Here is a 115,343-nt window from a genome sequence, read left to right on the forward strand (position 1 = left end):
CTTATGTTTCCAGGTAAAAAAATGATCCAAAGAGCTATTAAAACAATGCCCTCTTTAAAAAATCATCAATTATTTAAAAACTCTAATCACGTTTTTAACAACGCAAACAACCACACTGTTTGTGCTCTTATTATAAACAACAAAACATTAAACTAAGACCATGAAAATAATATTACAAAAGAACAATCCCATTTATTTTATTCTATTACTAACAACTCTTTCGCTTTTATCATGTACTAGTAATGATGATATTCCTGAACCTATAGATGATACGGTTGTTTCTATACCTGACATTCATTTTGAAAAAAAACTAATTGAATTAGGTATAGATACCGACCAAAAAATCAATCAAAGAATCTCAAAAATCGATGCGCAAAGTGTAACATCTCTAAATTTAAACAAGTATTCTAATTTTGGAAAAATAGAAGATTTATCGGGTATTGAAGGTTTTACAAATATTACTTTTTTAGCTGCAGCCAATCAAAAGCTAACTGATATTGATTTAAGTTCGAATACTAAAATAGACTCTTTATACTTATTCGGAAATTCAATTAAAGAAATAAACTTGAGTAAAAACACTTCTCTAAAGTTTGTGAATTTAGAAGCTAACGAATTACACACCGTACAAGGACTACCTTATGCCACTCAACTTAGAACCCTAAATTTATCTTGGAATAATTTCGTAGACTTTAACCTAATTAATAATTCTGTAGAGGTGCTATACATAACTCACAACACACTAGAGAATTTTGACATTACACAAGCTCCCAATCTTAAAAACATATTAGCCATTAGTAGCAATATACCTTATGTAGACCTAAGTAAAAACACCAAACTAGAGACCTTAGTAATATCTGGCAATCCACTAGAAGAAATGGACTTACAACACAACATCAATCTAACCCATGTTTACATGTCTAGCACTCAATTATCTCAACTAGATATTAGTCACAACAAAAAATTAATTGATTTAAGAATTGATAGAAACCCAAGTTTAACTTGTATTCAAAAAGGAGAAAATCAAGAAATTCCAACACTATCATTATCAGACTACCAAAGTCTAAGTGAAAACTGTGATTAATTGTGTTGTTTTATTTTTTCGAAAACACGCTTTTTAATTCGACTATAAGATTCCGGAGTTACCCCTATATAACTAGCAATAATTACTTGTGGAACTCTATGTATTAGGTTAGGTTGTTTGTTTATTAAAGCTACAAAACGTTCTTCGGGTGTAGATGTAATAAAATCAGACAACCTATCTTGCATTTTACCCGCTTCCTTTTCTACCTCTATTCTAATTAGTTTCTCTAATCTTGGAACACGCTCAATCATATCTTCAATTAAAGATTCAGTCCCAACAGTTACAATGCAATCTTCTAAACACTGAATGTACGATTTAGATGGAGTTCCAGAGGTTTCGCTTGTAAAGGCAGTTACCGGATCTCCCTCTGTAAAAAAAGAAACCGTTTTTTCTACCCCATCTTTAATAACAAACTCTCGTATACAACCCTTAACAACAGCATAGCACTGTTTTGCTACCTCTCCTTCTCTTAAAAGATAGTCTCCTTTTTGGGTTTCTCTTAACACTGTGTTATCTACAATAATAGTTACCTCATCGGGTGTTAAAAAGCCAAAACTCTCTATAAACTGTTTTAAAATTTCTTGCATAAAAAAAACCGTGTTAAACACGGTTTTAAAGTTAGACTATTTTCTTTAGAATATCTATGTAAAACGCTACTCCATCGTAGACCTCTTGTACATAAATAAACTCATCTGCCGAGTGAGATCTTAGAGAGTCTCCTGGTCCCATTTTTATAGATTGACAATTCAATCTGCATTGATCTGACAACGTAGGAGATCCATATGTTTTCTTCCCCATAGACACCCCCGCTTTTACAATCTCGTGATTTGGATCTATAAAAGAGGAATTTAGTCTTAACGATCGAGGCAATACTTCACTCTCTGTGTGCTTGGCAATGATCTCTGCTATTTCTTGGTTTGTATATTTATCTGTAACCCTACAATCTACCACAAAGCTCAATTCAGAAGGCACAACATTGTGTTGTTTCCCCGCATTAATTTGCGAAACGGTCATCTTAACTTCTCCCAAAGCCTCAGATATTTCTGGAAACTTATAGCTGTTAAACCACTCCAAATCTTTTATTACTTTAAAGATAGGGTTGAATTCATTCTTGATATGTGCTGCATGTCCTGGTGTACCCGTAACTTTACCATCAAAAACAACCAGTCCTTTTTCAGCAATAGCTAAATCTAACAAAGTAGGTTCCCCAACAATGGCAAAATCTATTTTAGGCAAAATTGGCTGCATGTAAGCAATTCCATTTTCTCCAGAAATTTCCTCCTCTGCAGTTGCAGCTAACACAAAATTGTATTTTAAATCTTTTTGTTCGTAGAAATATAAAAAAGCAGCAATTAACCCTACCAAACAACCTCCGGCATCGTTAGAACCTAAACCATAGAGCTTATCTCCCTCTATTTTTGCCTCAAAAGGATTACGTGTATATGCCTGGTTGGGCTTTACAGTATCGTGATGAGAGTTTAATAAAATGGTTGGTTTGCTTTCATCAAAGTGTTTGTTTACAGCCCAAATGTTATGCAAATCTCGTTTTACAGCAACACCTCTCTCTGTTAACCAGTCTAGCAATAACACCGCTGTAGGATCTTCTTCTTTAGAAAAAGATTGTGTCTGTATTAATGTTTGTAAAAGCGCTAACGCTTCTTTTTGTAAATTTTCTATCACTTCTCGATATTATTTTTCGTTCCTCAAAATCACTCGAAGTGACATTTAAAGTGTTAGCGTTGTAAACAACTGTTCTTTATCTCTAATTACTGTCGGATTTCCAATAATTACCTCTGACACTCCTTGCCCTAAAGCATTAAAACAGTTTTCCATTTTTGGCAACATTCCATCTGCAATAATACCATCTGCTTTTAGCTGAGCATACTTTCCTGAGTTGATATTCGTAATTACCGAATTATCATCATCTATAGAAGTTAACACTCCATTTTTCTCAAAGGTGTATACCAAAGAAACATCATATAATTTAGACATTCCAACAGCAATAGTACTTGCAATGGTATCTGCATTGGTATTCAACAACTGCCCTTTTCCATTGTGTGTAATGGCACAAAAAACAGGAGTCATACCTCCTTCTATAAACGTACTTATATTTTTTTCGTTGATTCCATCAACATCACCAGCAAAACCATAATCTACATCGGTAACTACACGTTTGTGTGCTTGGATTGAATTTCCATCTGCACCGGACAATCCCAATGCATTACAATTGAAACTCTGTAAGGTTGCAGCAATATTTTTGTTTAACAAACCTGCATACACCATCGTTACAATTTCTAAAGTAGCCTCATCTGTTACTCTACGACCATTGATCATAGTTGCTTTAATTCCTAAATCACCTGCCAGTTGTGTAGCACGTTTTCCCCCTCCGTGAACTAAAATTTTATTCCCTTCTAACGCTGCAAAATCTTGTAAAAAGCTTTGCAATGCTTCTGGATTGTTAATTACGTTCCCTCCTACTTTTACGATGGTTAGTTTTTGTTTCATTTTATGGCTTTAGGCCGTACGCTATAAGCTATAAGCATAATGCCTACCTTAAAGCATATAGCATTCTATAAATTCTCCAATATTTTCTTTAATACAATCTGAGCTGAATAGGTTCTATTATTTGCTTGTGCAATTACAATAGAATTTTCAGAATCAATTACTTCGTCTGCAACTACTACATTTCTACGTACAGGTAAACAGTGCATAAACTTAGCATTATCTGTAACTGCCATTTTATCTGCTGTAATCATCCACGATTCGTCTTTACAAGCAACCTGCCCATACTCTTTATAAGAAGACCAGTTTTTAGTATAAATAAAATCTGCACCTTCAAATGCTTTCTTCTGATCGTACTCAATAGTCGCTCCTTTGGTTTTTTCTGGACTCAACTCGTATCCTTCTGGATGCGTAATTACAAACTCAAAATCATCTTCATTGGCAATGGCCATTTCTGCAAAAGAGTTCCCTACTGCATGTGGTAAAGCTCTTGGATGCGGTGCCCAAGATAGTACTACCTTTAACTTTTCTTTAGCGGGCTTATGTTCTTCAATAGTAATTGCATCTGCTAAAGCTTGTAACGGATGACCTACAGAAGATTCCATATTCACCACAGGAACAGAAGCATATTTAATAAACGCAGACAATACTTCTTCAGCCTCATCTTTCTCTTTATCTTCCAATCCAGCAAAAGCACGAATTGCAACAACGTCACAATACTGAGAAATAACTTGAGCTGCTTCTTTTACATGCTCAGACTTTCCTTGATCCATTACAGTACCATCCTCGTACTCCAATTGCCAACCTTCAGCACCAAAATTCATAACTATGGGCTCCATCCCTAAATTTAAAGCCGCTTTCTGAGTACTTAAACGTGTACGCAAGCTATTGTTAAAGAACAATAATCCAACCACTTTATTCTTTCCTAATTCTTGGAATTGTAATGGATTCTTTTTTAAGGCTATGGCTTCTTTTACCGTGTCTTTAATCGATGGTAAATCATGTATGGACGTATAGTGTTTCATATATTATACTGAATTTGCTGACAAAAATAAGGAATTTGACATGGATTCCGTTCATTAACTTTAGTGAGTAAAGTATTCTTATTTTTACAAAAAACTACATTCAGTTATAACATGAAAAAAACACTCCTATTTATATTCGCAGCAACGCTATTTGCTTGTCAAAAAGAATACAGTACCAAGATTAAAAAGGAACAATTAGTAAAAACTACCAAAAGCTGGAATGGAGAAAAATTACCTGCATATAAAAAAGGCCAGCCAGAAGTTCAGATTTTAAAGTTTACCATCCCCCCTAAAACCAAATTGCATTGGCACAAACATTTAGTAATTAATGCTGGAGTACTCATTAAAGGAACTTTAGACGTACATGATGAGTACAAAAATGTACTACACCTAAAAGCTGGTGACGCTATAGTAGAATTGGTAAACACCTATCATTACGGAGAAAACACAGGAGATATACCCGCAGAAATTATTGTGGTCTATGCAGGAACAGAAGGTGTACCTATTACTGTTTTAAAAGAGTAGGTTTTTAAATTTACACCATAAAGAAATCATGAATGAATATATCTCTTTTTATTACACTTTCAAAAATTTCATTAATGTCTGTACCCTATAGACAACGCAAAATATCTAGTTTTCATTTCAGATATAGTATCCCCATAATAATCAATCGGTTGTTTAATAATGTTACGCAAACCTACAACGTACTTAAAATCAATGAAAGCACCACCTTTAAAATCAACTCCCAACCCATAAACTTGAGAAAAATTGAACTTAGAAATACCTTCTATCAATTCATGACCTAGAAACTCCTCTGATTCAAACTCTGCTCTAGTTAAATAGTCATATTGAATTCCATATTGAATATTTAAAATTTTCAAAAATTTCATTTTTGCTAAAACAGGAATTGATATATAATCTAAATCCCAACTGCTAGAAGAACTAAGACCATACTTTTTCATAGTGCCTTCTTCATAATTATATTTTGTCCTAATTTTAGTTCTTAGAGTTTCTATTTGAAGATATAAAGGTTTATATATTGGAATCTGAAATATAGCTCCATATAATAAATCTCCACCACTATCTTTAAAATTATCTGTACCAAATCCAGAGATTCCTGTAGAAAAATTACCTCCAAACTTTACCCCTAGCTTAAAACCCTCATAATCTGTTTTTTTAGCATCTTGAGCAAACAAAAAACTTAAACTCACTAAACAACAAATGAAGCACAGCCACTTTTTCATATTTCTTTTTTGGGCAAACATACCATTAAAAACCAAAAAACCACTCTACATGGAGTGGTTTTAACTTTTTGGTAAAGCTTGTAACTTATAGCAACTCTTTTAAAGCACTTACAAACACATCTATTTCTGCTTTAGTAATATTCAATGGAGGTAAAATTCTTAATAAATTCTTATTCATTGCACCACCTGTAAATATCTTTTTATCGTAGATTAATTTCTTACGCAAGTCCCCTACTTCAAAGTCGAACTCCAAACCAAGCATTAATCCTTCTCCTTTAATTTGCTTTACTCCTGGCAAATCTTTTACCTGCTCTTTAAAATATGTGTTGATTTCAGCAACATTCTCCATTAAGCCCTCTTCTTTCATTACATCTAACACAGCAATACCTGCCGCACAAGCCAAATGAGAACCTCCAAAAGTAGTTCCTAACATCCCAAACCAAGGCTCTATCGACTTATGAATCAATACTCCTCCAATAGGAAAACCATTCCCCATTCCTTTGGCCATTGGAATTACATCTGGCTTTACATTGTGGTGTTGGTGTGCAAAGAACTTCCCAGATCTTCCATAACCTGATTGTACCTCATCTAAAATCAAACACACATTGTTTTCTTGCGTAATTTTTCTTACTTCTTGTAAGAACTCAGTAGTTGGCATATCCAACCCTCCTACTCCCTGAATTGGCTCTACAATTACAGAAGAAACATCTCCTTTTGCTATTTCTGCTTTAACCGCTTCAATATCGTTTAACGGTAAAATAGTTACTGGGTTGTGCGTATTAATAGGAGCAATAATCTTTTGGTTATCTGTAATAGAAACCGCTCCAGAAGTACGTCCATGGAAACCGTTTTTAAACGCAATTACTCTAGACTTCTGATTTGCAAAAGAAGCTACTTTAATTGCATTTTCGTTTGCTTCTGCTCCTGTTGAACACAAGAACAAGGCATACTCATCTCCATAACCAGACAACGCTCCTAACTTATCAGAAAGCTCTTGTTGTAATGGATTTTGAATTGCATTTGAGTAAAATCCTATATTGCTCAACTGATTTTCAATTGCAGCTTTGTATGTTGGATGTGTATGACCGATAGAAATTACTCCATGACCACCATACAAATCCAAATATTCTTCTCCTTTATTGTCCCAAACTTTTGCTCCTTCTGCTTTTACAGGAGTCACATCGTATAAGGGATATACTTTAAATAATTCCATTTTTTATTTGCTTTATGCCATAAGCTTTAAGCTATAGGCTTTTTTATTACAGCTTAGAGCATATAGCCTAAAGCCTATTGCAAAAACACTTCGTGTTTTAGAATCCTGTTCCTTTCAAATTCAATCCTTCAACCTCATCATACCCAAACATTAAGTTCATGTTTTGAACCGCTTGTCCAGAAGCACCTTTTAACAAGTTATCAATTGCAGAATAAATTAAAATATTATCTCCATGTTTGATGATTGAGATAGCACACTTGTTTGTGTTTACCACTTGTTTCATGTTTACAGGTACATCTGTTATATGTACAAATGGAGCCTCTGCATAATAATTGGTAAAAATCTCTTTCGCCTCTTCTACAGTTCCATCAAACTTTGTGTAAACAGATGCAAAAATCCCTCTACTAAAGTTTCCTCTGTTAGGAATAAATAACAATTCTCCTGTTTTTGATCCTTGTAAACCTTCTAAAGTCTCTCCTATTTCACCTAAATGCTGGTGTGTAAAAGGCTTGTATACTGAAAAGTTATTATCTCTCCAAGGAAAGTGAGAAGTTGCACTTGGCGAAACTCCAGCACCTGTAGCTCCTGTAGTTGCGTTGATATGAATATCGTTTCCTAATTTTTTAGCAGCTGCTAAAGGCAATAAGGCAAACTGAATACACGTAGCGAAACAACCAGGGTTGGCAATATAATTTGCAGTTTTAATCTCTTCTCTACGTACTTCTGGCAATCCGTAAATAAATTCCTTTCCTTCAAAATTCATATCTGCATTCAAACGGAAATCATTACTTAAATCAATGATTTTTGTACTTGCCGAAAACGCATTATTCTGTAAAAATGCTGTTGAATTTCCATGTCCTAAACACAAAAACAACACATCTACCTCAGCATTAATAGTATCTGTAAAATCTTGCTCTGTTTCTCCTAATAAATCTGCATGTACAGCGTATAGTTTATTCCCTGCGTTAGAAGTACTGTACACAAAATCCAACTCAACTTGTGAGTGATTTACCAATATTCTAATCAATTCTCCTGCTGTATAACCAGCTCCTCCTACAATTCCTGCTTTTATCATTTTTTATTTGCTTTAGGCTTTAGGCAATAAGCAATAGGCTTACCACTAAAGCGTATAATATTTTGCCTACAGCATATAGCCTAAGGCCTACAGCTAGAAGCTACGCTTCCAATAAATCCTTATTTACATGGTAAAAAATCTTGTTCTGCATACCGTAGATTTTAATAAATCCTTTAGCATCCTCACTAGACCATGCATTGTTCTCTTCTCCGTAATCTGCAAAACCAGATGCCATTAAATCGTACTTAGAATCGATTCCAGTTACAATAAAGTGGTAAGGTCTTAAAGTTACATATACATCTCCCGATACTGTTTTTTGAGAATCTTCTAAAAACTTCTCAATGTTACGCATCAATGGCTCTAAATACTGACCATCGTGGAAAAATGTTCCATAGGTATTTGCCAATCCTTCTTTGTGGATTTGTTGAGCTTTAGACAAGGTGTGCTTTTCTAATAAATGGTGTGCCTTAATCGTTACAATAGCTGCAGCAGCTTCAAAACCAACACGTCCTTTAATTCCAACAATCGTATCACCTACATGTATGTCTCTACCAATAGCAAACTGCGTAGCAATTTCCTCTAACTTTAAAATGTTATTAACTGGTGTATCCTTTACTCCGTTAAAAGCAACCAATTGTCCTTCTTCAAAAGTCAATGTTACTTCCTCCTCATCTTCTCTTTTTAGTTGACTAGGATATGCTTCGCTAGGTAAAGCTTTCTGAGATTTTAAGGTCTCAACTCCACCTACAGAAGTTCCCCAAATCCCTTTATTGATAGAGTATTTAGATTTCTCCCAGTTCATATCTACTCCATGCTTCTGTAAATATTCAATTTCCTCCTGACGAGTTAATTTTAAATCACGGATTGGAGTGATGATTTGAATTTCTGGTGCAATGGTTTGGAAAATCATATCAAAACGAACCTGATCGTTTCCTGCTCCTGTAGAACCATGTGCAATGTATTTTGCTCCAACAGATTTTGCATACTTAACCACCTCTATAGATTGAAAAACACGCTCTGCAGATACAGACAAAGGATAGGTATTGTTCTTTAAAACATTACCATATACCATATACTTAATAGCTTTATCGTAGTAGTGCTCAATAATATCTTTATTTGCGTGAGAAGTAACTCCCATCTCATAAGCCTTCTTTTCTACTACCTCTAATTCTTCTTTAGTAAAACCTCCAGTGTTTACCAAAACTGAATGTACTTCTAGCTTTAATTCGTTGATTAAATATTTTACACAATAAGAAGTGTCTAAACCACCACTATAAGCCAATACTACTTTATCCATTATATTTTTCTATTTAAAATAAGGTGATCGATTGCTATTGAGAACAAAGTATCTCGACAATTCTCGATGACCATTTTTTACACAATTGATACACAGTCCGCAAAAGTACGGAATGTGAATGAAACATTAAAAATTAAGGTTTGAAAACAAGTAAGTCTAAGTACAGACTTATTTTTTCTTTGCAAACTTACTCTTAAGCCGTTCAAACTTCTTTCTAAACAAGCTACCTTCTTCTCCTGTTTGAGTTGTTTTTGCATTTGGATCGTACAACATTCCTGTACACAAACACATTTTACGTTCGTTCCGCATTAAAATGTCATAATTCTTACAAGATTTACAACCATTCCAAAAAGCATCATCCTGCGTAATTTCAGAAAAAGTAACGGGTTTATACCCTAAATCAGAATTGATTTTCATGACAGCCAAACCGGTAGTAATTCCAAAAACTTTTGCGTTTGGATACTTCTCTTTAGAGTGATTAAAAACCTTTGTTTTGATCTTCTTTGCCAATCCTTGATTTCTATAATCTGGATGCACTATTAAACCCGAGTGAACCACATAAGATTTGTTCTCCCATGTTTCTATGTAACAAAACCCAGCAAACTTTCCATCGTCTAAAGCAATTACAGCATTACCACTCTCCAGTTTATTCTTAATGTATTCTGGAGTTCTTTTAGCAATACCTGTACCTCTTACCTGAGCAGAACTCTCTATAGTATCGCAAATATCTTGAGCGTACTTTAGATGTTTTGTATTTGCTGATAAAATTTTCATGGTAAATACTACTGTAAAGTTTTAGGGATTACTCTTATTTAATAAAGATTGTAAAACAATTTATTTTAAATGTCCTATTTCAGATTCAAAACGAGGATTTACATAGTACTTATACTTTAACTCGTCTCTTAACTTCCCAATCTCCTCTAATGTTTCTACCAAAACGTCAGACATTTGAGACAAGGTAACAAACTTCATTCCCAACAACTCGTTATTGTTATGTACAATAGGCTCGCTTGCAATAGAAATAACAAATTCGTTTTTGTACAACTCTGTCAATCGTTTCATTAACAAAAGTCCCAAATTATAGTTTCTATACTCTCTCTTTACCCACAAAGATGCACGCTCGTAAATAGCATGATCTTTAATCATATGTTTGTGCGCAAAAATATGCCCCACTACTTCACCCTCTTTTTTTAACAGATAACATCCATTCTCTAAACGCTGTTGCAACATTTCAACACTTGTAAAGTAAAGCGATGGCAAAGCTTTGGATCTATCCGAAATGGTTTGTAATAATTCTAAGGGAGCTTCATAAGTAAGCTCTAGTTGCAAGCCTTCAGAGTCCATATACTCTTCTGCTCCTGCAATGATATTTTTATAACTTGTTTCCAAATGATTGTCGATTACGAACATATCTTAAAAGAAATACTCTTTTGTTTATTATTAATGCATACAAACTACTTTATCGTTCTCTAGATAAAATAACCAAATGCTTGTAAAATATTAATTGAGAAAGTGAAGCAACTTATTACTATGCTGCTAGCGATGCTAAAGAAAACGACCGCTTGATAGTATGTATCAAACCAGAAGAGATAATTGATATGTGATTCACTGTTTTCACTGAGGTTTCCATATATAATTATTAACTCTAAATCGTCGGCCTAAGCCCCTTTCGTTAATATTTGGACGGCAAAAGTACAACTATAAAATCAATTAGCGCACAAAAACTTTAAAAATCAGCTACATAGCATCCAAAAAAAAATCGCTGTCAAGTAACCAGCTCGACAGCGAAGAAATAATCAACATGAATATAATTAAATCAATTAATTATGAAACAATGACTTTTTAACAAAACAAAATCTATCTTTATTCCAATTACTTCAAAGATAAATATATTTTTTTATTAATACCACAAAAAATTAACTAAAAAACAATTTTTTCGTCATTTTAACAAAACACAAATTATCATGGTAATAATCACTTAAATCCTACTCCATAAACACTTTTACATTGTCTACAATTCCTTTCATACGCTCCGGATCGGTATTGTATTTCATGTCATAAGAATTCTTGTCTGGAAATTGTTCTACCATCACTGTTTGTGAAGGGAACGCAAAATCTACTCCAAGTTCACTTGCCAATTTTAATATTGAAATATGTAAAGTATGTCTAGAAGACTGCTCATCTGCCCACGACAAGGATGAAAAATAAGTATTGATCATAATATCTAAAGAAGACGAACCAAAACCAATAAATTCTACATTGTACGAATCTGTTAACGTTGCTGGATGTAACTCAATAAGGTTACGAATCCCCTTAACAAAAGCTTCAATCAACTCAGGTGGTGTATCGTATCGCACACCCAAAGATGTTTTATACCTTCTATATTTTCTAAGCCCCATATTGTTGATTACAATCTCTGACAACTTACTATTAGGAATGGTAAAAATTGAAGTATCCGCAGCACGTATTCTACTAGATCTAAAACCTACTTCTTCTACTGTACCTTCAACACCACCTCCAACAATCCAATCCCCTATTTGGAATGGTTTGTCTAAAAAAATCATAAAAGTACCTATTAGGTTCTTTACCGTATCTTGCGATGCTAAAGCAACCGCCAAACCTCCAATAGATGCCCCCGCAACAACAGTAGTAGTATCTACTCCAAAAACGGTTAACATCTTAAGTACCCCTACAAAAATAACCAAAGCTCTTAACAGCCTACTTAAAATAGGTGCCAACTGATCGTCTAACTTACTTTCTGTTTTTTCTGTGTAAGAAACATATACCTGAATCAACACACCAACAAATTGTAACACCACATAAATCCACAAAATTGTTTGGGCAACTTCCAGTCCTTTAATTAAAAAAGAGTTGATATTAATATCCAACTGTAACATTGGAATGTATTTCTCTAACAAGTAGAAAACAATTAACAAAGCTGTTGGTCTAGATAGCTTGTTTAAAATTTCACTTAAAGATTGATGCGAAAACTTAACAAACACACTTTCCAATCGTTTTAAAAACCAAAAAACCAGCTTATTTAGCAACAAGAATAAAAAGAAAGAAGTTGCAATAAACAAGATAAAACCTACATATTGCCACAGCTCAATCCCCATTACTTTTTTGTGCCCAACGCTAGGAATAATTCTTTTAATAAACTCTGTACCGGCCGGATATACATTGTTATATAAACTAAAAATTTTATCGTTTGTTTCCTTACTATAATACCAAGATTTACCCACTTTCTCTAAAGTAATTTCGGGCATCTGATTGGGAAACAAAACGTATCGGTGTTTTACCAATCCGCTAGAAATTGTATCTGTATAATTTACATTGGTAGGCAAAGCATTCATATCTACTTTTAACCCCCTACCGTCTAAAACCTGTTTTATTTTTATAGAAATTTCCTGAGATTTCTCCAAAGTCTCCCCATAAATAGTTGCAGCAGCTTTTTTACTGTCGTAACTATCCGGTTGTAAAAAATATAAATGGGTGTAAATTGTGTTATAAGGACTGGATAAATCTACTTTTATCTCGTTTTTTTGCGCACTGGTTATTGCAGAAAATAGCAAAAACAGAAAATAAATTTTTTTCATCGTTAAAAAAAGCTATATTTGATTGCCAAATTTAACCTTTTTAGGTAAGACCGTAAGAGAATATCTAAAAAAAACAAAGACTCTTAACACAATGTTAAGAGCCTTAAACTAACCAAATTTTAATCATTAACATAAACATAAGTTGTGATTAAAAAAACTACAATAGTTAACCAAAAAACTGTAATCATAATCTTAGACCCTAGCAGGTTCAAAAGGTTTAATTGATTTTATAAAAAAATGCCTCAAAATTATTTGAGGCATTTTTTTATCGTCTTTTTCGCTTAGACTTACTATTCCTATTGGATTTATTTTTTTGATTTCTGTCCTTATCAAGTACACTTACAAAGCCATCTTTATCTTTCTGATTTCTTTTTGGCTTAGCCTTTCCTTTTCTAATCCCTTTTGGAACATCTACAGCATCGTCAAATGTATTTTTAGGTTTAAAATCTTTTTTATACCCTGTATTTCCTCCTTTTGGCAATAATTTATTTAATAAATCTTGTCGTCCTATTTTGGTTAAAGATTTTCGGATCCAAGCCTGATTCTCTTTTTTATACCAGAAAAAGAATCGGTGTTGCTCCTCTTTTTCTTTGGCTGTTTTTGGAGTATCCATTTTCTCCAAAGTATACGGATGATATCCACTGTAATAAATTACCGTAGCAACTGTCATAGGAGTTGGTGTAAATCCTTGCACTTGTTCCAATTGGAATCCCATATCTTTAGTTTCAGCAGCCATATTGGCCATATCCTCTAAATCGGACTGTGGATGACTTGAGATAAAATAAGGAATTAACTGTAGGTTTAGTTTTTTCCTAAGGTTGATTTTATCGAACAACTTTTTAAAATCGTGAAAATTAGAAAACGAAGGCTTACGCATTAACTTTAATACCTTATCCGAAGTATGTTCTGGAGCTACCTTTAATCTACCAGAAACGTGATGTGTAATTACCTCTTCTGTATATTCTTCTAATTCTTTTGGATCTGCATTTTTATTAAAATCTGGAACTAGCATATCGTATCGAATTCCAGAACCAATAAAAGATTTTTTAATCTTTGGGTGCTTGTCTACAGATTTATAAATATCTGTTAACGGAGCATGAGAAGTATCTAAATTGGAACAAATTACCGGGTTGATACAAGAAGGAGCAACACATTTATCGCAAATTTCCTGTACTTTACCTTTCATTTGATACATATTCGCTGATGGCCCACCCACATCGGATAAATATCCTTTAAAATCCTTCATATTTGCCACCTGATCTACTTCTTTTAAAATAGACTCCTTACTACGGCTGGCAATAAATTTTCCTTGATGCGCAGAAATGGTACAGAAACTACACCCTCCAAAACAACCTCTATGTGTGTTTATAGAGAATTTAATCATTTCAAAAGCAGGAATAGGTCCACGCTTGTTATACTTTGGATGCGGTAAACGCGTATACGGTAAATCAAAAGAAGCATCTATCTCCTTCTCTAACATGGTTGGATAAGGCGGATTGATCACCAATAACTCTTCCCCTACCTCTTGTAAAATTCTACCTCCATACGTCTTATTAGATTCCTGCTCAATCGTTTTAAAATTAGCAGCAAACGTTTTCTTATCTTTTAAACAAGCTTCGTGAGAACTAAGAACTTTATCTTCCCAGTTTTTATTTTTCTGAACAGCTTCGTGCTTTGATTGCAAATACGCAGTTTGTTTTATAGTTCTTAAAGAACTAAACGGAACTCCTTTTTGCATTAAGGTTACAATCTCTTTTAAAGGTTGCTCCCCCATTCCATAGACCAGAATATCGGCACCAGATTCTTTTAAAATAGTAGGTTTTAATTTATCCGACCAGTAATCGTAATGAGTTACTCTTCGTAACGAAGCCTCTATTCCTCCAATTAAAACAGGCGTATCGGGAAATTTCTCTTTTAAGATTTTTGTATATACAGTTGTAGCATAATCGGGTCTAAAACCTATGTCTCCATTTGGAGTATACGCATCTTTATCACGCTTACGCTTGCTTGCAGTATAATTACTCACCATAGAATCCATTACTCCAGAAGTAACTCCAAAAAATAATTTTGGTTGTCCTAGTTTGGTAAAATCTTGCAAATTATCTGTAACACTTGGTTGTGGAACAATAGCTACTCTAAGTCCATAGCTCTCCAACAAACGACCAATTACCGCAGGCCCAAATGATGGATGATCTACATAAGCATCTCCACTAAAAAGAATTACATCTAACTCGTCCCAACCACGAATCTTACATTCCTTTTTAGTAGTTGGCAACCAACTTGATAGTCTTAGTTCTTGTTCCATTTTGCAAAGATAAGGGGAATGGATGGAACTTTGGTAATCTTTACAGGAACATAGCTAAACAGAATAGCTACAAATAACCTTCTATTCTATTTTTAACTCCTGCCCTACATTGATAATATTGGACGTAAGCTTATTTAGTTCTTTAATTTTACGAACCGTTGTTTTATATTTTTTAGAAAGAGAAAATAAGGTTTCATCTTTTGCTACTATATGATATCCTTCTCTTTTTACATGTTTTTTAATTTTTAAAACAGTTCCAACATGTATTGTATTATTGGTTAAACCGTTATACGATTTTATATAAGCCACATTTAAATTATACCTTCTAGCAATGCTATACAAAGTTTCGTTTTTTGCAACAGTATGCTCTGTAACTCTATTCTTTTTTAGCTCAAACAATTCCTTTGCCTTTCTTTTTTCTTCTTTAGCTAAAGCAACTTTCTCTGCTTTTAGTTTCGCTACTTCTAGTTGTGCAATAGAATCTTTAGTTTTCTTAACAGTCAATAAATTGTCTCTTTTAAGTTCAGATGCTACATAAAAATCGGAATCTTTATACCTACCCACAACTCCACTTAAAGCTATTTCATCAAACTTATGTAGGTTATAATCCTCTATACAAGTAATTAGTTTTTTATCGTAATTTGGATTGCTAGAATATCCCGCTTTTTTTAATCCTTTTGCCCAAGCTTTATAATCACCTTTGTTTAGTGTAAACAGACTAGAATAGCTAGGTCTTCTAGTTAAATAAATAGAATGATCCTTAAAAGACGCTATTGCATATTTATATTTTCTATAACACTCCCCATTCATTTCTTTATTTTTATAAAAACGTGCTCCGCTCCATCCACGACCACAAAAAATCTCGAAATGATTATTGGTTTCTTTTGCTAACTTATTTTTTCCTTTACCAGACTGATCTAAACCTTGAGCTAAAATTATACTTGCAGGTATACCTGTTCTATTCATCTCGCTAATAGCAATTGGAGCATAATTTCTTACATATTCAAAAGTAGCATCACCTGCCGCTCCCTCTATACCTTGCTCCGTTAAGTCTACAATTTGATGAACCTGTTTCTGTAAAGAATCAAAAGATACTTTACTTACCACTTCTTTAGAAGCCTCTTCTTTAATACTATTCTTGTTGGCTCCACAAGAACATAGTAGAACGAACACAAAACCAAGTGCAATAACTTTTTTCATCTATTTTATTTTAAAAGCTTCTTTCGTGTAAACTTACTTAATCCTTAACTCCTGCCCAATAGAAATGTCATTAGAATTTAAATTATTTAATGCTTTTAATTCTGCAACCGTCACCTTATTTTTTTTAGCTATAGAATACAGCGTATCTTTCTTTTTTACAACATAATAACCTTTCCTTTTAACCTCAGTTCTTAGCTTTAACACATCTCCTTCATGAATCACATTGTCTGTTAAACCATTCAATTTCTTTAACTCATCAACCGCCAAACCGTATTTTCTAGAGATTGAATACAAAGTATCCTCTCCACTTACTCTATGTGTTCCTTTTCTAGGAATCTCTTTTTTAGCAACAATTACTTTAGGTGTAGATTTAGAAGTATTTGCTTTGGTTTCTTTTTTTTCAACAACTGGCTGCCTTTTAGACTTTATCCCTTCAAACTTCCCTTTCAACACAATCTCATCGTACTTGTCTAAATTGTACTTTTCTATAAAGGTGATTAACTTTTTAGGATACTTAGGATCTGTTGCATAACCTGCTCTTTTTAATCCTTTTGCCCAACCTTTATAGTCGTCTATCTTTAATCGGAATAAGCTTAAATACCTAGAACGGCCTGCCAAGAAAGTAGAATGATCTCTGTAAGAAGTAGCTACATATTTATAAACCCTAAAACACTCTCCTTTTTTATCATCGTCATGATATGTTCTTCTTCCTGTCCAACCTCTATGACATTTTATTCCAAAGTGATTGTTAGACCTGCTAGAAAGCTTACTCTTTCCACTGCCCGACTCTAAAATACCTTGAGCCAACGTAATACTTGCAGGTATTTTATATTCCCGCATTTCTTCCATAGCCAACGGAGCATATTTTTCTATATACGCCAAGGTGTTTTTGTTTAAATAGGTATTTGTTTTCTTCTTGGTTTCTGTAATTACCTTTGCAACTTCTCGCGTAGTTTCTTTATTAGGAATTACCTTAATCTCCCCATCTTTTTCCTTTATTACTGTAGGTTTACTATTGGTTACTTTTTTACTAGAACCACAAGAGGCTACAAGTAATACAACTATAATTGCTATAAGTTTTCTCATAGAATTAGGGCTTTGTTTTTTTGTTTTAGTACATTATTTACACCAGCAATTCCTTGTAAACCTCCGGTATGAATAGCAAGTATTTTACTTCCTTTCTTAAATTCTCCTTTTTCAACTTCTTGCAACAAGCCAAAAATCATCTTACCTGTATAAATAGGGTCCAGAGGAATATGGGTTTGTTTTTTAAAATCGTTTATAAAAGTAACCAATTCTGAGGTCACTTTTCCATAACCTCCCAAATGATACTGAGAAACAACTTCCCAATTGTCTTTATTTGGTTTCAAAGATGCAATCTCATCTTTAATCCAACTTCCTTTTAAAGCAGGAAATACTAGTATTTTTTGAGACTTTTTTGAGCTATTAATAATTCCTGTTACCGTCCCTCCTGTTCCCATAGCACAGGCTATATGCGTAAATTTGGTGTCTGTTTCTGATAAAATTTCTTCACAACCCTTAATCGCCAAATCATTGGTTCCTCCTTCTGGAATGATATAGCTATTTGGGAATTGTGCATTTAACGCATCTAAAAAGTTCTTTTCTTTTTTTTGTTGATAAGCTGAACGAGAAACAAATAAAAATTCCATTCCGAAATCATGCGCTTGTTTCAACGTAGGATTCTGAGCGAGTGTTTTCTCTAAGTCAACTCCCAACTCTTCTCCACGAATAACACCAACCGTTTTAAATCCGTATTCTTTTCCTGCAGCGGCAGTGGCCAAAATATGATTGGAATAAGCTCCCCCAAAAGTAAGCAAACGCAGTTTGTCTTTATTTTTAGCATGGGCTACGTTATATTTTAGTTTGCGGTATTTATTACCCGAAATAAAAGGATGCAACAAGTCTTCTCTTTTTACATACAGTTCTACTCCTTTTTTTGTAAGAATAGGTAATTGAATTTGTATGTTTTTAGATTGCATTTTTTACTGACTATATTATTTTGATTGCAAAGGTCATCGAGCGGAGTCGAGATGCAATAGTTCTCGACTCCGCTAGAACACCTCTTTGATATACTGACTACCCTTGCTTTTCAGCAATCTCCTCATCCAACTCAAACAACAACTCCATAGCCTCGTCTAAATCATTCTTCTTTCCTTGGTAGACTTCAAAAAAAGAACCATCCGAAGCATGTTTTTCATAATCTTCTGCCAATTGAGCATCCATCTTCTGAATCTCTTTTTCTAAATCCGCTATCTGACGTTCTACTTTACTGTATTTGTTCTTAATTTTCTTTAGTTCTTTTTCTTGTTCCCTACTTAACTTTCCAGCACTTTTCTGAGACGATTTATCCGAAGCAACCACCGTTTTCATCTCTGCTTCTCGCATGTTTTCTAACTTGTGTGCCTCTAAGAAATAATCTAAATCTCCCAAATACTCTTTTATTTTCTTGTCTTTAAAGTACAATACCTTTTCTGTTAAACCTTGCAAGAAATCACGATCGTGAGAAACCAAAATTAACGTCCCACCAAAATTTTCTAAAGCTTGTTTTAGTACATTTTTAGAATTAATATCTAAGTGGTTGGTTGGCTCATCCATTACCAACACATTAAAAGGCTCTAACAACATTTTACACAAAGCCAATCGGTTTCTTTCTCCTCCAGACAACACCTTCACTTTCTTCTCTACATCGTCTCCCTTAAACAAAAAGGAACCTAGCATATCTCTTACTTTTGCTCTATTTCCATCGTTGGCAGCATTTTCCATGGTTTCTAACAAGGTAATTTCTCCATCTAAATGCTCTGCCTGATTCTGAGCAAAATAACCTATTTCTACATTATGCCCTAGCTTTAAATCACCAGTATAATCTATCTCCCCAACCATCATTTTTGCCAAAGTAGATTTTCCTTGTCCGTTCTGACCAACAAAAGCAATTTTAGTACCTCTTTCTATCTGTATTGCTACATTAGAAAGCACATGCTTGTTGCCATAACTTTTAGAAACACTCTCTGCTTCTACCACCACTTTCCCAGGTTCTTTAGACACTGGAAAACGAACATTCATTACTGCATTATCTTCTCCGTCTACCTCTATGCGTTCTACTTTTTCCAATTGCTTAATTAACGATTGTGCTAAAGATGCTTTGGTTGCTTTGTAGCGAAAACGTTCTATTAACTCTTCTTTTGCCTTTATTTCTTTTTCCTGATTTTTCTGAGCCTGCATTTGCTTTTCACGAATTTCATCGCGTAACAGTAAGAATTGAGAATACGGCTTTTTGTAATCGTAAATTTGCCCCAAAGATATCTCTATGGTTCTATTGGTTACATTGTCTAAAAACATTTTATCGTGAGACACCAATACCACTGCTCCTGCATAGTTCCTTAAAAAGTTTTCCAACCAAATAATAGACTCTATATCTAAGTGGTTTGTAGGCTCATCCAACAATAGAATATCATTATTCTGCAATAATAATTTGGCTAATTCTATACGCATTCTCCATCCTCCAGAAAAAGTATCTGTTAACTTGTCAAAATCGGCACGTTGAAAACCTAAACCTTGTAATACTTTTTCGGTTTCTCCCTGATAATTATACCCACCTAACAATTCGTAACGCGTGGTTTTCTCCTCTAAATCGTGAATTAAATTGTTATAATATTCGCTTTCGTAATCGGTTCTCTCTGCTAACTCTGCATTGATCTTCTCAATTTCAGCTTCTATTTTTTTAATTTCTTCAAAAGCTTGATACGCTTCTTCCAAAATGGTTCTACCAGGAATAAAATCAATATCCTGACGTAAAAACCCCATCTGTATATCTTTATCAAAAGCTAAAGTTCCACCATCATTTGGCATGTCTTTAGATAACACTTTTAACAGTGTAGATTTTCCTGCTCCATTTTTTCCTACCAATCCTACTCTATCTCCTTTTTCTAGTTTAAAAGTTATTCCAGAAAAAAGATCAGTTCCGTTAAATGTAACCGTTAAATTATGTACGTTAACCATATGTAACAAATGTTGCTTAGCAATAATAATAAATGGAAGTATATTTGTTATGAGAATGTAACAAACCAACTTCTTTTGTCTTTAGACTTGGCAAAAGTACCAAAATAAATACAGCATGTTTAGCAAAGGAAACAAACTCTATAGCATCTTTACCTCTAAATGTCCGCAATGTCACGAAGGAGAGTTCTTTAAACATAAATTCTCTTTTAATATTTTAAAAACTACAGAGGCAAAAGAGCACTGTTCTAGTTGCAATTTAAAATATATGAGAGAACCTTCTTTTTTTTACGGAGCCATGTATGTAGGCTATGGAATTAGTGTAGCTTTAGCTGTTGCCTTTTATATTATTAGTGCCGTATTCTTTGGTTTAAATATGAAACAAAGCATCGTTGTTATTGCACTTGGTTTATTTGCTTTAGCTCCTTGGAGTTTGCGTTTGGCAAGAGTGGTATGGATTCATCTTTTTATAAAATACCAAAAAGACGAAAAACTACGAAAAAAATAATCTGGCTTACAAAGCCTATAAAAACAAAAAAGAACCCAAAATTGGGTTCTTTTTTGTTTTTATAGTAAGAATAGCGCATGCATTAATTCACCAATTCTCCATTTTTCATTTTAACGATAAAAGTATCTTTTACATTCTGATCTTTTAAAAGTTTTTTAAAACTTTTAGCTTCGGAAATAGTCGGAAAATTACCTAGAACGTAAAAATTTAACTGCCCCTTGGTTACTCTGTAAACACAAGAAGAAAAATCTACTTTAAACTTTTTGTAAGCACCTATCTGTACTCCATAAGTAACTACATCTTCTACTGGTTTCTCTATGGTCTTTTCTACTACTTTTTTCTCTATAAAGATGGTATCTCTTATAACGGTTGGCTCTTGAGCAACTACAGTGGTATTAACCGTTCCTCCAAATCCAAAAACAAGTGCTCCCACCAAACATAAAAACAGAATAATACAAACCGCTACAGCAGTTCTAAGCTTATTTGCTTTCTCTTGATTTTCTTCTTTTAACTTTTTATTAGTTCCTTCTAATGCCAAAGAGTTAGCACTTAGAGAATCTATTTTTTTTTGTAAGTCGTCAACTTCTTCTTCGCTTAAAAAAGGCATAATTAGGTGAATTTTAGATCAAATCTGTTGATGTTTATTTCTGCTGGCAAAGGTACATCATTTTCTAAATGCTGGTACAATTGTTTGGCAATTGTTGGAGCAATCATAACACCTCTTGTTCCCAATCCATTAAAGACAATTAAACGATTGTATTTAGGGTGTTTTCCCACTAACGGCCTCCTATCTTTTACCGTAGGACGAATCCCTCCAAATTGATCCACAATTTCGTAAGGAACCTCAATCATAGTATCTAATTTTTCTAGAATCTCTTTTCTTCCGCCCTCTGTTGGCAATGTTGTTTTATCTTCTCTATTAAATGTAGCTCCTACCCAGTAAACATCGTCTTCTAAAGGCAATACAAATAAAGTAGATTTAATCTGCTCGGTTAGTTTTAAATCGGGTGCTTTTATAAACAGCATTTCTCCTTTGGTTCCATTCAATGGCAGGTAATTAAAAAACGGATTCCCTTTTAAACCAAACCCTTCCGAAAAAATAATTTTTTTAGCAACAATATCTCTGTATTCTACTTTGTTGTCGTCTATTTTCAGCTCCTCATGAACCATAGGAATATCTCTAAAAGCCGCTTTCTTTTTAAGATAAGATATATAGCTATCTAAAGCTCTATTAATATATACTCTCCCAGTGCCATTTACGCCACCAAGCCCCTCGTAATAAGTAATTCCTTTCTTTTTTTCTTTAATTATTTTTGGTTGCAAATATTTTTCTAGCAAAGGATTATCACAGGCTTTAAACCAATTATTCTGATCTTCTATAGACTTAAAAACTTTTAAGGTATCAAAATAAGTAAGAAAACTCTCTCCAAACTTATGCTCCAAATCTTTATAAAATGGAAACAAATTTTCTAATTGCTTATCTGCATTCCATACCGGTGTGAATCTTTTTAAAATAACAGGATTAAAAACTCCAGCAGCAACTCTAGACGACACCTGAGAATTATTATCTAACACAACAAAAGAATGTCCTTTGTCTTCTAACTCCTTAGTTATAGCCATTCCAGCCAAACCAAAACCTACAATTATATATTCTACTTCCATAAAACAAATCTACAATTTTAAGAAATCACCAAAGATGAAATTAACTTATTAATTATGAGTATATTTGGCATTGGAACAATAAGAATTCATTATTTTTGCAGCCCAATTTTATCTATGAAGAAAAAACTAACCATTAAAGATATCGCAAAAGAGTTGAACGTTTCAATCTCTACGGTTTCTAAGGCCCTGAATGATAGCCACGAAATTGCAGACGTGACAAAAAAACGTATTCAGGCTTATGCAAAAGAGTTTAATTACAAACCAAACTTTAATGCCCTTAGTTTAAAAAACAAAAAGACTAAAACCATCGCTGTTATTATTCCTAATATGCTTAAGTATATCTATGCTCAGGTTTTTAACGGAATTGAACAAGTTGCCAACGAACAAGGTTATAAGATTATTACCTGTGTATCTAACGAAAAGACTAGCAAGGAAAAAGAAATTTTAGAAATGCTTTCTAATGGTAGTATTGATGGCTTTATAATTTCTCCTTGTTTAGAAAGCTGTATCAACAAAGAGTTTTTACATTTTGAAGATGTTATAGAAGAAGGTTTTCCTATTGTAATGTTCGATCGTGCTCCCAAGGAGTTAGATTGTGACAAAGTGATGATTAAAGATCATAAAGCGACTTTTAATGCTGTTGAGCATTTAAAAAACACAGGCTGCAAAAACATTGGTTTTTTATCTACTAACAAAAAATTGATTAGCACCAAAAGACGTAAAAAAGGATACTTAAAAGGTTTAGAAGAGTTTGGACTAGAGAGCAATGAAAACATTATGGTGGATTTGACTCAATACCACTACAACGAATACGAAAAGATTATTACTCCTATTTTTGAGGACAACGACATAGACAGTGTAATCACAACGAATGAGGCAACTGCTATTGCGGCTCAAAAAGTAGCCCAAAAATTGGGTTATTCTATTCCAAGCAACTTTTCTGTAATTGCTTTCTCTAACGGAATTTTAGCAAGGCATGCAAGCCCTCAAATGACCACTATAAGTCAACATGGTGAAAAAATGGGAGCAAAAGCTGCTAAGTTATTAATTCACCGAATAGAAAACGAAGAAGAAAATCCAGAATACGAAACAAAGATTATAAAGACTGATTTAGTAATGCGTAACTCTACCAAATCTTTCTTAAAACTAAATTATGATAAGTAAAAAGTAAATTGCTCATGAGATTTCATACAAGAAAGTGGATTAAACCAGAAGATTTAAATGCAAACGGAACATTATTTGGAGGGAAATTACTAGCTTGGATTGACGAAGAAGCTGCCCTTTATTCCATTATTCAATTAGAAAATGATAGAGTTGTAACCAAATACATGTCCGAAATTAATTTTGTTAGCTCTGCCAAAAAAGGAGATATTATAGAAATAGGGATTGATGTAGAAAAATTTGGAAAATCTTCTTTAACGTTAAATTGTGAAGTAAGAAATAAGATGACTCGTGAAACCATTATAAAAGTCGACAATATTGTAATGGTAAATCTTGATGAGGATGGAAAACCGAAACCACATGATAAAACAAAAATTGAATTTGTAAAAGATCGACTAGAAAATTTAGCATAAACTCACAAAAAAAACCGACCTAAAATGGTCGGTTTTTTTGTAGATATATTTTTTTGTAAATCTAACCTAGCAATTGCTTTACCATTGCAGAAATGGCTTTACCATCTGCTTTACCCGCTAATTTTTGCGAAGCAGCTCCCATTACCTTCCCCATCTCTTTCATAGAAGAAGCTCCTGTTTCTGCAATAATTTCTGTAATGATTGCTTTTAACTCTTCTTCTCCTAATTGCTCTGGTAAAAACTGAGAAATGATTTCAGCTTGTGCCAATTCTGGTTCAGCCAAATCTTCACGTCCTTGCTCTGTATATAAAGTAGCTGAGTCTTTACGTTGTTTTACCAACTTCTGTAATAACTTAATTTCAGCCTCTTCAGAAATTTCTTCCTTAGATCCTGTTTCAGTTTGCGCTAATAAAATAGCAGATTTTATAGCTCTTAATGATTCCAAAGCAACTGAATCTTTAGCTTTCATGGCTTCTTTCATTTTAGCCATTACATCTTTTGATAAACCCATTATATTCTAATTAAATAATTCCAAACAAAAATATTAAAAACTACTTTCCAAACTACTTATTATACATATAAATAGCATCCTCTAAATAGTCGTACTTCTTTTTAGACTTAAAGTAGTTTATTATACAAGTCGTAAAACCAATCAAACCAATTGTTAGATTTACAGGTTTTAGCTTGTACTCATCTTGGGTTTCATACCTTCCTGTACTAGGATTAAAATTTTCATTTTGTTCCCCTGTTTTTTCACCCGCTGTTAAAATACCTGCTACTGTTGCAATACCAGCAATCACATAAATAATAACCTCTCTATTGCTAACTTTATTATACCTCTGTAACAACAACATACTTTCTTGATTATCTACCAAGTCATTCGCTAAATTAGCGTAATTAGCCTTTTTTAAAGGCCCAAAACCTTTGTTGTAATACCTACTTTTTTTGGAATAGCTACCTCCTCCAGAAAACTGACCATTTGCATTCATCATTGGAGCACTATAACCCGTAGTTATAGCTTCAAAATAATTTACTTTTCCTCTTAAAATTCTCTCGGCAAATACATTTGCTCCATTTGCTTGGTAGGTATTTCCGTAAAAACTCCCAGAATTATTATAAAATTGAACACTTGCTAAATCGTATTTCTGATCATTAACTTCAAAATAGGATTTTTTAAAGAAGGGTGATTTTGTACGTATTAAACCATCTACATATTTAATACCTCCTCCATAAAACATTAAAAAGTTTTTACTTTCATCTACTTTAGGAATAGAATCTTGCGCAAACATTGTTGTACCAAGTAAAAGTCCAACCAAGCAGACTAACATTTTCTTTTTCATTTTTTTTATTGATTAACCGATTATTCCTTTCACAAAACTATCAATAGTATCAACTCCACTAGTCCCCACATGTTTTACAAATGCAGATCCTATAATAGCACCATTTACATGCTCACAAACAGTATCAAAAGTCTCCTTACTAGAGATTCCAAAACCAGCAATTAAAGTACTTTTTAAACCGTAAGATTTAATCCTATTAAAATAATCTATCTGAGCCTGAGAAATAGTTCCTTTAGCCCCTGTAATAGATGAAGATGCTACTACATAAATAAAAGCATCTGTCATTTCATCAATCTTCTTAATACGCTCCTCCGATGTTTGCGGTGTAATTAAGAACACATTAGACAAACCATATTTGGCAAATAATGCTTTGTAAGTATTTTCATACTCTAACATAGGCATGTCTGGCAACACCAACGTCTCTATACCTACAGACTGACATTTTTGACAAAATTTTTCTGCTCCATAACGGACCACCTGATTAAAGTACCCCATAGCAATTAATGGAATAGTTATCTCGTCTTTTATTTCATCCAGTTGATTAAAAATTAAATCTAAGTTGATTCCGTTTTTTAATGCCACTGAACTTGTTTCCTGAATGGTAGGTCCATCTGCCATAGGGTCAGAATACGGTAATCCTACCTCTAAAAAGTCAACTCCAGCAGCTTCTAAGTTCTTAACAATAGCTCCTGTATCGTTTAAAGTAGGATAACCAGAAGTAAAATATACCGAACACAAACGGTTTGGCTTTTCTTGAAATAGTTGATTTAATTTACTCATTTCTTTTATATTGAAGGTTTGTAAAGTTAAAGGTTTGAAAGTAGACATAAACACAAAATCAACTATAAACCTTGCTAACTTGACAAACTACTAAACTGTTTACAGGTGTTCGATCGGAGTCGAGATGTAATAGTTCTCGACTCTGCTCGAACACCTTTGTACTCAATACTCTGTACTAAATACTATTTATCTATTCTCTCTTTTATTTAATTCTGTAATATACGTCTCTAGATCTTTGTCTCCTCTACCCGATAGGTTGATAACTACTACTTGGTCTTTTTTCAAATCCATTTTACCCAACACAGCCAATGCATGAGATGTTTCTAAAGCCGGAATAATCCCTTCTAATTGAGTCAATTCAAAAGCAGCATCTAACGCTTCTTGGTCGGTTGCATTTAAGAAAGTTCCTCTTTTGCTATCGTATAAATGTGCATGTAAAGGTCCAACTCCCGGATAGTCTAATCCTGCAGAAATAGAATAAGGCTCTACAATTTGTCCATATTCATCTTGCATTAAAATGGTTTTAGATCCGTGTATAACTCCAACCTCTCCTAATTGAGAAGTTGCAGCACTTTCTCCAGAATTTACTCCTAAACCAGCAGCTTCTACTGCTACTAACTCTACTTGTTTTTCGTCCATGTAGTGATAAAAAGCTCCTGCTGCATTAGATCCTCCACCAACACATGCAATAATAGTATCAGGGTTTTCTTTCCCTGTCTGTTCTTTTAATTGCCATTTTATCTCTTCAGAAATAATAGCTTGCAAACGAGCTACCATATCTGGATATGGGTGTGGTCCAACTACAGAACCAATTAAATAGTAAGTCTCTTCAGGATTCTGAATCCAATCACGAATGGCTTCGTTGGTAGCATCTTTTAAGGTCTTACTACCACTTGTTGCAGCCACTACTTTAGCTCCCAACATTTTCATACGAGCTACGTTTGGAGCCTGACGTTTGATATCTACTTCTCCCATAAACACAATGCACTCTAAGTTCATTAAAGCACAAACTGTTGCCGTAGCCACACCATGTTGACCAGCTCCTGTTTCTGCAATAATTCGCTTTTTCCCTAACTGCTTTGCAATTAGAATCTGTCCAATTGTATTGTTTACTTTATGAGCTCCTGTATGATTTAAATCTTCTCTTTTTAAATAGATATGAGCACCGTATTTATCAGACAAGTTAGGTGCATAGTACAATGGTGTTGGCCTACCCACGTATTGTTTTAACAAATACAAATACTCTTTCTGAAAAGCTTCTGAGTTGATAATTTTTAAATAATTATCCTCTAACTCCTGTACATTCGGAAACAACAATTCTGGAATGTATGCTCCTCCAAATTGTCCATAATATCCGTTTTCGTCTACTTGAAATTCTGACATAATTTTATAGTACTGAGTACCGAGTATTAAGTATTGAGTACTGTAGCTGGGCTAACTTTGTACTGTCTACTGTCTACTCTGTACTAATTATTTTTACACTTTATTTTCTTGGTCATCGAGCGGAGTCGAGATGCAATAGTTCTCGACTCCGCTCGAACACTTTATTATATGTTCATTTACTGATTTGTTAAGACGTTAAGTCAAATACACGACTACACAAAAAACAAATCAACACTTACTTTATTTCTTTAAAAAACCGCTCTAATAGTTCAACATCTTTCAACCCTGGCTCTAGCTCAAACTTACTGTTGATGTCCAATGCATAAATTGGCAAATCTGTATTTAATATTTCCTTTACTTTTTCTACCTCATCAACTCCAATTCCTCCACTTAAAATAAAGGGCTTCTTTGATGGGTATGCTTTTAACACAGACCAATCAAAAGTATATCCATTCCCCCCTTTTTCTTTCCCCTTGGTATCAAAAAGAAAGTAATTTACAAAAGGTTCGTAGTTGGCCAATACAGTAAATTCGAATTCATCTTTAATTGAAAAGACTTTAAATAGCTCGATATCTAAATCGTGACTCACCAATTCTTGACAATAGGCCACAGATTCCGATCCATGCAACTGTACAGCTTTAAATCCGTATTGTTTTACTTTAGCTACTATAAAATCAATAGGTGCATTTACAAAAACGCCTGTTTTCTTAATAGTTGAATCAATTGCTGGAATTTCACCTTCAAAACTTCTTGGTGATTTCGGATAGAATATAAACCCTAGGTAGTCTGGCTGTAAGGCCGCTACCGCTTGGATATTCTCCGTGTATTTCATTCCACAAACTTTGATTTTCATTCCTTCAACGCTTTAAGCTATAGGCTTTAGGCAATAAGCATACAGCCTACTGCATAGAGCTTACAGCAAGTTACAACTGCCCAATAAACTCTTTACAAGCATTTCCAGGATTGTCTGTTTTCATAAAATTCTCTCCAATTAAGAACCCTTGGAAACCGTATTGCTTTAATCCCATAATAATTTTAGGATCGCTAATTCCACTCTCCGAAACTTTTACACAACTATCTGGAATTTTAGCAGCCAACTCTATAGAGTGCTCTAAATCCACCTTAAATGTTTTTAAGTTTCTATTGTTAATCCCAATTACTTTTCCATCAGGATTGTCAATTTTATCTAGTTCTTCCTGCGTATGAATTTCATACAACACATCCATTCCCAAATCAGTAGCCAATTGTCCGTAATTTTTTAACTCCTCTTTTGTTAAACAAGCGGCAATTAATAAAATTACATCTGCTCCAATAGCCTTTGCTTCTACAATTTGAAAACCATCAACAATAAAATCCTTACGCAAAATAGGTTTTACCTCATTTACACTTCGGGCCTTCATTAAATCTACCATGGTACCTCCAAAAAATGGAGTATCCGTTAAAATAGATTGTGCAGCAACATTGGCATCTAAATAACCATTAGTTACCTCAATAATATCAGCCTTATCATTAATAATTCCTTTAGAAGGCGATTGCCTTTTAAACTCTGCTATAATACCAGTGGATCCTACCTCTAACAAAGATTTCTTTAAAGACAATGGTGTTCTTTTAAAGTTTGGACTTGTAATTAGTTTCTTTACAGGAACCTCACTCTTAATCTTTGCTACTTCCTTCTTCTTTGCTTCTATTATTTTATCTAAAATCGTCATATCTCAATTACGAATTTACAATTACGAATTACGAATTTACAATCACGAAAAACCATTTTGTTTTATCGTTTTTTGTATACTCCCTATAATTCGTAATAATTCATCAATATCTTTTATTAAACCTTCTTTTTCTTCTCTCTTTAAATATCCCGCATCAGACAAAAGTCTTAACCAATATTTCGTTTCTCTTGCTTCCTTATAAGCTATCGTTAATTTAGCATAGAAATCTTTTCTACTTTGCCCTCCAATTGCTTCTTCAATATTAGCACCAACTGACGTGGCAGCTCTCAGCAACTGCTTACTTAGAACAAATTCCTTTTCTCTTTCACAAATTACCTTTTACAGCTTAACTACGCGAAGTGCAAAATCATAACTCTTTACTTGTACTATATTATCTGATTTCACAACTCGTAATTTGAAATTAACAATTCGTAATTAAAGTGCTTAAAGCACTCTTCGCTTTCCCAGTCATTAAACTATCTTTTGCTATATTAAATGCTTCTTTAAAAGACAATTTAGGATTGAATGTTTTTAAGGCAAACGCAGCGTTGGTTAACACCACATTATTTTGCTGAACCGTTCCTTTTCCATCTAAAATAGATGTAAATATCTCAGCAGCTTCTGGAACACTCTCTCCTCCGTAAATATCAGATTGTTGAATTTGATCTAAACCTAAGTTTTTAGGACTTAATATTTGTTCGTTCTCTTTTGTATACAATTTAAAACCTCCTGTTAATGAGATTTCATCATAACCGTCTAAAGCATGAACTACTGCAAAATTATCTGATGTTTTACTTAAAATCTCTCTATACAGTCTACCTACTTGTAAATTAAAAACTCCTACCAACTGATTTTGAGGCATACTTGGATTTACCAATGGCCCTAGCATGTTAAAGAACGTTTTCATTTGTAATTCTTTTCTAACAGGACCTACAGCAGCCATTGCTGGATGAAATAAAGGTGCGTGTAAAAAACAGATATTAGCCTTATCTAATTGCTTTTTTAAAACATCCTCATCGTTGGTAAATTGGTATCCTAAATACTCTAACATATTAGAAGAACCAGAAGCAGAAGACACTCCATAATTACCATGCTTGGCAACTTTATGTCCTGTTCCAGCTACTACAAAAGAAGTTAATGTAGAAATATTAAACGTGTTTTTTCCGTCTCCTCCTGTACCACATAAATCAATGGTGTTAAAGTCGGACAAATCAACTTTTAAAGCCAATTCTAACAAAGCCTCTCTAAAACCCGTTAATTCATCAACAGTAATAGGCCTCATTAAAAACACCGTTAAAAACGAAGCTATTTGAGAATTGTTAAACTCCTTGTTTGCAATTCTAATTAACGTTTCTTTTGCTTCTTCTCTACTTAACTTTTCGTGCTCGAATAGTCTAGATAATAATTGTTTCATCTTTTATAGTATTGAGTATTGAACATTAAGTATTGAGTACAGTAGCTATGCTTACACCGTACTTTATACGAACTGCTCTTTATACTATTTAACTTATCATTTTTATTTAGTACAAAGTATTAAGTACCGTAGCTACGTTTCTCTATACTTTGTACTAACTACTCTGTACTAAACTTTTGCGTTCTCTATAAACTGTCTAACCATTGCTTCTCCATCTGGAGTTAAAATAGACTCTGGATGAAATTGCACTGCACTAATATTAAACTTTGTATGCTCTATTGCCATCACGCCACCATCATCATCTATACAAGTAACTTTTAAATCTTTAGGCATTTTTTTAGTGTTTGCAATCCACGAATGATACCTAGCTGCAGGAAACTTTTCTGGACCATTCTTAAAAATTACAGCATCTTTATCTGTTACTTTCATCTCTGTAGCTACACCATGGAAGACATTGTCCATATTGATAATCTCACCACCAAACACCTCTGTAATTGCTTGTAATCCCAAACAAACACCAAATATTGGTTTTTTACCAGCATACTCGGCAATTACCTCTTTTAAGATACCTGCCTCATCTGGAATTCCAGGACCTGGAGAAAGCATTACCAAATCGTAATTTTCTATTTCCTCTAACGGAATTTCATCGTTTCTAAAAACATCTGGTTTATTCCCTGTAATATCTTCTACCATATGAACTAGGTTATAGGTAAAAGAATCGTAGTTGTCTAATATTAATATTTTCATATCTCTTTAGTACTGAGTACTGAGTATTGAGCATTGAGTACGGAGCTACGCTCACTTGGTACTGTATACTGCCTACTTTGTACTAATTTATATTTCTTCTGCTAACACCAAAGCTTTCTTTAATGCTGCTAATTTGTTATTCACTTCTTGTAACTCACCTTCTTCTGTAGAATCCATTACAATTCCTGCACCTGCTTGGTAGTATAACGTATTGTTTTTACTTACAAACGAACGAATTCCAATGGCTAAGTTTACTTCTCCTGTTAATCCAATAACACCAACTGCTCCTCCATAGAAACCTCTTGTCTGAGACTCGTATTGATCGATTAACTGCATGGCTTTGTATTTAGGAGCACCACTCAACGTTCCCGCAGGGAAAGTATCTCCAACAATTTTTAATGGATTTCCTTTAATAATTCCTTCTACTGTAGACACCAAATGAATTACGTGGCTAAAATACTGCACTTCTTTAAAAACTTCAACCGTTACATTGTCTGCATGCTTACTTAAATCGTTACGAGCCAAGTCTACCAACATTACATGTTCTGCAGTTTCTTTTTTATCGTTAGATAATTTTTCTCCTAGTAAATGATCCTCTCTTGCATTTCCTGTTCTTCTAAACGTTCCTGCAATTGGATTGATAGTAGCCACCTTATCTTCTACTTTAATTTGTGCCTCTGGAGAAGATCCCATTAAACGGAAGTTTCCATAATCAAAATAGAACAAATAAGGAGAAGGGTTAATAGAACGTAAAGCCCTGTATAAGGTAAAGTCGTCTCCTTTATATTTTTGTTGAAATTGACGTGATAGTACTATTTGAAAAACATCTCCTCGTTTACAGTGTGCCTTACCTTTACGAACGTATTCTTTAAATTCTTCGTCCGTACAACTGGATGTTTCGCTATCTGCATCGTAAGAGAATCTCTGAGTCTGACAAGTTGGATTGTTTACAATTGCAACAACTTCATCAATATTAGATTCTTCTCCTACAGGTAAGTTTTCAATCACTTTCATTTCATCGTTAAAATGATTGATTACAATTACATACCTATAAAAACTATAGTGCAATAAAGGGATTGCTGAATCTGCTTTTTTAGCATTTAATTTGATATTCTCAAAATACTGAACAGCATCGTAAGTTGTATATCCGTACAAACCATTGAATGACTTAAAATCTTCTGGAGAATCTGTCTGAATTAACTCACAATAATATTGAAAAATATCGTGGTAATTTCTTTGCAAAGGAGCACTACTTAACATAGCATCTCGGTAATACAAATTCAACGCATGATCTTCTGCTTTAATATGCACCAAAGGATCTACCCCAATAAAAGTATAACTATCTTCTTTGGAATGATAATCTGACCCTTCTAGCAAAACTGTATTTGCAAAACGATCTCTAAGTCTTAAATAGATTGATACAGGAGTAACTGTATCGGCCATTTGCTCTCTAACAACTGTCTTAAACTGTAATTTCTTCATAGGTTTGGCACTATAAAAAAAGGCTTATCGCGAGATAAGCCTTTCTATATTTATTTTATTAAAATACAATAGTAATTCTCACGCTTATTAATTAAGAGTGTACCACCACCAAGTATTTTTTGTATCTATATTCATTGAGACAAATTTAAGATAGATTTTTGAATTTGCAAATAATTTCTATTGTTATTAAAAAAGTAATCCATACTAGGCTTTTATTTATCTTTGACATCAGAAAAAACAAACATGAACTGGTACTTTAAAGCTTTAAAGCAATACACAAATTTTCACGGTAGAGCTAGACGTAAAGAATATTTCTATTTTTTAGTAATCAACAAATTAATTTTTACAGGATTGCACGAAATTGGAAAACGACTACACCTAGACCTATTTTCTATTGAATTATTTAATATAACCTTTAACGCAAACTGGATTGGAACACTCTACATATTAGCTGTTCTTATTCCTGCAATAGCTGTTGGAGCTCGTAGAGTTCAAGACACAGGAAAACCAGGACTGTATGGTTTTCTATTCCCCTATTGTTTGTATTTATTAGTAAAACCAGGAGACAAAGGCAGCAACAAATACGGGCAAGACCCTAAGGCATAAAAAATACTTTTAGTACTAAAGCACTACGAATATTTAAATTCATTTTATTACTTTTCTACCCATATTATAAAAAATTAAATTTATGAATTGGTATTTAAAAGTTTTAAAACAATACGCAGACTTTAAAGGTCGTGCAAGAAGAAAAGAATATTGGATGTTTGTGTTATTTAACGCAATTATTGGATGGGCACTTCAAGGTATATTCCTTGCTACTGATATTAAAATTTTCGAATTTGCCAGTATGGCTTATTCACTTGCACTATTCATCCCTGGACTTGCCGTTCTCGTTAGAAGACTTCACGATATTGGTAAATCTGGATGGATGTTTTTTATAATTTTAATCCCTGCTGTAGGTATTATTTGGTTATTAGTCCTATTATGCACTAATGGAGAAGAAGGCAGTAACGACTATGGTCAGGATCCTAAAAACCCGAACGACGAACTAGAAGAAATTGGAATAGCAGAAGCATAAAAAAAGAGGCAATTGCCTCTTTTTTCTTTTTTACATATTCTGTGTTATATGATTGTAATCTTTAATTACTGTTGCTATAAAGGTCTCTACACTATACTCTTCATGAAGTTCTACACCAATAACCATTACAATTTTTTCTTTTAGCTTTAACAACAAACCGTGGTCGTTTTTCTTTTTTGCTTTGATAAAATTCTCTTTAATAATTCGAACATCATTATCCGATAATTTTACTACAGACGGATACATTGGCTGATAATCTACCGCTATATTTTCTTCTAAAATAGTATTCTTAATATTAATTTTATTTCTTAAACTAACCACAGCAGTTCCAGAAGCAATCCCACCTAAACGCTGTCCCTTTTTAGAGCTACTAATAGAAACAATTGCTATAACTCCAGAGAGCATATTAACATCTACAATACGCATTACCCATCTAATAAAGAAATCAACAAAACCAGTTTGATACCCATCTACTTTAAGAACCTTGAGCTGTACTATTTTTTTCCCAACTGTTTGACCCCCTAACAAGGTTTCTAAAACAATTGTGTAAAATATCACAGGAATACAAATAATAAAATACAGGGACATTAACGACCATGGATCCCATGAATCTATAAATCTTTGGAAATTAAAAAAGTTAAATAAAACATACCCCGCCAACCCTAAGTATGCCGATTTAATAAGGACATCTATAAACCACGCTAACAGTCTATAATTTAGTTCGGCAGACTTAAAATCTAAAGTCACATTTTGCGTAGTTGTAATTTGTATTTCTGCCATTTTATGATGTAATTTGTTACTCTATGAGAGAGATTGCGTTTATAAAACAAAATAAAGAAAAATGGTTGCGTTTTGAAAATGCTATCAAAGAAAAAAACATTCGTCAACCAGAAGAGCTATCAAAACTATACTTGCACTTAATCAACGATTTGGCTTATGCTCAAACCTACTATAAAAAGAGCAAATTAGTTGTTTATTTAAACCACCTTACCATACTCGCTTTTCAAAAAATTTACAAATCTAAAAAAGAAGATAAAAATAGAATTTTAGATTTCTTTCTAGTTGAAGCCCCCCTACTTGTTTTCTCCTATAAAAAGTACATTTTATACTCTTTTATTATTTTCGGATTCTCTGTATGCATAGGTCTCATTTCTGCTATTTACGACGACTCTTTTATTCGCTTAATTCTTTCTGATGGCTATGTTAACGAAACTTTAGAGAATATTAAAAACGGAAATCCTACAGCAATCTATGGGTCGGCAACCAATTGGGGAAGTTTTATAGGGATTACATTAAACAACCTCTATGTAGGCTTAAAAGCTTTTGTTTTTGGAGTTGCTGGAGGAATTGGAACCGCTTATGCTTTGTTATACAACGGTATTATGTTAGGTTCTTTTCAGTATTTATTTGTTAAAAACGGAGTGTTTTTTGAAAGCCTAAAAGGAATATGGATTCATGGAGCAATGGAAATTTTCACCATTGTAATTGAAGGTGGAATTGGATTTATGCTTGGAGCAAGCATTTTGTTTCCTAAAACACACAAAAGACTAGATTCTTTTAAAAGAGGAATGAGAGATGGTATTAAAATGATGATAGCTACTTTTCCTTTTACCATTGCGGCTGGTTTTCTAGAAGGATTTGTATCTAGATACGGAAACGACATGCCTAATTACTTGGCTTTTGGAATTATTATAAGCACCCTTGCACTTATTTCTTATTACTTTTTAGTTTATCCTTTTAAAGTAGCCAAAAGAGCAACAACAAACACGCTAGTATGAAAGTAAAAAAAACACAGTCCATTCTTGTTGTTTTGTTGTTCTTTATAACTTCAGTAAACGCGTATAAAAACACCGAAAAAAAAGCTAGACAATTCCCAGAGAATTACAAAAACAACTACCAAAGCAAAGATTATATATACGAAAAACAAGAACCTAGCTGGCTACTTGAGTTTAAGATGTGGCTAGCTCAAAAGATTCAATCTTTTTTTAGTTATATACATTATGATAAAGGATTTTACCATTTAAAATTACTTTTCTATGTTCTTATTGCAAGCTTAGCAATTTACATAGTTGCTAGAATTGTTTTCTATAAAGAGGGGAATTGGATTTTTAAAAAAGGCAACTCTAAAGAAACTCTAACATACCAAGACGATGTAGAGACTATTGAGGTAAGTAATTTTGAGGCAATGATACAAAAGGCTTTAAAAAAAGAAAACTACAGACTCGCTGTAAAATTTTTCTACCTATGGACACTTCAAAAATTAGCTAAAAAAGAAGTAATTGAATTAAGCAACCTAAAAACCAATATAGACTACCAACAAGAGCTAGAAGGTAACAAGCTCTTTAATAATTTTAGAAAAGTATCTTATTACTATACGTATGTCTGGTATGGAGAATTTGCTATAGACAAACCAGCCTTTGATAAAATTGCTAATACATATCAACAATTTCTAAAAGAAATAGCAGCATGAAAAAGAAAGGCTTTATTATCTTAGGAATCCTGATTATTGGTCTTATTGTTGTTTTAGACAGTACTGCACCACCAGAAGTTAACTGGCACAAAACGTATCACGAAAACAAAAAACAACCTTTTGACTTAAAGGTTTTTCACGATCAATTAGATACTGTTTTTTACGATTATAAAATTAAAACGTTAAAAGAAACTTTTTACGAATATCAAAATCGTCCTTTAAAAATGATGTCTTTAGAAAAGGACTGTTTGTATATTAACATTGACGAAAATTACGAACCAGACAAGGCTTCCGAAGAACAATTGCTGGGTTATATTGGTAGAGGAAACATTGCTTTCATTAGCGCTTCTTACTTCTCTAATTCTTTATTAGATAGCTTAAAAATTAAAAAACTTAAGAAAGGAAAAAGAATAACACAGCTAATCAAGAATCCCCTATCGTTATTTCTAAAAAACAATAGCGCAAGTTTAACATATACTCCTAAATTAAAATATTTTCAAAGCTACTTTAAAGACAGCACCAACTTAAACGTTCTAGGGACTGTTCAATTTACTTCAAATGACAGTATTGTACTAAAGAAACCTAATTTTATTGAAGTCCCTTATAAAAACGGGCTATTTTATCTACACACCCAACCCGAAGTTTTTACAAACTACCACTTGCTAAAATTTCAGAATTCGGAATACATCAACCAAGTGCTTTCTTTACTGCCTACAAAAATTACAGACAATCAACCTGTAGATTATTTAGACGAAGATGCAGGCATAGCTCCTACAAGCAAGAATCATTTGTATTTTGAAAGCAATCACAAAGCCAGTTCAGAACTTATAAACAGTCCTCTAAGATTTATAAGAGCTCACAAAGGACTTCACTGGGCTTGGAAACTAATTCTTTCAGGTTTTGCGTTATTTTTCCTTATCAATGCAAAGAGAAAACAACGTATTATCCCTATAAAACCTCTTGTTAAAAACACCAGTTTAGAATTTGTAGCAACCATTGCCTCGCTATACGAGGATGCAGACAATTTCCAGCCTATTATTGAACAGAAAATACATATTTTTTATAAAAACATCCGAAACAGATACAATCTTGTTACAGACAACACCAATAACAAACTTGTAAAACAACTAAGTACCAAATCTGGATACGATCTAGCAAAAACAAAAGAGTTAATTCGTTTTATAAACACACTTAAAAATAGAGAAACATCCTCTATCAACTTATTGACTAAACTTAATACAGAAATAGAAAACTTTTACAAAAATACCACCGCATGGAAGAATTAGAATTTTCAAACCGAATAAACTTAGCCGAATTACACAAAGGAATTCAAGATATTAAAGAAGAAATAAGCAAGGTAATTGTAGGTCAGAAAAACATGGTAAATCTATTGTTAACTGCTCTTTTATGCGAAGGACATGTGCTAATAGAAGGTGTGCCTGGTGTTGCCAAAACAGTAACCGCTAAATTACTGGCTAAAACATTGCAAATAGGCTATCAAAGAATTCAGTTTACCCCCGATTTAATGCCTTCTGACGTATTAGGTACTTCTATTTTTGATTTAAAAAAATCTGAATTTGAATTTAAAAAAGGTCCTATTTTCTCTAACCTTATTTTGATTGATGAAATTAACAGAGCTCCAGCTAAAACACAAGCAGCTTTGTTCGAGGTTATGGAAGAAAGACAAGTAACAATTGATGGAAATAAATACCTATTAGAAGCTCCCTATTTTGTAGTAGCTACTCAAAACCCAGTTGAGCAAGAAGGTACTTACAGATTGCCCGAAGCACAACTAGACCGTTTCCTGTTTAAAATAACAATAGACTATCCAAGTTTAACCGATGAAATTGAAATTATAACAAGAGAACACGAAGCAATACAACCTAAACTAGATTTAATTAGCCAACGTATAACCAAAGAACAAATTTTAGCATATCAAGAATTGTCCAAACAAATTATTGTTGAGCCTAATTTAATAAAATACATTGCAGACATTGTAGTGAACACTCGTAACAATTCCTTTTTATATCTAGGAGCTTCTCCTAGGGCTTCTATTGCCTTACTTAAAGCTTCTAAGGCATTTGCAGCCATTGATGGTCGGGATTTTGTAACTCCAGAAGACATTAAACAAGTAGCAGTTCCTGTTTTACAACATAGAGTTATTGTTACTCCTGAAAGAGAAATGGAAGGGATTACTGCAGCACAAATTATAAACGAGAGTCTTCAATCTACAGAAATCCCTAGTTAATTTATGTCTAAAAAAGTTACTTTTTGGGAACAATGTAAAAAGGCCTATGCCTCCTTTTATTTAAACAATTTGTTTTTCTACATTTTGTTTGGTCTCGTAGTCCTTTTTATTCTTAGTTTTTTCATTCAAGAATTATTCAACCTAAGTCAATTACTTCTTGCAGTACTTGTAGGAGTTACGCTACTCGATGTTTTTGTTTTATTTAGTAACAAAGAAGGAATAAAAGCTAATAGAACACTTCCAGAAAAACTTTCTAATGGCGATAAAAACACGGTTACTTTAGAAATAAAAAACACCAGCACTTTAGACGTTACAGTAGACCTTATAGATGAACTTCCTGAGCAATTTCAAATACGTGATTTCAACATTCATAAAAAACTAAAAGGAGGTACTACTTATAAATTTCCATATGCACTACAACCTACCGAAAGAGGAGAATATCATTTTGGAAACACCAATATTTTTGTAAAATCTATGATTGGGCTTGTAACCAAACGATATGTTTTAAATAAGGAACAAATGGTTAAAACCTATCCTTCTTTTTTAAAATTAAAAAACTACGACCTTAAGACCATCAACAGTTTATCCACAGCATACGGTATAAAAAAAGTAAGACGAATTGGAAACTCATATGAGTTTGAACAAATAAAAGAATACGTTCAAGGAGACAATATAAAGGATATTAATTGGAAAGCTACAGCTAAGAAAAACGAATTAATGGTCAATCAATTTGTAGACGAAAAAGCACAACAAGTCTACATGCTTATTGATAGGGGAAGAACTATGAAAATGCCTTTTGACGGATTAAGTTTATTAGATTATGCCATTAATGCCTCTTTAATTACTAGTAATGTAGTACTACAAAAACACGATAAAGTTGGACTCTTTTCTTTCTCTAAAAAAATAAACGACTATGTTGCTTGCGAAAGAAGAAACCATCAAATGGGTTTAATTTTAGAATCTTTATACAACGTTAAAACCAATTTTGAAGAATCTGATTTTGGTGTTTTATACGCTGCCGTAAAGCAACATATTAGACAAAGAAGCTTGTTACTTTTGTATACAAATTTTGATAGCATGGATGCATTGGAGCGACAAATGAACTATTTAAGAGCCATTAACAAAAGCCACCTTTTAATTGTTGTTTTCTTTAAAAACAAAGAAATTTTAGATTTGGCAAAAGAGGCAACCAATTCTCGTTCGGAAGTAGTTAAAAAAGTAGTGGCAGAAAAATTTATTTACGACAAAGAACAAATGGTCCTGGAGCTAAGAAAATACGGTGTAAACTCTATTTTAACAACCCCAGAAAATTTAACCATCGACACTATTAACAAGTATATAGAAATAAAATCTAAAGGTTTAATTTAAATCTATTACTTTATCTGATACCTCAAACCCACCGACAAATTAATTCTTTGAAGGCCTTCTCCTCCATCGCCAAAATCTACCTTCACGGTTTCACCTCCAATCTCTTTTTTTTCCACACTTGTAACAGTCCCAGAAATAAAAGAAACTTGAGCCCCTATAAAAAAGTTCTCAAATAACATATAATCTACCTCTACATCGTAAGCTAAACCTAAAGTACTTCCTGTTAATTCAAAAAAACTGAGCCCTATCGTCTTTCCCAAAATAATCATTAATGATACTATGAAAATCTCCTCCTAAATTCTTTCGCTCTTTAGCTTTAAAAAATCATTAACTCTAACTTTTTCTTTTATTTTTGATAAACAAAATTTGCACAGACAAAACATGAATCCATTATTACAAGAATTCAACACCGCTCCATTTGAGCAAATAAAAAACGAACACTACCAACCTGCTTTTAACCAAGCTATTAAAGAAGCAAGAGCTGAGATTGATGAAATAACAAACAATACCGACAGCCCTACTTTTAAAAACACCATTGAGGCATTGGAGTTTTCTGGACACAAACTAAGCAGAATTTCCTCTATTTTTTTCAATTTAAATTCGGCTGAGACCAATGACGAAATGCAAAAAATAGCGCAGGAAGTATCTCCAATATTAACTGAATTTTCTAACGATGTTAGTTTAAACGAAACTTTATTTAAACGCGTTAAAGCTGTTTACGAACAAAAAGACAGTCTTAATTTAAATGGTGAACAAGCCATGTTGTTAGAAAAAAAATACAAAGGTTTTTCTCGTAATGGTGCCAATTTAAACGACCAAGACAAAGAAGCTTTAAGGAAAATTGACACAGAACTTTCTAAATTATCTTTAACCTTTGGTGAAAACGTATTGGCAGAAACCAATGCCTACGAATTGCATATTACAAACGACAAGGATCTTGCAGGACTACCTGATGGAACTATAGAAGCTGCAAAGCAAACTGCCAAGGCAAAAGAAAAAGACGGTTGGATTTTCACATTAGACTATCCTAGTTATGTCCCTTTTATGACGTATGCAAACAATAGAGAGTTACGTAAAGAACTAGCTATTGCTTTTGGTAAGAAAGGGTTCCAAGACAACAAGTATAACAACGAAGAAATTGTTTTAAGAATTGTAGAATTACGTCAACAAAGAGCACAATTACTAGGTTACGATTCTCATGCACATTTTGTTTTAGAAGAGCGCATGGCAGAATCTCCAGAAAAAGTAAATAGTTTCTTAGAAGATTTCTTAGAAAAAGCCAAACCCAAAGCGTTAGAGCAATTCAATCAGCTAGAAGAATTTGCAAAAAAAGATGGAATTGACACTTTACAAAAATGGGATGGTGGTTACTATAGTGAAAAATTAAAACAAGAACTTTTTGATTTTGATGAGGAAATTTTAAAACCTTATTTCCAACTAGAAAATGTAATAGAAGGATCTTTTAATATTGCCGAAAAATTATACGGGCTAAAATTTGAAGAAGTTTCTGATATTGAAAAATACCATCCAGAGGTAAAAACTTACAATGTAATTGATACAAACGGAAAATTTATTGCGGTTTATTACGCAGATTTCCATCCAAGACCAGGAAAAAGAAACGGGGCTTGGAAAACAGGCTACAAGAGTCAATGGAAAGTAAACGGAGAAGATTCTAGACCTCATATTTCTATTGTTTGTAATTTTACAAAACCAACAGAAACAAAACCTAGCTTACTAACTTTTAACGAGGTAACAACATTGTTCCACGAATTTGGTCATGCACTGCACGGAATGTTAGCAGATACTACTTACCCTAGCCTGTCAGGAACCTCGGTTTCTTGGGATTTTGTAGAATTGCCTAGTCAGGTAATGGAGAACTGGTGTTTTGAAAAAGAGGCTTTGGAACTATTTGCAAAGCACTATGAAACAGGTGAAATCATTCCAATAGAATTGATAGAAAAAATTAAAAAAGCCGCTAATTTCTTAGAAGGTTTACAAACCCTAAGACAACTAAGCTTCGGAATCTTAGACATGTCCTGGCACGGGCTAAGCCAGATTAGTTATGACAGCAACGATGTGAGTAGCAATGCAAACTATATTACAAACGTAAAAGAATTTGAAACGGAAGCCTTTAAAAACACTCAACTATACCCTGATGTATCAGAGAACTGTATGAGTACTTCTTTCTCTCATATTTTCCAAGGAGGTTATTCAGCTGGTTACTATTCTTACAAATGGGCAGAAGTATTAGATGCAGATGCTTTTGAGTACTTTAAAGAAACCGGAATCTTTAACAAAGAAACAGCTACTAAATTCAAAGACTTTGTACTAAGCCAAGGAGGAACACAAAAACCTATGGAGCTCTACAAACAGTTTAGAGGCAAAGAACCACAACCAGATGCTTTGTTAAAAAGAGCTGGATTGCTGTAATTTTCAGAGCTGTATATCTTGATGATATACAGCTCTTTTTGTATCTTTAAGAGAAACTTGCAACTATGATTAAAACGCTCTTAAAATACGTTTTCGCAACACTAATAATCAGCACTTCTTTTTATTGTTCTTCTGTAAAAAAAGAACAAACTACAAACACTCCCATTGCAAGTAGTACAGACACTATTAAAATTGTAAACGAAAAAGAGAAATACGAAATTATTATTATAGACCCTGGTTTTAACACTTGGCTGATTGCAAATGCAGAGCAAAGAGGCTATTTTAGTCAACAGTTTTTAGAAATAAGAAATCAGAACTTTGTAAATAGTTGGAACCTTAGAGTAAATCTCCCCCAACAATTCAACCCCGATTTATACTGTTTAAAAATTGACTTTAATCCATTAATAGATTACGGATACGAAGTAAACTATTTGCTCTACAATTATTTCTTATACTTTCAAAAGAGATATAATCAGAAATTAGTTTAAGATTAAGGAATCATTTTTTTAAGCTTTAAACCACATTTACGACTGACTTTAAAAAACAAATGATCGCTAAAAAACACCTAGGAGAACTCATTGTCTTTTTTATTTTTTATCCCATTTTTTTGGCGATATCAGAAATACCAGTACAATACAAACTTATTGTCACCATTATACCTACAACATTTATACTTCAAAAAAGTATTAAATACAGAAAAGCTTTATTTAAAAAACGAAAACAAGTAAAACCTTTAAAATTCTGGCTAAAAGTAAGCTATCGGTCTCTTATAATTTTTACGGCAACTTTTGCCTATATAAAATATACAAATCCAAATTTGTTATTCAAATCCATTTTAACACAACCCGACCTATGGATAAAAATGATGTTAGTATACACATTCTTATCTGTTATTCCTCAAGAATTTATTTACCGAGTTTTCTTTTTCTACAGATATAGAAAACTAGCTAGAAAACCCGAACTTTTCTACTTGTGGAATGCTTTACTATTCTCCATTGCTCATTTAATGTTTCATAGCTGGCTTGTGTTAGTTGTAACCTTTATAGGTGGATACATATTTGCCTATACCTACTCTAAAACAAAATCTTGGTTTTGGGTATGTGTAGAACACACCCTATATGGGGGATGGTTATTTACCGTAGGATTGGGAAAGATGTTAGGATTTCCTATTTAACTTAAAATTAACATCTAATCCACTAACATCAAGAAAATCACATTTAAATTTGCTTCAAAAATTGATTTAAGAAATGAAATTACGCAGCTTAATTATTGGTTTGCTTTTGAGTAGTAAAATATGCTCAGCACAAGAATTTACTTCCGGTAATTTAAATTTCACCATCACTAGTGAATTCACTGTTGAAGTTATTGGTAAATCTGGCTCAAGCACAGAAATTACGATACCTAAATCTGTAAGCTACAACTATAAAAATTACAATGTAACAAGTATCAAAGCTAAAGCTTTCCAACTTCAATTTGATAAACTAACCAGTATTAATATACCTAGCAGCATTACTAATATAGGTAATTACGCTTTCAACTTTACAGGAATCACCACTTTAGTAATCCCAAATGGCGTAAAGCATATTGGAGCCTATGCTTTTGCAAGTACATCATTAAATCATCTAACCTTATCTGAAAGTATTGAAACTATTGGTTCCGGAGCTTTTGACCTTAGTTTTTTAACTACTGTCATCTCTCTTAAACAAGACCCTGCTTTTCTACCAAACGATGCCTTCAGCGAGTTTGAAAAAGAGAACAACATAAGTCTAATTATACCCTTAAACAGTAGTGATAATTACACGAATAAAAACTGGACTGGCTTCATGTCGATAACAGAAAACAGTTCTCTGAGTACTAAAAAAGAACTGAAAGAAGATAACTTTAAAAACTCAATTCTGATAGAGAAAAACATTCTCAAAATAAAAAATAAAACTACGATTATTAGAAACACTATCTATAATTCTTCTGGAATTAAAATAAAAAGCAGCACACAGAATGAAATCTACATTGGAGATTTAGCTAAAGGAGTCTATATATTAAAAATCGATTCTTCCAATGGTAGTTACTCTCACAAATTTAGTCTTTAATTCTTTTTAAGAAAGTTATCTATTTATGATTTTTAGTAAAAATCAACAAAAAATATAAAAACGTTATTTAAGAGAGCTTTAGAACACTACTAAAGCTCTTTTCATTAATTTTGTTAACTATATAACAATCAAAAAAACGTTTTCATGAACAAGTACGATGTAACTGTTATCGGTTCTGGACCTGGAGGATATGTAGCAGCAATTAGATGTGCTCAATTAGGATTAAAAACTGCTATTATAGAAAAGTACAGCACTATGGGTGGTACTTGTCTAAATGTTGGATGTATTCCATCTAAAGCATTATTAGATTCATCTCACCATTACCATGATGCTTTGTCTCATTTTGAGAAGCACGGAATTGGAGTTGACAATGTTACTCTTGATTTCCCTCAAATGGTAAAGCGTAAAAACGAAGTAGTAGAACAAACTACCGGAGGTATTCAATTCTTAATGGACAAGAACAAAATTGATGTTTATGAAGGACGTGGTGAATTTTTCGACACTACACATATCAATATTCATAAAAACGACGGTTCAGTAGAGAAAATTGAATCCGCAAAAACAATTATTGCTACTGGTTCTAAACCTGGATCTTTACCTTTTATCAACATCGATAAAGAAAGAGTAATTACCTCTACAGAAGCTTTAAAATTAAAAGAAGTCCCAAAACACTTAATCGTGATTGGTGGTGGAGTTATTGGTTTAGAGTTAGGACAAGTATATAAGCGTTTAGGAGCAGAAGTTTCTGTAATTGAATACATGCCTAAAATTGTTCCTGGTATGGATGCAATGTTATCTAAAGAATTACAAAAATCTTTAAAGAAACAAGGATTAAAATTCTTTGTAGGTCACAAAGTTACGTCTGTAACGAATACTGGTGACGGTGTAAAGGTTACTGCTGATAATAAAAAAGGAGAAGAAGTTGTATTTGAAGGAGACTATACATTAATTTCTGTAGGTCGTGTACCTTACACAACTGGTTTAGGGTTAAACAATATTGGTATTAAAACTACCCAAAGAGGACAAATAGAAACAAACGAACACCTACAAACAAACATAGAAAACATCTATGCTATTGGTGATGTTGTAAAAGGTGCTATGTTAGCTCACAAAGCAGAAGAAGAAGGAACTATGGTTGCTGAATTTATTGCTGGTGAGAAACCACATATTGATTACAACTTAATACCTGGTGTTGTGTACACTTGGCCTGAGGTTGCCGCTGTTGGTAAAACAGAAGAACAATTAAAAGAAGAAGGTATTGCTTACAAATCTGGTTCTTTTAACATGAGAGCATTAGGTAGAGCAAGAGCTTCTATGGATATAGACGGACAGGTAAAAGTATTAGCAGATGCCACTACAGATGAAATTCTAGGAGTGCATATGATAGGTGCCCGTGCTGCAGATATGATTGCAGAAGCTGTTGTTGCTATGGAATTTAGAGCATCTGCAGAAGATGTTTCTAGAATGTCTCATGCGCACCCTACTTATACAGAAGCAATTAAAGAAGCTTGTTTGGCTGCTACAGACAATAGAGCAATACACGCTTAAAATAACTCATAACTATTACTTATAGTTTTAATAGCTTTTTTTATAAAAGGTCTTTGCTTGTTTTGCAAAGACCTTTTTATCTTTATCAAAGTTTAAAATGATTTTAAAAATGATGAAACATTTAATAGCCTTTCTAACATTATGTTTCGGCTACCAAACTACTTACTGTCAATCTTCTATTAAGGATAAAATTTTCTTAGAAGCAAACATTGGAATCACCTCTAGGATAGAAGGAGAACAAACGCAGTCTCAGTTTCATAGAAAAACTACGCAGACTGTAAAAAACGGAACTCAATACGGTATCACTGCCTTCTACGATAAAGAAATAATTCCATCAACAATACTGGGACTTAAATACCTTTTAAATACCTACGAAGGAGAAAACAACACTTCTGTATTTTTAATTGATGGACAACCTGCAGAAACTGGTATTTTAAAAAACAACTCTAAACTTCACTTTATAGCACTAAGCAGTCGATCTTCATTTCAGTTTGGTAATGGAAAAAACGAAGCATATTGCGAACCTTCGGTGGGATATTTTTTATACAAGCAAGAAATTCAAATAAATACCAAACAAACCCTAAAAGGCGGAAACATTGGTTTTTCAATTAATTTTGGATACTTAAGAAACCTGTCTAAAAATCTAAGCATTGGTGCAAACTTTGGGTTCTTTAATGCGAACTTAGAAAATTACACTGTAGACAACGGAATCTCTAAACAAAAAATAGAAGCAGCACCAGTAGATGCGATTGTATTAAGTAGCCTTCATTCTAATCTAATTCTTAGATACAAACTATAATCAAAATGAAAAAAATATCTTGGGGTGTATTGAGCACAGCAAATATCGCTGTTGATAAAGTAATTCCTGCTATGCAAAATAGCCAATATTGTAGTATTGATGCTATTGCTTCTCGAAATATAAAAACAGCACAAGAAATAGCTAACTATTTAAGCATTCCTAAGACCTATGGGAGTTACGATGAATTACTTCTAGACAACGAGATTGAAGCTGTTTACATACCGCTTCCCAATCACATGCATATAGAATGGGTACAAAAAGCATTAGAAGCAGGTAAACACGTTTTATGTGAAAAACCTATTGGATTAAATGCAGCGCAAGCAAAATACTTATTAAAACTTACTCAGGACTATCCTAAACTAAAAGTAATGGAAGCTTTTATGTACCGTTTTAATCCCCGTTGGGACACTGTAAAAGAAACCATTAAAAATGGAGAAATAGGAGCCTTAAAAAACATCCATAGTGTTTTTACCTATTACAATGTAGATCCCAACAACATTAGAAACAATGCAGAAATAGGTGGTGGAAGTTTATTGGATGTAGGTTGCTACTGTATTTCTCTTTCCAGATTCCTATACGAAGAGGAACCCATTGCGGTGAACGCATCTATAGAATATGACCCTATTTTAAAAACTGACAGATTGGTTTCTGGAACATTAAAATTTAGTAACGGAACAGCCTCTTTTACCTGCTCTACGCAGCTTTTAGACAGAGAATATGCTGATGTTCTTGGAACCAAAGGTAGAATAGAAATACCGCACCCTTTTATTCCGTCTAAAGACTTAGAAAACGAACTTACAATTGTAAAAGAAGAAGAAACCAGAGAACTTCTTTTTGATAAATGCAATCAATACACAATACAAGGAGATTTGTTTTCTCTAGCCATTATCAATAACTCGGAAGTCCCGACCTCTTTAAGCGATGCTTACAACAACATGAAAGTAATTGATGCCTTGTTTAAGAGTGGAAAAACAAACACTTGGGTAAACATTAACTAAGCTCTATTTATATTTCGTCTAAAGCCTTTTTTAGCTAATTTTATTTAGTTAAACTAAAACAATACTCATATGCCAGTAGTAGAACTAGAAAAAGGAAAAACATACAAATATTGTACTTGCGGACATTCTGCAACAATGCCATTTTGCGACAGTGCTCATGTAACCAAAGGTGGTGGTAAACCTATATTATTTACTGCAGAAGAATCTGGAGGAATAGCTCTTTGCGGATGTGGTAAAAGCAATAACAAACCATACTGCGACGGAAGTCACAATAGTTAAAAACAAAATCCCAAATTGATATTCTCAATTTGGGATTTTAATTTAGTATTGGTTTTTAGTTAAAACTAATCTACATTATCATGAAGAAATGAATTGTTTCTTCTAATCGTTAAATCGTCTCCACTACCATCTATACTTGTTCTAGATATTTTATCAGGATCTTGCTTCGCATGTAAATCTAACCCTTGTCTTTTATATGCTGGCTCCTTTTCTATATCGTCTATTATATCTTCGTTAAAAGCAGTACTCTTAAAACGATGATTGTACTTTTTCATCGTATTTTTTCTCTTTTCAGAAGATTTTTTCAACTCTGAAATTGTTAAGTTTAAAGGAGAAATTTGTTCTTCATCTACAACTTCTATATTAGATACATCTGCCCTTTGATTCACCTTAAAGGTTACTTCTTCAGCATCGTTTACCTCTATATCTTTTACACCCAATCTCTTTTCTAATCGAGAAGAATTACTAATTGTAGGCTGAACATCTTCAAAATCACTTAAGTTATATCTTTTGATACCTAAATCATCTTCGGCAACAAAGTCCATTTTAACAGAAGCTTCCTCTACAACATCTTCGTCCTCTTCTAATGTATATACAGTTCTTTCTGGAACCTGAGAAACCACCTCTTCAGCACCAAAAACAGAGACATCCATTATATTAAGTTCCTCCTTAACTTCTTTGGTAATAACCTGAGCATCTACTACAGGAATATCAAATACATTTTGCGCTAATTCATGCTTCACCTCAACCGCATCTACAACAGAAATATCTCTAACATCTACTTCTTTCTTAGATACCTCTACAACATCATTAACCGGTAAATCAAATACATTAACAGCATCTTGTTTCGGTTGTTCTTCAACAGCAGAAAACAAATCCAACGTAATGTCATTAATTACAAAATCGTCCTCAGAAACAGCTTCAATCTGCTCGTGTTTTACTTCTTCGTATTCCACTAAAATATCCTCAACAGCAATTGTTTCCTCAACAATCTTTACAGGCTCCTCTTTTTTAACTTCTTCCTCAAACAACTGATGAACTACTTTCTTTTCTTCCTTTGGTTTTTCAACCTCAACAGCAGGTTCCACTCTAGTAGCTCTAGCAACTGTTTTATTCTCATCGAAATTATAGTGTGCCGTTTGCTCTGTATTTAACGTATGGTATACTTTTTTAACTTCGGTATTGGTAATTTCTCTTTGCTGATCTATGGCAAAACCAGTAGCAACTACAGTAACTGCAATCGCATCTTCCAAAGCATCATCTTCACCAACTCCCATAATAATATTTGCATCGTAACCTGCCTCCTCTTGAATAAAATCATTGATTTCTCCAATTTCATCTAAAGTAACCTCATCTCTACCAGACACAATTAACAACAATACATTCTTAGCACCTCTAATCTTATTATCGTTTAACAATGGAGAGTCTAAGGCCTTCATAATAGCATTTTGTGCTCTGCTTTCACCCGCTTCTTTTGCTGACCCCATAATTGCTGTTCCACTGTTAGACAAAACAGTCTTAGCATCATGTAAATCTATATTTTGCTTGTAGTGGTGTGTAATTACCTCGGCAATACCTCTTGCAGCAGTAGACAACACCTCATCTGCTTTAGAGAACCCAGCTTTAAATCCTAAATTCCCATATACCTCTCTAAGCTTATTGTTATTAATAACAATTAAAGAATCTACATTATCTCTTAACTCATCAATCCCCTTCTGAGCCTGCTTAGAACGCATTTTTCCTTCAAACTGAAATGGCATTGTAACTATCCCTACAGTTAAAATGTTCATTTTTTTAGCAATACCCGCAATAATAGGTGCAGCCCCTGTACCGGTACCACCTCCCATACCCGCAGTAATGAAAACCATTTTAGTTTGCGAGTTCAGCATTTGCTCAATTTCATCAATGCTCTCCTTAGCAGCTTTCCCTCCTACTTCTGGGTTCGCTCCAGCTCCTAAACCAGAGGTTAAACTTGCTCCTAATTGTACTTTATTGGGAATAGGACTATTCTGAAGTGCTTGTGCATCTGTATTACAGATGACAAAATCCACTCCTTTTATGTCCTGCATAAACATGTGGTTTACTGCATTACTACCACCACCTCCTACTCCAATTACCTTAATGGAATTAGATTGAGATTTAGGCATATCGAATGTTACGTTATTGAATGGTGTTTCACTCATAGTTTTAGGGATTTAAGGGTGTAACAATGTTTACTCCGCTTCATTTAAAAAATCTTTTAGACCTGTTGCAAAACGGTCGAACCAAGATTTTTTACCATCAATATTTTTATCACTTTTAATTTCTTTCTCTTCGGGAATTTCTTCCTCTTCTAGTACAGAATCGACAATAGGAGTTTCCTCCTCAACTTCTTCTATAACGGGTTCTTCTACCATTTTGGTAACTATAGGTTTTGCTTCTTCTTTGGGTAATTTTTCTAACCCTTCCATTAACAAACCTACAGCAGTAGCGTAAACTGGGCTAGACAATGCCTCATCAGAACCTCCAGCTAAATGCTCATTAGGATAACCAATACGAGTATCCATTCCTGTTATATATTCTACCAATTGCTTTAAGTGTTTTACCTGAGCTCCACCTCCTGTTAACACAATACCCGCAATTAATTTTCCGTTTTTAGACTCGTGTCCGTAGTTTTTAATCTCTAAATATACTTGCTCTACAATCTCTGTAATGCGAGCATGAATTACCTGAGACAAACTTTTTAAGGTAATTTCCTTTGGTTCTCTTCCTCTTAAACCAGGAATCGAAACAATTTCATTCTCCTTATTTTCTCCTGGCCATGCAGAACCAAATTTCACTTTTAATAACTCGGCTTGTTTTTCAATAATCGAAAAACCTTCCTTTATATCTTCAGTAATTACATTACCTCCAAAAGGTACTACTGCCGTATGGCGGATGATTCCATCTTTAAAAATGGCTAAATCTGTTGTTCCACCACCTATATCTATTAAAGCAACTCCTGCTTCTTTTTCTTCGTAGCTTAATACTGCTTCTGCAGATGCTAAAGGTTCTAATGTAATAGCAGACAATCCTAAGCCTGCATTTTTAACACATCTACCTATATTTTTTATCTGAGATACTTGTCCCACTACTACATGAAAGTTAGCTTCTAATCTACCCCCATACATACCAATAGGCTCCGAAATATCTGCCTGACTATCTACTTTATATTCCTGAGGCAACACATGAATAATCTCTTCTCCTGGTAACATAACCAATTTATGTACCTGATTGATTAAATCATCTATATCACTATCATCAATTACCTCTTCTGGATCTTCTCTTGTTATATAATCACTATGATGAATACTTCTAATATGATGCCCCGCAATTCCAACAGTTACTGTTTCTATCTTTAAACCAGAAACATTTTCTGCTTCGTCTACAGCTTGCTGAATAGATTGTATTGTCTGAGTAATATTATTTACAACCCCTCGCTTAACACCTAAACTTTTAGCCTTACCAATTCCTAAGACTTCAATCTTTCCATACTCATTTTCACGACCAATCATGGCTACAATCTTTGTTGTACCAATATCTAATCCTATTGCAATACGGTTATTTTCCATGATCTTATTTATTTTGAGCAAACAATCTGATTGTTATACTGTAAATCTATTTTTTTGAAAGTGTTCGCTAAACTATCGTTTTCCATATAGTTATAAAACACCTTTAACTTTTTTAATTTCCCGCTGATATTTTCTAAATCTCCCAACAATACTTGTTGTTTATTAATTCTAGTAGACAGCCAAAACCCAGCATCATTTTTTTTAACTGACACCACTATTTTTTTCATAAAAGTATCTGCATCAATTTTTTTAATCAATGGAAACACTTCTTCTGGTTTAATTAAACCATTTCTATTGTTGATGATTGGAACTCTTGCAGAATAATTTTCTGACAAAGGCATTTCTCCCCCCTTTGTGTCTATATAAATAACATTTTGTGGATTAAACATTCTTGCCAACGGCTTTCTTTGTTTAATCTCCACATTTAGTTTACCTGTTATCCCCATGGAAACATCAGCAAATGAGACCATTGAATGAGACTGTATCAAGTTTTCCAGTTCTTGTAAATTTATAGAGGATTTTGGTTGGTTTTTAACATTTCCTACATTTTGTATTAACAAGTTATTAACGTTCTCCGATGTTAAGAACAAATTGTCATCATTCTCAAAAGAAACTACTACACTTGTAAGCTTTCTAGCTCCATTTTTCTTGGTTGCAAAACCAAAAATTAGGGCTATAGCCAATAGGTAGATTCCTGTTTTTATGTAGACAAAATATTTTTTCATCAAATAGCCAACTCTTTAGTTACTTCTTCTATCAACACTCCTATATCTCCAGCTCCTAGCATTACAACTACAGGAGCATTTGTATTCTTTACTGTTTCTAAAACCTCTTTTTTAGACTGTAACGACTTTTTTTCATTTTTAACTTTCTCCAACAACCAATCTGATGTTACTCCTTCAATAGGCAATTCTCTTGCAGGATAAATATCCATTAATACCACTTCATCAAATTTCGACAAACTACTTGCAAAATCATCTACAAAATCTCTTGTTCTTGTAAACAAATGAGGCTGAAACACTGCCAATACTTTTTGCCCTGGATACATTTCTCTAACCGCATTCTCTACGGCATCTATTTCAGTTGGATGATGTGCATAATCATCAATCAACACAAAATCCTCGTCCTTTATTTTGTACGAAAATCTCCTTTTTACTCCTTTATAAGAAGCCAAAGCCTCTTTTATACTCTCCAATCCAACTCCGTGCTTTTCTGCCATCGCAATAGACACTAAGGCATTAGACACATTGTGTCTTCCTGGCAAATGAAACACCACATCTTTTACAAATCCAGAGGGTGTTTTCACATCAAAGACAAAAGAACCTTTCTCTACAACTACATTCAATGCCTGATAATCTGCCTCTTCTTCCACTCCATACGTAAGACCATCAACAGGCAATCCTTTTTTAACAATTAATGTATTGCTCACTTTGGCTGCAAAATCTCTAAACGATTTCTCCAACTCAGACTTTTCACCGTATATATCCAAATGATCTGCATCCATATTTGTAATACAAGCTACGTCTGGAGATAATTTTAAAAACGATCTATCAAACTCATCTGCCTCTACTACAGATATTTTATCTTCTCCCAGTATTAGGTTTGAGTTATAGTTTTCTGTAATCCCTCCTAAAAACGAAGTCGCTCCAGTACCACATACATGCATAATGTGTCCCAAAATAGAAGACGTAGTTGTCTTTCCATGAGTTCCAGCGACTGCATAACAAATTGTATTTTTGGTTATTTCTCCCAAAATTGCAGCACGCTTTAGCACCTCAAAACCATTATTCATAAAATGGTTTAAAATCTTACTATCCTTTGGAATGGCAGGTGTATATACCACCAACGTTTCTTCCTTATTCTTAAAAGCACTTGGAACCTCTTCTACCTCATCAACAAACGTAATTTCTACTCCCTGTTCCTCTAAAGCATCCGTTACTACCGATGGAGTCTTATCGTACCCCCCTACCTGTTTTCCGTTTTTCACAAAATAGCTTGCAATGGCACTCATTCCAATACCACCAATCCCAACAAAAAATATATTTTCTATTGCTTTTAACTCCATTGGGTTAATTTTTTAATTTCTTCTACAATTTCTTGTGTTGCATTTGGTCTGGCCAATGCTTTTATATTTTTAGACAATTCATCGCTAGTTTCATTGGCTAACAAACTCTGAAACTGCCTCATAAATTGTTCTTTCTCTGTTTCTTTTAACAAAATAGCAGCATTGTGTTTTGCTACGGCATTTGCATTTTTAGTTTGATGGTCTTCTGCCACATTTGGCGAAGGAATAAAAACAACTGGTTTTCCTACAATACACAACTCTGAAACCGAACTCGCACCCGCCCTAGAAACTATGACATCTGCAGCCGCATATGCCAAGTTCATTTTAGACAAATAAGCATGTGTCTGCACCCCTTCTTTTTCGTTATGCTTTTTATACTCATCAATATAAAACTTCCCTGTTTGCCAAATAATCTGAATATTTTCCGCTAGTAAAGCTTCTAAATTACTTTCAATTATTTGATTGATTGCTCTAGCACCCAAACTACCACCCAACACCAACAACGTTTTTTTATCTTCCATTAAATTAAACTCCAAAAGAGCCTCAGCCCTTTTATCGTCAACCGATAATAAATCTTGCCGAACAGGATTTCCTGTAAACACAATTTTCTCTTTTGGAAAATAACGTTCCATGTTTTCGTAAGCCACGCAAATCTTATCTACATTTTTAGCTAAGATTTTATTGGTAATTCCGGCATATGAATTTTGCTCCTGAATTACTGTTGGAATTCCTTTTTTTGCAGCTACTTGTAAAATAGGTCCACTTGCAAAACCTCCTGTTCCAATTACAACATCGGGTTTAAACTGTCTAATGTACTTTTTAGCTCTCGCAATACTATTCACCAACTTAAATGGGAACATTAAATTTTTTAACGTTAAGTTCCTTTGCAAACCAGCAATCCACAACCCCTTAATTTCATACCCTGCTTGGGGCACTTTTTCCATTTCCATTTTATCCTGAGCACCCACAAACAAAAACTCAGCATTAGGATACTGACTCTTTAATTCATTAGCAATGGCAATAGCAGGATAAATATGTCCTCCTGTCCCACCTCCACTTATCATTATTTTTTTTGCGCTACTCATACCTCTTCCAATTCTTCTTTATTGGGATAAAAATTCTCTAATGGATCTTCTCCTTTTTCTTCTAACTCTTGTTCTGTAACTCCTTTAGAAGCCGTTACACTCAAGACCATTCCTATAGCCAAACATATCATCCAAATAGACGTACCTCCACTACTTATAAGTGGCAATGTTTGCCCCGTAACCGGCCCTAAATTGGTGGCTACCATCATATTAATTATTGCCTGAAAAACTATTGGAAAACCAACTCCAATAACCAACAACTGCCCAAATACTGTTCCTGCTTTTTTTACCGCTACATACATCCTAAAGGTTAGCAATAAATAGACGAGTAATACCATACATGCTCCAACCAACCCATATTCTTCTACAATAATTGCAAAAATAAAATCTGAAGAAGACTGTGGTAAAAAGTTTTTCTGCACACTCTTACCTGGTCCTTTCCCTGTTAAACCTCCGGTAGCAATAGCTATTTTAGCATTCTCTACCTGATACCCTTCTTTACTATCATCACTAGAAAAATTTTCTATCCTACTTATCCAAGTATCTACCCTGTTAGGCATTAAAGTAGGAAAAGCTTTTGCCGTTAATACAAACAAAGCCAAAGCAACTACCCCAGTACCTACAATTCCTGCTAAATATTTTGTAGGATATCCACCTACAAAACACAACATTAAAATCATACAGAATAAAATGGCAGTGGTAGAAAAATTGGCAGGCAAGATAAATAGTAAAACCAAAGCCACAGGAGCCCATAATTTTAGCAAACTCTCCTTAAAATCTATCTTTACATCTTTTCGCTGTGCTAAATATCTCGCAGTATACACCATCACAACTAAGGATGCGAAAGTGGAAGTCTGAAAACCAATCCCAATTCCAGGTATTCGAATCCAACGAGCGGCATTAGCCCCTCCAATAGTTGTTCCTTGTGCCAATGTTACAATTAACAACACAATAACAATTGGAATCATAAATACCGACAAACCGCTAAAGTATCTATAAGGCATACGGTGTACAAAAAACATAAGTATAAAACCCATTGCCAATAAAACACCGTGTTTTATTAAAATTCCTAAGGTAGTTCCATTACCTGCTACATAAACCAAATTGGTACTAGCACTATAGACTGGCATAAAAGAGAACAATGCCAACAAAGCAACCAGAGCCCAAATAAAGAGATCTCCTTTTATAAATGATTTTATGTAAGATAATGATACTCCCATGCTATAATCTTCTTACTGCGTCCTTAAATTTTCTTCCTCTATCCTCGTAATCCTCAAACAAATCAAAACTAGCACAAGCCGGAGACAACAATACCGTTTCTCCTTTATCTGCTAATCTATAAGCAACTCTTACGGCATCGTCTGCCGACTCTACCTCTTCAATAAAATCAACAATATTTTCAAACGCATTTTTAATCTTAGTATTATCTAATCCTAAACAAATAATTGCCTTTACCTTTTCTCTTACCAATGGAAATAACTCCGCATAATCGTTCCCTTTATCCACTCCTCCAACTATCCAAACGGTCTGCTCATTCATACATTCCAATGCATAAAAAGTTGCGTTTACGTTTGTTGCCTTAGAATCGTTAATATACGCTACACCATTTACTTTTAAAACATGTTCCAATCTATGTTCAGCTCCTTCAAAACTCTCTAACGATTCCAAAATTGTTTTCTTTCTAGCTTTTAACAATTGTGCTGCCAATCCTGCAGCCATTGCATTCTTTGTATTGTGTTTTCCTGCTAATGGTAATTTTGAAATACTCATCTTCAATTTCTCTTTATTTGTTTTTATTACAATTTCATCTTCTTTAACATAAGCTCCTGGCCTTTGCTGCTTATCTACTAACGAGAAAGGCACCAGCTGAGCTTTGGGTTTGTGTTTTTCTATACCCGCCACAATTACCGGGTCGTCTGCATCGTATATTAAATAGTCCGATGCTTTTTGGTTCATTGTGATTCGGAATTTAGAAGCTACATACTTCTCAAAATCATTATCATATCGATCCAAATGATCTGGAGTAATATTTGTAATTACTGCTACATGTGGTCTAAAATCTTTTATCCCATCAAGCTGAAAACTACTTAACTCCAATACATATTTTAAATAATCCTCATTCGCTACTTGCTTGGCAAAACTATCTCCTATGTTTCCTCCAATTCCTACGTGGTACCCAGCTTCATTTAACAAGTGATGCGTTAACATTGTTGTGGTGGTTTTTCCATTAGACCCCGTAATCCCAATAATTAAAGCATCGGTGTATTTACCTGCAAACTCTATTTCTGATATTACCGGAATTCCCTTCCCTAACAATAACTGAATTAAAGGAACTCGCTCTGGAATACCAGGACTTTTAACGACTATAGCAGCATTATCAATTAACGCCTGCGTATGTTGTCCAGACTCAAAAGCAATCTCATTTTCTTGCAACGTTTCCAAATACGGACTCTTAATTTCCGATCGGTCACTAACAAAAACATCCATCCCTAGCTTTTTGGCTAAGATGGCTGCTCCCACTCCACTTTCTCCTGCTCCTAAGACAACAACTCTCTCCATCTATCTCATCTTTAAGGTTACTACAGTTAACACCGCCAATAAAATTCCAACAATTAAAAATCGTGCAACAATTTTACTCTCATGGTATCCTTTCTTTTGATAATGGTGATGCAATGGAGCCATTTTAAAGATCCTTCTTCCTTCACCAAACTTCTTCTTAGTATACTTAAAGTATCCTACCTGTAATATCACCGACATATTTTCAGCAACAAAAATCCCCGCTAAAATTGGTATCAATAACTCTTTACGAACCGCAATTGCAATTACCGCTATAATTCCTCCAATGGTTAAACTTCCTGTATCTCCCATAAAAACTTGAGCCGGATAAGTATTGTACCACAAGAAACCTATCAAACCACCTGCAAAGGCACTTACAAACACTGTCATTTCCCCGGAATTCGGAATGTACATTACATTTAAATAATCCGAAAACACAATATTCCCAGACACCCAACAGAAAACCCCAAGTACTGCCACAATTATTGTAGAGGAACCTGCTGCCAACCCATCTATACCATCTGTTAAATTAGCTCCATTAGAAATACCTGTTACGATAATAATTACAATTGGTATAAAAATGATCCAAGCATAATCTGCCGCTCCATCTCCTATCCAAGAAATCAAGGCAGCATAGTCGAATTCATTATTTTTTAAGAAAGGAATAGTTGTCTTTACCGATTTATGAGCTTCCCCAAACAAATGCGTATTGGCTACTTTTTCAGAAAAAGGCAGCTCTTCTTTCATTGTTACAGACGGGTGGAAATACAACATTGCTCCAACAAACAACCCTAAACCAACCTGACCCAACACCTTAAACTTTCCTTTTAACCCTTCTTTGTCTTTTTTAAACACCTTGATATAATCGTCTATAAAACCAATAGTCCCCATCCAAAGCGTTGCTACAATTAAAGTAACTACATAGATATTATCTAACTTTGTAAATAGAAATACCGGAATTAAAGTTGCGACAATAATCATGATTCCTCCCATGGTAGGAGTTCCTGCTTTTTGAACTTGACCATCCAAACCTAAATCACGAATGGTTTCTCCTACTTGTTGTTTACGTAAAAAGTCTATCAACCTTCTTCCATAAATACTAGACAATAGCAAAGCAGTCATAAACGCCAATGCAGAACGGAATGTGATATACTGAAACAAACTTGCTCCAGGAAATTGAAATTGATTTTCTAAATAGTCAAATAGATAGTATAACATTACTTCTTTAGTGTTTGAAAAGTTTCCATTAATGTTTCTTTATCGTTAAAATAGCTCCTTTTTCCATTTACTTCTTGATAGGTTTCGTGTCCTTTACCAGCCACCAAAACCACATCTCCTTTATTCGCCAGCTTACATGCTGTTTTTATCGCTTGTTTTCTGTCCTGAATTGTTAAAACTCTAGACAAATCATCTGCTAAAATTCCAGCCTCCATATCTTCCAAAATCTTTTCGGGATCTTCCGTTCTTGGATTATCAGAAGTTAAAACTACCTGAGCACTGTATGTTGCCGCAATGTTGGCCATTTTAGGCCTTTTAGTTTTATCTCTATCACCACCACAACCTACAACAGTTATTATCTTGGTTTCTGGCTGAATGATATCTTTTATAGTACTTAAAATATTCTTTAGTGCATCTGGAGTATGGGCATAGTCTACAACACTTACAATCCCTGTTGTAGAAACCTGATACTGAAATCTTCCATCTACACTCTTCAATTGACTCAAAGCAATTAGCAACTCATTTTCATCAACCTCTAATTCTTTAGCCACACCATATATAGCCCCAAGGTTAGATGCATTAAAACCACCCACCAATTGTACCCAAACCTCTTGGTTATTGATTTGCAACAACATTCCAGAAAAACTCTTTTCTAAAATTTTGATTCGATAATCTGCCAATGTTTTCTGTGCATACGACTTTTTTGCTGCCTTGGTATTTTGCAACATAAAGTTCCCGTTCTTATCATCTACATTGGTTAAAGCAAAAGCATGTTTAGACAAACCATCAAAGAATGCCTTCTTAACATCTCTATACTCAGCAAAAGTTTTATGATAATCTAAATGATCGTGTGTTATATTGGTAAAAACACCTCCATTAAATTCTAAACCATGCGTTCTAGCTTGATGAATTCCATGCGAACTCACCTCCATAAAACAATACTCCACACCAGCATCTACCATTTTTGACATGCACTCATTAATAGTTAATGAATCTGGTGTAGTATGTGTAGCTGGAAAAATCTCTTTATCCACCACTACTTTAACAGTGGAAAGCAATCCTGTTTTATAACCTAACAACTGAAATAGTTGATGCAGTAAACTCGCTACAGTAGTTTTACCGTTCGTTCCGGTAACACCTACTAACTTTATTTTTTTAGATGGATGATTGTAAAAATTAGCAGCTAACTCAGCCAAGGCAATGGTTGAATCTGCTACTTTTACATAAACCACCTCATCTTTTAATTCGCTTGGTAACTCTTCACACACAATTACAGCCGCACCTAAATCAATGGCTTTGGCAATATAATTATGTCCATCTACATGTACCCCTCTCTGAGCTAAGAACAAAGTCCCTTCTTTCACTTTTCTAGAATCAAAAGCAATAGCACCAACCTCTAAAGAATTCTTTAGATTGATACTTTCTAAAACTGTTACGCTATGTAATATTTTTTGTAATTCCATAAAGCTAGTTCAACACTACTTGTTGTCCTTTTCTAATTTTAGTTCCTTTTAAAATTGACTGTCTTTTTACCCAATCTGTTTTTCCATGGATTGCTACTCTTAACCCTTTATTTTCTAACACAGAAACAGCATCCATTAAAGCCATCCCTCTTACATTTGGCATTTTTAGTTCTGTATTGGTATTTGCCTTGTAAAATTTTTCTTCTGCCTTATCTAAAACAGCCACAGACAACTCATCTTCCATACTCACTTCCTGCTCTTGTAAATTGCTTGCATAAATTTTTTGCGCAATCGCTTTAAAAACAGGAGCCGCTACCGTTGCTCCATAATACCCTTTTCTTTTATTAGGCTTATTAACAACTACAATACACGAATACTTTGGATTCTTAGCCGGAAAAAATCCTGCAAAAGAAGAGATATACTGTGTATTCCCCGTCCAATACTCTGCCTGACATGTTCCTGTTTTACCCGCCATAGAAAAATTAGGCGAGTACAATCGTTCTCCAGTACCTCTTTTAACCACATTCTCCAAAATTGCTTGCAACTTCAACACATTTTCTTCTGATGCAATTCGTTCCTTTATAATTTCTGTTTTAAAAGTTTCCTCTACAATTCCTTGATTCCTTAACTCTTTGATAAACTTAGGACGAACCATAATTCCATTGTTCCCAATAGCATTGTAAAATGTTAAAATTTGTAATGGCGTAATTTTAATTCCATAGCCCCACGCCATCCATGGCAAAGACAAACCATTCCAACTTTTAGGATCTCCTTTTTTAACGTACTTAGGATCTGGAATAAACGGAGTTCCTTCTCCTTTTATTGGTATACCTATTTTTTCTCCAAAACCTAAATCTTTTACCCCATCTACAAACTGCTGCGGATTGCTTTTGTAATTCTCCATCACCATTTTGGCAATTCCAACATTAGAAGAAACTTCAATAGCCCTTGCCAACGAAACTTTTCCGTAACCACCTCTATGAGAATCGCGAATACTTCTTCCATATACCTTAATAACACCTTTCTCGGTATCTACCACCTTACCCGTATCCACTTTTTCATCTTCCAAAGCCACTAACAAACTAGCCAACTTAAATGTTGAGCCTGGTTCTTGAGCCTCATAAACCGCATAATTTCTCTTCTCAAAATATTTACCAGGTGCAGATCTTCCTAAATTCACAATAGCTTTTACATCACCAGTCTCTGCTTCCATCACCACCGCACAACCATGATCAGCCTCAAACTTTACCAACTGACTTAACAATGCATTGTGAGCTACATCCTGAATATTCACATCAATGGTTGTAATTACATCTCTACCATCCTGAGGCTCCTGCTCATTCTTATCATTAATAGGCTTCCACTGCCCTTTGGCTATTTTTTGTTTCTTACGCCAACCATTATGCTCTTTTAAATGATTGATAAAAGCCCCCTCTATACCTACATGACCTCTATAATCCGCATAACCTACGGTTCTCACCCCCATTTCGCCCAATGGTCTGGCTCTTACATTTCTTTGCTCGGTAATTAAACCACCTCTATATTTACCATGCTTTAAAACAGGAAAAGATTTTAAACGCACATAATCTATGTACCCAAGATCTCTTGCTATAAATAAGTAACGATTCTTTCTTCTTTTTGCAGTCTTTAAATAATTCCTGTAATAAGTAGAAGACTTTCCAAACATTACTGCTAAAGAATCTGCCAAAGCATTTACCCCTTCATCAAATTTTTTGTTCTTAACAGCAGACACAACATCCATCCTTACCGTATATTTAGACATGGTAGTTGCCAACAAATCTCCCGAAGCAGCGTACACGTTTCCTCTATTCGCAAAAATGGTATCTGTTTTTATAGTACGACTAGACAGTATGTCTTTATATTTATCTCCCTCAACAGTCTGAATTAGTCCAACACGAATAGCAAGCACCACAAAACAGACCGCTAGTCCTAGCACTAGCCATCCTAATCTGTCTATGATTTTTTTATCTGTTGCACTCAAAGCTCTAGTCTTCTTTTTTTACTACTATTTTAACTGGTGGAGTTGAAGAAGGAACTAAACCCTCATCTACCACCTTTCCTTTTATACTAGACTCCATCTTTAATCGAGTCACTTTTGTAGCACTATCTATATATTCGGCCTTTAACACTTTTATTTGTTTTTGCAAGGCCGCAATCTTTATCACTTTTTCATCTGTTTGATGGGAGCAAGTAATCATTACAATTGACATTCCCAAAATGGTAAAAATCACCTTCCAGTTTTGTGAAGACTCTCTTTTTGTTAAGAAATCTCCTTTTAACAAGCCTGAAAAAAAGTCACCAACCCCCATCATACAGCTATAATTTTAACTTAGCAATTCTCAACTTCGCGCTTCGCGCTCGGTTATTTAATTTGATCTCCTCTGGGGTAGGTAAAATCAACTTTCCAACTTTCTGCATAGGAACACTTATATTCCCATAAAAATCTTTCTCTGGCAACCCCTCAAAAATCCCATTCTGAATAAATCGCTTTACCAATCTATCTTCTAAAGAGTGATATGAAATTACACTCAATCTACCATCCTCTGTTAAAACTGCAGGAATTTGAGTTAAAAACTCTTTTAACACTTCTAACTCCTCGTTCACCTCAATTCGTAATGCCTGAAATATTTGCGCTAAAATTTTATGTTCTTTTGCTTTTGGCAAAAATTGAGCTAACACTTCTTTTAACTCAAAACTTGTATTTATTTTCTTTTCTTCTCTGGCAGCCACAATAACCTTGGCCATTGCCCTTCCATTTCTTAATTCTCCGTATTGAAACAAAATATTTGCAACATCCTCCTGAGAGTATTCATTTACAATATTCCAAGCACTCACTTCAGAACTCTGATCCATCCTCATATCCAACTTTGCATCAAAGCGAGTAGAAAACCCTCTATCAGCTTCATCAAATTGATGAGAAGAAACACCAAAGTCTCCCAACACCCCATCTACCTTTCTCACACCATAAAACCTAAGAAAGCGCTCTATATATCTAAAATTTTGTGGTATCAACGTAAAACGCTCATCATCTATAGCATTCTCGTGCGCATCTGGATCCTGATCAAAAGCATACAATTTACCAGCATCTCCCAATCGAGATAAAATCTCCTTGGAATGACCACCTCCTCCAAAAGTCACATCCACATACACACCACCTGGCTTAATAGCCAAGGCATCTACACTCTCTTTTAATAATACTGGATTATGATAATTCATCTTCTTCTAAATTTAAACCTCCCATTACCTGCTCTGCCAATTCCGCAAAATCATCTACAGCACCGTCAACCGCATTCTCATACAAGTCTTTATCCCAAATCTCTATAATAGAAATTGCAGAAGAGAAGACAACCTCTTTTTTTATACCAGAAAAAGCCAACAAATCTTTTGGAAGCAACAATCTCCCTGTACTATCCAATTCAATCAATTTTACACCCGAAGTAAACAAACGAATGAAATCATTGTTCTTTTTTACAAACCTATTTAGCTTTCCTACCTGCCCCATTACCTTCTTCCATTCCGCCATAGGATACAACTCTAAACACTTCTGAAAAACAGAACGTTTTAACACAAACCCCTCATGCACAACCGGTTCTAGCTGCTTTTTTAAAGCAGCTGCCAGCATCACACGACCTTTCGCATCTGCTTTACATTCATATGTTCCTATTAAAGTATCCATCCCCGTATAACTTTTCAAAAATATAAATATTTTACCACAATTTACCACATTACCCCACTATTGTTAATAAGTTTTACATCAAGACATCTTCTTTTGTATATTTTTCAATATCAACCAATTACAATTACCCTTGTTAAACTTTTGGTCATATAACTTTAGCCGTGGATTTTTATGAAAAAAAAGGTTACATTTGTGCCGAATGTAAGCTAAGAGAACTAGGATGGTACATAATTTAATAACGGAAGGCGAATTTAAATACTTGGAAGCTGGTGAAGGTAAAACTTTAATAGTTTTACACGGTTTAATGGGTACTTTAGATGATTTTGATGGTGTCTTGAATTATTTTTCTAAGCAAGGATATCGTGTTCTTGTACCTGAATTACCTATATACACATTGCCAATTATAAAAACCAACGTAAAGAATCTTGCAAAATACGTAAAGAACTTTATGGAGTTTAAAAACATTCCACAAGCTACCATTATTGGTAACTCATTAGGTGGACATGTGGCATTGTACTTAACCAAAGCTTTTCCGGAACTTGTACATTCGTTAGTTTTAACAGGAAGCTCTGGATTGTATGAAAAAGCAATGGGAGACACTTACCCTAAAAGAGGAAATTACGAATACATAAAAGCAAAAACAGAAGAAGTTTTTTACGACCCAAAAACAGCTACCAAAAAGATGGTAGACAACCTTTTTGAAGTAGTAAACGACAGAAACTGTGCTATTAGAATTCTTGCATTGGCAAAAAGTGCTATTAGACACAATATGGCCAAAGACCTACCAGACATGCACTTACCTACTTGCTTAATCTGGGGAAAACAAGACGGAGTTACACCACCTGAGGTTGCTGAAGACTTTAACAAATTAATGCCAAATTCTGAATTATTCTGGATTGATAAATGTGGACATGCTCCTATGAGAGAACATCCAGAATTATTTAACGACATTGTAGTTGCTTGGTTTAATAAACAAAACATATAACAATGCAGATAAAATCTGCTGAATTTATTATTAGCAATTCCGAAGTTGGCAAATGCCCCTCGGAACCTATTCCAGAATATGCTTTTATTGGAAGATCTAACGTTGGTAAGTCTTCTCTTATAAACATGTTAACCGACAGGAATAAGCTAGCCAAAACATCAAGCACACCGGGTAAAACACAGTTAATTAACCATTTTAAAATCAACAAAAATTGGTTTCTGGTAGACTTACCAGGTTATGGATATGCACGTGTTTCTAAATCTACTAAAAAGGAGTTCCAAAGCTTTATTACAGCTTATTTTAAACAAAGAAAAGAACTCGTATGTACTTTTGTTTTAATAGACTCTAGACATACTCCTCAAAAAATTGATGTAGATTTTATGGAGTTTTTAGCTGAAAATGAAATTCCATTCTGTGTAATTTTCACAAAAACAGACAAGCTCAAACCTAAAGCAGTAGCTCAAAATATTGCAAAATACAAAGAGTCTATGCTTAAAGGAAACTGGGCAGATTTCCCTACTTACTTTACCTCTTCATCATCTAACAAAAGTGGTAAAGAAGAAATTTTACACTTTATAGACCAAGTAAACAAAGATTTTTACGGAGGCAATCTGTAATACATAGAATATAGGATACGAGTAGTAAGATACTAGATTGACAAACTCTACCTATTTATTGTAAACCAAAAAAATCTTAAATCTAGTATATGCACTCTACTAAGAACAACTTACAAATTCTTTTTGAAGACAATCATATCATTGTTATCAACAAAAGAGCTGGTGATATTACTCAAGGAGATAAAACTGGAGACAAGCCACTTAGCGAAGTTGTTAAAGAGTACATTAAAGACAAATACAACAAACCCGGCAACGTATATTTAGGAGTTGTACATAGACTTGACAGACCCACAAGTGGAATTGTAATTTTTGCAAAAACGTCTAAAGCTTTAGAAAGACTAAACAAAGACTTAAGAGATAAAAAAATCCACAAAACCTACTGGGCCGTCACTAACAAAAAGGGAGTTCCTAAAAAACAAACCTTAACTAATTTTCTTGTTAAGAACCCAAAAAACAACAAATCTAGAACCTGTTCGGAAAATACTCCAAATAGCAAAAAGGCCATTCTACACTACGAGCTTATTAAGGAACTAGATAACTACCAACTGTTTGAAATTACACTTGAAACCGGTAGACATCATCAAATTAGAGTTCAACTCTCTAGTATTGGATGTATTATTAAAGGCGATTTAAAATACGGTGCCCCTAGAAGTAATAAAGACGGTAGTATTCATTTACATTCCCGTAAAATTGAGTTCACTCACCCTGTAAAAAAGGAATTGGTAACTTTTACTGCACCTGTTCCTAATGATGTTATTTGGAAAAACATCTAAGTCAACAACTTAGCACAGTACTCCCTAAAAAAAACCTACTCTAACACCACTAAGTAGAAACTATATACGCAGCTGATCCCTAGCCGAACAAATACAAAAAACTACAACAGTAGCTTTAAACCTATGCGGTAATAATTAGATATATTTTATCACAATCATAAAACAACCATGTTATTTGAAATAAATATTTGTTAAAACATTAAAAAAAATAACATTATAACAACAAACAACAACCTCCTTTAAACATAACTTAAAAAACGAACAGAAAAACCTTGTAGTTTTATTTCACTAAATAAAAACTAAAAAAGACCTCCTATATATACTAGTTAAGAAGCTCTTTTAAAAGTTTTACCAAAAATGAAAGTTAATGAAACTACAAATGAAAAAAAAAAATAATACTGCTAGGACTTTCCACAACTCTATTAGCAGGAATATCTTGCTCTAATGAAATAGAGTCAGAAATAACCACTAGCAACGAAATAGATAATTTTGAACTAACAGGAGAAGCCAAATTTGGAGCTGCACCTACAGGGTATAGTTCGGGAACCTACTTTAACAAACCTACAGGATTAACGGTTGTTAATTTTACAGGCTCTACTAGTTCGCAACTACAAACAGTTATTAACAACAATCCTAATGGAGCTATTATAAAAATCCCTAACAAAACTGGAGGATATAGCTGGAATGAAATTCAATTAAAATCTAAAATACAATTAGAAATTGCTGCGGGAACAGTAATAAAACCAGCAAACAATAATGTTAGACGTATTTTTAGCATTGGTAATGCAGGATCTGGTTCTAGAGTAAACGATGTTAGTATTGTTGGTATTGGAGGTAAATTTACAGTAGATCTTTCGGCTACAACCAACCTTAATAAAAACATGGCTGTTGTAAAAATGGGGAGAACTACAAATTTTAAAATTTCAAACTTTACTATTATAGACAGAAGAACCTCTTTAGCCTCTATTCTATTAAGCTACATCAAATCAACAACAGACAATCAACCTTGGCCTAAAAACGGTGTTATAGACAGAATCAATCAAACAGGTATTTCGCATACAGGTTATGGATTAATTCAAGCTTACTCAGCCTCTAATGTACTCTTTAAAAATCTTACTTGCGTTGGAGGAGTTACACTACGATTTGAAACTGATGACAAAACCATGAAAGATGCTGTTAAAGGAGGAGGTAAAGCCTATGGAATTAAAAATGTATATGCCGATGTAATTAAATGTACTTCTGGAATATGTCCTTTAATGTTATCCCCTCACTTTGCCGTTAACGGAAAATTAAATGCTAAAAGAATTACCGCTACAGGTTGTGCTTTTGCCGTACGAGTAGAACACGGATTCTTAGAAGTTTTTGATGCAAACAACGATTACGCCTTAACATCTGCAGGTGGTGATAATTTTAAAGCTTTTATTGCTAGTAAAATTTCCGGAACGGGAAGTGCTAATAAATTTGTTGGCAACAGATACAAAAGAAATAATGGAAACCAATGGGCCATTAGACTATCAGATGCTTCTATTAATGGAACTTTAGACACCTACATTACAGATCAGGTTGGTACACTAAAAAATGGTAAATTCTCTAACACAACTATTACTGACGTAAGAACAATATACAAACCAACAAATGCGAAATTAAAGCAAGCATTCTTAAAATATATTCCTTGTGGAGAATGGAGTTCTAAGTTAAAAAGACCAAATGATACAGGAATGAGCAATGGCTTTGAGTACTACGGTCCTTCTATGGGAGTTAGATTCGACAACACAAACGGATCTACAACCAATGGTAATTACAGAATTACAGTTAGCGGTACAACTAGCGGATTTAACACAAGCTCTAAACCTATAAGAAACGTACTCTACAACAGTCCTGATGTATGCACCACAACCAACTATGGTACGGTTCCTTTTACCTCTAGCCCTGGATTATAAAAATATTTTTACTCACAAAAAAACCTCTAACAAGTGTTAGAGGTTTTTTATACTATCGTAAAGACATTGCTTAACAATACTCATCATAAGCTCCAGACAAGTTTGCTGCAATAGCTTCTGCAGAATGCCCTTCTATATGGTGACGCTCTAACATATGTACTAACTGACCATCTTTAAACAACGCAACTGCTGGAGAAGATGGAGGAAATGGAATCATAAATTCACGTGCTTTTTGAACAGCTGCTCCATCAACACCTGCAAAAACAGTTGTTGCTTGTGTTGGTAATTTTGCATTTTGTAAAGATGCTAAAACTCCTGGTCTAGCAGTACCTGCTGCACAACCACAAACAGAATTTACAACTACTAAAGTTGTTCCTTCTTTTGCTAAAGCTGCAGTTACATCTTCTGGTGTTTTTAACGCTGCTACTCCTGCGGCTACTAATTGAGCCTCCATTGGAGCAGTTAATTCTGGTGGATACATATTTCTTGTATTAAATGATTTAAAAATTCAATGATTTAAAGACTTACTCTTTAAAGCTATACAAAGTTAGTCAATAAATATTCCAATTCCTTTTAGAATGACATAATTACGATTTCAACGAAAATTAACTGCCATTTCTACCGATTTTAACTAAGGCAAGGTTCTTGTTTAGTCATCATCATAATCAAAAAAAGAGCGTTTGTCTCTGATAATTATTTTATGAAAAAATTTGCAAACTGGATTGGAGCAGGACTTGGATGGGCAGCAGGAGGACCTATTGGACTCGTATTAGGTTACTTAATAGGGAATGTTATTAAAGGAGCTTCTACAGATTTTTCTGAATTCCAATCGGATTTTCAAGAAAAACACAAAAGCCAACAAACGCAAGCCGGAGACTTTGAAATAAGTCTATTATTTTTAGCTGCCGTTGTCATTAAAGCTGACGGTAAAATATTACAAAAGGAACTAGACTATGTTCGCAACTATTTTGTTCAGATATATGGAAAAGACAGAGCGAATAATGCTTTTAAATTGTTTAAAGAAATTATAAACGACCAAACAATCTCTACTTCTGAGGTTTGTTTACAGATTAGAGATCATATGACCTTAGAGTCTAGAACTCAATTAATCCACTTTCTATTTTCAATAGCGCAAGCAGACGGACATGTTGCAGACGTAGAAGTAAACACCATTAGAAACATTGCAAACTACCTACAGATAAGCACTACCGCTTTTGACTCTATTAAAGCCATGTTTTACAACGATTCTGAAAGTGCTTATAAAGTTTTAGAAGTTGCTAAAAGTGACGATAACGACACTATTAAAAAAGCATATAGAAAATTGGTAAAACAGCACCACCCAGACAAACTAAGACATTTGGGAGAAGAACATTTAAAAGGTGCACAAGAGAAGTTTCAAAAAATTCAAGAAGCTTACGATACCATCAAAAAAGAAAGAGGTATTTAAAACACACTATTCCATAAACAACAAAGGGTTTCCAAATATTGGAAACCCTTTGTTGTTATATAAGCTAGGATCATCGTTATTTAATCTTCTTTAGACCCAAATAACTTTTTCTTAAATGCTCCAAAGAATCCTGCCACTCCAATTGCAATTACCTTCCAAAACTTTAGTAACATTACTAAAATTCCTGTTTTAGCTAATACTTTACCTGCAATTAAACCACCAATACCATAGGCTGCAATTTTATCTATACCAGCATCAAATTCTTTATAAGTATATCCTTTAGAGAAATGAACACTATTTAAAATCTTATCAATATCCTTATTTACCACATCTAACTGACTCATATCTGCAATAACATTTAAGTTTAAGTACCCTTTTCTTCCCAAAACTCTAACATTGTAATTTAGTACATTTTCCGAGCCTCCATCAAATTTTAGTTCCTTAGCCCAATGTAATTTTTTGTTTTTTTCATCGTAAAAAGGAGGAGTAGCCCATCCTACTAATTCAATCGCAGGATACCCTTGCTCAACTCTGGTTTTATTTGCTTCTAAAGCATCCTCTTTCATTTGTTCTAACAAATCATCATAATCCAAATCTTTAGCATCTTCATCCTTTACATAACCATCCTCAGAATACGTAATCTCTACTGCATACTTAAACACAGGACTTACAGCAGAAGTGCTATCAGGAAACATTAAACCAATAATCTGACTTGGAGGATTTCCCCAAAATTTCTCTAGAACATACGCTCCCTCATCCCCTTCTAAATAAGTAAACCCTTCGGGAATATTTAGCACTGCTAATTCGCCGTCTAACTTCCTAATTCCAGAATAATAGGTAAACGTACTATTTACACTATCCATTTTTTTAATAAGAGCTAACTCCTCTAGTGTTAACTCATCTCCTTCAGTTGCATACGAGACAACTGCAAATAGCATTGTAAATGCTAAAAGAACCTTCTTCATAGTTTTATTTTTTTATCAAAACCAAAGAAACATAACTTTATTTTAATTCAAAACTAAAAATCAATAGTTTATATTAACTATTAGTTAAATCTTGCTATTGATAATCCACAATTAAAAATGTAATTTCGCCACTTTAATAGAATTTGGTAAAAATGAGTGCAAATTTCAAGGAATACAAGGGATTAAGTTTAACGAACATTGCTGAGGAGACCCTAAAATTTTGGCAAGAGAATGATATCTTCCAAAAAAGTATTGAAACCCGCGAAGGAAAAGAACCTTTCGTGTTTTTCGAGGGACCACCATCAGCAAACGGGCTGCCTGGAATTCACCACGTTTTAGGAAGAACTATTAAAGATATCTACCCGCGTTACAAAACCATGAAAGGTTTTAAAGTACAACGTAAGGCAGGATGGGACACACATGGTTTACCTGTTGAATTGGGTGTAGAAAAAGAATTAGGAATTACCAAAGAAGATATTGGTTCTAAAATATCTATAGAGGAATACAACGAAGCTTGTAAAAAAGCCGTAATGAAGTATACCGATATTTGGAACAACTTAACAGAACGTATTGGATACTGGGTAGATATGGAAGATCCATATGTTACTTATACACCTAAGTACATGGAATCTGTTTGGTGGTTGTTAGGACAAATTTACAAGAAGAATTTATTATATAAAGGGTATACTATACAACCGTATTCGCCAAAAGCGGGTACAGGATTAAGTTCTCACGAAATTAACCAACCTGGGGCTTACCAAGATGTTACAGACACTACCATTGTAGCTCAGTTTAAAACGATTAAGGAAACACTTCCAGAAAGTTTACAAACACTAGAAGAGGTTCATATTTTAGCATGGACTACAACTCCTTGGACATTACCAAGTAATACCGCTTTAACTGTTGGACCAAAAATTGAGTATGTTTTAGTAAAATCATTCAATCAATACACTAAGAAACCAATCAACGTTATCCTAGCTAAGAACTTAGTTGCGAAACAATTCTCTAAGAAATTTAGTGCTGTAGCAACAGAAGAAGAATTAGAAGCGTACCAGCCAGAGGACAAAAAAATCCCTTATCTGGTTACAGAATCATTTATTGGAAAAGATTTAGTTGGTATAAAATACGAACAATTATTACCATGGGTACTACCTTATGAAAACCCAGAAAATGCATTTAGAGTAATTTCTGGTGATTTTGTTACTACCGAGGATGGTACTGGTATTGTACACACAGCACCTACTTTTGGAGCAGATGATGCCTTTGTTGCAAAAAATGCAGAACCAGAAGTACCACCAATGTTGGTATTAGACGATAACGACAACCCTGTTCCATTGGTAGACCTACAAGGTCGTTTTACAAAACACGTAGGGCCACATGCAGGAAAATACGTTAAAAACGATTACTACAATGCAGATGAAGTTCCAGAAAAATCTGTAGATGTAGAAATCGCAATTCAACTAAAAGAAGAGAACAAAGCTTTTAATGTAGAGAAATACAAGCACAGTTACCCACACTGTTGGAGAACAGACAAGCCTGTTTTATACTATCCATTAGACTCTTGGTTTATAAAAGTGACAGACGTAAAAGAACGTATGTTCGAGTTGAATGAAACCATTAACTGGAAACCAGAATCTACAGGTACTGGACGTTTTGGAAACTGGTTAAAAAATGCAAATGACTGGAATTTATCTCGTTCTCGTTATTGGGGAATTCCATTGCCTATTTGGAGAACCGAAGATGGAACAGAAGAACTTTTAATTAGTTCTGTAGAGGAATTAAAACAAGAAATAGAAAAAGCACGTGCAGCTGGAATTGAAAACCCAACTTCTTTTGATGCTTTTGAAATTGGTGATTTATCTGACAGCAATTACAATCAGATAGATTTACATAAAAATGTAGTTGATGCTATTACTTTAGTATCGCCTAAAGGTCAGCCAATGAAACGTGAATCTGATTTGATTGATGTTTGGTTTGATTCTGGAGCTATGCCATACGCACAACAGCATTATCCATTTGAAAACAAAGAATTAATTGACAACAACGAGTTTTACCCTGCTAACTTTATTGCAGAAGGAGTAGATCAGACTCGTGGATGGTTCTATACATTACACGCTATTGGTACCATGGTTTTTGATTCTGTTGCTTATAAAAATGTAGTTTCTAACGGATTGGTTTTAGACAAGCACGGTAAGAAAATGTCTAAACGTTTAGGAAACGGAGTTGATCCTTTTGCTACTATGGACAAATATGGACCAGATGCAACACGTTGGTACATGATTTCTAACGCAAATCCTTGGGACAACTTAAAATTCGACTTAGAAGGAGTTGACGAAGTAAGACGTAAGTTCTTTGGAACTTTATACAACACATATTCGTTCTTTACCCTATATGCAAATATTGACGGATTTAAATACGAAGAAGCAGATATTGCTTACAACGAAAGACCAGAAATAGACCGTTGGATTTTATCGGAACTAAACACTTTAATAGAAAAAACTGACAAGTTCTATAACGAGTACGAAGCAACAAGAGCTGCACGTGAGATTCAAGAATTTGTTACAGAAAACTTATCTAACTGGTTTGTACGTTTAAGTAGAAGACGTTTCTGGAAAGGAGACTATGGAACAGACAAAATCTCTGCTTATCAGACATTATATACTTGTATGTTAACCGTTACAAAATTGGCAGCACCTATTGCACCATTTTTCTGCGACAATTTGTATAGAGATTTAATTACTGCTACAGGGAAAGAAGATTTCGAATCTGTACACCTTGCTACTTATCCAACAGCAAATACGGCTCAGATAGATGAAGATTTAGAACGTAAGATGCAAAAAGCTCAGCAAGTTTCATCTATGGTATTATCACTACGTAAAAAGGAGATGATTAAAGTTCGTCAGCCTTTGCAAAAAGTAATGATTCCTATTTTAGATGCGCAGCAAAAAGAAGACATCTTAGCAGTTCAAGATTTAATAATATCTGAAGTAAATGTAAAAGAAATAGAACTACTAGACGATGCCTCTGGAATCTTAGTAAAAAACATAAAACCAAACTTTAAAGCTTTAGGACCTAAGTTTGGAAAAAATATGAGATTCGTAGGTGCTGAAATTCAAAAATTTAGCCAAGAAGACATTGCTAAATTAGAGCGAGATGGTAAAATTTCCATTACGATTGAAGAAAATTTAGTAGATTTAACCATTGAAGAAGTTGAGATTAGCTCTCAAGACATTGAAGGATGGTTAGTAGTTAACCAAGGGGGACTTACAGTGGCTTTAGACGTAACGATTTCTGAAGAATTAAAAAGCGAAGGTATTGCCAGAGAACTGGTAAACAGAATTCAAAACCTTCGTAAAGATTCTGGATTAGAAGTTACTGACAAAATAAAACTATCTGTTATTTCTACCGAGGCTTTAGAACAGGCTGTTCTTACTAACGAGTCTTACATTAAGAGCGAAACGTTAACGGAAAAACTAGAATTTGTATCTGAACTAAATGATGGTTTGGAAATTGAATTTGATGAAATTAAAAGTAAAATATTGATCGATAAAATTTAAGGATATGGCAGAAAGTGAAAAAGTAGTCTACAGTGACTCAGACTTAGCGGAATTCAAAGAAATTATCTTAAACAAGATAGAAAAAGCAAAAAAAGATTTAGAAATCTTACAAAGTTCTTACAAGAACGGAAGCTCTAACAACACAGATGACACATCTCCACAGTTTAAAGCTTTTGAAGAAGGTTCTGAAACAATGTCTAAAGAAGCAAACGTACAGTTAGCTATTCGTCAGGAAAAGTTTATTAGAGACTTAAAGAATGCTTTGTTACGTATTGAAAACAAAACCTATGGAATTTGCCGTGCAACTGGTAAATTAATCCAAAAAGAACGCTTAAAATTAGTACCGCATGCTACTTTAAGTATTGCTGCTAAAAAAGCAGAAAAAAGATAATTCGACATTTATTTTATAATAAAAGCCATATTAAAAAGTTTGTAATTTATATTGCAAACTTTTCTTTTTAACAAATCGATATGAACTTAAAAAAATCAATTTTTATTATTGTTTTGATTTTACTAATTGACCAGGTTAGTAAAATCTACATTAAACTAAACTTTCATCTAGGAGAAGAGGTTTATGTTTTTGATTGGTTTAGAATCCACTTTATAGAAAACAACGGAGCTGCATGGGGTACCGAGTTAGGAGGAAAAACGGGGAAACTGATTTTAACAATTTTCCGACTGTTCGCAATAGTTGGTATTGGTTACTGGTTGCATAAAAGTCTTAAGGAAAAAGCACATAACTTATTAATTATTGCCATTGCTTTTATTTTTACTGGAGCTTTAGGAAATATTATAGACTCTGTTATCTATGGAATATTATTTACAGAATCTAACTACAATACACTGTCTATTTTCGACCCTGCCAACGGTTATAGACCCGTTTTCCAAGGTAAAGTAGTAGATATGCTATACTTTCCTATTTGGGAAGGAAAACTACCTGAATGGCTACCTATAATGGGAGGAAAAAATTTCACCTTCTTTAATGCTATTTTTAATATTGCAGATTCTGCAATCTCCATTGGAGTGATGATTTTAATATTCTTTAGCAAAACTATTTTTCCTAAGAAATAACATTAAGAACTATCCTATAAAAAAGAAGGGCTTTGATTAAATCAAAGCCCTTCTTTTTTATATCTTTTTATATCATCTAACAACCTTCACTACAACACTGATCCTCTTTTACCAACTTACAAGAAGAAACAGCTGCTAAGGCTCCTAAAATAGGACCTGCTATATAAATCCATAGGTCATCAAACTTTAAAGATGCTATAGCCGGAGCTAAAGAACGAACAGGGTTCATAGAGGCATTGGTCATTGGACCTGCAAATAAGGCTTCTATCATTACCACACCCCCTATAGCAATACCAGCAACAATTCCTACTTCTTTAGAACCTGTTGATACATTTATAATAACCAACATTAAAAAGAAGGTCAACAAAAATTCAATTACAAAGCCTCTTACAGGATCTATTAATTCGCTTACATGAGTTCCTCCTAAAAATTCACTTGTAGGAAATAAAAACTTTAAAATGTAGCTTGCCAATAGGCCTCCTAAAAACTGTGCTAAGAAATACTTTGGCACCTCACTCCACTCAAACTTTTTAGCAAAAGCAAAAGCAATAGAAACCGCAGGATTTAAATGTGCTCCAGAAATATCACCAAAAGCATATATCAAGGCAATTACTATAAACCCCCATGTAATACCAATACCAACATGCGTTACTGCTCCTCCAGTTATTTCATTCACAGCCATTGATGCACAGCCACAAAAAACCAAAGTAAAAGTTCCAATAAATTCCGAAATATATCTTTTCATTTTTAAACGATTTACAGACCACAAAATTAGTGTAAAGTCTAACATCATATGTAAACCCTATATTAACAATATAAGGCTGCTCTAAGAGCAGCCTTATACAGTATTATTTATAATCTTATTAAATATTAGAAGCTAACCAGTCTCCAACCTCAGAAGTTCCATAAGACTTACCTCCATCGGCTAAATCTTCTGTTACAATTCCTTCTGCTAAAGCTTTGTTTACAGCTTCACGAATTAATTTACCTTCTTCTGCTAAACCAAAACTTTCGAACATCATTGCAGCAGACAATACAGTTGCCATTGGGTTTGCAATGTTTTTTCCTGCAGCTTGTGGATAAGATCCGTGGATAGGCTCAAATAAAGCAATATCAGACCCCATAGAAGCAGATGGCATTAATCCCATAGATCCAGAAATCACAGAAGCTTCATCTGTTAAGATATCACCAAACAAGTTTTCTGTAATTAATACATCGTAAGAAGATGGCCATTGAACTAAACGCATAGCTACAGCATCTACAAATTCATACGAAACCTCAACTTCTGGATAATCAGCCTCTAATCCTTGAACTGTTTCTCTCCATAAACGAGATGTTTCTAATACATTTGCTTTGTCTACACAACACAAACGTTTAGAACGAGTCATTGCCAACTCAAACCCTTTACGAGCCAAACGAGTTACCTCTTCTTTTGTATATAAACAGTTGTCAAAAGCAGTATCACCACCGTCTTTTCTACCTTTTTCTCCAAAGTAAATCCCTCCTGTTAATTCACGTAAGAAAACTAAATCTGTTCCCTCAATACGCTCTTGTTTTAATGGAGATTTATCTAATAAAGATGGAAAAACAAATGTAGGACGTACATTTGCAAACAATCCTAAAGCTTTACGCATTTTTAACAATCCTTGCTCCGGACGAACCTTAGCAGTTGGATCATTATCATATTTAGGATCTCCAATTGCACCAAATAATACAGCATCAGAAGATTTACAAATTTCATGAGTTTCATCTGGATAAGGTTCTCCAACCGCATCGATTGCAGCAGCACCTGTTAATGCAGGTTTCCAAGTTAATTCATGTCCAAATTTTGCAGCAATAGCATCAGAAACTTTTACTGCTTGATCGATTACTTCTGGTCCAATTCCGTCACCAGCCAATAATGCAATGTTTAATTTCATTTTTATTATAGTTTATAAAGTTCTAAAGTTTATAAAGTATCTAAAGTTGCAAGTTTACTTATCATTTAGCAATTAACTTTCAACTCTCTAACCTTTAACTTTTAAACTCAAATTATATTCAACATTTTTTCCGTAGCCATAATTGCAGATACTGTCTGATCTGAATCTAGTCCACGTGTTTTAATTTCTTTCCCTTTAAAGTCCCAAGTAATAATGGTTTCACACAAAGCATCGGAATGCGAACCTGGAGGAATGCGTACAGCATAATCTGTAAGTCTAGGCAACACCATTTCTTTTTGTTTGTATATTTTCCTTAAGGCTTTAATAAAAGCATCGTACTGTCCATCTCCGCTTGCATTTTCTTCTATAACTTCTCCCTCAAAAGACACTGCAACAGTAGTAGAAGGCTTTAATCCTTTTGCATGCGTTAACACATAAGACACAACAGATACTTTTTTCTCAGCAACCATTGTAGAGTTTAACACATCAGAAATAATAAAAGGCAAATCGTTTTGAGTTACCAACTCTTTTTTATCTCCTAATTCAATTACTCTAGCCGTTACTATTTTAAGCTCAGCATCTGTCAATTGAATTCCAAGTTCTTGTAAATTCTTTTGAATATTTGCCTTACCCGATGTTTTCCCTAAAGCATATCTTCGCTTACGTCCAAAACGTTCTGGTAACAAATCATTAAAGTATAAATTCTTTTTGTTGTCACCGTCGGCATGAATACCAGCCGTTTGCGTAAACACGTTTTCTCCTACAATTGGCTTACTTTCAGGAATTTTAAATCCTGTAAAAGCTTCTACCAATTTAGAAATTTTATACAATGCTTTTTCTTTTACATCTATAGAATACTCTGGCATAAAATCGTTTACACAAGCAACAACACTCGCCAAAGGTGCATTACCTGCACGCTCTCCCATTCCGTTTAAGGTAAGATGTAAACCATCAGCACCTCCTTTAATAGATTCCATTGCATTGGCAACACTTAAATCGTAATCGTTGTGGCAATGAAAGTCTAAATGTAAAGTAGGATATTTATCTTTTATCTCTTTAATGTATTCAAAAGATTCTTGAGGAGTTAACACACCTAAAGTATCTGGTAACATCACCCTTTTTACAGGTTGCGTAGCTATAAAATCTAAATATTGGTGCACATATTCTCTTGAATCACGCATTCCATTAGACCAATCTTCTAAATATACATTGGTTTCAATTCCTTTTGATTTAGCTACTGCAATTGTATCAGCTATGGCTTTAAAATGCTCTTCTGGTGTTTTACGTAATTGATATGTTAAATGATTTAAAGACCCTTTCGTCAATAAATTCTGAACCTTGGCTCCCGCATCTAACATCCATTGAATAGATGTACCTCCATCAACAAAGGTTAGTACTTCTATCTTATTTATATGGTTGTTCTCAGCAGCCCAATTGGTAATGTTCTTAACAGCATTAAACTCTCCTTCAGAAACACGAGCAGATGCAATCTCTATCCTATCTACCTTTAACTCCTCCAGCAAAAGCTGTGCTATCGTTAATTTTTCATGTGCAGCAAAAGACACTCCAGAGGTTTGTTCACCATCTCGGAGTGTTGTGTCCATGATTTCTATCTTCTTAGTACTCATAAAATCGTCCTCTTAGTTCTTAGTAATTTATGATTTATCTGCTGATTTACAAACAGTTTTTAAAGCAAGCATTTCTAAAAACATAGGTGGCAAAGATAAAAAAAGGTTTCACTACATCTAAACGGATCTTTAAAAAATATAACCTCCGAAAATATTGTATCAAAAAGAACTATAAAGCACAGCTAACTAACTTAATTTCTTATTATTTTAACCTTTATTTAATTACTAGCATACACGTTATAATTAACTACTTTAAGTCTCCAAGCAAAACACCTAAACCTACCCCATAAAAAACTTCTCCTCTTGTAAAATGAATATTAGGATTTAATTTTAATCCTAATATATTATAAAGCGGTAATTCAATTGTAGGAGATATTACAAAACCAACCGTGTTATATTTTCTTTTTTCATAGTCGTACTTATAACCATTATCTGTTTCACCTTCTCTTTTCCAATTATAAGGTTCATCTACTTCACTAAACCCTATACCTAATTGTAAGTTTAATCTAGACCTCCTTTTTTGATCAAAATAATAAATCCTTCCAACCATAGCTCTGTAAGATGATATTGATTTTAAATCTCCAAAGGGAAAGAAATCAGAATCTCCATCAAAATCACTAGGCCTGTTATTAGGAATACTAAGTTGCAAAAAATGACCTAAATTAAAAGAGTATTTATCTTTATGCAGGTAGTTTACATCCCATCCAAACCCGAAATAATTACCTATTTCTAACTGAGATGATAAATAAAAGGCTCTAGTTTGAGTTTTTTGAGATTGAGAATTTATAGCTATTAGTAAGATCGCTACTAACAATATCTTTTTCATTTTTTCACGAAATTTATGAAACTTTGAATCACTAACAAAAGTGTTTTATATAAAATTAAGCACTCTTTCTTAACCTTATTTTAAACAATATCTTGTTATAAAAGTAGATGTATCAACTGATTCACAAATCATCTTAAACTCAACATCAAAGAAAAAAGGCTTCACTACATCTAAACCTATTTTTAAAAATATAGCCCTTACTGATATTTCATCCGTAGGGTCTAATTCACAATCTTATTTCTTTATGATTTTCTTTACCGTAACACCGTCTGATTTATGAATACTAACAAAGTAGACTCCTGAACCATAAATTGAAAGATCTATAGAATTAATCTTTGATTGTGTTCCGATTATAGATTCTATTAAAACTCCAGAACTATTATAAACCTTTATTGTATCTCCCAGTTCCGAATTCACATGTACAACTCCAGATGTTGGGTTTGGGTAGATTGACAACCCTCGTTCATTGTTAAACTCTAAATTAGAAACTATAACATTCTCTGCCGTCTTTGGACTAGTTACTGGGCAAGGATCTGATGTAGCTCCAAATAACCCATCTAAAACCTTTGTACTGATTAATGATGGTCTCTCTGAGTTTGTCCAACCGGGTACACTTGTAGATGTGTGGTCTGATAATTTGTAGAAAGAATCAGGACCATCCACTAAAACTTTAGGAATACCAATAGTACTTAATCCATTCCCACCTCTTCTTAATTTTACAAATGAATTATTTGTTTTTGCTATAGAAACCTCAAAACAACCATTTTCAGAAGGGGTATTTCCACCACAATTACATTCATCTAAAGAAGGATCAGCAGAATACTTAATCACCGACAATGTTTTTCCGGAAACAGTCTCCATATCATCATTTATTAACCCACTGGCTTTATCAGAAACCAAATCATTCTTAGTTACCTCATCGTAAAACTTATAAAACTTACTTTTAACTTGTGCCTTTTCCCCTCCTTTACCTTCTATCTTTTTTAACTTAACACTATTAAACGTTCCTAAAAAAGTATTTATATCCTTTGTATACACATAAAAACCAACCGAGTTCCCACTACTATTAAATTTTTCAAATTGTTTACTTGTAACTAAGGCATTAAAAGTCGCATCTCCCATCAAAGCAAGATTAATATCACTTACCTTCATATCTTTATCATCTTCAAACCCTTTATCTAACCGAACGGTAAAAACACTACTTTCAGAATAAACATCCTCCATATCAATACAACCTTGCTCTACATTATGAGGAGAAATGTCTACACAAGACAATCCATTTTTAGCTCTAATATTTCTACCATAAACTCCATCTACTGTTTTATCTTTAGTTATAATTGCTGTATTTAAGCCTGTCTCCACTCTTAAGGGAACACCTCCTGTACCATCTAAGTTTTTAAACAACAAACCAACAGCCGCTTGTATTTGTACAATTCCATAACCTGCATGTCCTTTAGTTGCTGTAATATTTTTAATCACTCCTTGTTCTGGTGTTCTATCTTGATCTGGATATGCAGAGGTATCAAGAATTGATTTAAAATGATTCTTTTCTCCTGCATCGTTAAAGCTAAAGGTTAAGGTTGAAATTCTTGAATAATTATCATCAATATTAAAGTTGGCTATCTTAAAATTTCCCGCATTAGCAACCGTTATAAAACTTTCACCAGACATTGCATCCGTTTTTGTTAACGTTCCAGTCTTCACAAGAGGTGTTAACTGTCTCATTTCTACTGTAAATCTTTTAGTTATATCGTTTTCATCTCCATTAGAAGTAAATGAAAAATTCTTAACTCTATCACCGGTCTTACCAACAGTAAACATGACTGCATTTTTGTTATTCGCTAACCCATTTCTATTAGTTCTTAAAACAACACTAGAACCTACACGTATGTGTGTATTGCTTTTTATTTCTACATCTTTAAAATAAAAGATTTTATTAGCTCCACTAGCAAGCAATTTGATCTTTTTGCCTGGATTGTCATTGATTAATTGCTGTAACGCATCAGAGTCAGAACTATCTTCTATTCCACTTGGATATAAAGTAACATTCCCTGACGGATTCGGCCCTTTGTAAAATTGATTTTCATTTGTTGCGTCCATATTACATGGCTCTGCTACTTGAGCATTTACAACTCCAACTGTAAGAACTACAGCCAACATTAATTTTTTAATTTTTTTCATTATTAATTAGCTTTGGTTATTAATTAGCTAATAATTACATCTAAAAAAAACATAATTATCATCCTCAAAACTAAAAACATGCTTAAAACATAATGTGTTCAAGAATTTTGATTTTGTATTTATACAGACAGAAATAGAACACAAAGTGTTAATAAAACTATTTAAAGCAACATATTATTCAAACAAAAAAAGCGCTTCACAATACATGTGAAACGCTTTTTTTATTTTTAAAACTTAAAGTTCCTTCTTTAGAAAGGTCTCTTAGCTGCAAATTCAGTAATTTCAGCCTCAATATTCTTTAAATAGTCTATATCATCAAAACCATTTAACATATTTTCTTTCTTGTAACCGTTTATTACAAAAGATTCAGATTCTCCAGTAGCAACTAAAGTTACTGTCTGGTTAGGTAAGTCTACTTTAATTTCTGTTTTAGGATCTGCTTCAATTGCAGCAAATAATGTATCTGCAAAGGCTGCTGATACTTGTACTGGTAAAACCCCTACGTTTAAACAGTTGTTCTTAAAGATATCAGCAAACTCTGAAGAGATTACACATCTTAATCCAAAATCGTATACAGACCAAGCTGCATGCTCTCTAGAAGAACCAGAACCAAAGTTTCTACCTCCTACTAAAATTTTAGACCCTGCATAAATCTCCTTGTTTAATGGAAAGTCTGCTTTAGGAGTTCCATCTTGATTGAATCTCCAGTCACGGAAAAAGTTAATATCGAAATCTTTACGCTCAGTTGCTTTTAAGAAACGAGCAGGAATGATTTGATCTGTATCCACGTTCTCTGTTGGTAATGGATAAGCTGTACTTGTTAATACTTCAAATTTATCGTAAGCCATTGTATTCTATAATTAAGCGTTTAAAATTGTTCTTGGATCTGTTACTACTCCTTCTACAGCAGATGCCGCAGCAACTAATGGAGAAGCTAATAAGGTTCTAGAACCAGGTCCCTGACGTCCTTCAAAATTACGGTTAGATGTAGAAACTGATAACTTTCCTGCAGGAATCTTATCATCATTCATTGCTAAACAAGCAGAACATCCAGGCTCTCTTAACACAAATCCAGCCTCTGTAATAATTTTATCTAAACCTTCTTCTTTAATTTGATCTACAACTTTGTGTGATCCTGGTACCAACCAAGCAGTTACATGATCTGCTTTTTTACGTCCTTCAACAATAGAACAGAAAGCTCTAAAGTCTTCTATACGTCCATTTGTACAAGATCCTAAGAATACAAAATCAATTGTTTTACCAATCATTGAGTCTCCTTCGTTAAAGTCCATATAACCTAAAGACTTTTTGTAGGTTTCTACTCCTCCTTCTACACTTTCTGCATTCGGAATATCCTTAGTTACACCAATTCCCATTCCTGGGTTTGTTCCGTAAGTAATCATTGGTTCAATATCCGAAGCCTCGTAATTAAACTCAACATCAAATTCTGCACCTTCATCAGTTTTTAACGTCTTCCAGTATTCCATTGCTTTATCCCAATCAGCTCCTTTAGGAGTTTGAGCACGACCCGCAATATAATCGAACGTTTTTTGATCTGGAGCAATCATACCACCACGAGCACCCATCTCTATAGATAAGTTACACACAGTCATACGACCTTCCATAGACATGTCTTCAAAAACATCTCCTGCATATTCTACAAAGTAACCTGTAGCTCCAGAAGTAGTTTGTTGAGCAATAATATACAACGCAACATCTTTTGGAGTTACTCCTAATCCTAATTTCCCATTTACGTTGATACGCATTTTCTTAGGCTTAGGCTGCATAATACATTGAGTAGACAATACCATTTCTACCTCAGAAGTACCAATACCAAAAGCAATAGCACCAAAAGCTCCGTGAGTAGATGTATGAGAATCACCACAAACAATAGTTGCACCAGGTAAAGTAATACCATTTTCTGGTCCTACTACGTGTACAATACCATTGTTAATATCTCCCAATCCCCAGTGAGAAATTCCATGCTTCTTAGCATTTCTTTCCAAAGCATCTAACTGATTTGCAGACAATGCATCTTCTACAGGTAAATGTTGGTTGATAGTTGGTGTATTGTGGTCAGCCGTTGCGAATGTACGCTCAGGATATACCACACTGTTACCTCTACTTTCTAATCCTAAGAATGCTACTGGACTTGTAACCTCATGGATAAAATGACGGTCTATAAAAAACACATCTGGTCCATCTTCTACGTGACGTACTACATGCGAATCCCAAACTTTGTCAAATAATGTTGTTGCCATATTGTTTCCGACTTATAATATTTGTTTTCTGTTATAATTGTAATTCAATAAATTACAGGTTGGCAAAATTATGAAAAAACAGGTTGATTACCAATGAGAACATACAATTTTATTACGATGCCCAACAATAATACAACTCACAAAAACCTTTTATTTTAAAAGAGAGTTCAGCTTAATTTGTAACTTAGCTAGAAACCCTTTTGTTATGCACTTCTTGTATTGCTATCAATGCAAACATCCAAACCCCTTACAATCAGAATACCAGATATTTTGCAATAATTGCGGAAAAAAACTAGACAATAACTTTAAGAATTGGCATAAAAACAATCCCACTAAAAATTTTGAAGATTTTAAAAGAGAAGTTGGAGAAATCAAAAGAAAAGAAATTAAAAAAAATAAATCTTTAACACTTAAAAAAACACTCCAAGTTACTTTCTTAATTATCTGTTTATCGACTCTTGTCTTTTTGGGAAAAAAAATAGGTTCTAATTCTGCTACTTTCTTTTCTGACTTAGCATATCCTACATCTGAATTATTGCATAAAGAATGGCGAAAACAATTCTTTTTAAACAAATCAATTACTTTACAATCTCCTTTCTTACTTACTAAAGAAAAAGGCAAAGTAGCACCAGAAGTAAAAAATTTAATTACAGCAATTAATAATTACAGCTTTTATAAAGGAAATGAGTTTGGACTTATCTTAGCAACCTACACCTACTCAAAAAAGATTAAGGAGTTAAACTTAGAAGTCGCATCAGAAGGAGGTATAAACTTAATGATGCAAAAATTACAGGGAAAAGATCTAACTTTTAAAGACGTAGACACCACTGTAAACCACCACGCAGCAATATTAAAAGAAGGATCTTTTACAAGTCAAAAAAACAAGATTTACTTTAGAATGGTAACGTGTACCAAAAACAAAAAAGACTTAATTATTTTAATGACTTGTTGGCTAGAAAAAAATGAAGACTATAATAATTTATCTTCCAGAATAATTAACTCTCTTGAAGTACGTTAGTATTCCACATTTCCAAAGAATCGAATACTTGGACTTTTTTCCATAGATGACCTGCTTCCTTTACGAATTGTAAGTGCACATCTTCTTCTTGGTACAAATCATGCTCTTCTTTACTTTTAAAAGTAACCAATAAACAAAAAGTATAACTACTATCTACAACAGACCTTGGTGTTCTAGCAGGTTCAGAAACTATTACTTTATCTGTATAAGAACTCAAATCTATAAATTTCTTTAAACAGGCTAAAAAAATCTCTCTTTCTGATGTATCCGTTGGATTGTTTAACCAAAAATAAACATTGTGGTGAAAAATTCTATCCTTCATATATTCGTTCTTAAGTTTCAGTATAAATATAGTAACGAATCAATAAAAACAATACAAACTATTCAAAAAACTTACACCCCTGCTACTATTATAACAATTTCTCCTTTTGGAGGTTTATTGGTATAGTAGGTAACTAACTCATTTAAAGCACCTCTTTTCGTCTCTTCAAACATCTTTGTGAGCTCTCTTGAGACAGAAGCCTGCCTATCACTACCCAAATATTCAGACAAATTTGTTAAAGTTTTCACTAATTTATGTGGTGATTCATAGAGAATTATCGTTCTCTTTTCTTCAGAAAGTGCAATTAATCGAGTTTGTCTTCCTTTTTTTACGGGTAAAAAACCTTCGAAAACAAATTTTTCATTCGGCAAACCACTATTCACCAAAGCAGGAACAAAAGCAGTTGCACCAGGTAGGCATTCCACCGCTATATCATTTTGTATGCAAGCCCTAGTTAACAAGAAACCAGGGTCAGAAATAGCAGGTGTACCAGCATCAGAAATTAAAGCTACAGAAACCCCAGATTTGATTTTATTAACAATAGCATCTACTGTCTTATGTTCATTATACATATGGTGGCTCTGCATATGAGTTGTAATCTCAAAATGCTTCATTAGCTTACCACTAGTCCTTGTATCTTCTGCCAATACTAAATCGACCTCTTTTAGAACCTTAATCGCTCTAAAAGTCATATCATCTAAATTTCCAATAGGTGTTGGGACTAGGTATAATTTCATTCTTTTTGCTCTAAGCTCTACACTTTAGACTATAGGCATAATGCTTATAGCTTAAAAACATAAAGTAAGTTTTATATCGTAAAGTTTTCTAATACACTTGCAATCTTACGATTGTCTGACAATTGTGGTATTTTATTTTGTCCTCCAAATTTCCCAATAGATTTCATGTACTCATGAAAACCTCCTTTTTTCACCTTGGTGATAACTAAAGGCTTTAATACTGAACCTTCTATCAAATCAAAATAATATATATTTTGTTTCTGCATAGATGCATCTATAGTCTTAGCAAAGGCTTCTAAATCTTTGGGCTCTTCATCAAATTCTAAGAACCACTCGTGAAAAGGTAAGCCCTCTGTTGGTGTAACTTGTGGAGCAACGGTAAACTCACTTACAGATCCTCCATGAACAGCCAAAGCATCATTCAACGCTTTTTCTACTTCTTTACCTATTACATGTTCTCCAAAAGCAGATATAAAATGTTTTATTCTACCTGTTACCTTTACCCTATGAGGCTTAAGTGTTGTAAATTCTACGGTATCACCAATATTATACCCCCAAAGCCCAGCAGATGTATTTAAAATAATAACATAATTTACCCCCAACTGAACTTCTCCAATAGATAAACGAGGTGGGTTTTCATCAAAAAATTGATCGGCAGGAATAAACTCGTAAAAGATACCACTATTTAACTGCAACAACATTCCATTCTCTGTTTGAGAATCTTGGTAAGCAATAAACCCTTCGGATGCAGGATACAACTCTATATAATCTATTTTTTTACCAACCAAACTCTCAAACTTATGTTTGTATGGAGCAAAATTAACCCCACCATAAATAAAGAAATTAAATTTTGGAAACAGTTCTGCTATTGTCTTTCCTGTCTTTTCATGTAGTCTTTCAAAGTACATCTGTACCCAAGAAGGTATCCCACTTATTACAGACATGTCTTCGCTAATGGTTTCATCTACAATTGCATCTACTTTGGTCTCCCAATCTTCTATACAATTAGTTTCCCAACTTGGCAATCTATTTTTTTGAAGATATTTTGGCACGTAGTGCGCTACAATTCCACTTAACCTCCCTAACTGAACTCCATTTAAATCTTTTAAAATAGGACTTCCTTGTAAGAAAATCATTTTTCCATTTACAAAGTCTGCCTTTCCAGTTTCTGCAATGTAAAACAACAAAGCATTTCTTGCAGCAGAAATATGCGTAGGCATAGATTCTTTTGTAATAGGAATATATTTTGCTCCAGAAGTTGTTCCAGATGTTTTTGCATAATACAAAGGCCTACCTTTCCACAACACATCTGCTTCACCGGCAACCATTCTATCAACATAAGATCTTATTCCTTCATAATCGTTTACAGGAACCTGCTTTTTAAAATCTTCGTGTGTTTTTATATCCTGAAAATTATGATCTTTTCCGAAAGCAGTATTTTTAGCATTTTGCAATAAGTACTGAAGCACTTTCTCTTGTGTTTCAACAGGGTTATTAGCCCATTTATATACCTGCCTACGAATAGATTTTGCAAACGGTAATGCTAGTTTTGATTTGATACTCATTCTTTAAAACTTCAAAAAATTAGTTGGGTCTACAGGATATCCATCTTTCCATATTTCTAGATGAAGATGGGTTCCTGTACTTAACTCTCCAGTTGATCCTACATTAGCAATAACCTGGCCAGCTTTTACCAACTCCCCTTGGTATACATTTGTTTTATTGTTGTGCTTATAAATTGACACATATTCTTTCTTGTGTAGCAAAATAATTACATATCCTGTCTCTATAGTCCATTCAGAAAAAACAACCATTCCGTCTGCTAGCGCTTTTACAGGCGTATTGTTTTTTGTAACAATATCTACCGCATAATGCCTTGTAACAGGGTTAAAGTCTTCGCTTATTGTACCCTTTACTGGTACTACAAAAACCTGTTCTAACTTTTCATTTTCGTGACCAAATATACTAAATCGCTCTTCTCTTTCTACATTCTCTCTAAACACAGAATCCAAATCTGAACTTTCTAACAAAGCCAACTCTTCTTTGTTTAAATCGTTAGGCTTGTTTTCTTCAATATTTAAGTCCACAAAGCCACTTATAGTATCTGCCTTAAAGTTGTAATTTTTCTTTAACCCCTCTATTGTTTTGTTCTTTTGCTCTATTAACTGATATAAACTCTTTAATTTAGAAACTATAGAATCGTTGTTTATAATCCCTGCTTGATATACAGATTCCCCGTCTTTTGTAACATACGGAAGTTCTTCCATTTCCACAGCCTTATCTCCTAACAAAACAGGTTTCATAGACTCTGTATAATTCTTTATGGCTCTTATTTGTTGTTGTAACGTATCTAACTTAAAATTTAGAGTAATGGCATTCTTCTTTAATTCTGGAGATTCAAAACCAGGGATGTATTCCTTAAGAGAAGTATACACAATTAAACAAGCGGTAAACACAATTAAAAAGACACTGAACACACCTCCAAAAACAAAAACATTTAAACGTGTTAATTTAAAAGTCAGTTTTTCCTCATAAGAGTCCTCTGTAAAAACAACCAAACGGTATTTCTTAACCCATTTTTGTTTTAAATCGCTACGTTTATCTTGCTGTCTCTTTTTTGACATGAGGTATTTAGTTAATTATTTCCCTTAGCAATTAAATTTCAGTGAACAAATGTACTACTTTCTGTCTTTTATTTGTAAAAATTCATTTGATCTATATAGGTCCAAACGCTTTTAGGCAACAAATGTTTTACACTCTTTTTATCTTTAATAGCCTTTCTTATAAATGTAGACGAAATTTCTACTACCGGAGCTTTTACAATATTTACTTTAGGGTGGTTTACTACAGCAGTATCCGAAGCTAAAAAATCTCCAACTCTTGGATACACATACACATGATAATCTTCTAAGATTACCTCGTAATTTTTCCACTTATGGAAAGATCTTAAATTATCTTCTCCCATGATAATTGCAAACTCATGGTTTGGATACTTTTCTGAAATATGCACCAAAGTGTCCACGGTATAATTTGGTTGTTTTAACTTAAATTCAATATCCGATGGATGTAAATGTTCAAAATCACTAGTTGCCTTATACACCATTTCCAAACGGTGGTAATTATCTAACAAAGTTTGTTTTTTCTTATGTGGATTGTGTGGAGTTACCACCAACCAAACTTCGTCTAAATCTGTGTAATGCAACATATGATTGGCCAAAATTAAATGACCCGTATGAATAGGATTAAAAGTTCCAAAATACAACCCTACCTTCATCGTTATTTGTTTAAGAAATCTGAAACCAAATTGTAAGCATCTTGCTTTGCTACTTCCAAATCGTTATTTACCAAAACAGTATCAAACTTAACAGCATATTGCATTTCTTGCTCTGCCTTTGCCACTCTCATTTTAATTTTCTCTTCTGTTTCTGTTGCTCTCCCTCTTAACCTTCTTTCCATTTCTTCTATAGAAGGAGGTTTTACAAAAATAGCCAAGGTTTCTTCTGGAAACTGTTTCTTAATATTTAATCCACCAATAACATCAATATCAAAAATAACATGCTTACCCTCTTCCCAAATCCTTGTTATTTCAGACTTTAGAGTTCCGTAGAAATTATCCTTATAAACTTCTTCCCACTCTAAAAAAGCCTCTTCATCTACTTTTTTTCTAAACTCATCTGCCGATAGAAAATAATAATCCTTTCCATGAACTTCCCCCTCTCTGGGTTCTCTTGAAGCTGCAGAAACTGAAAAATCCAACGCTAAATCTGTTTCGTTTAACAAATACTTAGCAATGGTTGTTTTTCCTGAACCTGAAGGTGCAGAGAATACAATTAATTTTCCTGTTGCCATTACAATACGTTTAATATCTGTTCTTTAATCTTCTCCAATTCATTCTTCATTTGTACAACAATTTGCTGCATTGGAGCATAATTAGACTTAGAACCTGTTGTGTTTATTTCTCTTCCTATTTCTTGAACAATAAATCCTAATTTTTTACCATCAGAAACTTTATTATTCAATTCCTTTAAAAAATATTCTAAATGATTTGCCAAACGAACTTTCTCTTCGTTAATATCCAACTTCTCTAGATAGTAAATCAATTCTTGCTCAAATCTATTTTCGTCAACATTTACATTTAAGTCATCTATGGCTTTTCTCAACTTTAGTTTTACAGCCTCCATTCTATCTTCATCATGCTGGTTGATTTCCACAGATAAGTTTTGAATATTTTCAATTCTTTCTCTAAAATCGACCTCCAAAGATTCTGCTTCATCTTTTCTAAACTGTACAAGTGCTACAATAGCTGCATCTATACCTTCCTCTATCTCTAACCACTCCTTAGGATCTAACTCCTCTCTTTCTGTTTTTAGAGTATCTGGTAAACGCATTGCCATATCCAATAATTCAACATCGGATCCTGTTGCAATTTGCTTTAACTGACTCATATAATCTGCAACAATAGCTACATTTACTTTTGTCTGAGAAACATCTGCTGTCATTTCTACATAAATAGAAAAATCTACTTTTCCTCTCACTAAGTTTTTAGCAATGTTTTTACGAACTTCAATTTCCTTCTCTTTGTAATAAGGAGGTATCCTTACATTTAGATCTAGGTTTTTGCTATTAAGTGATTTAATCTCAATAGTAACTTTTTTTGTGGGTAATTGCACTAATGCTTTTCCATACCCAGTCATAGACTGTATCATATGCTGCAAAAAATTTGAGCGTAAAAGTACGGATTTTAGAACGGATAGCCTTAGTAGGCTTACTTTAGTTTGTTTTAACCTCTTTTGCTTTGCTTTTTAACGTCACCAAATACACGCCTAAAAAAATAGTTAAGGTTGCAAACACCTTGATAATAGTTAATTCGTCTGCCCCTACTATTAATGCTACAGCAGTTGCTATTACAGGTTGCGTATAAATAAACGAGCTTACTGTAGACGGCTTTAAATGCTTTAAACCATAAAGGTTAAACAAAAAATTACAATACGTGGCAAACACAATTACATAGCCTATAATTACATAAATTTTCAACGGCATATTTACCCAATCTACCACTAAAACTTCTTTGTATACAAAAGGAGTCATCATTAATAAGCCAAAAGTATACAGCCACTTTACAAAGGTTATAGGATGATACTTGTGAATCATCTTTTTTGCTAAAATTAAATACAGGGCATAACCAGATGCATTTACAAAAACCAACAGGTTACCTAGTGGAATATTCTCCGCATTTACAGCTTGTTTCTTTCCTGCAGTGGTTAAATAATAAGCCCCTAAAAGACCTATTACAATTCCCAAAACAGATTTCCACTCTAACTTTTCTTTTAAAATAAAAAGTGAAAAAACAAAAACAATAATAGGAGTCGTTACCATAATAACCGAACCGTTAATAGGCGTAGTTAAACTTAAACCTTTGTAAAAAGAGAGAATACAAATAACCATGGCTATTAACGAAAGTAAGGCTGTATATGGAAAATCTTTCGCTTCCATTTCTTTGGCTTTTACAAACCAAGAAGTAATCCAAAACAAAAGGGTTGTAACCGCTAGCCTTATCCACACAAAACCATAAGCAGAAACGTATTTTGGCATAACATCTTTTGCTACAGAATAAGTAATACCATAAAAAACAGCAGTACTAAAAACGGCTAACAGCGCTAAGTTTCGTTTATCTTTCATCACTTTACAAAGATGCAAAGAAAGCCAGCAATTGGAGTTATAAAAACATTAAAACTGGTTACCTTATTTTAATTAAACTGTAGTTCATTATAGTTATTTTAACCCCAGAATCCAGTTGTTAACATTATCTATGAAAAAAGCCTCCTTTTTATTCTCTATGCTAATAGTTACTCTTTTATTTACTTCGTGTAAATCTCATCAGCAAATAGGTAATTCTACAGATCATAGAATTGTAAACACTGCAAAAAAATATTTAGGAACTTCCTACAAATGGGGAGGTACTACGCACAAAGGAATGGATTGCTCTGGTTTGGTCTACACTATTTTTCTTAAAAATAAGATTAAATTACCCAGAGTTTCTAAAGATCAATCTAAATTTGGGAAAAGCATCTCTATAAAAAAAGTAGCCCCTGGCGATTTGCTATTCTTTAAAACAGATGGTTCTTGGAAAATAAATCATTCTGCCATTGTTGTTTCTAACAATTCAACTGTAAAATTTATTCACTCAACAACTTCTAGAGGAGTTATAATTTCCTCATTAAATGAAAAATATTGGAAGAAAGCTTTTCATCATGCGCAAAGAGTTCTAAAACCAACTTTTCCCTCTCCAGCTAAAACACACAAAGTACAAAAAGGAGAAACCCTTTATAGTATTTCTAAGAAATTCAACACAACCGTAGAACGTATTAAGAGAATAAATCGATTAAACTCGAATACAATTCAAACAGGGATGAATTTAAAAGTTTTCTAAAAATAGACCCCTATCATTTACAATAGGGGTTTATTAAGCCAATTTCATTAGCACTGTAGCCTAATACAATTTTATGTTTTTTACTACATTCTAAACAAGAGAATCAAAGCTGCATGGTACAAATAAGAGTTTCTCATTTTTCTTTACACCTGTCTTTCCATTCTCCCAAACTCTAAAATTTTTACAACTATAGAGGAGGGTGTTCATAATCTTTTGTCAACAAGCGTTCTGTATCATTTAGAACCCTATACCCTGTGTTGATAAAATTACTTAGTCTGATTTCACTATCGTCTATAAATATTTCTACCTCAAAATCTTTGACCACATCAAACTTAGTATCTACTCTAAACGCTGTATCTACACCTTTACCCCACTTTATAATTTCTTGTCTATCTTCAGAAATTTTTAACAAGAAACAATAACTACTCGAAGGAATATCTTTAATAGCATCTAAATTAGGATTCCAACTATTATCCTCCTTGTAATAAATTCTATCATTTTTATCATTGTAATAAAAAGCTATGCTACTTCTGTTGTTAATTCTGCCTCCCGAATAATGAAAAGGAATAGACTCCACAGGAATAAAAACACCCTCTTTTACACCTCCTATGAAAAGTTCACCCTCAAACTCTACAAATTCTTCTTGGTTAGTCCACACAGTAAAATGAAAACCTGAATAACTTTTACCCATTATATTTTCATACAAATCAAAATCACAAGAGACTAACAGTATGCAACTTATAAAAATTAATATTTTTTTACTCATCAATCTTATTATAAAAATTTACAAAGGAGGGTGCACATAATCTTCTGGCAACAAGCGTTGTGTATTATCAACATCCTCATACTCTGATTTCACCCTACTTGACACTATAACCTCTTCCTTTCTAATCACTAATTTTAGATAAAAATCATTTATCAATCCATCGCTAACATCCATTCTAAAAGCAGTATTTACACCACCTCCCCATTTTATAATTTCTTGTCTACCATCGGGTAACTTCAATAAAAAACAGTAAATATCAGAAGAAATATTCTCAATTAAATCCATATTGGGTTTCCAACTGTTTTCCTCAAAATATATAACTTTAGCGTTGTTTTCGTCATAATAAAAAGCAACTTTTGTTTCATTAACTCCTCCGTCAAAATAGAAAGGAGTGGATTCTGTAGGTATAAAAACACCTCCGTTTATCCCCCCTATAAATAGTTCTCCTTTAAACTCTCCCAATTCCTCTTGATTTGTAACTGTTAAAAGATGAAAACCTGGATAATCCTTACCTAGCATTCCTTCCTCAAAACCGTCAAAGCAAGACGTTAAAATCAAACTAATAATAATAATAATAATTTTTATTTTCATCTCTCTTATTTTTATGTTCGTTTACATCTGTATTCACCTAAATCATCTATCACTTGAATAATCTGTTGTCTGTTTACTTAAAACCCCATAAGTCAAATCAGAATCTTTGGAGTGAAAGGTAGGATAATTGATTGTTTTAATGTACCCAATTCTAAATCTTATAGTATATTTACTCCTATAAAGATATCTTTTATATGTATAATATGGAGCAGCAATGGTTTTACGATAATACACAGGTCTATCATCGTGTATTTTTTGGATTTTATTTACTAATTCTTCTACCGAATAATCATATATACCTCCATAGTTAACACTACTCTCCACATCATTATCCTCTGGATGATATTGCACAATATAATCCGAAGATTTATGAATACGATCTCTAATAACACTTCTTAAACGACTATAGCTAGGTTCCCTAAGACCAATGGTCCATTTCCAAAATTTTATTCTTTTAGTGTTTTTATCATAAATACGCCTCCCTACATTATCATTATGTCTGTCCATAGCTCTGGAATCTATACCTACCTTTGTTGCATCGTACACATCTCCACAATCGTACAAAGCCTCTGAAATAAATTTCGCAAAATTCATACGTTTTGACTTAGACGTACTTAGCGTAACAAAATTTTTACACATTAGAGCATTCCAATAAGTATGTCTAAAAGCATCCAATCTTGTTAATTTTTCATGCTGTCCTGCGTAATATCTTCTTGCTTTATGTCGAGCATTCTCTCCTGCTTTGTTTCCTATATAAGCACCTAACATACCGTATTTTGATACTACTTTATTGTACACACACTTTTCGGTAGCGCTAAGATCTTTGTATTTTTTATTCACAACTGCTGCTAAAATCCCAATTCCTACAGTTGCTACCACAGGTGTTATTACAGACCTACGAGCAACTTTAGGTACTCTTTGCTCTAAATTGGTTGTTATTTCTCCTTCATGAGCTGCCACTTCTTCAAGTGCCATGTAATCCATATTCTTTTGATAATATTCGTCTATCAAATCAATATTATCCTCAATACTTTCATCGCTAAGTGTTGGAAAATCTTGTTTTATCATTTCCATATTCGCTTCCATTTTCGCTTCTTTTTCTTGCTGATACAAAAGTTCATGTTGAGCCAAAGCAATAGAATCTAAGTCCTGAAGTCTTAACAATTCTTCATATTCCTCTACGGTAAGAGAATCTTTAAATACTAATGGAGAAATTTCTGTTTTAAAATCTTCTTCAGTTTGTTTTAAAAGTTCTACATCATAAGGAAATTGATCTATAACATTTTTCACTCCTTCTATAATCATTTCTCCACTAGGGAACTCTTCATTTTTAACAGTACTTATTGGTTGTATTCCGCTACGAACACCTGTTAGATTAGGATTGTACTTTACTTCCAACTTATGCTTAATCCTTGTATACTTTGCTGTAAGTTCTTCCCCTGTAGTTTCTTTTTCCAACAATAATTCTTCTACAGGTGTAGAAAACCTATGGTTTACTTGTAAGCCTTTATAGTCAATTATATGACTAGTTTGTAAAGTAGTTTCCTCTACTCCTTCGACTTCTTGTTCAATAGTATCTTGACAAGAGCAAACACTAAACCCTACAACAAGGATAAGAGCTATTAGTGTTTTTTTGTTTTTTGTTTTTTGTTTTTCATAGTTTTTAAAATTTAAATACAAATTATTTCTCTATTAATCTTATATGCGCATAGACATACAAGAAGACTTTAGCATTAACCATACTAAAACCAACACCAAGAAAGAGTTTAAAAGATATTTATTTAAGTTCTATAGCATTTTTAAAATTCTTCTTTTTTTCATAGCTGTTAAAACAAATATTTAACGAGTGCAAAATTACTACTTCTAGAATACTAACATATGATAGCAAATATTAATATAATGTTAACAATAATCAATTACAATTCAAGCAGGGATGTTATTAAAAATTGACTAAAAGCTTACTACCTTTACATTCTAAATAAGCTTTATCTTATAGAAATGAAACATATTTTGGTAATTCGTATGTCTGCAATGGGAGATGTTGCCATGACAGCTCCAGTAATAAAAACAATGTTAGCTCAAAACCCTAACACTCGAATTACAATTGTATCTAAAGGTTTCTTACAACCTATTTTTAGTAACATTGATAACGTTTCTTTTTATGCTGCAGATGTTAAAGGAAAACACAAAGGCATTAAAGGAATTTACAAATTGTTTAAAGAATTAATCACCTTAGAAATTGATGCCGTAGCTGATCTTCATAATGTTTTAAGATCTAAAATTTTACGTTCGTTTTTTAAGACCAAGGGGATTCCTGTAGCAATTATTGATAAAGGTAGAGCTGAAAAAAAAGCATTAACCGCTTTAAAAAATAAAGTTTTCAAACCTTTAAAAACTACCCATCAACGTTATGCTGATGTTTTTAACTCTTTAGGACTTCCAGTTGATTTGACCCAGGCAATGGTTAAAGAGAAAGAACACCTATCCGATGAGTTAAAATCAATGATTAACTACAAAGAGAACGAAAAGCTGATTGGAATTGCTCCTTTTGCGGCTCATGATGGAAAGAAATATCCTTTAAATTTAATGGAAAAAGTAATTGACGAGCTTAGTAAAAATCACAAAATTTTATTATTTGGAGGAGGAGCAGAAGAAATTAGATTATTAGCTGAACTAGAAAAAAAGTACTCGAATTCAATTTGTATGGCTGGCAAAGTAAAACTAACTGAAGAACTAACTTTAATTAGTAATTTATCAGCTATGATTAGTATGGATAGTGGAAATGGTCATTTCTCTGCACTATTTGGAATTCCAACTATAACAATTTGGGGAGCCACCCATCCACATGCAGGATTTGCTCCTTTCAATCAAACTGAAAATTGTATTTGTGCAGATAGAAATAAGTATCCGCTACTTCCTACCTCTATTTATGGAAATAAAATTATAGAGGGCTACAAAGATGTAATGCTTACCATTCCCCCTAAAACAATAATCAACAGAGTTTTATCAACAATCGAATAGATTTGTTAATAAACTTTGAGTTCATTCTAGCTTAATTCTTTGACAAATCTTTATTTTTGAATTCAATAAATAAATGATGATATGCAAGTAACTGGAAAAATTAAATTAATTAACGACACACAAACATTTGGAGCTAGCGGGTTCAGAAAGAGAGAGTTAGTCTTAACCACAGATGAGCAGTACCCACAAATGTTATTGATTGAGTTCGTACAAGATAAAGTAGATATATTAGATAATTACAACGTTGGGCAAGACGTTACTGTTTCTATCAACTTAAGAGGAAGAGAATGGATTAACCCAGAAGGTGTTGCTAAATATTTTAACTCTATCACTGGATGGAGAATTGAGGCTACAGCTGCTGCAGCTCCTCAGGCAGGTGCAACTCCAAGTAGTTTTGAAACTACGTCGATTGCTCAAAATGAAGAACCAGACGATTTACCATTCTAGTAAATCACTTAACAAAAATAAAGCGCTTTCAATTATTTATTGAAAGCGTTTTTTATTTTTACAGAATGTTTTTTTTAAGCCCTAACGACATTGATTTCCCACCAGCAACTAATGCTGACGAAAATGATATTCTTGCTGTAGGAGGAGATTTAACCACTAGTAGACTTATGAAAGCTTATGAAAGTGGTATTTTCCCTTGGTACAACGAAGGAGAACCCATCATATGGTATAGTCCCTCGTGGAGAATGGTTTTAGACCCTAGACATTTTAAACCTTCTAAAAGTCTTAGACAAATCATTAGAAAAAACATCTTTAAAGTTACTTTCAATCAAAACTTTAGAGAAGTTATATACAACTGCAAAACAATAAACAGACACGACGACTTAGGTACTTGGATTACTGATGATATGTTTACTTCTTACGTTAAACTGCATGAATTAGGTTATGCTAAATCTATTGAAGTTTGGCTAGATGATGAACTTGTAGGTGGACTTTACGGTGTAGATTTAGGACATGTTTTTTGTGGTGAAAGTATGTTTTCTAAAGTAAGTAATGCTTCTAAAATAGCATTTGCCTGGTTAAACCAATATTTAGAAGATAACAATTACAAATTGTTAGATTGTCAGGTTCATAATGAACACTTAGAAAGTTTAGGTGCCTATGAAATTCCTAGAGAAGAATTTTTGCAAATTCTTAATCAAGAAAATCTTCAAAACTTTTAAAGTTAAAAAACTTTTACTTAGTTATCTTTGAACCGTTTTAAAACCAAATTTAAATGGACATTAAAAACGCACAACTAGAGGTAGACAATTGGATAAAAGAGCACGGGGTTCGTTACTTTAACGAACTAACAAACATGGCTCAATTAACAGAAGAAGTTGGAGAAGTAGCACGAATTATTGCTCGTAGATACGGTGAACAATCGGAAAAAGAAAGCGATAAAAACAAAGATTTAGGAGAAGAATTATCCGATGTCTTGTTTGTTCTTTTGTGTTTGGCCAATCAAACAGGTATAGACCTACAAGCTTCTTTCGATGCTAAAATGGACTTAAAAACCAAAAGAGATCACGACCGTCATCACAACAACAAAAAATTAAAATAATGGCCGCATCTAAACCTCAAAAAAAATCGGTAGCAGAAACACCTATATGGAAACTCGCAATACGCTTTATGATTCCATTGGCTTTTATTTTACCAATTCTTTTTACTGCAGCAGAATTATTTAAAAACGGAAATCTAAACGCAATCCCTGAAAGTTTTAAAGACGGTAGCTGGCTTCTTTTTATAGCAATCAGAATTTGCATTATTATAGGATATGGTTTTGTAATGGCTTTTTTAACCAAAAGCAAAGCTAAAAACACATTATAAAATGGCACATAAAGACATAGGAACTAAGTTCTTAAAAAAATATAGTGGAGAGGTAAACGATTCATTTCAAATTACGGGTTCTAAAAGCGAAAGCAATAGATTGTTAATCTTACAAGCTTTGTATCCAAGCATAGAAATACACAACCTTTCTAACTCTGATGACACAAACCTAATGTTAAACGCATTAAACTCATCCGAGTCTGAAATTAATATTGGACACGCTGGTACAACCATGCGTTTTTTAACCAGTTATTTTTCTGTAAAACCAAACTCCGAAATTATTCTAACAGGTTCTCCAAGAATGCAAGAACGTCCAATAAAAATCTTAGTAGATGCATTACGTTCTTTGGGAGCAAAAATTGAATATGTAAAGAACGATGGGTTTCCACCTTTAAAAATTACAGGTACAACTTTAACCGACAATAAGGTTACAATTGATGGTAGTGTAAGTAGCCAATATATTTCTTCTTTATTATTAATTGCACCTACACTTCCCAACGGACTAACTATTGAATTTGAAGGAAAAATAACCTCTATTCCTTACATTCAAATGACTTTAAGTTTACTAAATGATTTAGGTGTTACTACTAAATTTGAAGGGCAGTTTATTACCGTAACTCCAACGAAAGAAATTAACAATACTGAGTTTACAGTTGAATCTGACTGGAGTTCCGCTTCCTACGCATACAGTTTTGTAGCTCTAACAAATAACGGAAAATTAGAGATCTCATCTTACAAACAAAACAGTTTACAAGGAGACTCTGTTTTACAAGAAATCTATAAAGAGTTTGGTGTAAAAACTACTTTTAACGAACATACATTATTGTTAGAAAAAATAGAAAATTTTACACTTCCAGAAAAAGTAGAATTCGATTTAGTAAAAGCTCCAGATATTGCTCAAACAATAGCTGTTACTGCTTTTGGTCTTGGTATTGAGTGTCATATGACTGGTTTGCATACACTAAAAATTAAAGAGACTGATAGAATTATTGCTTTATACAACGAATTGTCTAAACTAGGTGCAAACATTGAGTACACAGACGAAACGCTTACAGTAAAAGCTTTTAAAGAGGAAATCAACTCAGATATTCATATTGCAACATATAACGACCATAGAATGGCTATGGCCTTTGCTCCATTGTTATTAAAAACAAACATTAATATAGACGATGCTGGTGTTGTTTCTAAATCTTACCCTAGCTTTTGGGAAGATTATGAAACTTTTCAAAATTAAACACTATTAATTTACAATACCAAATGCAGGATTTTTTCCTGCATTTTTTGTTAATAAACATCACGATCAAAAATAAAAAAACTGGTAATTTTAAAAATAAATTGCTATATACTTGACAACGCCTATTTTCAGATTGTATATTTGCACTCTTATATAAAATTATCATATACATGAAGTTATCTGCTTTTCACTTTGATTTACCAGAGGAATTGATAGCTCAGCATCCAGCTGAATATAGAGACGAATCTCGCTTAATGGTTCTTAACAGAAAAGAACAAACTATAGAACATAAACAATTCAAAGATCTAATCAATTATTTTGATGACGGTGATTTGATGATTCTAAACAACACCAAAGTTTTCCCTGCTAGAATGTATGGAAACAAGGAAAAAACAGGTGCTAGAATTGAAGTTTTCTTACTACGAGAATTAAACGCTGAAAATCGTTTATGGGATGTTTTAGTAGATCCTGCTAGAAAAATTCGTATTGGAAATAAATTATTCTTTGGAGAAGACGATTCATTAGTAGCTGAAGTAATTGACAACACAACTTCTAGAGGTCGTACACTTCGTTTTTTATACGATGGTTCTTATGAAGAATTTAGACAAAAATTAGTTGATTTAGGAGAAACTCCAATACCAAAACATATTGGTAGAGAAGTTGAACCAGAAGATGAAGAAAGATACCAAACAATCTATGCGAAAGAAGAAGGTGCTGTTGCAGCTCCAACTGCAGGATTGCACTTTTCTAAACATTTAATGAAACGTTTAGAAATAAAAGGAATTGATTTTGCAGAATTAACATTACATATTGGTTTAGGTACTTTTAATCCTGTTGAAGTAGAAGATTTATCTAAACATAAAATGGATTCAGAGCAAATGTTCGTTAACCAGGATACATGTACATCTGTTAACAACGCATTAGACAGTAAGAAAAGAGTATGTGCTGTTGGTACTACTGTTATGCGTGCTATTGAATCTACTGTATCTTCAAATGGAAGATTAAATCCATATGACGGTTGGACTAACAAATTTATCTTTCCACCATATGAATTTAGCATCGCAAATTCTATGATTACAAACTTCCACCCATCTAAATCTACCTTAATGATGCAGGTAGCTGCATTTGCTGGATATGATTTCTTAATGAAAGCCTACAAAGAAGCAATAAAAGAAGGTTATAAATTTAGCACCTATGGTGATGCTATGTTAATCTTATAAAACAAAAAAAGGGTTGGAAATTTTTCCAGCCCTTTTCTTGTTTAAACATAAAACTAAAACAAACTATTCCACCAATATTTTATTATAAGCTATCTCACCGTATACATCTATTAAGGCTACATAATATGCACCTTCTAAATTTTCGTTAGACACGACTAAACCAGATGTATTGTATACTTTTAAATCAATTACATCTAACGGCATAACAATTTTTTTATTCTTAATTTCAAGACCGTTATAAGGGCTTAAAATTTTATCATCAGTTAATTTTGAACAATCTTCAAATACGGTAAACACATCTGCACTATCTACATATTTCCAATTAAGAACACTAAAAAATATATCATCTACAACAATACAGTTTAAACTAGCGTTATTTAAAACATTAAAATTACTTGTAGCTAGTCTTAAATTCATATAATTCTTTATTTGGATTTTCTCCAAAAGATTACTCCTTAAATTCAACTTAGTAATTCCTTTGTGTTTAGATAAATCTAACTCCCCTCCTAACGAATTACTTTCTAAATTCAATTTCACAAGATTTAAAGATGTTTCTAAATCAATACTAAGTAACTCATTATAACTTACGTCTAATACAGATAAAAAAGGTTTTTCTCCCATTCTAAGCCCTTGTATCTTATTAATTTTAAGATCTAAAACTTTTAAGTTCCTATTATTTGATAAATCTAAAGAAGTTAGCTCATTATCAAATAAGCTTACTCTTTCTAGGAGAATATTATTATCTAAGTTTAGATTGTTAATCTTATTCTTACTTACATCCAAATTCGTTAACAAGCTTAACTCATCTATTTCTAATTTTGTTAATTGATTAGTTCCAAGATTTAAAACTTGCAACAAAGAGTTTTTAGATAAATCCACTGTCTTAATCTCATTATTATTCGCATCTAACTCCTCTAAGGAAACAAAATATTCAATTCCATTTAAGTCTGTTAAACCAATATTTGACAATCTTAATCTTTTAATGGTTTCAACCCTAGAACTTGGTACAATTATAGAATTAACTACACCATCAACATCTAAGCCCTTAGAGACCAAATAAGCCTCAAAGCTGCTAAACTCATCTTTAGTTGGATTAATAATGGAACAACTACCAATAGGGTAATTTTCTAACTTGTTATTACATAATTTAATCACCTTTAAATTGTTATGAAGGCTTAGATCTAGCGTTCCATACAACTCATTGTCCTGCAAGTGTAATTCTAATAAAGCTAGAGATTTAGAAAGATCTATTGACTCTAAAATATTAAACTGGGCAAACAAATGTGTTAAATAAGGCTTATTACCCAAAATCAAACTTTCTAAAACACCATTCTCTTGTACCTCTAGTAACTCTAGCATTTGTAAGTCTGAAAGATCTAATGCTTTAATTTCATTATACTTTAAACCCAACTTTTTTAGTTTGGTGTTATTTTTTAGATCAATTTGATGAATTTTGTTTTGAGCTAGATACAGCTCACTTAAATTAAAATTTGGAAGTAAATTTATATCCGATATTTCGTTTCCATTTAAACTTAAATGAAATAATAATTGATTTTTTGAAAAATCTAAATCATTTTTCAATTTATTATTGTTCGCCACCAAATATCTTAAATCAGTAAAGTATTCAATACCGTTTAAATCGATTAAATCTAAATTTGACACATCTAGCTCACGAATAAATTTTAACTCCTTAGAAGGCGTTATTTCTCCATTCACTACTTTATCTAAGTCATAATTATAATAAACTAAGTACCTCTCAAAAGTTACATCATATGTTCCGTTACACGACAAATTGAAACACTTCCCTGTTACATCATTCAAATCATCACATACATCACCAATACCGTCATTATCTACATCTAGTTGATTTGGATTAAATTTATTTGGACAATTATCAATATCATCTGCAATACCATCTCCATCAGAATCAACAATATCAAAAGACAAACTATTTGTGATATTATTTTCTAAACTATAACTATTTAGGGCAAATAAAAAGATAAGATATCTTAATATTGTTAGGGCATTATTTTTCATAGCAAGAACTTTAGGGATATACTCAAGCCTGCCATTCTAGCAATTTTAAATATTGGAAGAATGGTATGTTAGCAATTTTACATCTAAAGTTAGTAAATAATCAACTATAAAACAACCACTTAACAGAAACATAAGATCTTTCTTAAAAGAAAAAGGGGTGAGACTGTATAGTCTCACCCCTTTTATCTGAAATATTTTTAAATTGATTTACTCAACAAATATCTTCTGTACTCTTACAACTCCATCAACATCTGTTGTCATTACAAAGTAAACTCCTTGTAAATTCGCATTCGCTACAACTCGTCCTGATTGTTTAAAGATCTTAATCGCTATTACGTCGGCTGGAACTACAATACTTCCTCCTACTACATCCAACTCTTCAATAACAACTGGTGCAACTGGTGATGAACAATCATCTGCACTTGTAAACACACTTGCATCTTCTACATAATTCGTCCAGTTTAAAGTACTGTATGTTACAGCATCAACCTTTACACATGTTAAACTTGGTGTATTTACAATGTTAAAGTTATCATTAGCAACTCTGTTGTTAAATCCATTCTTGAATAATACTTGTTCTAATGATGGATTCACACTTAAGTTCAACTTAACAATACACTTATTATTATCTAAGTCTAACGTTCCTTCTAAATCATTATACTCTAAGCTTAATACTGATAAGTTTAACGCTGATCTTATATCTAAGCTAGTCAACTTATTTGTTCCTGCATATAAGTGTGTTAATGACATCTTATATCCTAAAATTAAGTCTTCTAACTCATTTCCTTGAACTTCTACATAAACTAATGCTTCGTTTGGTGTAAGGTCTAAGCTTGTTAACTTGTTTCCTTTTAAACTTAACGTCTTTAATAACGTGTTGCTTGATAAATCAATTGTAGTAATTAAGTTACCTCCTGCATACAATTCTTCTAAAATCACCTGGTTAGACACATCTAAACCAGTCAATTGATTTCCTGATACATCTAATACTCGTAACAATGTATTACTTGATAAATCAACTGTAGTAACTAAGTTTCCTGCCATATGTAATTCTTCTAACGAAGTAAACAACTCTATTCCACTCATATCTTGGATACATAATCCAGTGATATTTAAGTAAGTCATCGTAGCTACATTAGCTGCCGGTGTAATGTTTCCATCTGCAACTCCATCTAAATCCAATCCTTGATCTACCATGTACTCCTCTAAAGTTGCAAAACAAACCGGTGCTGGTTGAACTGTATCACAGCTTCCTGGAGGATAGTTATCCAAGTTGTTGTTACATAAGTTAACTGTCTCTATTTGTGTATGATCTGTTAAATCTAATATTCCTGATAAATTGTTATCATTCAATAATAAAGTAACAACACACTTAATTCCATCTAAGTCAACTACATCTATGTCATTGTATCCTGCATTTAAGTAAGCTAAGTTACAGTTGTTTCCTAATAATAACTCTTCTAACTTATTATAGCTAGTTTCTAATGACTCTAACAAGGTTAATGGTCTTACATCTAAATGCTCAATCTCATTGTAACGTAATCCTAAATGTTTTAATATTAAGGCATTCGATACATCTATCTCTGTTAATTTGTTTCCTTCTAAATGTAACTCTTCTAATAAAATATTATCTCTTACGTTGATTCCTATTAAATCATTATACTTTAAGCTTAAGTGCTTTAAGTTTACATTTTGCTTTAAATCGATAACTGTCAACTCATTGTCATCTGCGATTAAAGTTTCTAAAGCTGTAAAGTATTCAATACCATTTAAGTCCCTTAAGTTCTTACCCTTGATATCTAAATGTTTGATTGTAGCAACTTCTGGTGCTGGATCAATAACTCCATTGATAACTCCATCTAAGTCCCAACCTTTATTAACTAAATAAGCTTCAAAAGTGGTTACTTTACAATCATCTGTTAAACACTCAGGTGAAACATATCCAAAATCTTGTGCTGTATTATCTTCACCAATTGCTAAAGTTACATCACTTGTATTTGGAGTATCAATACCATCTGAGTCGAAAGTTAAACTTAACTCATCAGTTGTAATACCTGTTGGTAAACCTCCTGTTACGGTACTTACATCAACTGAAACTGTGTAGTCTCCTGCTGGTAAGTTACTAAACAAGTACTCTCCATCTGAATCTGTTAAAACACTTACGTCATCTGAACTATCTCCTGGTGTTCCTGGATCTAAAGTTACCGTAGCTCCTTCTAATCCTACTTCTGCTCCTCCACTTTGAACTCCATTACCATCAAAATCATACCATACTGTATCTCCTATTGATCCTAATCCTTCGTATCCAAAGTCTTGCGCATCATTTTCCTCTCCTGCTTCTAAAGTTACATCACTTGTATTAGCACTTCCTGTTCCATCGTTATCGTATGTTTGAGATAACTCTCCAACTGTTACTCCAACTGGTAAACCTCCTGTTACGGTACTTACATCAACTGAAACTGTGTAGTCTCCTGCTGGTAAGTTACTAAACAAGTACTCTCCATCTGAATCTGTTAAAACACTTACATCATCTGAACTATCTCCTGGTGTTCCTGGGTCTAAAGTTACCGTAGCTCCTTCTAATCCTACTTCAACTCCATTCTGTGCTCCGTTTCCATCTGCATCGTACCAAACTGTATCTCCTATTGACCCTACTCCTTCGTATCCAAAGTCTTGGTCTAAGTTATCTTCTCCTATTGCTAAAGTGACATCACTTGTATTAGCACTTCCTGTTCCATCGTTATCGTATGTTTGAGATAACTCTCCAACTGTTACTCCAACTGGTAAACCTCCTGTTACAGTACTTACATCAACTGAAACTGTGTAGTCTCCTGCTGGTAAGTTACTAAACAAGTACTCTCCATCTGAATCTGTTAAAACACTTACATCATCTGAACTATCTCCTGGTGTTCCTGGATCTAAAGTTACCGTAGCTCCTTCTAATCCTCCTTCAACTCCATTCTGTGCTCCATTTCCATCTGCATCGTACCAAACTGTATCTCCTATTGATCCTAATCCTTCGTATCCAAAGTCTTGGTCTAAGTTGTTCTCTCCTGCTCCTAAAGTTACATCACTTGTATTAGCACTTCCTGTTCCATCGTTATCGTATGTTTGAGATAACTCTCCAACTGTTACTCCAACTGGTAAACCTCCTGTTACGGTACTTACATCAACTGAAACTGTGTAGTCTCCTGCTGGTAAGTTACTAAACAAGTACTCTCCATCTGAATCTGTTAAAACACTTACATCATCTGAACTATCTCCTGGTGTTCCTGGATCTAAAGTTACCGTAGCTCCTTCTAATCCTACTTCAACTCCATTCTGTGCTCCGTTTCCATCTGCATCATACCAAACTGTATCTCCTATCGATCCTAATCCTTGGTATCCAAAGTCTTGGTCTAAGTTATCTTCTCCTATTGCTAAAGTTACATCACTTGTATTAGCACTTCCTGTTCCATCGTTATCGTATGTTTGAGATAACTCTCCAACTGTTACTCCAAGTGGTAAACCTCCTGTTACAGTACTTACATCAACTGAAACTGTGTAGTCTCCTGCTGGTAAGTTACTAAACAAGTACTCTCCATCTGAATCTGTTAAAACACTTACATCATCTGAACTATCTCCTGGTGTTCCTGGATCTAAAGTTACCGTAGCTCCTTCTAATCCTACTTCAACTCCATTCTGTGCTCCATTTCCATCTGCATCATACCAAACTGTATCTCCTATTGATCCTAATCCTTCGTATCCAAAGTCTTGGTCTAAGTTGTTCTCTCCTGCTCCTAAAGTTACATCACTTGTATTAGCACTTCCTGTTCCATCATTATCGTATGTTTGAGATAACTCTCCAACTGTTACTCCAACTGGTAAACCTCCTGTTACGGTACTTACATCAACTGAAACTGTGTAGTCTCCTGCTGGTAAGTTACTAAACAAGTACTCTCCATCTGAATCTGTTAAAACACTTACATCATCTGAACTATCTCCTGGTGTTCCTGGATCTAAAGTTACCGTAGCTCCTTCTAATCCTCCTTCAACTCCATTCTGTGCTCCGTTTCCATCTGCATCGTACCAAACTGTATCTCCTATTGATCCTGGTTTATTAACAATACCAAAATTAACCTCTGTTTCGGTACCTGTTCCAACTGACACAGCTAGTATACCATCTACGCTCCCATCATTACCTGCAGATGTACCTTGATTCTCCCCAGTATTAAACCATGTTGCAGGCAAATTAGGTGTAGTACTTCCACTTGGATTTGTATGTAGAACTACAGTGTAATTCGTATTTATATCTACTCCATCTAAAAACGAGTAGGAACCGTCATTAAAAACTAATGAAGTTTCCGTAATTGTATTAGAACCATCTACTAAACTAGCATATAATTGAGTTCCACTAGCTGTAGATATCCCTGTTCCATCTACTGTACTATCAGTTAACTCATCTGTATCATTAAAAACATTTCCTTTCACACTTATCAATGGATTAGATGGATTGTTTGAAAATGTATCATCCGATATACCATAAAACTTAACATCTGCATCTCCATTGTTATCAATTCTAAAACCATAAATAGGCTGACTCGTATTGAACAAATCAACATCTACTACTGAAAAATACTGAGGTTGAGTATCCCATCTCCCAGCTGACCCATAACCAATGTTCCAATCGTACTTTTTATTTCCATTTGGTGAAGCAGTACCTATTTGATGACCAAACCTTAACTCTCTTGCCGTAGTAATTGGATCTCCATTAATATCTAAAGGAACAATTCTAAAAAAAGTATTTCCATTCCTTTCACTAACTACTAAGTAATCATCATTGGTTAAAGCTTTTGACCAGTAGATATCAAAATCATCTCCTGTTGGGGTGTTTGATGAACCATCATAAAACATGTAACTCAATGCATTACGATTCGTTACAACATCTTGAATAGCTTCTTCCCAAGCTGCTACCCCATCAGAAATCAATGTCTCAACGCCTTCATCATAAACACCAACCCCGGTTGTTGAATTTGTGAAATTATTCCCACCTAAAAAAGCTCCATTTGAATTAAAAAAGTCAAGAGTTTTAACAGTACCTCCATCATTAATTTTAATATAATTTACTAAAACAGGAAGTGTTGTTTGATTTGCCAAAATCGTTGGTGCGATACCTCCACTAGTTTGTGTAATTGTACTTCCATTATGTTCTATCTGAACTTCGGTAATAGGTACATTATCCGTACCCAGAACAACGTTGTAAAGTGTTTGTGCTTTTGTTACCAATGTACCCATCATTAGTAATACAAAAAGCATTTTAGTAGTTTTAATCATAGTTTTAACTTTAAATTGAAATCATAAGTTACTAAAAAACTGCGTTTTAACACAGTTAAAACTGTTTTATACACACTTTTATAAACCAATGTTTAACAAAACAAAACAGATGTTATCAAAAAAAGGGGTGAGACTGTATAGTCTCACCCCTTTTATCTGAAATATTTTTAAATTGATTTACTCAACAAATATCTTCTGTACTCTTACAACTCCATCAACATCTGTTGTCATTACAAAGTAAACTCCTTGTAAATTCGCATTCGCTACAACTCGTCCTGATTGTTTAAAGATCTTAATCGCTATTACGTCGGCTGGAACTACAATACTTCCTCCTACTACATCCAACTCTTCAATAACAACTGGTGCAACTGGTGATGAACAATCATCTGCACTTGTAAACACACTTGCATCTTCTACATAATTCGTCCAGTTTAAAGTACTGTATGTTACAGCATCAACCTTTACACATGTTAAACTTGGTGTATTTACAATGTTAAAGTTATCATTAGCAACTCTGTTGTTAAATCCATTCTTGAATAATACTTGTTCTAATGATGGATTCACACTTAAGTTCAACTTAACAATACACTTATTATTATCTAAGTCTAACGTTCCTTCTAAATCATTGTACTCTAAGCTTAATACTGATAAGTTTAACGCTGATCTTATATCTAAGCTAGTCAACTTATTTGTTCCTGCATATAAGTGTGTTAATGACATCTTATATCCTAAAATTAAGTCTTCTAACTCATTTCCTTGAACTTCTACATAAACTAATGCTTCGTTTGGTGTAAGGTCTAAGCTTGTTAACTTGTTTCCTTTTAAACTTAACGTCTTTAATAACGTGTTGCTTGATAAATCAATTGTAGTAATTAAGTTACCTCCTGCATACAATTCTTCTAAAATTACTTGGTTAGACACATCTAAACCAGTCAATTGATTTCCTGATACATCTAATACTCGTAACAATGTATTACTTGATAAATCAACTGTAGTAACTAAGTTTCCTGCCATATGTAATTCTTCTAACGAAGTAAACAACTCTATTCCACTCATATCTTGGATACATAATCCAGTGATATTTAAGTAAGTCATCGTAGCTACATTAGCTGCCGGTGTAATGTTTCCATCTGCAACTCCATCTAAATCCAATCCTTGATCTACCATGTACTCCTCTAAAGTTGCAAAACAAACCGGTGCTGGTTGAACTGTATCACAGCTTCCTGGAGGATAGTTATCCAAGTTGTTGTTACATAAGTTAACTGTCTCTATTTGTGTATGATCTGTTAAATCTAATATTCCTGATAAATTGTTATCATTCAATAATAAAGTAACAACACACTTAATTCCATCTAAGTCAACTACATCTATGTCATTGTATCCTGCATTTAAGTAAGCTAAGTTACAGTTGTTTCCTAATAATAACTCTTCTAACTTATTATAGCTAGTTTCTAATGACTCTAACAAGGTTAATGGTCTTACATCTAAATGCTCAATCTCATTGTAACGTAATCCTAAATGTTTTAATATTAAGGCATTCGATACATCTATCTCTGTTAATTTGTTTCCTTCTAAATGTAACTCTTCTAATAAAATATTATCTCTTACGTTGATTCCTATTAAATCATTATACTTTAAGCTTAAGTGCTTTAAGTTTACATTTTGCTTTAAATCGATAACTGTCAACTCATTGTCATCTGCGATTAAAGTTTCTAAAGCTGTAAAGTATTCAATACCATTTAAGTCCCTTAAGTTCTTACCCTTGATATCTAAATGTTTGATTGTAGCAACTTCTGGTGCTGGATCAATAACTCCATTGATAACTCCATCTAAGTCCCAACCTTTATTAACTAAATAAGCTTCAAAAGTGGTTACTTTACAATCATCTGTTAAACACTCAGGTGAAACATATCCAAAATCTTGTGCTGTATTATCTTCACCAATTGCTAAAGTTACATCACTTGTATTTGGAGTATCAATACCATCTGAGTCGAAAGTTAAACTTAACTCATCAGTTGTAATACCTGTTGGTAAACCTCCTGTTACGGTACTTACATCAACTGAAACTGTGTAGTCTCCTGCTGGTAAGTTACTAAACAAGTACTCTCCATCTGAATCTGTTAAAACACTTACGTCATCTGAACTATCTCCTGGTGTTCCTGGATCTAAAGTTACCGTAGCTCCTTCTAATCCTACTTCTGCTCCTCCACTTTGAACTCCATTACCATCAAAATCATACCATACTGTATCTCCTATTGATCCTAATCCTTCGTATCCAAAGTCTTGCGCATCATTTTCCTCTCCTGCTTCTAAAGTTACATCACTTGTATTAGCACTTCCTGTTCCATCGTTATCGTATGTTTGAGATAACTCTCCAACTGTTACTCCAACTGGTAAACCTCCTGTTACGGTACTTACATCAACTGAAACTGTGTAGTCTCCTGCTGGTAAGTTACTAAACAAGTACTCTCCATCTGAATCTGTTAAAACACTTACATCATCTGAACTATCTCCTGGTGTTCCTGGGTCTAAAGTTACCGTAGCTCCTTCTAATCCTACTTCAACTCCATTCTGTGCTCCGTTTCCATCTGCATCGTACCAAACTGTATCTCCTATTGACCCTACTCCTTCGTATCCAAAGTCTTGGTCTAAGTTATCTTCTCCTATTGCTAAAGTGACATCACTTGTATTAGCACTTCCTGTTCCATCGTTATCGTATGTTTGAGATAACTCTCCAACTGTTACTCCAACTGGTAAACCTCCTGTTACAGTACTTACATCAACTGAAACTGTGTAGTCTCCTGCTGGTAAGTTACTAAACAAGTACTCTCCATCTGAATCTGTTAAAACACTTACATCATCTGAACTATCTCCTGGTGTTCCTGGATCTAAAGTTACCGTAGCTCCTTCTAATCCTCCTTCAACTCCATTCTGTGCTCCATTTCCATCTGCATCGTACCAAACTGTATCTCCTATTGATCCTAATCCTTCGTATCCAAAGTCTTGGTCTAAGTTGTTCTCTCCTGCTCCTAAAGTTACATCACTTGTATTAGCACTTCCTGTTCCATCGTTATCGTATGTTTGAGATAACTCTCCAACTGTTACTCCAACTGGTAAACCTCCTGTTACGGTACTTACATCAACTGAAACTGTGTAGTCTCCTGCTGGTAAGTTACTAAACAAGTACTCTCCATCTGAATCTGTTAAAACACTTACATCATCTGAACTATCTCCTGGTGTTCCTGGATCTAAAGTTACCGTAGCTCCTTCTAATCCTACTTCAACTCCATTCTGTGCTCCGTTTCCATCTGCATCATACCAAACTGTATCTCCTATCGATCCTAATCCTTGGTATCCAAAGTCTTGGTCTAAGTTATCTTCTCCTATTGCTAAAGTTACATCACTTGTATTAGCACTTCCTGTTCCATCGTTATCGTATGTTTGAGATAACTCTCCAACTGTTACTCCAAGTGGTAAACCTCCTGTTACAGTACTTACATCAACTGAAACCGTGTAGTCTCCTGCTGGTAAGTTACTAAACAAGTACTCTCCATCTGAATCTGTTAAAACACTTACATCATCTGAACTATCTCCTGGTGTTCCTGGGTCTAAAGTTACCGTAGCTCCTTCTAATCCTACTTCAACTCCATTCTGTGCTCCGTTTCCATCTGCATCATACCAAACTGTGTCTCCTATCGATCCTAATCCTTCGTATCCAAAGTCTTGGTCTAAGTTGTTCTCTCCTGCTCCTAAAGTTACATCACTTGTATTAGCACTTCCTGTTCCATCGTTATCGTATGTTTGAGATAACTCTCCAACTGTTACTCCAACTGGTAAACCTCCTGTTACGGTACTTACATCAACTGAAACTATGTAGTCTCCTGCTGGTAAGTTACTAAACAAGTACTCTCCATCTGAATCTGTTAAAACACTTACATCATCTGAACTATCTCCTGGTGTTCCTGGGTCTAAAGTTACCGTAGCTCCTTCTAATCCTACTTCAACTCCATTCTGTGCTCCATTTCCATCTGCATCATACCAAACTGTATCTCCTATCGATCCTAATCCTTGGTATCCGAAGTCTTGGTCTAAGTTATCTTCTCCTGCTCCTAAAGTGACATCACTTGTATTAGCACTTCCTGTTCCATCGTTATCGTATGTTTGAGATAACTCTCCAACTGTTACTCCAACTGGTAAACCTCCTGTTACGGTACTTACATCAACTGAAACTGTGTAGTCTCCTGCTGGTAAGTTACTAAACAAGTACTCTCCATCTGAATCTGTTAAAACACTTACATCATCTGAACTATCTCCTGGTGTTCCTGGGTCTAAAGTTACCGTAGCTCCTTCTAATCCTCCTTCAACTCCATTCTGTGCTCCATTTCCATCTGCATCATACCAAACTGTATCTCCTATCGATCCTAATCCTTGGTATCCGAAGTCTTGGTCTAAGTTATCCTCTCCTATTGCTAAAGTTACATCACTTGTATTAGCACTTCCTGTTCCATCGTTATCGTATGTTTGAGATAACTCTCCAACTGTTACTCCAACTGGTAAACCTCCTGTTACGGTACTTACATCAACTGAAACCGTGTAGTCTCCTGCTGGTAAGTTACTAAACAAGTACTCTCCATCTGAATCTGTTAAAACACTTACATCATCTGAACTATCTCCTGGTGTTCCTGGATCTAAAGTTACCGTAGCTCCTTCTAATCCTCCTTCAACTCCATTCTGTGCTCCGTTTCCATCTGCATCATACCAAACTGTATCTCCTATCGATCCTAATCCTTCGTATCCAAAGTCTTGGTCTAAGTTGTTCTCTCCTGCTCCTAAAGTTACATCACTTGTATTAGCACTTCCTGTTCCATCGTTATCGTATGTTTGAGATAACTCTCCAACTGTTACTCCAACTGGTAAACCTCCTGTTACAGTACTTACATCAACTGAAACTGTGTAGTCTCCTGCTGGTAAGTTACTAAACAAGTACTCTCCATCTGAATCTGTTAAAACACTTACATCATCTGAACTATCTCCTGGTGTTCCTGGATCTAAAGTTACCGTAGCTCCTTCTAATCCTACTTCAACTCCATTCTGTGCTCCGTTTCCATCTGCATCATACCAAACTGTGTCTCCTATTGATCCTGGTTTATTAACAATACCAAAATTAACTTCTGTTTCGGTTACTGTTCCAACTGAAACTGCCAATATACCATCTACATTTCCATCATTCCCTGCTGCAGTACCTTGATTTTCTCCTGTATTTACCCATGTTGCAGGCAAATTAGGCGTAGTACTTCCACTTGGATTTGTATGTAGAACTACTGTATAATCTGAATTTGGTTCAATATCATCTAAGAACGAATATGATCCATCAGCATTTACAGGCATTGTATCAACAATTACACCATTATCATCTAATAAACTAACATACAATTGTGTCGCACTTGGAGTAGAAATACCTGTTCCATCTACTGTACTATCTGTTAACTCATCAGTATCATTAAACACGTTACCTTCAATACCTGGAACTAATGGGTTCGTAGGGTTGTTTTCAAAAGTATCGTCAGAAATACCGTAGAATTTCACATCTGCATCTCCATTGTTATCAATTCTAAAACCATAAATAGGTTGACTCGTATTGAACAAATCAACATCTACTACTGAAAAGTGTTGTGGTTGATCAGCAAATCTTCCCGCTGAACCATACCCAATGTTCCAATCGTATTTCTTATTCCCATTTGGAGAAGCTACACCATTTACTTTACCAAACCTTAATTCTCTTGCTGAAGCAATTGGATTTCCGTTAATATCCAAAGGAACGATTCTAAAAAAAGTATTACCATCTCTCTCACTAACTACTAAATAATCATTGTTAGTTAAAGCCTTTGACCAATAGATATCAAAATCATCTCCTGCTGGAGTATTTGATGAACCGTCATAAAACATGTAACTCAATGCATTACGATTAGTTACCATATCTTGCATAGCATCTTCCCAACCGGCAACTCCATCAGAAATCAATGTTTCAACACCTTCGTCGTAAACACCTACTCCGGTTGTTGAATTGGTAAAGTTATTACTAGCTAGTAATGCACCTTTTGCGTTTAAAAAATTTAAAGTCTTTATAGTTCCTCCATCATTAATTTTAACATAATTCATTAAAACAGGTAATGAAGTTTGTTTTGCTACAGGAGCAGGATCTAAACCACCACTTGTTTGAGTGATTGTATTTCCATTAAATTCAATTTGCACTTCTGTAATCGATACATTATCTGTACCTAGCACCACATCATAGAGTGTCTGTGCATTTGCCCCAAGAGAGCCCACACTCAACAGCAAAATAAAAAGTAGTTTCGTAATTTTCGTCATAGTAAAACGGTTTTAATCTAAGTAATATCTGAGCGCACAAAGTTAAATCAGAACGTACATTTAGCCCCTAAACAAATGTTATAAAAAAAGCGTAAACACCTCTACACAAGTCCCCTATAATCAAAGCCTTAACAAAAACAACTTATAAATACAAAAACCACATATACACA

104 protein-coding genes (1 of these 104 cut by a window edge) are annotated in these 115,343 nt (G+C 33.8%); 38 read left to right on the top strand and 66 right to left on the bottom strand.

Translation table 11 applies throughout. The features are described 5' to 3' along the window. On the top strand, positions 1-156 hold the final stretch of the coding sequence (locus ACXHHC_RS09115; protein ID WP_458226058.1) for an alpha/beta hydrolase. 711 nt of this gene lie to the left of the window's left edge; the window shows 156 of its 867 coding nt (coding positions 712-867); the start codon falls outside the window, past its left edge; its stop codon occupies positions 154-156. A gap of 4 nt (positions 157-160) precedes the next feature. Further along, on the top strand, positions 161-1,081 hold the full coding sequence (locus tag ACXHHC_RS09120) for a hypothetical protein (protein ID WP_458226059.1): 921 nt from the start codon (positions 161-163) through the stop codon (positions 1,079-1,081). On the opposite strand, the gene ACXHHC_RS09125 is transcribed toward ACXHHC_RS09120, so the two are convergent. The 4 genes from ACXHHC_RS09125 to ACXHHC_RS09140 form a co-directional block, all read right to left on the bottom strand. Next, on the bottom strand, positions 1,078-1,668 hold the full coding sequence (locus tag ACXHHC_RS09125) for a Crp/Fnr family transcriptional regulator (protein WP_458226060.1): 591 nt from the start codon (positions 1,666-1,668) through the stop codon (positions 1,078-1,080). The two genes, ACXHHC_RS09120 and ACXHHC_RS09125, sit on opposite strands and share 4 nt — an antisense overlap. Before the next feature lie 31 nt (positions 1,669-1,699). Continuing rightward, positions 1,700-2,761 carry a M20 family metallo-hydrolase gene (locus ACXHHC_RS09130; protein ID WP_458226061.1) on the bottom strand — a complete coding sequence of 354 codons (1,062 nt, stop codon included), beginning with the start codon at positions 2,759-2,761 and terminating at the stop codon, positions 1,700-1,702. A 45-nt stretch (positions 2,762-2,806) separates the two neighbouring features. Beyond that, a complete protein-coding gene (gene argB / locus ACXHHC_RS09135) occupies positions 2,807-3,586 on the bottom strand; it encodes an acetylglutamate kinase (RefSeq protein WP_458226062.1) in 780 nt (259 codons plus the stop codon). A gap of 65 nt (positions 3,587-3,651) precedes the next feature. Further along, entirely contained in the window at positions 3,652-4,608 is a 957-nt protein-coding gene (locus ACXHHC_RS09140) for an N-acetylornithine carbamoyltransferase (RefSeq protein ID WP_458226063.1), read from the bottom strand. A 111-nt stretch (positions 4,609-4,719) separates the two neighbouring features. Between ACXHHC_RS09140 and ACXHHC_RS09145 the strand changes: the two genes are divergently transcribed. Then, positions 4,720-5,133, top strand: a complete 414-nt coding sequence (locus ACXHHC_RS09145; RefSeq protein ID WP_458226064.1) for a cupin domain-containing protein — start codon at positions 4,720-4,722, stop codon at positions 5,131-5,133. 71 nt (positions 5,134-5,204) lie between these two features. Here the strand turns inward: ACXHHC_RS09145 and ACXHHC_RS09150 are convergent, their stop codons facing one another. The 12 genes from ACXHHC_RS09150 to ACXHHC_RS09205 form a co-directional block, all read right to left on the bottom strand. Next, on the bottom strand, positions 5,205-5,819 hold the full coding sequence (locus tag ACXHHC_RS09150) for an outer membrane beta-barrel protein (protein WP_458226065.1): 615 nt from the start codon (positions 5,817-5,819) through the stop codon (positions 5,205-5,207). A 118-nt stretch (positions 5,820-5,937) separates the two neighbouring features. Continuing rightward, the gene (locus ACXHHC_RS09155) at positions 5,938-7,065 is read right to left on the bottom strand and encodes an aspartate aminotransferase family protein (RefSeq protein WP_458226066.1); all 1,128 of its coding nucleotides are present in this window, start codon (positions 7,063-7,065) and stop codon (positions 5,938-5,940) included. Between the two features lie 97 nt (positions 7,066-7,162). After that, entirely contained in the window at positions 7,163-8,140 is a 978-nt protein-coding gene (argC, locus tag ACXHHC_RS09160; RefSeq protein WP_458226067.1) for an N-acetyl-gamma-glutamyl-phosphate reductase, read from the bottom strand. 100 nt (positions 8,141-8,240) lie between these two features. Next, positions 8,241-9,437, bottom strand: coding sequence for an argininosuccinate synthase (locus tag ACXHHC_RS09165; RefSeq protein ID WP_458226068.1), 1,197 nt, complete (start codon positions 9,435-9,437; stop codon positions 8,241-8,243). Positions 9,438-9,605: 168 nt separating this feature from the next. After that, positions 9,606-10,211, bottom strand: a complete 606-nt coding sequence (locus ACXHHC_RS09170) for a GNAT family N-acetyltransferase (protein ID WP_458226069.1) — start codon at positions 10,209-10,211, stop codon at positions 9,606-9,608. Positions 10,212-10,271: 60 nt separating this feature from the next. Continuing rightward, entirely contained in the window at positions 10,272-10,847 is a 576-nt protein-coding gene (locus tag ACXHHC_RS09175) for a GNAT family N-acetyltransferase (protein ID WP_458226070.1), read from the bottom strand. A gap of 575 nt (positions 10,848-11,422) precedes the next feature. Further along, on the bottom strand, positions 11,423-13,033 hold the full coding sequence (locus ACXHHC_RS09180; protein WP_458226071.1) for a mechanosensitive ion channel family protein: 1,611 nt from the start codon (positions 13,031-13,033) through the stop codon (positions 11,423-11,425). Between the two features lie 265 nt (positions 13,034-13,298). Then, positions 13,299-15,338, bottom strand: a complete 2,040-nt coding sequence (locus ACXHHC_RS09185; RefSeq protein ID WP_458226072.1) for a YgiQ family radical SAM protein — start codon at positions 15,336-15,338, stop codon at positions 13,299-13,301. A gap of 81 nt (positions 15,339-15,419) precedes the next feature. After that, positions 15,420-16,538: a glucosaminidase domain-containing protein gene (locus ACXHHC_RS09190; protein WP_458226073.1), complete on the bottom strand. Its 1,119-nt coding sequence runs from the start codon at positions 16,536-16,538 to the stop codon at positions 15,420-15,422. A 33-nt stretch (positions 16,539-16,571) separates the two neighbouring features. Next, the gene (locus ACXHHC_RS09195; protein WP_458226074.1) at positions 16,572-17,624 is read right to left on the bottom strand and encodes a glucosaminidase domain-containing protein; all 1,053 of its coding nucleotides are present in this window, start codon (positions 17,622-17,624) and stop codon (positions 16,572-16,574) included. After that, positions 17,621-18,538: a 1-aminocyclopropane-1-carboxylate deaminase/D-cysteine desulfhydrase gene (locus ACXHHC_RS09200; RefSeq protein WP_458226075.1), complete on the bottom strand. Its 918-nt coding sequence runs from the start codon at positions 18,536-18,538 to the stop codon at positions 17,621-17,623. The genes ACXHHC_RS09195 and ACXHHC_RS09200 overlap by 4 nt, the downstream gene beginning before the upstream one ends. 97 nt (positions 18,539-18,635) lie before the next feature. After that, on the bottom strand, positions 18,636-20,555 hold the full coding sequence (locus ACXHHC_RS09205) for an ABC-F family ATP-binding cassette domain-containing protein (RefSeq protein ID WP_458226076.1): 1,920 nt from the start codon (positions 20,553-20,555) through the stop codon (positions 18,636-18,638). Positions 20,556-20,670: 115 nt separating this feature from the next. Between ACXHHC_RS09205 and ACXHHC_RS09210 the strand changes: the two genes are divergently transcribed. Then, on the top strand, positions 20,671-21,060 hold the full coding sequence (locus ACXHHC_RS09210) for a DUF983 domain-containing protein (RefSeq protein ID WP_458226077.1): 390 nt from the start codon (positions 20,671-20,673) through the stop codon (positions 21,058-21,060). A gap of 82 nt (positions 21,061-21,142) precedes the next feature. Here ACXHHC_RS09210 and ACXHHC_RS09215 read toward each other — a convergent pair whose 3' ends face one another. Further along, on the bottom strand, positions 21,143-21,667 hold the full coding sequence (locus tag ACXHHC_RS09215) for an SPOR domain-containing protein (protein ID WP_458226078.1): 525 nt from the start codon (positions 21,665-21,667) through the stop codon (positions 21,143-21,145). 2 nt (positions 21,668-21,669) lie between these two features. After that, on the bottom strand, positions 21,670-22,722 hold the full coding sequence (locus ACXHHC_RS09220) for an NAD(P)/FAD-dependent oxidoreductase (protein ID WP_458226079.1): 1,053 nt from the start codon (positions 22,720-22,722) through the stop codon (positions 21,670-21,672). Positions 22,723-22,836: 114 nt separating this feature from the next. Between ACXHHC_RS09220 and ACXHHC_RS09225 the strand changes: the two genes are divergently transcribed. Both ACXHHC_RS09225 and ACXHHC_RS09230 read left to right on the top strand, forming a co-directional pair. Next, on the top strand, positions 22,837-23,886 hold the full coding sequence (locus tag ACXHHC_RS09225; protein WP_458226080.1) for a LacI family DNA-binding transcriptional regulator: 1,050 nt from the start codon (positions 22,837-22,839) through the stop codon (positions 23,884-23,886). 14 nt (positions 23,887-23,900) lie between these two features. Continuing rightward, positions 23,901-24,296 (top strand): acyl-CoA thioesterase, encoded by a 396-nt coding sequence (locus ACXHHC_RS09230; protein ID WP_458226081.1) that lies wholly within the window; start codon positions 23,901-23,903, stop codon positions 24,294-24,296. 61 nt (positions 24,297-24,357) lie between these two features. On the opposite strand, the gene ACXHHC_RS09235 is transcribed toward ACXHHC_RS09230, so the two are convergent. The 10 genes from ACXHHC_RS09235 to ACXHHC_RS09280 form a co-directional block, all read right to left on the bottom strand. Continuing rightward, positions 24,358-24,807, bottom strand: coding sequence for a GatB/YqeY domain-containing protein (locus tag ACXHHC_RS09235; RefSeq protein WP_458226082.1), 450 nt, complete (start codon positions 24,805-24,807; stop codon positions 24,358-24,360). Positions 24,808-24,859: 52 nt separating this feature from the next. Continuing rightward, a complete protein-coding gene (locus ACXHHC_RS09240) occupies positions 24,860-25,636 on the bottom strand; it encodes a hypothetical protein (RefSeq protein WP_458226083.1) in 777 nt (258 codons plus the stop codon). A gap of 12 nt (positions 25,637-25,648) precedes the next feature. Next, positions 25,649-26,416, bottom strand: a complete 768-nt coding sequence (gene trpA / locus ACXHHC_RS09245) for a tryptophan synthase subunit alpha (RefSeq protein ID WP_458226084.1) — start codon at positions 26,414-26,416, stop codon at positions 25,649-25,651. Between the two features lie 186 nt (positions 26,417-26,602). Continuing rightward, complete coding sequence (gene trpB, locus ACXHHC_RS09250) at positions 26,603-27,799, bottom strand: tryptophan synthase subunit beta (RefSeq protein WP_458226085.1); 1,197 nt, start codon at positions 27,797-27,799, stop codon at positions 26,603-26,605. 235 nt (positions 27,800-28,034) lie between these two features. Continuing rightward, positions 28,035-28,652: a phosphoribosylanthranilate isomerase gene (locus ACXHHC_RS09255; protein ID WP_458226086.1), complete on the bottom strand. Its 618-nt coding sequence runs from the start codon at positions 28,650-28,652 to the stop codon at positions 28,035-28,037. Between the two features lie 70 nt (positions 28,653-28,722). Further along, positions 28,723-29,508 carry an indole-3-glycerol phosphate synthase TrpC gene (gene trpC, locus ACXHHC_RS09260; RefSeq protein WP_458226087.1) on the bottom strand — a complete coding sequence of 262 codons (786 nt, stop codon included), beginning with the start codon at positions 29,506-29,508 and terminating at the stop codon, positions 28,723-28,725. 42 nt (positions 29,509-29,550) lie between these two features. Continuing rightward, positions 29,551-29,841: a four helix bundle protein gene (locus ACXHHC_RS09265; RefSeq protein WP_458229244.1), complete on the bottom strand. Its 291-nt coding sequence runs from the start codon at positions 29,839-29,841 to the stop codon at positions 29,551-29,553. 88 nt (positions 29,842-29,929) lie between these two features. Continuing rightward, positions 29,930-30,922: an anthranilate phosphoribosyltransferase gene (gene trpD, locus ACXHHC_RS09270; RefSeq protein ID WP_458226088.1), complete on the bottom strand. Its 993-nt coding sequence runs from the start codon at positions 30,920-30,922 to the stop codon at positions 29,930-29,932. A gap of 168 nt (positions 30,923-31,090) precedes the next feature. Beyond that, on the bottom strand, positions 31,091-31,669 hold the full coding sequence (locus tag ACXHHC_RS09275) for an anthranilate synthase component II (protein ID WP_458226089.1): 579 nt from the start codon (positions 31,667-31,669) through the stop codon (positions 31,091-31,093). Between the two features lie 87 nt (positions 31,670-31,756). Beyond that, a complete protein-coding gene (locus tag ACXHHC_RS09280) occupies positions 31,757-33,151 on the bottom strand; it encodes an anthranilate synthase component I family protein (protein ID WP_458226090.1) in 1,395 nt (464 codons plus the stop codon). A 243-nt stretch (positions 33,152-33,394) separates the two neighbouring features. On the opposite strand from ACXHHC_RS09280, the gene ACXHHC_RS09285 reads away from it, so the two are divergent. Together ACXHHC_RS09285 and ACXHHC_RS09290 are read left to right on the top strand one after the other, a co-directional pair. After that, positions 33,395-33,757 (top strand): DUF805 domain-containing protein, encoded by a 363-nt coding sequence (locus ACXHHC_RS09285; protein ID WP_458226091.1) that lies wholly within the window; start codon positions 33,395-33,397, stop codon positions 33,755-33,757. Positions 33,758-33,839: 82 nt separating this feature from the next. Continuing rightward, positions 33,840-34,229, top strand: coding sequence for a DUF805 domain-containing protein (locus ACXHHC_RS09290; protein ID WP_458226092.1), 390 nt, complete (start codon positions 33,840-33,842; stop codon positions 34,227-34,229). 30 nt (positions 34,230-34,259) lie between these two features. On the opposite strand, the gene ACXHHC_RS09295 is transcribed toward ACXHHC_RS09290, so the two are convergent. Next, a complete protein-coding gene (locus ACXHHC_RS09295; protein WP_458226093.1) occupies positions 34,260-35,009 on the bottom strand; it encodes an RDD family protein in 750 nt (249 codons plus the stop codon). Positions 35,010-35,032: 23 nt separating this feature from the next. Here ACXHHC_RS09295 and ACXHHC_RS09300 point away from each other — a divergent pair, with 23 nt between their 5' ends. The 5 genes from ACXHHC_RS09300 to ACXHHC_RS09320 are packed head-to-tail and all read left to right on the top strand — an operon-like array spanning position 35,033 to position 40,315. Beyond that, the gene (locus ACXHHC_RS09300; protein WP_458226094.1) at positions 35,033-36,007 is read left to right on the top strand and encodes a stage II sporulation protein M; all 975 of its coding nucleotides are present in this window, start codon (positions 35,033-35,035) and stop codon (positions 36,005-36,007) included. Then, positions 36,004-36,699 (top strand): hypothetical protein, encoded by a 696-nt coding sequence (locus tag ACXHHC_RS09305; protein ID WP_458226095.1) that lies wholly within the window; start codon positions 36,004-36,006, stop codon positions 36,697-36,699. Before ACXHHC_RS09300 ends, ACXHHC_RS09305 begins: the two co-directional genes overlap by 4 nt. Further along, positions 36,696-37,985, top strand: coding sequence for a hypothetical protein (locus ACXHHC_RS09310; RefSeq protein ID WP_458226096.1), 1,290 nt, complete (start codon positions 36,696-36,698; stop codon positions 37,983-37,985). Before ACXHHC_RS09305 ends, ACXHHC_RS09310 begins: the two co-directional genes overlap by 4 nt. After that, entirely contained in the window at positions 37,973-38,947 is a 975-nt protein-coding gene (locus tag ACXHHC_RS09315) for an AAA family ATPase (protein ID WP_458226097.1), read from the top strand. Before ACXHHC_RS09310 ends, ACXHHC_RS09315 begins: the two co-directional genes overlap by 13 nt. A gap of 3 nt (positions 38,948-38,950) precedes the next feature. Continuing rightward, the gene (locus tag ACXHHC_RS09320; protein WP_458226098.1) at positions 38,951-40,315 is read left to right on the top strand and encodes a DUF58 domain-containing protein; all 1,365 of its coding nucleotides are present in this window, start codon (positions 38,951-38,953) and stop codon (positions 40,313-40,315) included. Positions 40,316-40,320: 5 nt separating this feature from the next. On the opposite strand, the gene ACXHHC_RS09325 is transcribed toward ACXHHC_RS09320, so the two are convergent. After that, positions 40,321-40,575: a hypothetical protein gene (locus ACXHHC_RS09325; RefSeq protein WP_458226099.1), complete on the bottom strand. Its 255-nt coding sequence runs from the start codon at positions 40,573-40,575 to the stop codon at positions 40,321-40,323. Positions 40,576-40,696: 121 nt separating this feature from the next. Between ACXHHC_RS09325 and ACXHHC_RS09330 the strand changes: the two genes are divergently transcribed. From ACXHHC_RS09330 to ACXHHC_RS09365, 8 genes are all read left to right on the top strand, one after another. Further along, a complete protein-coding gene (locus ACXHHC_RS09330) occupies positions 40,697-42,745 on the top strand; it encodes a M3 family metallopeptidase (protein WP_458226100.1) in 2,049 nt (682 codons plus the stop codon). A 65-nt stretch (positions 42,746-42,810) separates the two neighbouring features. After that, positions 42,811-43,233, top strand: a complete 423-nt coding sequence (locus ACXHHC_RS09335) for a DUF6146 family protein (protein WP_458226101.1) — start codon at positions 42,811-42,813, stop codon at positions 43,231-43,233. Positions 43,234-43,607: 374 nt separating this feature from the next. Beyond that, on the top strand, positions 43,608-43,919 hold the full coding sequence (locus tag ACXHHC_RS09340; protein WP_458226102.1) for a CPBP family intramembrane glutamic endopeptidase: 312 nt from the start codon (positions 43,608-43,610) through the stop codon (positions 43,917-43,919). Between the two features lie 73 nt (positions 43,920-43,992). Further along, entirely contained in the window at positions 43,993-44,832 is an 840-nt protein-coding gene (locus tag ACXHHC_RS09345) for a leucine-rich repeat domain-containing protein (protein ID WP_458226103.1), read from the top strand. Positions 44,833-44,976: 144 nt separating this feature from the next. Next, positions 44,977-46,380, top strand: a complete 1,404-nt coding sequence (lpdA, locus tag ACXHHC_RS09350) for a dihydrolipoyl dehydrogenase (RefSeq protein ID WP_458226104.1) — start codon at positions 44,977-44,979, stop codon at positions 46,378-46,380. Positions 46,381-46,489: 109 nt separating this feature from the next. Next, positions 46,490-47,179, top strand: a complete 690-nt coding sequence (locus tag ACXHHC_RS09355; RefSeq protein ID WP_458226105.1) for a hypothetical protein — start codon at positions 46,490-46,492, stop codon at positions 47,177-47,179. A 5-nt stretch (positions 47,180-47,184) separates the two neighbouring features. Beyond that, positions 47,185-48,177 (top strand): Gfo/Idh/MocA family protein, encoded by a 993-nt coding sequence (locus tag ACXHHC_RS09360; RefSeq protein ID WP_458226106.1) that lies wholly within the window; start codon positions 47,185-47,187, stop codon positions 48,175-48,177. A gap of 69 nt (positions 48,178-48,246) precedes the next feature. Beyond that, on the top strand, positions 48,247-48,456 hold the full coding sequence (locus tag ACXHHC_RS09365; protein ID WP_458226107.1) for a CDGSH iron-sulfur domain-containing protein: 210 nt from the start codon (positions 48,247-48,249) through the stop codon (positions 48,454-48,456). Positions 48,457-48,521: 65 nt separating this feature from the next. Here the strand turns inward: ACXHHC_RS09365 and ftsZ are convergent, their stop codons facing one another. The 13 genes from ftsZ to ACXHHC_RS09430 are packed head-to-tail and all read right to left on the bottom strand — an operon-like array spanning position 48,522 to position 64,130. Further along, positions 48,522-50,639, bottom strand: a complete 2,118-nt coding sequence (gene ftsZ, locus ACXHHC_RS09370; RefSeq protein ID WP_458226108.1) for a cell division protein FtsZ — start codon at positions 50,637-50,639, stop codon at positions 48,522-48,524. A 30-nt stretch (positions 50,640-50,669) separates the two neighbouring features. Next, positions 50,670-52,046: a cell division protein FtsA gene (gene ftsA, locus ACXHHC_RS09375; protein ID WP_458226109.1), complete on the bottom strand. Its 1,377-nt coding sequence runs from the start codon at positions 52,044-52,046 to the stop codon at positions 50,670-50,672. An 8-nt stretch (positions 52,047-52,054) separates the two neighbouring features. After that, positions 52,055-52,771, bottom strand: coding sequence for a cell division protein FtsQ/DivIB (locus ACXHHC_RS09380; protein ID WP_458226110.1), 717 nt, complete (start codon positions 52,769-52,771; stop codon positions 52,055-52,057). After that, complete coding sequence (gene murC / locus ACXHHC_RS09385; protein WP_458226111.1) at positions 52,771-54,111, bottom strand: UDP-N-acetylmuramate--L-alanine ligase; 1,341 nt, start codon at positions 54,109-54,111, stop codon at positions 52,771-52,773. The genes ACXHHC_RS09380 and murC overlap by 1 nt, the downstream gene beginning before the upstream one ends. Beyond that, entirely contained in the window at positions 54,102-55,196 is a 1,095-nt protein-coding gene (gene murG / locus ACXHHC_RS09390) for an undecaprenyldiphospho-muramoylpentapeptide beta-N-acetylglucosaminyltransferase (protein ID WP_458226112.1), read from the bottom strand. The genes murC and murG overlap by 10 nt, the downstream gene beginning before the upstream one ends. Further along, on the bottom strand, positions 55,193-56,416 hold the full coding sequence (locus tag ACXHHC_RS09395; protein WP_458226113.1) for an FtsW/RodA/SpoVE family cell cycle protein: 1,224 nt from the start codon (positions 56,414-56,416) through the stop codon (positions 55,193-55,195). The genes murG and ACXHHC_RS09395 overlap by 4 nt, the downstream gene beginning before the upstream one ends. Position 56,417: 1 nt before the next feature. Then, the gene (gene murD, locus ACXHHC_RS09400; protein ID WP_458226114.1) at positions 56,418-57,755 is read right to left on the bottom strand and encodes a UDP-N-acetylmuramoyl-L-alanine--D-glutamate ligase; all 1,338 of its coding nucleotides are present in this window, start codon (positions 57,753-57,755) and stop codon (positions 56,418-56,420) included. Beyond that, entirely contained in the window at positions 57,756-58,970 is a 1,215-nt protein-coding gene (gene mraY / locus ACXHHC_RS09405) for a phospho-N-acetylmuramoyl-pentapeptide-transferase (protein ID WP_458226115.1), read from the bottom strand. Continuing rightward, entirely contained in the window at positions 58,970-60,433 is a 1,464-nt protein-coding gene (locus ACXHHC_RS09410) for a UDP-N-acetylmuramoyl-L-alanyl-D-glutamate--2,6-diaminopimelate ligase (protein ID WP_458226116.1), read from the bottom strand. Before ACXHHC_RS09410 ends, mraY begins: the two co-directional genes overlap by 1 nt. Before the next feature lie 4 nt (positions 60,434-60,437). Continuing rightward, on the bottom strand, positions 60,438-62,435 hold the full coding sequence (locus ACXHHC_RS09415; RefSeq protein WP_458226117.1) for a penicillin-binding protein: 1,998 nt from the start codon (positions 62,433-62,435) through the stop codon (positions 60,438-60,440). 4 nt (positions 62,436-62,439) lie between these two features. Beyond that, a complete protein-coding gene (locus ACXHHC_RS09420; protein ID WP_458226118.1) occupies positions 62,440-62,766 on the bottom strand; it encodes an FtsL-like putative cell division protein in 327 nt (108 codons plus the stop codon). A gap of 4 nt (positions 62,767-62,770) precedes the next feature. Continuing rightward, positions 62,771-63,670 (bottom strand): 16S rRNA (cytosine(1402)-N(4))-methyltransferase RsmH, encoded by a 900-nt coding sequence (gene rsmH / locus ACXHHC_RS09425; RefSeq protein ID WP_458226119.1) that lies wholly within the window; start codon positions 63,668-63,670, stop codon positions 62,771-62,773. After that, positions 63,657-64,130, bottom strand: a complete 474-nt coding sequence (locus tag ACXHHC_RS09430) for a division/cell wall cluster transcriptional repressor MraZ (RefSeq protein WP_458229245.1) — start codon at positions 64,128-64,130, stop codon at positions 63,657-63,659. Before ACXHHC_RS09430 ends, rsmH begins: the two co-directional genes overlap by 14 nt. A gap of 220 nt (positions 64,131-64,350) precedes the next feature. On the opposite strand from ACXHHC_RS09430, the gene ACXHHC_RS09435 reads away from it, so the two are divergent. The 4 genes from ACXHHC_RS09435 to ACXHHC_RS09450 all read left to right on the top strand — a co-directional run bounded on the left by ACXHHC_RS09435 (position 64,351) and on the right by ACXHHC_RS09450 (position 68,445). Further along, positions 64,351-65,115 carry an alpha/beta fold hydrolase gene (locus tag ACXHHC_RS09435; RefSeq protein ID WP_458226120.1) on the top strand — a complete coding sequence of 255 codons (765 nt, stop codon included), beginning with the start codon at positions 64,351-64,353 and terminating at the stop codon, positions 65,113-65,115. A 2-nt stretch (positions 65,116-65,117) separates the two neighbouring features. Beyond that, complete coding sequence (gene yihA / locus ACXHHC_RS09440) at positions 65,118-65,732, top strand: ribosome biogenesis GTP-binding protein YihA/YsxC (protein ID WP_458226121.1); 615 nt, start codon at positions 65,118-65,120, stop codon at positions 65,730-65,732. Between the two features lie 89 nt (positions 65,733-65,821). Further along, the gene (locus tag ACXHHC_RS09445) at positions 65,822-66,505 is read left to right on the top strand and encodes an RluA family pseudouridine synthase (RefSeq protein WP_458226122.1); all 684 of its coding nucleotides are present in this window, start codon (positions 65,822-65,824) and stop codon (positions 66,503-66,505) included. Positions 66,506-67,386: 881 nt separating this feature from the next. Further along, positions 67,387-68,445 (top strand): hypothetical protein, encoded by a 1,059-nt coding sequence (locus ACXHHC_RS09450; RefSeq protein ID WP_458226123.1) that lies wholly within the window; start codon positions 67,387-67,389, stop codon positions 68,443-68,445. Between the two features lie 70 nt (positions 68,446-68,515). On the opposite strand, the gene ACXHHC_RS09455 is transcribed toward ACXHHC_RS09450, so the two are convergent. Further along, positions 68,516-68,926 (bottom strand): BrxA/BrxB family bacilliredoxin, encoded by a 411-nt coding sequence (locus tag ACXHHC_RS09455; RefSeq protein WP_458226124.1) that lies wholly within the window; start codon positions 68,924-68,926, stop codon positions 68,516-68,518. 219 nt (positions 68,927-69,145) lie between these two features. Here ACXHHC_RS09455 and ACXHHC_RS09460 point away from each other — a divergent pair, with 219 nt between their 5' ends. Further along, positions 69,146-69,892 carry a TerB family tellurite resistance protein gene (locus ACXHHC_RS09460; protein ID WP_458226125.1) on the top strand — a complete coding sequence of 249 codons (747 nt, stop codon included), beginning with the start codon at positions 69,146-69,148 and terminating at the stop codon, positions 69,890-69,892. Positions 69,893-69,972: 80 nt separating this feature from the next. On the opposite strand, the gene ACXHHC_RS09465 is transcribed toward ACXHHC_RS09460, so the two are convergent. After that, positions 69,973-70,857 (bottom strand): DUF2167 domain-containing protein, encoded by an 885-nt coding sequence (locus tag ACXHHC_RS09465; protein ID WP_458226126.1) that lies wholly within the window; start codon positions 70,855-70,857, stop codon positions 69,973-69,975. Between the two features lie 152 nt (positions 70,858-71,009). Between ACXHHC_RS09465 and ileS the strand changes: the two genes are divergently transcribed. The 3 genes from ileS (at position 71,010) to ACXHHC_RS09480 (ending at position 75,485) form a co-directional block, all read left to right on the top strand. Then, complete coding sequence (gene ileS / locus ACXHHC_RS09470) at positions 71,010-74,414, top strand: isoleucine--tRNA ligase (protein ID WP_458226127.1); 3,405 nt, start codon at positions 71,010-71,012, stop codon at positions 74,412-74,414. Positions 74,415-74,418: 4 nt separating this feature from the next. Further along, positions 74,419-74,805: a TraR/DksA family transcriptional regulator gene (locus tag ACXHHC_RS09475; RefSeq protein ID WP_458226128.1), complete on the top strand. Its 387-nt coding sequence runs from the start codon at positions 74,419-74,421 to the stop codon at positions 74,803-74,805. An 80-nt stretch (positions 74,806-74,885) separates the two neighbouring features. Beyond that, positions 74,886-75,485 carry a lipoprotein signal peptidase gene (locus ACXHHC_RS09480; protein ID WP_458226129.1) on the top strand — a complete coding sequence of 200 codons (600 nt, stop codon included), beginning with the start codon at positions 74,886-74,888 and terminating at the stop codon, positions 75,483-75,485. Positions 75,486-75,561: 76 nt separating this feature from the next. On the opposite strand, the gene ACXHHC_RS09485 is transcribed toward ACXHHC_RS09480, so the two are convergent. The 7 genes from ACXHHC_RS09485 to leuC all read right to left on the bottom strand — a co-directional run bounded on the left by ACXHHC_RS09485 (position 75,562) and on the right by leuC (position 84,300). Beyond that, on the bottom strand, positions 75,562-76,230 hold the full coding sequence (locus ACXHHC_RS09485) for an MIP/aquaporin family protein (RefSeq protein WP_458226130.1): 669 nt from the start codon (positions 76,228-76,230) through the stop codon (positions 75,562-75,564). 118 nt (positions 76,231-76,348) lie between these two features. Beyond that, on the bottom strand, positions 76,349-77,404 hold the full coding sequence (leuB, locus tag ACXHHC_RS09490; RefSeq protein ID WP_458226131.1) for a 3-isopropylmalate dehydrogenase: 1,056 nt from the start codon (positions 77,402-77,404) through the stop codon (positions 76,349-76,351). 107 nt (positions 77,405-77,511) lie between these two features. Next, positions 77,512-79,032 carry an alpha-isopropylmalate synthase regulatory domain-containing protein gene (locus tag ACXHHC_RS09495; RefSeq protein ID WP_458226132.1) on the bottom strand — a complete coding sequence of 507 codons (1,521 nt, stop codon included), beginning with the start codon at positions 79,030-79,032 and terminating at the stop codon, positions 77,512-77,514. A gap of 247 nt (positions 79,033-79,279) precedes the next feature. Then, entirely contained in the window at positions 79,280-79,858 is a 579-nt protein-coding gene (locus ACXHHC_RS09500) for a hypothetical protein (RefSeq protein ID WP_458226133.1), read from the bottom strand. A 234-nt stretch (positions 79,859-80,092) separates the two neighbouring features. Continuing rightward, positions 80,093-82,039: a T9SS type A sorting domain-containing protein gene (locus ACXHHC_RS09505; RefSeq protein WP_458226134.1), complete on the bottom strand. Its 1,947-nt coding sequence runs from the start codon at positions 82,037-82,039 to the stop codon at positions 80,093-80,095. A 248-nt stretch (positions 82,040-82,287) separates the two neighbouring features. Next, on the bottom strand, positions 82,288-82,887 hold the full coding sequence (leuD, locus tag ACXHHC_RS09510; RefSeq protein ID WP_458226135.1) for a 3-isopropylmalate dehydratase small subunit: 600 nt from the start codon (positions 82,885-82,887) through the stop codon (positions 82,288-82,290). Positions 82,888-82,899: 12 nt separating this feature from the next. Then, positions 82,900-84,300, bottom strand: a complete 1,401-nt coding sequence (leuC, locus tag ACXHHC_RS09515; RefSeq protein WP_458226136.1) for a 3-isopropylmalate dehydratase large subunit — start codon at positions 84,298-84,300, stop codon at positions 82,900-82,902. Positions 84,301-84,766: 466 nt separating this feature from the next. On the opposite strand from leuC, the gene ACXHHC_RS09520 reads away from it, so the two are divergent. Continuing rightward, on the top strand, positions 84,767-85,318 hold the full coding sequence (locus ACXHHC_RS09520) for a hypothetical protein (protein WP_458226137.1): 552 nt from the start codon (positions 84,767-84,769) through the stop codon (positions 85,316-85,318). Here the strand turns inward: ACXHHC_RS09520 and ACXHHC_RS09525 are convergent. The 8 genes from ACXHHC_RS09525 to ACXHHC_RS09560 all read right to left on the bottom strand — a co-directional run bounded on the left by ACXHHC_RS09525 (position 85,296) and on the right by ACXHHC_RS09560 (position 92,056). Further along, complete coding sequence (locus tag ACXHHC_RS09525) at positions 85,296-85,640, bottom strand: Dabb family protein (protein ID WP_458226138.1); 345 nt, start codon at positions 85,638-85,640, stop codon at positions 85,296-85,298. The genes ACXHHC_RS09520 and ACXHHC_RS09525 overlap by 23 nt on opposite strands. Positions 85,641-85,711: 71 nt before the next feature. After that, positions 85,712-86,377 (bottom strand): 16S rRNA (cytidine(1402)-2'-O)-methyltransferase, encoded by a 666-nt coding sequence (gene rsmI, locus ACXHHC_RS09530; RefSeq protein ID WP_458226139.1) that lies wholly within the window; start codon positions 86,375-86,377, stop codon positions 85,712-85,714. Between the two features lie 71 nt (positions 86,378-86,448). Beyond that, complete coding sequence (locus tag ACXHHC_RS09535) at positions 86,449-87,942, bottom strand: GH3 auxin-responsive promoter family protein (RefSeq protein ID WP_458226140.1); 1,494 nt, start codon at positions 87,940-87,942, stop codon at positions 86,449-86,451. 3 nt (positions 87,943-87,945) lie between these two features. Continuing rightward, positions 87,946-89,001, bottom strand: coding sequence for a M23 family metallopeptidase (locus tag ACXHHC_RS09540; RefSeq protein WP_458226141.1), 1,056 nt, complete (start codon positions 88,999-89,001; stop codon positions 87,946-87,948). Positions 89,002-89,069: 68 nt separating this feature from the next. Continuing rightward, the gene (nadD, locus tag ACXHHC_RS09545) at positions 89,070-89,651 is read right to left on the bottom strand and encodes a nicotinate (nicotinamide) nucleotide adenylyltransferase (protein WP_458226142.1); all 582 of its coding nucleotides are present in this window, start codon (positions 89,649-89,651) and stop codon (positions 89,070-89,072) included. Positions 89,652-89,653: 2 nt separating this feature from the next. Beyond that, a complete protein-coding gene (gene gmk, locus ACXHHC_RS09550; protein WP_458226143.1) occupies positions 89,654-90,226 on the bottom strand; it encodes a guanylate kinase in 573 nt (190 codons plus the stop codon). After that, positions 90,226-91,083, bottom strand: coding sequence for a YicC family protein (locus ACXHHC_RS09555; RefSeq protein WP_458226144.1), 858 nt, complete (start codon positions 91,081-91,083; stop codon positions 90,226-90,228). Before ACXHHC_RS09555 ends, gmk begins: the two co-directional genes overlap by 1 nt. A 64-nt stretch (positions 91,084-91,147) precedes the next feature. Next, positions 91,148-92,056: a DMT family transporter gene (locus tag ACXHHC_RS09560; RefSeq protein WP_458226145.1), complete on the bottom strand. Its 909-nt coding sequence runs from the start codon at positions 92,054-92,056 to the stop codon at positions 91,148-91,150. 130 nt (positions 92,057-92,186) lie between these two features. On the opposite strand from ACXHHC_RS09560, the gene ACXHHC_RS09565 reads away from it, so the two are divergent. Then, the gene (locus ACXHHC_RS09565; protein ID WP_458226146.1) at positions 92,187-92,807 is read left to right on the top strand and encodes a C40 family peptidase; all 621 of its coding nucleotides are present in this window, start codon (positions 92,187-92,189) and stop codon (positions 92,805-92,807) included. Between the two features lie 187 nt (positions 92,808-92,994). Here the strand turns inward: ACXHHC_RS09565 and ACXHHC_RS09570 are convergent, their stop codons facing one another. Genes ACXHHC_RS09570 through ACXHHC_RS09580 form a run of 3 tightly spaced genes read right to left on the bottom strand, consistent with a single transcriptional unit; the run spans position 92,995 to position 95,844 of the window. Then, positions 92,995-93,573: a hypothetical protein gene (locus ACXHHC_RS09570; RefSeq protein WP_458226147.1), complete on the bottom strand. Its 579-nt coding sequence runs from the start codon at positions 93,571-93,573 to the stop codon at positions 92,995-92,997. Positions 93,574-93,591: 18 nt separating this feature from the next. After that, positions 93,592-94,164: a hypothetical protein gene (locus ACXHHC_RS09575; RefSeq protein ID WP_458226148.1), complete on the bottom strand. Its 573-nt coding sequence runs from the start codon at positions 94,162-94,164 to the stop codon at positions 93,592-93,594. Positions 94,165-94,206: 42 nt separating this feature from the next. Next, positions 94,207-95,844 carry a DUF6973 domain-containing protein gene (locus ACXHHC_RS09580; RefSeq protein ID WP_458226149.1) on the bottom strand — a complete coding sequence of 546 codons (1,638 nt, stop codon included), beginning with the start codon at positions 95,842-95,844 and terminating at the stop codon, positions 94,207-94,209. 318 nt (positions 95,845-96,162) lie between these two features. Between ACXHHC_RS09580 and ACXHHC_RS09585 the strand changes: the two genes are divergently transcribed. The 7 genes from ACXHHC_RS09585 (at position 96,163) to queA (ending at position 101,454) form a co-directional block, all read left to right on the top strand. After that, positions 96,163-97,185: a glycosyltransferase family 9 protein gene (locus ACXHHC_RS09585; protein WP_458226150.1), complete on the top strand. Its 1,023-nt coding sequence runs from the start codon at positions 96,163-96,165 to the stop codon at positions 97,183-97,185. A gap of 81 nt (positions 97,186-97,266) precedes the next feature. Then, the gene (locus tag ACXHHC_RS09590) at positions 97,267-97,632 is read left to right on the top strand and encodes a DUF3127 domain-containing protein (RefSeq protein ID WP_458226151.1); all 366 of its coding nucleotides are present in this window, start codon (positions 97,267-97,269) and stop codon (positions 97,630-97,632) included. 65 nt (positions 97,633-97,697) lie between these two features. Then, the gene (aat, locus tag ACXHHC_RS09595; protein ID WP_458226152.1) at positions 97,698-98,354 is read left to right on the top strand and encodes a leucyl/phenylalanyl-tRNA--protein transferase; all 657 of its coding nucleotides are present in this window, start codon (positions 97,698-97,700) and stop codon (positions 98,352-98,354) included. A gap of 53 nt (positions 98,355-98,407) precedes the next feature. Continuing rightward, positions 98,408-98,734 (top strand): nucleotide pyrophosphohydrolase, encoded by a 327-nt coding sequence (locus tag ACXHHC_RS09600; RefSeq protein WP_458226153.1) that lies wholly within the window; start codon positions 98,408-98,410, stop codon positions 98,732-98,734. Further along, complete coding sequence (locus ACXHHC_RS09605) at positions 98,734-99,000, top strand: hypothetical protein (protein WP_458226154.1); 267 nt, start codon at positions 98,734-98,736, stop codon at positions 98,998-99,000. The genes ACXHHC_RS09600 and ACXHHC_RS09605 overlap by 1 nt, the downstream gene beginning before the upstream one ends. Before the next feature lies 1 nt (position 99,001). Further along, the gene (locus tag ACXHHC_RS09610; RefSeq protein WP_458226155.1) at positions 99,002-100,234 is read left to right on the top strand and encodes a 3-phosphoshikimate 1-carboxyvinyltransferase; all 1,233 of its coding nucleotides are present in this window, start codon (positions 99,002-99,004) and stop codon (positions 100,232-100,234) included. 170 nt (positions 100,235-100,404) lie between these two features. Next, the gene (gene queA, locus ACXHHC_RS09615) at positions 100,405-101,454 is read left to right on the top strand and encodes a tRNA preQ1(34) S-adenosylmethionine ribosyltransferase-isomerase QueA (protein WP_458226156.1); all 1,050 of its coding nucleotides are present in this window, start codon (positions 100,405-100,407) and stop codon (positions 101,452-101,454) included. A 63-nt stretch (positions 101,455-101,517) separates the two neighbouring features. Here the strand turns inward: queA and ACXHHC_RS09620 are convergent, their stop codons facing one another. The 3 genes from ACXHHC_RS09620 to ACXHHC_RS09630 all read right to left on the bottom strand — a co-directional run bounded on the left by ACXHHC_RS09620 (position 101,518) and on the right by ACXHHC_RS09630 (position 115,173). Beyond that, positions 101,518-103,491, bottom strand: coding sequence for a hypothetical protein (locus ACXHHC_RS09620; RefSeq protein WP_458226157.1), 1,974 nt, complete (start codon positions 103,489-103,491; stop codon positions 101,518-101,520). 207 nt (positions 103,492-103,698) lie between these two features. After that, entirely contained in the window at positions 103,699-108,804 is a 5,106-nt protein-coding gene (locus tag ACXHHC_RS09625; protein WP_458226158.1) for an SdrD B-like domain-containing protein, read from the bottom strand. Positions 108,805-108,981: 177 nt separating this feature from the next. Continuing rightward, on the bottom strand, positions 108,982-115,173 hold the full coding sequence (locus ACXHHC_RS09630; RefSeq protein ID WP_458226159.1) for an SdrD B-like domain-containing protein: 6,192 nt from the start codon (positions 115,171-115,173) through the stop codon (positions 108,982-108,984). Positions 115,174-115,343: the final 170 nt, after the last annotated feature.

The organism is Wenyingzhuangia sp. IMCC45574 (genome assembly GCF_054182685.1).

Bases quoted from the DNA above. Each gene is read 5' to 3' on its own strand.
- ACXHHC_RS09290 (WP_458226092.1), top strand. From the start codon at position 33,840: ATGAATTGGTATTTAAAAGTTTTAAAACAATACGCAGACTTTAAAGGT.
- ACXHHC_RS09480 (WP_458226129.1), top strand. From the start codon at position 74,886: ATGAACTTAAAAAAATCAATTTTTATTATTGTTTTGATTTTACTAATT.
- ACXHHC_RS09220 (WP_458226079.1), bottom strand. From the start codon at position 22,722: ATGGAAGTAGAATATATAATTGTAGGTTTTGGTTTGGCTGGAATGGCT.
- ACXHHC_RS09420 (WP_458226118.1), bottom strand. From the start codon at position 62,766: ATGATGGGGGTTGGTGACTTTTTTTCAGGCTTGTTAAAAGGAGATTTC.
- ACXHHC_RS09445 (WP_458226122.1), top strand. From the start codon at position 65,822: ATGCACTCTACTAAGAACAACTTACAAATTCTTTTTGAAGACAATCAT.
- ACXHHC_RS09310 (WP_458226096.1), top strand. From the start codon at position 36,696: ATGAAAAAGAAAGGCTTTATTATCTTAGGAATCCTGATTATTGGTCTT.
- ACXHHC_RS09230 (WP_458226081.1), top strand. From the start codon at position 23,901: ATGAGATTTCATACAAGAAAGTGGATTAAACCAGAAGATTTAAATGCA.
- ACXHHC_RS09185 (WP_458226072.1), bottom strand. From the start codon at position 15,338: ATGGAACAAGAACTAAGACTATCAAGTTGGTTGCCAACTACTAAAAAG.
- rsmH (WP_458226119.1), bottom strand. From the start codon at position 63,670: ATGAATTATCATAATCCAGTATTATTAAAAGAGAGTGTAGATGCCTTG.
- ACXHHC_RS09610 (WP_458226155.1), top strand. From the start codon at position 99,002: ATGGCACATAAAGACATAGGAACTAAGTTCTTAAAAAAATATAGTGGA.
- ACXHHC_RS09320 (WP_458226098.1), top strand. From the start codon at position 38,951: ATGTCTAAAAAAGTTACTTTTTGGGAACAATGTAAAAAGGCCTATGCC.
- aat (WP_458226152.1), top strand. From the start codon at position 97,698: ATGTTTTTTTTAAGCCCTAACGACATTGATTTCCCACCAGCAACTAAT.
- ACXHHC_RS09565 (WP_458226146.1), top strand. From the start codon at position 92,187: ATGAAAAAAGCCTCCTTTTTATTCTCTATGCTAATAGTTACTCTTTTA.
- ACXHHC_RS09210 (WP_458226077.1), top strand. From the start codon at position 20,671: ATGTTTAGCAAAGGAAACAAACTCTATAGCATCTTTACCTCTAAATGT.
- ACXHHC_RS09500 (WP_458226133.1), bottom strand. From the start codon at position 79,858: ATGAAAAAGATATTGTTAGTAGCGATCTTACTAATAGCTATAAATTCT.
- ileS (WP_458226127.1), top strand. From the start codon at position 71,010: ATGAGTGCAAATTTCAAGGAATACAAGGGATTAAGTTTAACGAACATT.
- ACXHHC_RS09475 (WP_458226128.1), top strand. From the start codon at position 74,419: ATGGCAGAAAGTGAAAAAGTAGTCTACAGTGACTCAGACTTAGCGGAA.
- ACXHHC_RS09600 (WP_458226153.1), top strand. From the start codon at position 98,408: ATGGACATTAAAAACGCACAACTAGAGGTAGACAATTGGATAAAAGAG.
- ACXHHC_RS09450 (WP_458226123.1), top strand. From the start codon at position 67,387: ATGGCTGTTGTAAAAATGGGGAGAACTACAAATTTTAAAATTTCAAAC.
- ACXHHC_RS09345 (WP_458226103.1), top strand. From the start codon at position 43,993: ATGAAATTACGCAGCTTAATTATTGGTTTGCTTTTGAGTAGTAAAATA.
- ACXHHC_RS09170 (WP_458226069.1), bottom strand. From the start codon at position 10,211: ATGAAAATTTTATCAGCAAATACAAAACATCTAAAGTACGCTCAAGAT.
- trpB (WP_458226085.1), bottom strand. From the start codon at position 27,799: ATGTCAGAATTTCAAGTAGACGAAAACGGATATTATGGACAATTTGGA.
- trpD (WP_458226088.1), bottom strand. From the start codon at position 30,922: ATGAAACAATTATTATCTAGACTATTCGAGCACGAAAAGTTAAGTAGA.
- argB (WP_458226062.1), bottom strand. From the start codon at position 3,586: ATGAAACAAAAACTAACCATCGTAAAAGTAGGAGGGAACGTAATTAAC.
- argC (WP_458226067.1), bottom strand. From the start codon at position 8,140: ATGATAAAAGCAGGAATTGTAGGAGGAGCTGGTTATACAGCAGGAGAA.
- ACXHHC_RS09340 (WP_458226102.1), top strand. From the start codon at position 43,608: ATGATGTTAGTATACACATTCTTATCTGTTATTCCTCAAGAATTTATT.
- ACXHHC_RS09535 (WP_458226140.1), bottom strand. From the start codon at position 87,942: ATGAGTATCAAATCAAAACTAGCATTACCGTTTGCAAAATCTATTCGT.
- ACXHHC_RS09395 (WP_458226113.1), bottom strand. From the start codon at position 56,416: ATGGGAGTATCATTATCTTACATAAAATCATTTATAAAAGGAGATCTC.
- ACXHHC_RS09335 (WP_458226101.1), top strand. From the start codon at position 42,811: ATGATTAAAACGCTCTTAAAATACGTTTTCGCAACACTAATAATCAGC.
- ACXHHC_RS09195 (WP_458226074.1), bottom strand. From the start codon at position 17,624: ATGAGAAAACTTATAGCAATTATAGTTGTATTACTTGTAGCCTCTTGT.
- ACXHHC_RS09365 (WP_458226107.1), top strand. From the start codon at position 48,247: ATGCCAGTAGTAGAACTAGAAAAAGGAAAAACATACAAATATTGTACT.
- murD (WP_458226114.1), bottom strand. From the start codon at position 57,755: ATGGAGAGAGTTGTTGTCTTAGGAGCAGGAGAAAGTGGAGTGGGAGCA.
- ACXHHC_RS09540 (WP_458226141.1), bottom strand. From the start codon at position 89,001: ATGTCAAAAAAGAGACAGCAAGATAAACGTAGCGATTTAAAACAAAAA.
- ACXHHC_RS09225 (WP_458226080.1), top strand. From the start codon at position 22,837: ATGAAGAAAAAACTAACCATTAAAGATATCGCAAAAGAGTTGAACGTT.
- ACXHHC_RS09495 (WP_458226132.1), bottom strand. From the start codon at position 79,032: ATGAGTACTAAGAAGATAGAAATCATGGACACAACACTCCGAGATGGT.
- leuB (WP_458226131.1), bottom strand. From the start codon at position 77,404: ATGAAATTAAACATTGCATTATTGGCTGGTGACGGAATTGGACCAGAA.
- murG (WP_458226112.1), bottom strand. From the start codon at position 55,196: ATGAGTAGCGCAAAAAAAATAATGATAAGTGGAGGTGGGACAGGAGGA.
- ACXHHC_RS09355 (WP_458226105.1), top strand. From the start codon at position 46,490: ATGATGAAACATTTAATAGCCTTTCTAACATTATGTTTCGGCTACCAA.
- yihA (WP_458226121.1), top strand. From the start codon at position 65,118: ATGCAGATAAAATCTGCTGAATTTATTATTAGCAATTCCGAAGTTGGC.
- ACXHHC_RS09155 (WP_458226066.1), bottom strand. From the start codon at position 7,065: ATGGAATTATTTAAAGTATATCCCTTATACGATGTGACTCCTGTAAAA.
- queA (WP_458226156.1), top strand. From the start codon at position 100,405: ATGAAGTTATCTGCTTTTCACTTTGATTTACCAGAGGAATTGATAGCT.
- ACXHHC_RS09280 (WP_458226090.1), bottom strand. From the start codon at position 33,151: ATGAAGAAATTACAGTTTAAGACAGTTGTTAGAGAGCAAATGGCCGAT.
- trpC (WP_458226087.1), bottom strand. From the start codon at position 29,508: ATGACGATTTTAGATAAAATAATAGAAGCAAAGAAGAAGGAAGTAGCA.
- ACXHHC_RS09330 (WP_458226100.1), top strand. From the start codon at position 40,697: ATGAATCCATTATTACAAGAATTCAACACCGCTCCATTTGAGCAAATA.
- ACXHHC_RS09235 (WP_458226082.1), bottom strand. From the start codon at position 24,807: ATGGGTTTATCAAAAGATGTAATGGCTAAAATGAAAGAAGCCATGAAA.
- ACXHHC_RS09410 (WP_458226116.1), bottom strand. From the start codon at position 60,433: ATGGAATTACAAAAAATATTACATAGCGTAACAGTTTTAGAAAGTATC.
- ACXHHC_RS09360 (WP_458226106.1), top strand. From the start codon at position 47,185: ATGAAAAAAATATCTTGGGGTGTATTGAGCACAGCAAATATCGCTGTT.
- ACXHHC_RS09630 (WP_458226159.1), bottom strand. From the start codon at position 115,173: ATGACGAAAATTACGAAACTACTTTTTATTTTGCTGTTGAGTGTGGGC.
- ACXHHC_RS09570 (WP_458226147.1), bottom strand. From the start codon at position 93,573: ATGAGTAAAAAAATATTAATTTTTATAAGTTGCATACTGTTAGTCTCT.
- ACXHHC_RS09180 (WP_458226071.1), bottom strand. From the start codon at position 13,033: ATGAAAAAAATTTATTTTCTGTTTTTGCTATTTTCTGCAATAACCAGT.
- ACXHHC_RS09620 (WP_458226157.1), bottom strand. From the start codon at position 103,491: ATGAAAAATAATGCCCTAACAATATTAAGATATCTTATCTTTTTATTT.
- ACXHHC_RS09560 (WP_458226145.1), bottom strand. From the start codon at position 92,056: ATGAAAGATAAACGAAACTTAGCGCTGTTAGCCGTTTTTAGTACTGCT.
- ACXHHC_RS09380 (WP_458226110.1), bottom strand. From the start codon at position 52,771: ATGAAAAAATATTTTGTCTACATAAAAACAGGAATCTACCTATTGGCT.
- ACXHHC_RS09555 (WP_458226144.1), bottom strand. From the start codon at position 91,083: ATGATACAGTCTATGACTGGGTATGGAAAAGCATTAGTGCAATTACCC.
- ACXHHC_RS09300 (WP_458226094.1), top strand. From the start codon at position 35,033: ATGAGAGAGATTGCGTTTATAAAACAAAATAAAGAAAAATGGTTGCGT.
- ACXHHC_RS09120 (WP_458226059.1), top strand. From the start codon at position 161: ATGAAAATAATATTACAAAAGAACAATCCCATTTATTTTATTCTATTA.
- ACXHHC_RS09205 (WP_458226076.1), bottom strand. From the start codon at position 20,555: ATGGTTAACGTACATAATTTAACGGTTACATTTAACGGAACTGATCTT.
- ACXHHC_RS09305 (WP_458226095.1), top strand. From the start codon at position 36,004: ATGAAAGTAAAAAAAACACAGTCCATTCTTGTTGTTTTGTTGTTCTTT.
- rsmI (WP_458226139.1), bottom strand. From the start codon at position 86,377: ATGAAATTATACCTAGTCCCAACACCTATTGGAAATTTAGATGATATG.
- ACXHHC_RS09275 (WP_458226089.1), bottom strand. From the start codon at position 31,669: ATGAAAATATTAATATTAGACAACTACGATTCTTTTACCTATAACCTA.
- ACXHHC_RS09575 (WP_458226148.1), bottom strand. From the start codon at position 94,164: ATGAAAATAAAAATTATTATTATTATTATTAGTTTGATTTTAACGTCT.
- ACXHHC_RS09125 (WP_458226060.1), bottom strand. From the start codon at position 1,668: ATGCAAGAAATTTTAAAACAGTTTATAGAGAGTTTTGGCTTTTTAACA.
- ftsZ (WP_458226108.1), bottom strand. From the start codon at position 50,639: ATGAGTGAAACACCATTCAATAACGTAACATTCGATATGCCTAAATCT.
- ACXHHC_RS09435 (WP_458226120.1), top strand. From the start codon at position 64,351: ATGGTACATAATTTAATAACGGAAGGCGAATTTAAATACTTGGAAGCT.
- ACXHHC_RS09585 (WP_458226150.1), top strand. From the start codon at position 96,163: ATGAAACATATTTTGGTAATTCGTATGTCTGCAATGGGAGATGTTGCC.
- leuC (WP_458226136.1), bottom strand. From the start codon at position 84,300: ATGGCAACAACATTATTTGACAAAGTTTGGGATTCGCATGTAGTACGT.
- nadD (WP_458226142.1), bottom strand. From the start codon at position 89,651: ATGAAGGTAGGGTTGTATTTTGGAACTTTTAATCCTATTCATACGGGT.
- gmk (WP_458226143.1), bottom strand. From the start codon at position 90,226: ATGGCAACAGGAAAATTAATTGTATTCTCTGCACCTTCAGGTTCAGGA.
- ACXHHC_RS09460 (WP_458226125.1), top strand. From the start codon at position 69,146: ATGAAAAAATTTGCAAACTGGATTGGAGCAGGACTTGGATGGGCAGCA.
- ACXHHC_RS09430 (WP_458229245.1), bottom strand. From the start codon at position 64,130: ATGGATACTTTAATAGGAACATATGAATGTAAAGCAGATGCGAAAGGT.
- ACXHHC_RS09165 (WP_458226068.1), bottom strand. From the start codon at position 9,437: ATGGATAAAGTAGTATTGGCTTATAGTGGTGGTTTAGACACTTCTTAT.
- ACXHHC_RS09295 (WP_458226093.1), bottom strand. From the start codon at position 35,009: ATGGCAGAAATACAAATTACAACTACGCAAAATGTGACTTTAGATTTT.
- ACXHHC_RS09190 (WP_458226073.1), bottom strand. From the start codon at position 16,538: ATGAAAAAAGTTATTGCACTTGGTTTTGTGTTCGTTCTACTATGTTCT.
- ACXHHC_RS09590 (WP_458226151.1), top strand. From the start codon at position 97,267: ATGCAAGTAACTGGAAAAATTAAATTAATTAACGACACACAAACATTT.
- murC (WP_458226111.1), bottom strand. From the start codon at position 54,111: ATGGAGTTAAAAGCAATAGAAAATATATTTTTTGTTGGGATTGGTGGT.
- ACXHHC_RS09505 (WP_458226134.1), bottom strand. From the start codon at position 82,039: ATGAAAAAAATTAAAAAATTAATGTTGGCTGTAGTTCTTACAGTTGGA.
- ACXHHC_RS09605 (WP_458226154.1), top strand. From the start codon at position 98,734: ATGGCCGCATCTAAACCTCAAAAAAAATCGGTAGCAGAAACACCTATA.
- ACXHHC_RS09315 (WP_458226097.1), top strand. From the start codon at position 37,973: ATGGAAGAATTAGAATTTTCAAACCGAATAAACTTAGCCGAATTACAC.
- ACXHHC_RS09455 (WP_458226124.1), bottom strand. From the start codon at position 68,926: ATGTATCCACCAGAATTAACTGCTCCAATGGAGGCTCAATTAGTAGCC.
- ACXHHC_RS09240 (WP_458226083.1), bottom strand. From the start codon at position 25,636: ATGAAAAAGAAAATGTTAGTCTGCTTGGTTGGACTTTTACTTGGTACA.
- ACXHHC_RS09215 (WP_458226078.1), bottom strand. From the start codon at position 21,667: ATGCCTTTTTTAAGCGAAGAAGAAGTTGACGACTTACAAAAAAAAATA.
- ACXHHC_RS09145 (WP_458226064.1), top strand. From the start codon at position 4,720: ATGAAAAAAACACTCCTATTTATATTCGCAGCAACGCTATTTGCTTGT.
- ACXHHC_RS09255 (WP_458226086.1), bottom strand. From the start codon at position 28,652: ATGAAAATCAAAGTTTGTGGAATGAAATACACGGAGAATATCCAAGCG.
- trpA (WP_458226084.1), bottom strand. From the start codon at position 26,416: ATGAGTAAATTAAATCAACTATTTCAAGAAAAGCCAAACCGTTTGTGT.
- ACXHHC_RS09200 (WP_458226075.1), bottom strand. From the start codon at position 18,538: ATGCAATCTAAAAACATACAAATTCAATTACCTATTCTTACAAAAAAA.
- ACXHHC_RS09285 (WP_458226091.1), top strand. From the start codon at position 33,395: ATGAACTGGTACTTTAAAGCTTTAAAGCAATACACAAATTTTCACGGT.
- ACXHHC_RS09525 (WP_458226138.1), bottom strand. From the start codon at position 85,640: ATGAAGGATAGAATTTTTCACCACAATGTTTATTTTTGGTTAAACAAT.
- lpdA (WP_458226104.1), top strand. From the start codon at position 44,977: ATGAACAAGTACGATGTAACTGTTATCGGTTCTGGACCTGGAGGATAT.
- ACXHHC_RS09140 (WP_458226063.1), bottom strand. From the start codon at position 4,608: ATGAAACACTATACGTCCATACATGATTTACCATCGATTAAAGACACG.
- leuD (WP_458226135.1), bottom strand. From the start codon at position 82,887: ATGGCTTACGATAAATTTGAAGTATTAACAAGTACAGCTTATCCATTA.
- mraY (WP_458226115.1), bottom strand. From the start codon at position 58,970: ATGTTATACTATCTATTTGACTATTTAGAAAATCAATTTCAATTTCCT.
- ACXHHC_RS09625 (WP_458226158.1), bottom strand. From the start codon at position 108,804: ATGATTAAAACTACTAAAATGCTTTTTGTATTACTAATGATGGGTACA.
- ACXHHC_RS09175 (WP_458226070.1), bottom strand. From the start codon at position 10,847: ATGTTCGTAATCGACAATCATTTGGAAACAAGTTATAAAAATATCATT.
- ACXHHC_RS09485 (WP_458226130.1), bottom strand. From the start codon at position 76,230: ATGAAAAGATATATTTCGGAATTTATTGGAACTTTTACTTTGGTTTTT.
- ACXHHC_RS09465 (WP_458226126.1), bottom strand. From the start codon at position 70,857: ATGAAGAAGGTTCTTTTAGCATTTACAATGCTATTTGCAGTTGTCTCG.
- ftsA (WP_458226109.1), bottom strand. From the start codon at position 52,046: ATGGAAAATAACCGTATTGCAATAGGATTAGATATTGGTACAACAAAG.